Origin of the sequence: Methylobacterium sp. BTF04 (genome assembly GCF_010692745.1) — a bacterium.
Classification (GTDB): Bacteria; Pseudomonadota; Alphaproteobacteria; order Rhizobiales; family Beijerinckiaceae; genus Methylobacterium.
The window spans coordinates 56,724-140,415 of record NZ_JAAHTB010000010.1; the positions used below are offsets into that span (position 1 = coordinate 56,724).

Genomic DNA, 83,692 nt, shown 5'->3' on the forward strand with positions numbered 1-83,692 from the left:
ATGGCGCGCGCTTGCATCTTCCCCGGCCAGGGCAGCCAGGCCGTCGGCATGGGGCGCGCGCTCGCCGAGAGCTTCCCGCAGGCCCGCGCGGTGTTCGATGAGGTCGACGACGCGCTCGGCCAGAATCTCTCGCAGCTGATGTTCGAGGGTCCGGTGGAGGCGCTGACCCTCACCGCCAACGCCCAGCCGGCCCTGATGGCCGCGAGTCTCGCCACCCTGCGGGTCCTGCAGGCCGAGCGCGGGCTCGATCTGGCGCGCGACGTCGCCTGCGTCGCCGGCCATTCGCTCGGCGAGTACACCGCGCTCGCCGCCGCCGGCACCTTCTCCATCGCCGACACCGCCCGCCTGCTGCGGATTCGCGGCGAGGCCATGCAGGCGGCGGTGGCGCCGGGGCAGGGCGCCATGGCGGCGCTGATCGGGCCCGACGCCGAGACCGCGCGGGCCATCGCCGCGGAGGCGGCGCAGGGCGAGGTCTGCGAGGTCGCCAACGACAACGGCGCCGGTCAGGTGGTGCTGTCGGGCACCAAGGCAGCGGTGGAGCGCGCGGTGGCGATCGCCCAGGGCCGCGGCGTCAAGCGCGCGGTGATGCTCAACGTCTCGGCCCCGTTCCACTGCTCGCTGATGGCGCCGGCCGCCGAGGCCATGCGCGCGGCGTTGGCCGGCGTGGCGATGCAGGCCCCCGTGGTGCCGCTCTACGCCAACGTGCTGGCCGGCCCCATCACCGACCCGGCGACGATCCGCGACGCCCTGGTGGCGCAGGTGACCGGCACCGTGCGCTGGCGCGAATCGGTCGCCGCCATGGCGGAGGCCGGCATCGACCAGTTCCACGAGATCGGCACCGGCAAGGTCCTGAGCGGCCTCGTCAAGCGGATCGCGCCCGGCGCGACGGCCAGTGCCGTCGGCTCCCCCGAGGACGTCGCCGCGTTCCCCACCTTCGGCTAACACCACAGGACGTCCCATGTTCGATCTCACCGGCCGCAAGGCCCTCGTCACCGGCGCCACCGGCGGCCTCGGCGGCGCCATCGCCCGGACCCTGCACGCCCAGGGCGCCACCGTGACGGTGTCGGGCACCCGGCGCCCGGCCCTAGAGGCGCTGGCGGCAGAACTTGGCGACGCGCGCGTGCACATCGTCGAATGCGATCTCTCCGACAAGGCGGCGGTGGAGGCTCTGGTGCCGGCGGCCGAGAGCGCCATGGGCGGCCTCGACGTGCTGGTGAACAATGCCGGCATCACCCGCGACAACCTCGTGCTGCGGATGAAGGACGACGAGTGGGATGCGGTGATCGCCGTCAACCTCACGGCGGCGTTCCGGCTGTCGCGCGCGGCGGTGAAGGGCATGATGAAGCGCCGCCACGGCCGCATCATCAACATCGGCTCGGTGGTGGGCACCACCGGCAATCCGGGCCAGGTGAACTACGCCGCCGCCAAGGCCGGGCTGGTGGGCATGACCAAGGCGATGGCCGCCGAGGTCGCCACCCGCAACCTCACGGTCAACTGCATCGCACCCGGCTTCATCACCTCGCCGATGACCGATGCCCTCAACGACAAGCAGCGCGAGGGCATTCTCGGCCGGGTGCCGATGAACCGCCTCGGCACCGGCGCCGAGATCGCGGCGGCGGCGCTCTACCTCGCCTCCGACGAGGCCGGCTACGTCACCGGCCAGACCCTGCACGTCAATGGCGGCATGGCGATGGTGTGAGGGCGCGCCGCTGCGCCGTTTGCTGCAGCGCACGCAGGGAAAACCCGCCGAACGGCTCGAAAAAGCCACACCGCTGAATGGCTTGTGAACCGGGCCTCGCCAGCGTCGGAACCCTGTGTTAACACCCCGGCTGCCGCTCGAGGGGGGTTGACGATTCAGCGTGTTGCGGAGAGTTCCAAAACCACGAGTGACTTGTTGAACGCAGAACAAGTGACTCGCCCCTGACGCGCGTATTCGAACACACCGGCCGCTTCATCTCAGGACATGTCCAAGAGACGGGAAAGCGGCCACGGCGCCTTCACCATCACGATCGAAGAGCTAAGGACCAAGAACGATGAGCGATATCGCTGAGCGCGTGAAGAAGATCGTTGTCGAGCATCTCGGCGTTGAGCCGGAGAAGGTGGTCGAGGGCGCGAACTTCATCGATGATCTCGGCGCCGACAGCCTCGACACCGTCGAGCTCGTGATGGCGTTCGAGGAGGAATTCAACGTCGAGATTCCCGACGACGCGGCCGAGACGATCCAGACGGTCGGCGACGCGGTGAAGTTCCTCGAGAAGAACTCCGCCTAACCAAGCGACACGGCGCTGGGAGCGGGGTCGAGATCGACCCCGCGCGCCATTCGTTTCATGACAGGATCGGTTCGGGATAGCGCGATGCGTCGGGTTGTGGTGACGGGCTTAGGCATGGTGACTCCGCTGGCCAGCGGGGTCGAGGCCACCTGGAGCCGGTTGATCGCAGGCGACTCGGCGGCGAAGGTGGTGACGGCGTTTCCCGTCGACGATCTCGCCTGCCGCGTCGCCTGTTCCGTGCCGCTCGGCGACGGCTCCGACGGCACCTTCGATCCGGATGTCTGGATGGAGGCCAAGGAGCAGCGCAAGGTCGATCCGTTCATCGTCTACGCCATGGCGGCCGCCGGCCAGGCCCTGGACGACGCCGACTGGCACCCGACCTCCTACGAAGACCAATGCGCCACCGGCGTCATGGTCGGCTCCGGCATCGGCGGCATCGGCGGCATCTACGACGCCTCGGTGACCCTGCACGACAAGGGCCCGCGCCGGATCTCGCCGTTCTTCATTCCCGGCCGGATCATCAATCTCGCCTCCGGGCAGATCTCCATCGCCCACGGCCTCAAGGGCCCGAACCACGCGGTGGTCACCGCCTGCTCCACCGGCGCCCACGCCATCGGCGACGCGGCCCGGCTGATCCAGTTCGGCGATGCCGACGTGATGGTGGCGGGGGGAGCCGAATCACCGGTCAATCGGCTGGCGCTCGCGGGCTTCGCCGCCTGCCGCGCCCTCTCCACCGGCTTCAACGACGACCCGACCAAGGCCTCCCGCCCCTACGACAAGGGCCGCGACGGCTTCGTCATGGGCGAAGGCGCCGGCGTGGTGGTGCTCGAAGAATACGAGCACGCCAAGGCGCGCGGCGCCAAGATCTACGCCGAAGTGGTGGGCTACGGCCTCACCGGCGACGCCTACCACATCACCTCGCCGGCCCCCGACGGCGACGGCGCCTTCCGCTGCATGACCAACGCGGTCAAGCGCGCCGGCCTCCAGCCCTCGGACATCGACTACATCAACGCCCACGGCACCTCGACGCCCATGGGCGACGAGCTCGAGCTGAAGGCCGTGGAGCGCCTGCTCGGCGACCACGCGCCCAAGGCCTCGATGTCCTCCACCAAATCCGCCATCGGCCACCTGCTCGGCGCGGCCGGCGCCGTGGAAGCCATCTTCTCGGTGCTGACCATCCGGGACGGCGTGCTCCCGCCGACCCTCAACCTCGACAACCCCTCCGTCGAGACCGCCATCGACCTCATCCCGCACGAGGCCAAGCGCAAGCGCGTGGATGTCGTGCTGTCGAACTCGTTTGGGTTTGGTGGGACGAATGCGAGCTTGGTGATGCGGCGGGTGGATTGATATTTTTCTCAATTTGAAGTTTTAACTTTTATAAAATTAGCGACTTTTTCCGACTTAAGAGTCCTGTCAAATATCACACTTACTGCAACTTCATTTTGTAAATATGTCGCTACCGTATATTTCATAATTGGCTTTGGTATGCCTTCAAACCACTCGGAAAAATGTCCGTCCTGATCTTTCCGCCTTCCTCTTTCAAATAAATACCTAAACCTTACGGGAGAAATTCCAATAAACGGAGAAAAGTGTACTCGCTTTTCGTGACGCTCATTTAAATCGACAGATATTGAATCTGGATGAAGCTGTTCGGCATAGCTTTTTGGATAAGGCTCGATATAAAGTACTCGCTTTATTCCTGCCGATACGATGTGTTTCGCACACATGTGGCAGGGAAAAGTCGTACAATATAGCGTGGATCCTTTTATGCTTTTTCCTAATCTAGCAGCGTCCGTAATTGCAGACATCTCAGCGTGTATTATTCTGCCAAACTCTAACAGATCCATTATTTGAGCTTCTTTTAAAGGGCTTCCCTTTATCGAGGTTTCTGCAACAACAAATTTGATGATTTCATCGATCCCCCTATCATCGGATGTTTTTATCAATTCTACCTTATCGAGGCGACGCACGACATCTGCAAAAATTGCTCGTTTTATTCTTTCGTTTTCATCTCCTTCCAATTCATAGTCTCGGGCATCCAAATCATCATTATGCCAATAGGTGCCTCCTCCAGCTTTGGGAACCTCATTGCATCCGAGAGTAAGAACTTCTCCATCAGTTGAGAAAATAGCGGCGCCGACTTGACGAGATAAGTCTAACGATCTAAGCGATGCGGTTTTTGCAATATACATCCCGTATTCGTCTTTGGATGGACTAACTTTATTTGATCCGAAAAGTGCACCGAGAAATCTACTTAGTATTTTTTCTGATCCTTCTCTATCGTCAATATCTAGAAATAAGTCACCAAGTGAAAATGTATCGCTCAATCGCTGTCCATGCTTCTGGCCCTGCTCATCTTGATCACGCTCAATCAATGCAACGGCATTCTTTTCATGGTTAATACCCGGCTTACTTACTGATTGGTCCTCAGAAAATCTTTGAGCCAGGTATTTTGTGCGCTTGTCTTTACTTGAATATAAAGAAACTAAAACGAAAAGCTGCCCATAAACCTGTCTAAGAAGCGCTATTTCTTCTGGTCTTTTAAATTGGTCAAATATGTAAGCTTGATTTGGTAAATATTCTTTTCCAACCTTTTTCTATAAGCTGATATTGCTGAAATTCCCAGGACAGCAAGAGCATTATCCAGGCCAGTTTTTTCACGTATATTATTAGCATACTTGATGTAGCTGTCGTATCTACCCTCGGTAGAGCTGTCGTCGAGAGATAAATCTACCACATCGAGATTCTTCATTAATGTAGTTACTTTAAAATACTCAGTATTATATTTAAATGTACGAAGTCCGCTTTCCAGCATTTTAACAAATTTCGAGTTTTTTGTTCCCACTGCTGAGCAAAGTCCGAAAATGATCTCTGGAGCCTCAAGCGTCTTTAACATCCTGTTAACAATTCCTTAATGAGGCAAATTTCGTTAGCTCAATGCTGCGACTGTGATAGGATAAGGTCAACGAATCAAGCAATAAATTTAGGGAGTCTTGAATGGATGAACTAGGGTCGAATTGGCTTGCAGTCGAACTAGAGTATTCAGAAATAGCATTGGCATCTTGGAGCCCCGGATTACAAGCTTCATTCCAGTCTTTGTTTGATATCGAAAATGATGAAATAATATCAAATATAAAAAGCGACCAAGAAGATGATCAATCTCAAATAAATCTATAACACTTATCAAAGCTACATCTAGGTCTTGGGTCGATTAGCGACGCAAGACCTTTTTTATGCATATAGGACGGGGTGATATTTTTTACGTTGTCGCGCCCCCTTGATCATCACGTATGACGAGGTGAATTTTGCGCGCGCTCAGGTTGGGCATGAACCCCCTTTTCGCCACAAAACCGACTATGCTCCTGTGCCAAACCGTCCGGCGCGCCTACACTCAAGTCGCGTGACCAAGTCCCCTTGACCTACAAAAATCCGGCGGCGGCCGGGGAGGGGGCTTGAGGCCCGAACAGGATGTCCATGTTCTTCCGCAAACGCCCGACCCCATCGCCGTCGCCCGTCGTCTCCGACGAGCCGGCTCTGCCCAACCGGCTGTCGCCGCGGAGCCCGAGCGAGGCGATCAAGCCCACCGCCGCCACGCCGCCGCCCGAGCGGCCGGCGCGCGAGCGCGGCGGGATGCTGGCGCGGGTGAGCGGGCTGCTCACCGCCTCCGTGGTCCTGGCGCTCGCCATCATGGTCGGCATGACCCTGTTCGAGCGCCAGACCAAGGAGGAGGGGCCGCTGCCCGCCGACAAGGTCGTGGTCATTTCGCCCCGCAGCGGCACCTCCGAGATCGCCGAGGCCCTGGCCCGCGAGGGCGTGATCACCCACACCGCCCTGTTCGAATGGGCCGCGCGCTTCTCCGGCAAGGCGCTCAAGGCCGGCGAGTACACGTTCAAGGCCCATGCCAGCATCAATGGGGCCATCGACACCCTGGCCTCGGGCCGTCAGGTCCAGCACGCCGTGACCTTCCCGGAGGGGCTGACCTCGGAACAGATCGTGGTGCGGCTCAACGAGAACGACGTCCTCACCGGCGAGATCAACGAGATCCCGCCCGAGGGGTCGCTCCTGCCCGACACCTACAAGTTCGAGCGTGGTGCCACCCGCCAGCAGATCGTCAACCTGATGCGCACCAAGCAGCGCGAGGTCCTCAACCAGATCTGGCTCCGGCGCTCGGCCGACATCCCGGTGAAGACGCCCGCCGAGATGGTGACCCTGGCCTCCATCGTCGAGAAGGAGACCGGCCGGGCCGACGAGCGCCCCCGCGTCGCCGGGGTGTTCGTCAACCGTCTCAACAAGCGCATGAAGCTGCAATCGGACCCGACCATCGTGTACGGGCTGGTGGGCGGACGCGGCACCCTCGGGCGCGGCATCCAGCGCGCCGAGATTGAGCGCGCCACCCCCTACAACACCTACGTGATCGAGGGCCTGCCCCCCGGCCCCATCGCCAATCCGGGCCGCGCCGCCCTGGAGGCCGTCGCCAACCCGTCGCGGACCAAGGACCTGTTCTTCGTGGCCGACGGCACCGGCGGCCACGCCTTCGCCGACAGCCTGGAGGGCCATTCGCGCAACGTCGCGCGCTGGCGCCAGGTCGAGCGCGCCCGTCAGGCGCCGACGCCGGACGCCTCCGTCGACAAGGCCGATCCGCCGGCCGACCCCACCGGCGCCCCCGGCCGCGCCTCGGCCTACGCGCCGGAGAGCTCCAACTTCGCCGCCACCCCGGCCGGCGGCCCGCGCCCGAAGGCCTTCGACGCCTCGGAGGGGACCCGCCTCGACCCGCTGCGCAACAAGACCTTCGATCTCAACTCGGCCAAGAACGTCCCCGCCCTGAAGCAGCCGTAACCGCCCGCGCATGATCCTTTCCAGCATGACGGGCTTTGCCCGCGCCGCCGGCACCACCGGCCCGGTCCAATGGGCCTGGGAGGTCCGCAGTGTGAACGGGCGCGGGCTCGACGTGCGCCTGCGCGTGCCCAACGGCTACGACGCGGTGGGGGAGGTCGCCCGCGCCGCCTTGCAGAAGACGCTCACCCGCGGCCAGTGCCAGTTGTCGCTCAACCTGACGCGGCCGGAGGCGCCGCCGCGGATGCGCATCAACGAGGCTCTGCTCGCCTCCCTCGCCGCCGCGGTGGCCCGGGTGCCCTGTCCCGCCGGCATGGCCCCGGCGAGCCTCGACGGACTGCTCTCGCTCCGCGGCGTCATCGAATCCGACGAGGAGCCCACGGCCGATGCCGAGGCGCTGGCGCACGATCTCGCCGCCGGCGTGGTCAGCCTCGTCACCGACCTCGTGGAGGCCCGGCGCACCGAGGGGCGCCAGTTGCTCGCGCTCGTCCAGGGCCAGCTCGCCGAGATGGCCCGCCTGACCCAGGCCGCCGAGGAATGCCCGGCCCGCAAGCCCGAGGCGGTGCGCGCTCGCCTGTCGGCCACCATCGCCACCCTGGTCGCCGCCGGGTCCCTCGACCCCGACCGCCTGCACCAGGAGGCGGTCCTGCTCGCCGCCAAAGCCGACGTCCGGGAAGAACTCGACCGGCTCCAGGCCCATCTCGCCAATGCCGCCGAACTGCTCGCCGCCGGCGGCCCCATCGGCCGCAAGCTCGATTTCCTCGCCCAGGAGCTCGGCCGCGAGGCCAATACCCTGTGCGCCAAGGCCAACGACATCACCCTGTCGCGGATCGGACTCGACTTGAAGGCCGTGGTGGAGCAATTCCGCGAGCAGGTTCAGAACGTCGAATAGGTTTCTCCCATGCAGGCGCAGGCCGCTTCTATTCCGCGCCGCGGGTTCATCCTCATCCTGTCCTCCCCCTCGGGGGCCGGCAAGACCACGCTGACGCGGGCGGTGGCGGCCGATCCGAAATGGGGGCTCGACCTCTCGATCTCGGTGACGACGCGCCAGCGCCGCCCCTCGGAGATCGATGGCAAGCACTACAATTTCATCGATCGCGAGACCTTCGACGGCTACCGCGCCAGCGAGAACCTGCTCGAATGGGCCGAGGTCCACGGCAATTTCTACGGGACACCCCGCAAACCGGTGGAGAAGGTGCTCGGTGCCGGCCGGGACATGATCTTCGACATTGATTACCAGGGCACCCGGCAGGTCCGCGCCAAGCTCACCGAGGACGTGGTGACGGTGTTCATCCTGCCGCCGAGTCTGGCCGAACTGCGCCACCGCCTGGAGCGCCGCGCCGAGGATTCCCCCGACACCATCGAGAAGCGCCTCGCCAACGCCCGAATCGAGATCCAGCGCTGGAGCGAATACGACTACGTCATCGTCAACGACGATTTGCAGGACGCCTTCCGCTCGCTCGAAGGCATCCTCACCGCCGAACGCCTGAAGCGCACCCGCCGCACCGGCCTCACCGATTTCGTCGACGGCCTGCTCGCCGAGCCGGATCTGATCTGACGCGCCCGAGCCGCTGTGCAACTCAGGGCTTTTCGTTGCAGTCTCGCGTCAGTGTCGACCGCCAACTCAGGCCGTGATTCCGTGCTGGGTCAGCAGGCGCTCGGCGCTGTCGTTCCAGACCTCCATGGTGACGATCACGCCATCGCGGACGGTGAAGCGGTCGACATAGCGGTTGCCCTCGAACGGCGTACCGTCCGGCCATTCCCCGTAGAGGGTACCGAGGCTGTAGACGGTGGTGATACCGTCCCCCGGCACCACGTCGAGACGCTCCATCCGCTTCTTCACCCAGGCGTAGCGCCCGGCATTGAAGGCGGTGACTTCCCGGGGATGGCGGAATTCGCGGGCGCCCGTGAAGGTGATGGTGATCCCCGGCGCCATGTAGCCCGCGGCCCGTTCCGGGTCCGGCACCATCGAGGCTTCGAGGTAGTCGGTCACGATCCGCGCGTCGCGCGCGGCGATGTCGTCCGGCATCGTCATCTGGTCGGTCCTCGGTTCAGTCGGCCCGGAGACAAAATCGGACGGCATCGCCGCACAGGCAATAAGCGCCTGCGCAACAAAGCGGATTTTCTCGGCTCAAATGCTCAGGCGCTGCGGGCGGAGCCAAAGGAGCCTTGAAACGCCTGGTCCTGCGCCTGGGACGCGACGCCGCGCGCAGCCGACGGCCTGATCGAAGAGCAGCAGCCGATTTCAGACCCTTGCCATCGAATGGGCAAGACTGATGATATCTCAAGACCTTGGCGGAACAATCGTCGCGCGGCGCGCCTCCAACATCTGCCAAAGTAGCAGGGCCGGAAGTCCCAATACGACGTCGGGCACGCGCTTGACGAGGGACAGAGCCAGCGCCGTCCCGGCATCGATACCGAACAAGGCTCCGAGGAGGACGAAACCACCCTCCTGGACGCCGAGCCCGCTCGGAACCGGAAATGCCGCAGACTTGATCGCTTGGCTCAAGGTCTCGATCACGATGATTTCGGTGAGCGAGATACCCTCGACCCCGATGCAGGCGAGCGCGATCCAGATTTCGACAATTCCGAGCCCCCACGCAGCCAGGTGCAGAAAAAACGACCCTGTCAGCGCCCCGCGTCGGTTTGGCGCCCAGATCGCATCGAGGGCGTCGTAGACTCCACCCCGACCGGTCTTTTCACGGCCCAAAGTCGTCGCGTTGGCGAGGCGGCGGGCGCGGGCGGCGAGACAGCGCCAGACATCGCGGGCGGCGGCGCTACGCTGAAAGACGAAGAAAGCCAGGATCAACGCAGCCGTGACGATGAGGGCGCGCAGGGTCCAGGCGGCGAGGGACGCCGCGGCTTCGCCCCCTACCTGCATCAGCAGGGCGACGCCGAGGCCGACGAACAGCACTTGGCTCACGACCTGCAACAGCATGTCGACCAGGATCGAGGCGGCAGCCAACGGCACGGCGACTCCCCAGAAGGTCAGGAGTCGTCCCCCGACCACCTCTCCGCCGACGGAGGCCACGGGCAGCAGCACGTTGATGCCCTCGCGCACGAGACGCAGGACGATGAACGCCGTGCTCGCCACCGGGGCGAGTCCGTGGAGGATCCGCGCCCAGGCGATCCCACACAATAGAATGACGATCACACGCACGGCGACGATGCCGAGGAGGCCTAGCGGGCCGATTCGCTGGAAGGCGTTGGCTACCGCTCCAAGATCGTTGGTCGCCACCAGCCAAACCCCGAGGCCGAGGCCGATCACCGTCCCAAGGAGTGGAAGCCGGCGCACAATGGCCCGGGCGACACGCCCGCGCCGATCCGCAGGCGCGATGGCAGGGCCGCTCACGGGACGCTCCAAAGCGAAGCGGATGGCAGACAGACAGGCAAGACCACGCGATGCGGCCCCAACGGCTTGTTCCCGCTCCCCGACGGCGCGGACGCCCGTTTCAGGACGTCTCGTTCATGCCCGACCCTGGATCGCCTTTCGGGCCGAAATCCGGGAATAGCAGCGCCGCCGCAGCCTCGGGAGCTAAGGCCGGATCGAGGAGATGAATACGGTGCGCGGCCAGACTCGCGGACGTCGCCACCGCAAGCGCCCGCTTCGGGCACGGTCCGAGACAGCCGACCTCGATCACGCGCGTCTTGCGCCCTCCGCTTCCGCGCTTCAGCGCGCGCTTGAGCATGCCGCGTAATGTGCCCTTCTTCAGGCCCTGGCGTTTGGCGCATTTGGTGCAGACAAGCACCACGTCCGAGAAGCCGGCCCTGGCCATCCGGATTCTCGCGGGTGCGAGCGCTGCTTCGTCCTTGCTGGGCATCGGTCCTGTCGGGTTCGAGGATATCCGTCCTGCCCGAGCCAACCGAGGTCACGGCGCGGGTCGGACCTATCGCCTTAAAAAGGGCTGAAAAAAACGGGACTCGATATGCTAACGGCATGGCGTCGAAAGGGCTCCACGGGCGTGACCGAATGCAACATCGGATCGGACATGCGGCCGGCTCTTGCCCGGGCGCGCCGAGCCGTGGGAACTTGACGAGATGAATGCCGACGAGGTCAAGCAGACCGACCGCCTCCGCGGGGTGATCGACGTTGCCCTGCGCTCGGTTCCAGAATTGCGGCGCAATGCCGAGACGGTCGAGCCGGTCCGCGATCGCCGTGCGCCCGCCCTACTGAGGAAAGCGCAGGAGCGCCTCGACTGGCGCCGCCTTCCGGGCCTGCGCCCGAAGCAGGCCAAGCCGCTCACCGTGATCGCAAGCGTTACGAAGCAGTTTTTGCTGTTCGTCGTGGTGCCCACCGCCATCATCGGCATCTACCTCGTCGCCATCGCCTCGGACCAGTACATCGCTACGGCGCAGTTCGCGGTGCGCGGCAACGTCGAGCCCATGGAGGATGCGTCGGGCAGTCAATTCTCGGATCTGATCCAGAAGCATAACAGCCAGGATAGCTTCATCGTCAAGGACTACATCGAAAGCCAGTCCATTGTCATGAAGGTCGAAAAGTCGCTCCAGATCTCGAAAATGTTCTCGCGCCAGGAGGCCGATTTCTGGGAGCGATTCGACACGAGTCTGCCGATTGAGGATTTGACCAAGTACTGGCGCCATCATGTCGGCGCGCGGATCGACGTGATCTCCGGTATCATCACCCTCAGTGTGCGTGCCTTCCGGCCGGAGGACGCACTGACCATCGCCAAGGAAGTGATCTCCCTCACCGAGACGCTGATCAACGATATCTCCCGGCGCGCACAGGCCGATCTCGTCTCCCATGCAGAGGCCGATGCGCTGAGGGCGCAGGAGCGGTTGCGGAACGCCCATCTCGCCCTCCAGAAGTTCCGGAACCGCTGGGGCATCATCGATCCGGTGAAGACGGCCGAAGCGACGCTCACCACCGTCGCGACCCTGCGCAAGGACAAGATCAAGGTCGAATCGGACCTTCAGGTCCTGCGCGCCTCCGCCCTCGACGAGAAATCCCGCGGTATTCAGACCCTGGTCGCCACGGTCGCCGTGCTCGACCAGCAGATCAAACGCCTGCTCGATCAGCTCACCACCGACGGTATGTCCGGATCCGACCCCTCCACGAACCTGACCCGCGCGCTGCTCGAGTACGAGGGTCTTCAGGTCGAGCGGACGATTGCGAGCAAGTTGAACGAATCCGCCAACCTTCTGGTCGACCGAGCCCGGATCGCGGCGGGTAAGCAGCAGATCTACCTCGCACCCTTCGTAGAGCCGGCCCTGCCGGTCGCTTCGCTCTACCCGCAGCGCGGCCGTACCTTATTCGTGGTGTTCTTCTGCTTTCTCGTGGGATGGAGTTCGATCGCGCTGGTCATCGCCGGCGTGAAAGACCAGCGCCTGTGATACCGGCGGGGCGGTCGATCCCCGCCCCATCATCCCCCGATCGGTGACAACCCCAACCCCATGTCCGAATTCGCAGATCTCATCGCCCGTGCCGTCAACCCGACGATGACCCGCGACGAGCGGGAGACCGTCTACGGCGTGGTCAAGCAGGCGGTGCAGCGCCTCCAGGCCCGCGATGGCATGGCGCCGGACGATCCGCGCGTCGCCCTGCAGGGGCACCTCGTCGAGGAGACGATCCGAGACATCGAATCGGACATCGCCCGCGCCGTATCGATGCAGAAGCTCGAACGCGCGCATGCGGCGCAGGTGGCGGAAGAAGCGGCGCGGACGGGCTGATACGCTCCGGTTACCGACCGTCCTCCTACTCGCGCATGATCCTACCCATAGGCGGCCACGGCGCGGGCGCTGCCGGGCTCAGCGACGGCGAGACCGGCATCGACATACTCGTTGAGCTTGTTGCGCAGGGTCCGGATCGAGATGCCGAGGATTTTGGCGGCATGGGTCCGGTTGCCCAGGCAATGGTCGAGGGTGTCGAGGATCAGGTCGCACTCCACCTGCGCCACGGTCTGGCCGACGAGGCCGCGTGTGGCGGCTTCCGCGACCCGTGCCGCCCGCTCGGCCGGCCCGGCGGATGCCTGCGCGATGGTCTCGCCTTCCGGGGTCAGGATCGCGTCGGGTCCGATCTCGGGACCCGCGGCGAGCAGGACGGCGCGGTGGAGGGTGTTTTCGAGTTCGCGCACGTTGCCGCGCCACGGGTTCGCGCAGACGAGCCGCTGCGCCTCGCGGCTGAGGGCGCGCACCGGCACACCGTTGACCTCGGCGTACTTCTTGGCGAAGTGGCTGGCGAGTTCGAGGATGTCGGCCGGGCGCTCGCGCAGCGGCGGCAGCTTCAGATGGACGACGTTGAGCCGATAATACAGGTCTTCGCGAAAGGTGCCCTTGCGAACCTCCTCGATGAGGTTGCGGTTCGAGGTCGCCAAGACCCGGATGTCGACCTTCACCGGGGCGGAGCCGCCGACCCGGTCGATGACCCGCTCCTGGAGGGCGCGGAGCAGCTTGGACTGCAACCGCACGTCCATCTCGGAAATCTCGTCGAGCAGGAGAGTCCCGCCATTGGCCTCCTCGAACCGGCCGATGCGCCGGGCGACGGCCCCCGTGAAGGCCCCCTTCTCGTGCCCGAAGAGCTCCGATTCGAGCAGAGCCTCGGGGATCGCGGCGCAATTGACCGAGACGAACGGCTTGCTGGCGCGGTTCGACTTGCCATGGACGTGCCGGGCCAGCACCTCCTTGCCGGTTCCGCTCTCGCCGGTGATCAATACCGATGCTTCCGAGCGCGCGACCTGTTCGGCGAGCTTGACCACCCGCTCCATCGAAGCGTCGCGCCAGACGAAGGCACGGCCATCCTCGGAGACCGCCTGCAGCACCGCCGCGATCAGCTCGGGGTCCGGAGGCAGGGGAATGTATTCGCGCGCGCCCGCCTGGATCGCAGCCACGGCCGCCTTGGCATCGGTGGCGACTCCGCAGGCGATGACAGGGGTGCGAATGCGCTCGTCGGCCAAGGCCGTGACGAGCTCGCGAATCGGCATGGCGACGTCGATCATGATCAGATCGGCGCCCTTGGCACGCAACACCGCGAGACCCTGCGCCAAGCTTTCGGCGTTGGTGACGGCCGCACCCCGATTCATGGCGATCTTCGAGGCGGTGACCAGTTCGCCGTTGAGCCGTCCGATGATGAGAAGCCGCATGGCCTAGGTGAACTCCGTGTCGTGGCCTCGCGCGAGGCGCGGTGGGCCGAAAAAGGATCAGTGATCGCTCTTGATGATCTCGGTCATCGTCACGCCGAGGCGGTCCTCGACGAGAACGACCTCGCCGCGCGCGACGAGGCGGTTGTTCACGAAGATGTCGATGGCCTCGCCGACCTTGCGGTCGAGTTCGAGCACGGCGCCGGGCTGGAGCCGAAGCAGGTCGCCGATCGGCATCCGCGACGAGCCGAGGACCGCCGTGACCATGACCGGGACGTCGAAGACCTGTTCGAGATCGGAGGCACTCTTGGGGGTGGTCGGCGCCTCGCGGATGGATTCCGTCCCGAGCCCATCGAAGGACGCGTCCATTCCGTTGAGCTGGGGCAGGCTGAAATCGTCGGACATCATCGGGCTTTCACGAGCGAAGAATCAGGCGGGCACACAATCAGATCGCAATGCCGAGAGCGGCGAGCACGGCGGCCTCGATCCGAGCCCGGTCGCGCACCACACCGCCATCGGCCCATTCCATTCGGGCGTCACCCGGCGCGAGATCAGGCTCGCCGAGCACCACGAGGCGGCCCTCGAAGCCGCGCTCGCGGGCGAGCCGCTTCACCAGGGTCTCGGCCTCGTCGACGAGGCTCTCGTGAACCCGCACCACGAGGTGGGGCACGCCGCGCAGGTGCTGGAGGGCAGCCCGCGCCGCATCGCCGATGGCGGCCAGCGGCTGCGCGTCCAGGGCCTCACCGGCGATCCGGCGGGCGAGTGCCACAGCGAAATCCATCGCCTCGGCCTCGCGCTCCGCATCGCGGGCATCCGACTGGCCGATCAGGCCAGCGGCGGCGAGACCGAGCCGGGTCAACGCATCGGCGAGGCGCGCCTGGGCCTGGGTCTCGGCCTGGGCACGGCCCTCCTGCACGCCGCTCGCATGAGCCCGCGCCACGGCCTCGGCGAGGTCCGCCGCCTCCTTGAGCGAGGACGCGCTGCCCTCGCGCGGGCGAAAATCCGTGTCGAAGAGGAAGCGACGCGCGTTCAATAGACCAACTCCTCCTCGCCGCTCGACTTGGCGATCATGATCTCGCCCTTCTCGGCCAGTTCCTTGGCGAGCTCGGTCATCTTGGCCTGGGCCTCATCGACGTCCTTCAGACGGATCGGTCCGAGCGAGCCCATCTCGTCGGTGATGTTCTTGGCCGCCCGGGTCGACATGTTGCCGAGGAAGAAGGTGCGCACCCGCTCGTCGGCGCCCTTGAGGGCACGGCACAGGGTGTCGTTGTCGACCTTGCGCAGCAGGGTCTGGACACTGCCGGCATCGAGCTTGAGCAGATCCTCGAAGGTGAACATGAGCTGGCGGATCTTCTTGGCCGAGCCGCGGTTGGCCTGGTCGAGGGCGGACAGGAACCGGCCCTCGGTCTGGCGGTCGAAAGCATTGAAGACGTCGGCCATCAGTTCATGCGCATCGCGCCGGGTGGTCTGGGCGATGGTCGACACGAACTCGACCCGCAGGGTCTCCTCGATGTGGCGCAGGGCCTCCTTCTGCACCGTCTCCATACGCAGCATCCGATTGAGGACGTCGATGGCGAACTCTTCCGGCAGAATGGTCAGGACCTTGGCGGCGTAGTCCGAACGGACCTTGGACAGCACCACCGCCACGGTCTGGGGGTATTCGTTGCGCAGGAACGAGGCGAGGATCTCGGGGTCGATCTGGGTCAGGCTGGCCCAGACCCGCTTCCCCGAGGCGCCCTTGATCTCCGCCATGATCGAGGAGACCTGCTCGCTCGGAAAGATCTTGAGCAGCAGCGATTCCGTCCGCTCGAAGTTCGACGTGATGCCGCCGCCCGACGACAGCCGCGACACGAAATCGACGATGAGCTTCTCCACCGTCTCGGCTTCGAGGGAGCCGAGCTGCACCATGGCGTGCGAGACGAGCTTGACCTCGTCCTCGTCGAGCATCTGCCAGATCGGCGCGCCCTCGGTCTCGCCGAGGAGCAGGAGCAGGGCGGCCGCGCGTTGCGCGCCGGACATGGCGATGAAGCCCGCGCCACCGGCCTTGGAGAGTTCGTCGGCGATGTTCAACCCGGAGGCCATGACCTCAACTCCTCGAAACGGGTAGGGACTCGGACATGCGGAGAGGCGGCAGGGTCATCAATTGTCGTGAATCCAGTTCCGGAGGACCTCGACGGTCTCGCCGGGGCTCGCCCGCACCATGTTGACCACCCGCTGTACGGTCTCGGCCTGGACCTTGCCGTTGAGCTGGGCGAAATCGACGAGACGCGCCGTGGCGTTGTCCCGCGGGACCATCATCGACTCACCCCCGGCCTCCGCCGCGGCGAGGCCGGGCGCGGACACGCGGGCGATCGCGATGGGATCGACGGCAAGGACGCGCTTCACGAGCGGACGGACCACGGCGAGCAGGACGATCAGCGTCAACATCGCGAGCACCGAAAGCTCGACGATGCGCATCACATCCTCCTTGGTCGGCGCCAACAGGGACTGCACCAGGGACGGTTCGGTGAATTCCACGGGCACCGGCGTCTCGGCAAAGCGTAGGTTGACCACCTCCACCTGATCGCCGCGGCCCTTGTCGAAGCCGATGGCGGTGCGCACCAACGTGGCGATGCGCTCGACTTCCGCCGCCGGACGCGGCTGGTAGACCGGCTTTCCGTCCGGACCCGGCACGTAGGCGCCGTCGACGAGGACGGCCACCGAGAGCCGCTTGACCCGGCCGCCCTCGACCACCTCCGTCTTGGTCACGCGGGAGATCTCGTAGTTGGTGGTCTCCTCGTTCTTTGCGGTGGTGTCCTTCTGTGCCGGAGTGGCGCCCGGCTGATTGGCACCGGGCAGTTCGGTACCGACGCTGACGGCGCCCTCGGAACCGCCGGTGAGCGAGTTCTCGCTGCGGGTCTGGGTGGAGCGCACCACGCGGCTCTCGGGATCGAAGCTCTCCGAGCGACTCTCGATCCGGTTGAGGTCGAGTTCGGCGCTGACCTGGACGCGGGCGCGGCCGGCGCCGACGATGCCGGCGACGATCTCCTCGATCTGCGAGCGCAGGCGGCGCTCGATGCCCACCTGTTTCTCCTCCATCCCGGCCCCGGTCTCGGCCTCGGAGCCGCGGGCCCCGTCGGCGAGAAGCCGGCCGCGCTCGTCGACGATGGAAACGCGCTCGGGCTTCAGGCCCTCCACCGCAGAGGCGGTGAGGTGGCGAATGGCGCGGACCTGCGATGCGTCGAGATCGCCCATCAGCTTGAGGACGATGGCCGCGCTCGGGGTCTCGCGGTCGCGTTCGAACAGGCGCCGCTCGGGGATCACGAGGTGGACGCGGGCAGCCTGAACCCGACCGATCGCGCGGATCGAGCGGGACAATTCGCCCTCGAGCGCCCGCAGGTGGTTCACGTTCTGGACGAAGTTCGTGGACGAGAAGGCGTCGCCCTTGTCGAAGATCTCATATCCGACGCCGGTGGCGCTCGGCAGGCCCTTGCCGGCCAGATCCATGCGCAGGCGGGGCAGGTCCGCGCGCGAGGCCAGGATGGTCTGTCCGGCATCGCCGCGGGTTTCGTACTTGATGCCACGCGCATCGAGATCGCGGATCACGGCGGAGGAATCGGTCATCGACAGGTCGGCGAACAGCACGCCGAGGTCGGGCTTCGACACCCGCAGGATCACGAAGGCGAAAAAGCCGATCAGCGTCATGGTCACGGCGGCCATGGCCGCCAGCCGCGCGGGTCCCAACTTGCCGACGAGTTCGAGAACCGACTTCACGACGCGACGTACCCACCCGAACCGACGCGGCGGAACACCCGCGCTCGCCCGGCAAAATTTGCCCAGGTCGTGGTTAGCGGCTGGTTAACGATTGCCTCGGAATCGCGCCGGCAGCGGATCATCGCACCGAAAACGCGAAAGCCGCGTCCCAACGCGAGGACGCGGCTTCCGAAGCGTTCGACGGCGATCCAGACCGGATGCCGACCCGACATGACAAGGCGTCAGTGGCGGTAATGTTGGATGCGCGTCGTGCGCAATCCGGCGAGCCCATGCTGGTCGATGGAGAACTGCCAGCTGAGAAACTCCTCGGTGGTGAGGGTATAGCGCTGGCAGGCTTCTTCGAGGCTGAGCAATCCACCCCTCACGGCAGCGACCACCTCGGCCTTGCGACGGATGACCCATCGACGGGTCGTGATCGGCGGAAGGTCGGCAATGGTTAATGGACTTCCGTCTGGCCCGATCACGTACTTCACTCTCGGGCGGCTTGGTTCGGTCATGATACGCTCTACAACTCGACTGACCTGTCGAAGTTGGAAGCTACTTGCTGCCACTTAAAATATGTTGAAGCGGAACGGTTGCATCTGATTCGTCTCGTGGATCATGTGGACAACCCCGTTCCAATGTCCTGCACGCTGGAGACCGGAACCCGCGAAGTGCCGATCAGCAGCGTCGGTTCGGTGCCGCTGAGATCGATTCCGTCGACCTTGCCGGTGACCTGCGTGTCGACCGACACCTTGGTGCCGGTGGCATCCACCGCGTCGACCTTGATCGAGTAGTTGCCGCTGGCCGACGAGAAGCCGGAGGAGGAACGGCCGTCCCAGGTGAAGCTCTGCGCGCCGGCGGTGAGCGCCTTCGTCTGAGTCGCCACGACGTTGCCCTTGGCGTCGCTGATCGTGATCGTCGCCTGCTTGGTGGCGCGGGCCGGCGTCAGCGTCCAGTTCGCCGCGCCGTCCTTCAGCGCCGCGGTCTTGCCATCGGCGGAAACGGTCTGCCCGATGAAACTCGTGGCGGTGGCCGCACTCGAGGCCTTGGCGTTGGTTAGGATCGAATCGAGGCGATCGTTCGATTTCAGCTGCTGCTCGACGCCGGCATATTGCACGAGCTGCTGCGTGAAGGCGTTGGTGTCCATCGGGTCGAGCGGGTTCTGATTCTTGAGCTGCGTGGTGAGGAGCGTCAGGAACTGGGTGAAGTTGCCCGCGAGTTCCTTCGAGGTGCCCGTCGCCGTGGTGGACGCGGCGCTACTCGTCGCGCTGCTGATGCCGGATGCCATCGTGAAACTCCTTCAGATTCGAATGTCGATGCCGCCAAGGCCGCGCAGGGTGAGCAGCGGCGCGGTATCGGGCGAGAGGCGGGGGTCGGCGGGGTCGGAGAAACCCGATCCACCGCCGCGATTCTGGGATTCCGAACGGCGCCCTTCGGAGCCCTGTCCGTTCGATTGGGTGTCGCTGCGCAGCGACAGGTTGATGCTGCCGTCGGCGGCGGCGTCGAGGCCGGCCTGCGACAGCGCCTGCTGCAGGCTGCCGGCATCGCGTTGGAGCAGGGCGAGAGTCTCCGGCCGGTCGACCACGAGATGGGCCTTCACCGTGCCCTGCTCCTTGTCGATGTCGAGATTGACGTCGATGCGCCCGAGCTCCTTCGGGTCGAGCCGAATTTCGAAATGGTTGGAGCCGGCGAGCGAGCGCAGGCCGATCGTCATCGGCACGGCCCCGAGCGGTACGGCGGGAGCGGATGAGGCTTGGGCCGAAGCCGCCTGGGTGGTCGTCGGCGCCTCGGCCTTCGCCGCACCTCCGGTCGCCGAGGCGAAGGGTGCGGTGACAAACGCCGCACCGGCCGAGCCATCGAGGGCGGCCGCAGCGGCAGCGACGCCTTCAGCGTCGCTGGCCTCGGCGGGTTCCTTCGCGGTTTGTCCCGCTCCCTCAAGCCCGGTGGACCGCTGCAGCGACATCGAAGCCGTCGCGGCTGCGATGGCATTCGCCTGGGCCGGCGATGTCGGGCCTGCCTGCCCCTGCCCCTGAATTGCGCCATTGCCCAAGACGGGCGGCGGCGGGGGCGGGGGTGGGACGAGGCCGGGCTGGATCGACAGCATGAGAGGAAGTGGGGCGAGACCGCCCGATGTATCCTGAGAAGCCTTGGTCTCCTCCGCGCTCACGACGGTGTCGGTGCCCGTCGAAGCAGACGACTGGGACGCGGCGGATTGGGCCGCAGCGGGCCCATCGGCCTTCGATGGGTCGACGCTGGCCGCCGCATCGCCTGCCGGCTTCGCGGTCGCGTCGCCGCCCGGCGCCGCTGCCGCCGGTTTCGTCGATACGGTCGCACCGGCGGAGCGGCCAGTCCCGGGGGAGGGCGAATCCGTTGCGGGCGCCTCATCCGCAGAACCTGCCGGCCGCGCTCTGGCAGCGACAGGGGCGGCGGTATCGTCGCGCGGCCGGACCGCTGGGGATGCCGTCGACCGAAGCGCGCTCACCTGGAAGCCACCCCGCTCCGGGACGCCCGGCGCTGCGGCGTTGCGGATTGCGGAGGGCAGCGCGTGCGTCGTCCGAGCCGCCGGATCGGCCCGGGGGGCCGGCACGGTAAAGACATCCGACGTCGATTTCGACGAACGGAGGCCGGATGCCGACGCCGGAGCGGCACGGCGTACCATCAGATCCGTTTCGGTCGAGGCAGCGGCCATGGACATCGATCTCCCAACAGGCCCTCCGAGCAAGCGCCGCGCCAAGCCGGAAATATCGATAAGCAATTGATATAGAACAGATTTTAGATGATCCGTCGAATGGCGATCGATCCGGGCCGGTCGAAGCTGCCCAGGGCCCGGCAGCTTTTGCCGAGAGCACATGGCGCTGGAATGCGTCAGGCTGCGTTGCGCCACCCTCGGCAGTAGGGAGCGAGCGATCTGCGCCACCATCCCGACGACTGGGGACCCGACCTGAGCCATCGCTGGAACTTGGGGACGAGGACGGCTATAGACTCGCGCGCGGGGCCAGACGGGTCCGGCCGACGAAAACCCGTGGCGTGATGAACTCCCTCGATCTTCCCAAGGCTCCGCACGAGACGCGCGTCGTCGTCGCCATGTCCGGCGGCGTCGATTCCTCCGTGGTCGCGGGCCTCCTCAAGCGGCAGGGCTACGACGTCGTCGGGATCACGCTGCAGCTTTACGATCACGGGGCCGCCACGCATCGCAAGGGCGCCTGCTGCGCCGGCCAGGACATCCACGATGCCCGCCGCGTGGCCGAGGCGCTCGGCATTCCGCATTACGTCCTCGACTACGAGGATCGGTTTCGCGAATCGGTGATCGACCGCTTCGCCGAGAGCTATCTCGCCGGCGAGACACCGATCCCGTGCGTCGAGTGCAACCGCTCCATCAAGTTCCGCGACCTTCTCGCCACGGCGCGTGACCTCGACGCCGATGTGCTCGCCACCGGCCATTACGTGGCGAGCCGCCCCCTGGCGGCGGGCGGCCGCGGACTCTTTCGCGCGCTCGATCCGGCGCGCGACCAGAGCTATTTCCTGTACGCGACCACCGCCGAACAGCTCGACTTCCTGCGCTTTCCGCTCGGCGAGTTGCCGAAGGACGAGACCCGGCGCCTGGCCCATGAACTCGGACTCTCCGTGGCGCAGAAGCCCGACAGCCAGGACATCTGTTTCGTACCGCAGGGTCGCTACGCCGACGTGATCGCACGCCTGCGTCCCGATGCGGCGCGGGCCGGCGACATCGTCGACCGCGATGGCCGCGTCCTCGGCCGGCACGATGGGATCATCCATTACACGGTGGGCCAGCGGAAGGGCCTGCGCCTCGCGGTGGGCGAGCCGCTCTACGTGATCCGTCTCGAGCCGGACGCCGCCCGGGTGGTGGTCGGCCCGCGCACGGCTCTGGCCACGAGCCGGGTCCGCCTCACCGACCTGAACTGGCTCGGCACGACGCCACTCGCCGAAATCATCGACCTGCCGGTGGCCGTGCGCGTGCGCTCGACCCGCGAGCCGCGGCCCGCCCATCTCACCTACGACACGGCGTCCGGTCAGGCCGAAATCGTCTTGGCGACGCCCGAGGATGGCGTCTCGCCGGGGCAGGCCTGCGTGATCTATGCCGACGAGGCTCCGCGCGCACGCGTCCTCGGCGGCGGCACCATCCGGCGCATTGACGCGTTGCAGTCCGACGCGCAGGCGGCCTGATCCCGGCCGCCCGGCAGAACCCTTCACCCACAGGACGAGATCGACATGCTGAGCGAGCCGCGGGAGGCCGGTCCGAGCACCGCCCTGATGCGCAAGGCCTATGCCCGCTGGGCGCCGGTCTACGACGTCGTCTACGACAAGCTCACCGAACCGGCCGCCCGCGACGCGGTGGAAGCCGCCGTCGCGTGCGGTCCGCGGATCCTCGAGGCTGGCGTCGGCACCGGCTTGTCGCTGGGCTATTACCCGCGCACCAGCTTCGTCTGCGGGGTCGACCTGTCGGAGGATATGCTCAAGCGCGCGCGCCAGAAGGTGCTGCGCCGCGGCCTGACCCATGTCCGCGGCCTTCAGGTGATGGACGTCTGCCGCCTCGGCTATGCGGATGCGAGCTTCGACGCGGTCGTCGCGCAGTTCCTCATCACCCTCGTCCCCGACCCGGAGGCCGCACTCTCCGAGTTCCTGCGCGTGGTCCGTCCCGGTGGTGAGATCGTGCTCGCCAATCATTTCGGGCAGACCGAAGGCGCGGTGGCGAAGGTCGAGGAAATCGTCGCGCCGCTCTGCACCAAGATCGGCTGGTCGTCGGCGTTCAAATCGACGCGGATCGAAGCCTGGGCACGGGCGCACGGGGTCGAGTTCATCGGCGTCGCCCCGACCTTCCCGGGCGGATTCTTCAAGATCCTGCGGATGCGCAAGCGCGGGTGACCGGTCCCGCTTCGGCATCCAGCGACGGACCGCCCCGTCGCAGCCACCTCCGAAAAGCCTTGCGGTGGCTTCCGTTGGCCCTGCTGATCGTCGCGTCGGTGACGGTGCTGGTGTCAGGTGCCGCTCACCTGTTCAACCTCGACCGGCTCCTCGCGTCGCGCGCGTGGCTGAACGCATTGGTGGCGGAGGACCGCTTTCGGGCGATCGTGGTGGCGTATCTGGTCTATGTCGGCGCCGTGGTCGTCTCGGTACCGGCGTCCCTGTTCCTGACCATGCTGTGCGGGTTCCTGTTCGGCATCGTCCCGGGCGCCCTCGTCGCCGTGGCGGCGGCGAGTACGGGGGCGGCCATCGTCTTCTCCATCGGACGCGGGGCCGCCTCGGATCTGCTCCTGCGCCGGGCCGGGCCGCGTCTGGCCGGCCTCGCGGCGGGTTTCCGCCAGGACGCTTTCGGCTATGTCGCCTTCCTGCGTCTGCTGCCGCTGTTTCCGTTCTGGCTGACGAACCTTGCACCCGCGGCCTTCGGGGTACCGCTCCGCACGTTCGTCCTGGCAACGATCCTCGGCCTGACCCCCGGTGCCTTCGTCTATGCGGCTACGGGCGCGGCCATCGAGGACGTGGTCGCGGTCCATGAGACCGCCAAAGCCGCATGCCTGGCGGCGGGCGGCTTCGACTGCGACAACGCCCTGACCCTGCGGGCCCTGGTGACGCCCAGGATGGTGGCCGGGCTCGGAGGCCTCGCGGCCTTCGCGCTGCTCACCGTCGCCCTGCGCCGGAGGCTGTCCAAGCGCCGCGGCGCCGATGCACGCCGCGATCTCGAAGAAAGGCGCGATCTCGCCGGGCGCAGCGGTGTCTCGCCGTCGCAACCGTAGTCTCCGCGCCGAGTCGGCTCCGGTTTCGTGTGCGATATCAATCGTCGTCGTCATCATCGGACCGTCTTGATGTGATCCTAGACGGCATTCAGAGATGGTGCATACGGTGATCCCTAATCCTTGCCTTCCGCAGTCGATCTTCGGCCGTCGCGGACACGGCGCAGACTGACCCCAGCGGCGAAGAACGCGCGTCGATGACCTGCCGAGAGGCGAGATGAGTTTGACCCCACCCATGGAAGCAGAGGCGACGGATGTCGGTCCGCCGATGGCCGACGACCGCGAGGTCCGGCGCGGCCTCGCGCGCCATCTCGGCCTGTCCGGGCGTCTGTTCCTGCTCACGGTGGCGTTCGTCGCCTTGACCGAGGTGCTGATCTACGTCCCCACCGTCGCCAACTATCGTCGGATGTGGCTGTCGGACCGGATCGCGGCTGCACAGGTCGCGGCCCTCGTCCTCGATGCGGCCCCCGACCAGCATGTGTCCGAGCGCCTCGAACAGCGTCTGCTCTCGGGTGTCGGCGCCCGCGCCATCGCGGTTCGCGGCAACGGCACCCGCCGTCTGCTGGCGATCGAGACCGTGCCGGAAACGGTGGCCGACAGCATCGATCTGCGCTCGGAAGATTGGATTCGGTCCATCGGCGGCTCGGCGCGGACGCTGTTCGCCAAGGCGGATGCGCCGATCCGCGTCATCGGTCACGGGCGCGACGGTTTCGACCTCGTCGAGATTCTGCTCGATGAGGAGCCCCTGCGCGAGGCGATGATCGCCTTCTCGGTGCGCCTGCTGCTCACGTCGCTGGCGATCGCGGCCGGTGTCGCCGGTCTCGTCTTCCTCGTCCTCCAGTGCGCGATCGTCCGACCGGTGGGGCGGCTGGTGCACAACATTACGGCCTTCGCCGATAACCCCGAGGCGATCGACCGGGTGATCGTGCCGTCACGCCGCACCGACGAGATCGGCCAAGCCGAAATCGCTCTGGCGCGCATGGAGACGGCGCTCGCGCGCGAGCTGAGAGAGAAGCGGCATCTGGCCGGGCTCGGCTTGTCGGTGAGCAAGATCAATCATGAGCTGCGCAATCTCCTCACCACGGCACAGCTTCTCGGCGACAGGCTCGATGGGGTGACCGATCCCGTGGTTCAGCGCGTGGCGCCCCGCCTCGTCGCCACCCTCGATCGCGCGATCCGGTTCTGCGAGGAGACCCTGGCCTATGGCCGCGCCACGGAGCGCCACCCTCTGCGCAGACTGGTGCCGCTCGCCCCCATCGTCGCCGAGCAGGCGGACCTGTCGGGCCGGGACCGGAACTCGCCGATCGCGATCGTCGAGCGCTGCGCGCCAGACCTGAAGATCTGCGTCGATCCCGATCAGTTCTCACGGGCCCTCGCCAACATCGTCCGCAACGCGGTCCAGGCGCTCGCCACACACACGGATTCGCCCACCGTCACCATCGAAGCCACCCGCACGGGCGGTCCTGGCGCAGGGCGCGTGACCATCCTGGTCGGCGACAACGGACCCGGACTGCCGCCCCGGGCCAGGACGCACCTGTTCAGTCCGTTCAAGGGCTCGACACGGCCGGGCGGTACCGGCCTGGGGCTGGCCATCGCATCCGAACTGATCGAACTGAACAGCGGCACCGTCACCCTCGACGACACGCCGACGGGGACCCGGTTTCGCATCGTGATCCCGGATCAGACCGCCTGACGCAGCCGGCGCCGCCGGCGCCGCCGGCGCCGGCGCGCCCTACTCGGCTGCGGCCAGTGTCAATCCGGGGACCGTGATGCCGATATCGCGCAGGAGTTCGGCATCCGCATCGGTCTCGTTGTTGGCGGTGGTCAGCAAGCGCTCGCCGTAGAAGATCGAATTGGCCCCCGCCAGGAAGCAGAGGATCTGGGCCTCGCGAGTCAGATCCTTGCGGCCGGCGCTCAGGCGCACACGGGCGCGTGGCATCACGATACGGGCGGTGGCGCACATGCGGACAAGGTCGAGCGGGTCCACCGGCGGCCGCTCCTGAAGCGGCGTGCCCTCGACCGCGACCAGTGCGTTGATCGGCACGCTTTCGGGGTGCGGCGCATGGTTGGCGAGCACCTGCAGCATCGCCGCCCGGTCCTTCACGCCCTCGCCCATGCCGACGATGCCGCCGCAGCACAAGCCGATGCCGGCATCGCGGACGTTCTGCAGGGTATCGAGCCGGTCCGCGTAGGTCCGGGTCGAGATGATGTCCCCGTAGAAATCGGGCCCGGTATCGAGGTTGTGGTTGTAGGAGGTGAGCCCGGCCTCGGCGAGCCGGCCCGCCTGCGACGGGGTCAGCATGCCGAGCGTGACGCAAGCCTCCATTCCGAGGCCCCGCACGCCGCGCACCATGGCGAGCACCGCGTCGAAATCCGGACCGTCCTTGGGTTGGCGCCAGGCAGCGCCCATGCAGAAGCGGTGGGCGCCCGCTGCCTTGGCGGCAGCGGCTTCGGCCAGCACCGCATCCACCGGCATCAGCCGCTCGCGGGGCACGCCCGCCTCCTTGTGATGCGCCGATTGCGGACAATAGGCGCAATCCTCGGGGCAGCCACCGGTCTTGATCGACAGGAGGCTCGCGCGCTGGATATCAGCCGGGTCGTTATGCGCCCGATGCACCTGGGCTGCCCGGAACACGAGATCGAGCAGCGGCAGATCGTGGATCGCCTGAATCTCCGGGACGGTCCAATCGTGACGGGTCGCCGACATTCCCACGGAAGGGGTCGCGGCGGAGGGGAAGGGGGCCAGGGTCTCGCTCATGCCCCCATGAGGCGAATCTCGGGCAGAAAATCAAGCCGGGGGCGCCTTCGCCACTGGCAATCGCGCGGCAGCGCTTGGCCTTGCGCGACGATTCAGTCAGCGGCGCCGGCGCCCGTATCCATGCTCAGTTGGTCGCCTCGCCGGCCGCGACCTTCGCGGTCCAGTCATCGAACGCCACGACCTCCTGGCGCTGTTCGCCGAGCCCAGCGATACCGAGGGTGATCACGTCGCCGTTCTTGAGGAAGCGCTGCGGCTTGCGGCCCATGCCGACGCCGGGCGGGGTGCCGGTGGTGATGACGTCGCCCGGCTCCAGCATCATGAAATGCGACAGGTAGGCGACGATCTGGGCCACGTCGAAGATCATGGTCGCCGTCGAGCCGGTCTGCATCCGCTCACCGTTGACGTCGAGCCACATCGGCAGATCGTTCACATCCCCGATCTCGTCGAGGGTGACGAGCCACGGGCCGAGGGGCCCGAAGGTCGGACAGCCCTTGCCCTTTGTCCAGGTCCCGCCACGCTCGAGCTGATACTCGCGCTCCGAGAGATCGTTGCACAGGCACAGGCCCGCCACGTAGGACAACGCCTCGTTGGCATGGGCGTAGGACGCGCGCGCGCCGATCACGATGGCGAGCTCCACCTCCCAGTCGGTCTTGGCCGACCCCTTGGGCAGGATCACCCGGTCGTTGGGCCCGACGATGCACGAGGGCGCCTTGTTGAACACGATCGGCTCGGCCGGGATCGCAGCGCCGATCTCGGCGGCATGGTCGGCATAGTTCAACCCGATGGCGATGAAGTTGCGGGTGGCACCGACACAGGGACCGAGCCGGGTCTCCGCGGGAAGCAGCGGCAGCGAGACCGGATCGATGGTCCGGAGCCGCTCCAGCGCATCCCGCGCCAGGGCAGGGCCGGCAATGTCGCGCACCAGTCCCGACAGGTCGCGCAAGCCGCCCTGCGCATCGATGAGACCCGGCTTTTCGTCGCCGGTCGCTCCGTGCCGCACAAGTTTCATCGCTCGACCTTCCACCACGCCGCCATTGCCGTGCAGATCGGGCGATCCGCCCAGCGTGACAAGGCCCGAGCGCCATCGACCACGTTATCCCGGTGGGACCGATGAGCGAAGAGTCGCATAAAAGTGACAGATCGCTACGGAACGCGGACGGACACGCATTTTCCTGCCAGATGCGAAAGTTCGATCACAGACAGTTTAGCTATGAACCATTCTTTCGACTCCGCCGTGAATGCATCGGCACGAAGGACAGATTTCACCATAACCAATATACCTATGATTAATCGAAATTTAATGCTTGAAAGGCCATGGATTGCAGAGTGCCGCGGCGCCCTGCATTGTGATTGCCAAGGTGGCGGTCCGGTCAAGGCAAGCTGGACCCAATCGACCATCGTGAGCGGGGGAAACGAGTGATGAGCTGGACGATCGGGAACATCGCCCGTGCGGGCGTCGGCGTCGCAATCCTGGCGGGAAGCGCGAGTGGTGCGACCGCAGGGGCGTTCGGCATCCGCGAGCAGAGCACCCAGGCGCAGGGCGAGGCGTTCGCCGGTGCGGCTTCGGGATCGGGCGGCGTCTCGTCGATGTTCTGGAACCCGGCCGTGGTGACGATGCGTCCGGGCTGGGTCACCGAGCAGAATCTCAGCTTCATCAACCTGTCGAGCACCATCCGGACCCAACCCGGCACCAACCCGGCCTTCGCCGGCCTCGGCGACAGCGGCGATATCGGCCAAGGTGCGGTCGTGCCTGCGGGCGCCACCTCCTATCAGCTCACCGACCGGATCTGGATCGGTCTCACCACCGGCGCCCCGTTCGGCCTGGTGACGAAGCCGCGCAACACCTGGTCGGGCGAGCTCTACGGACGCTCGAACCGCATCTTCTCCCTCGCCTTCAACCCGGTGATCGGCTTCAAGGTCAACGAGTGGCTCTCGATCGCCGCCGGGCCGAACATCGAGTATTTCCGCCTGACCCTGCGTCAGGCCGTGCCGCTGCCGATCAACCCGGCCGGGCTGCCGAGCAGCTTCCTGAAGGGTGAATCCTGGGGAGTCGGCTTCACCGCGGGTGCGCTGATCACCCCGACGGCGGGCACCACCCTCGGCATCGGCTACCGCTCATCCGTGCACCACGACCTCGAAGGCTCCATCGGGGTGCCGATCCTCGCGCTGGCGCCGCTCGGCGGGCAGGTCTCCGCCAAGCTGAATACACCCGAGAAGGTCAGCGTCGGCCTGACCCAGGCGATCAGCCCGGTCGCCCGCGTGAGCCTCGGCTTCGAGTGGGATAACTGGACCCGTCTCGGCACGGTCGGCATCGTCTCGAAGACCCGCGGCGTGCCGGTGAGCTTCCTGCCTTTGGATTACAAGGACGGATTCACCTATTCCATCGGCGGCGAGTACGACTGGTCGCCGGCCCTGACGGTCCGCGCCGGCGTCGCCTACGAGGAATCCCCGATCGACACCACGAACCGCTCGGTGCGCCTGCCGGACAACGACCGGGTCAACGTCTCGGTCGGCGCGAGCTATCGCTGGAACGAGAAGCTGACGCTGAACCTCGCCTATTCGCACCTGTTCGTCGGCAAGGCCCGGATCCTGGCCGGCGCCGGTCAGGACTACAACGTCCAGAACGTCGCCTTCGCGGGCATCGCCGACGGCAGCGCCGACATCGTCTCGGTGGGTTTCCGCTACGTCTTCGGTGCGGTGGAACCCACCGCAGCCGCGCCGCTGGTGCGCAAGTACTGAGCCGATCCGCTGATGCGCCAGACACCGTCTGGAAGGCGTGTTGTCGTTACCGAGCCAACCGAGCGCGACGCCCCCGCAGGGCGTCGCGTTGTCGGTCAGGCTTTCATCCGCACGTAGGTGCCGGGTGCGGGGCCGAGCGACGGCAGGCCCGCTTCGCCGGGAACCCGAGGCGGCACCCGGGCCGGCGCCTGATGCTCCAGCCATGAGAACCAGTACGGCCACCACGAGCCCTTGGTCTCGGTGGCCGCGGCGATCCAATCCTCCAGCGTTCCGGTCACCGGGCCGCCGGTCCAAAATCCGTATTTGGGTTTGGCGGGCGGATTGACGACGCCCGCGATGTGGCCGGACCCCGCGAGCACGTAATCCACTGGACCGCCGAACTTGGTCGAGCCCTCGAACACCGACAGGGCCGGGGCGATGTGGTCCTCGCGGGTGGCGAGGTTGAAGATCGGAACCTTCACCTTCTTGAGGTCGAGCCGGATGTTGCCGAGGGTCATCCGGCCACGGGCGAGGTTGTTCTCGAGATAGCAGTTTCGCAGGTAGAACGAGTGGTTGGCCGCCGGCATCCGGGTGGCGTCGGCATTCCAGTACAGCAGGTCGAAGGGCATCGGCGTCTTGCCCTTCACGTAGTTGTTGACGACGTAGGACCAGATCAGGTCGTTGGGCCGCAGCATGTTGAAGGCGGTCGCCATGCCCGAACCGTCGAGGTAGCCGCGCTTCTTCATCCGCGCCTCGATGAGCTTGATCTGCTCCTCGTCGGCGAACACCTTGAGGTCGCCCGCATGGGTGAAATCCACCTGCGTGGTGAGGAAGGTGGCGCTCTTGATGCGCTTGTTGCCGGTGGCGGCCTGCATCGCCAGCGTCACCGCCAGCAGGGTCCCGCCGACGCAATATCCGGCGGCCGCGACCTCGCTCTCACCGGTGGCCGCACCGATGGCGTCGATGGCCGCCTCAATGCCCTCGCGCATGTAGCTCTCGAAATCCTTGTCGGCGTGGCGCTCGTCCGGGTTGACCCAGGAGATGCAGAACACCGTCAGGCCCTGGGACACCATCCAGGCGATCAGGCTCTTGGCCGGGTTGAGATCGAGGATGTAGAACTTGTTGATCCACGGCGGCACGATCAGGAACGGGCGCTTGAGCACCGTCTCGGTGGTCGGCGCGTACTGGATCAGCTCCATCAGATCGTTGCGGAACACCACCTCGCCGGGCGTGACCGCCACGTTGACGCCGACCTCGAATCCGGCCGCCGGATCGGTCTGGCGCACGCGGAGCTGACCCTTGCCGGCCTCGATGTCCTCGGCGAGCATCTTCATGCCGCGCACGAGATTGGCGCCGTTCTCCTCCAGCGTATGCCGGATCAGTTCGGGGTTGGTCATCACGAAGTTCGAAGGCGAGACCGCGCCGACGATCTGGCGCAGGTAGAACTGCGCCTTGTGCCGGGTGTGTTCATCGAGGCCCTCGGCGTTGTCGACGAGTCCTTCGGCCCAGCGTGAGGTGATGAGGTAGCTCTGCTTGATGAAGTCGAAGATCGGGTTGGTCGACCACTCCGCGTGGGCGAAGCGTGTGTCCTTGGGCTCGGGGACCGCCACCGGGGCCGCGATCTCGCCCTGCAGCCGATGCCAGGTGGTGCCCCAGAGGGTGATGAACGCCTCACTGAGCTTGGCCTGTGCCTCCATCGATTTCTTCGGGTCCGCGAGCCAGCGCTCGGCGACGGTGCCGAGCGTCCGGACCACGTCGTTGACCTCCTCGGGCGGCTCGGATTGCTGGTCCGAAGCCTCCGCATCGGCGGCGGGTTTCATGTAGACGGCGGCAGCACGCCCGAATTGCTCCACGAGCAGGCTGGCATTGCGCGACAGGGCTTCGATGTCGGGTGGCGTCGTCCGTTCGGTCGTCACGCGTGCATGTCTCCCTGATCGAGGCTCGATTTCCGGAAGCGTCGGGAAAACCCGACGACGGAGGGAGCCTCGTTTCCGACAAATTAACGCGGCATCCGGAGATTACGCCAGTCCGCATAGCAGTTTAATCGGCCGACTCACCCATGATCCGGCGCTACAAGCTCGCCCGAATGTCTATTCTCGCAACCGGTGTTGCAGTGGCGGCCGCCGGCTGTTCCGGCGACCTCAGCCCGATGCGCGCCGTCTACGGCTCGGGCGATGCCAAACCGGTCAAGGCGCCCGACTTCGTCGAGAACTCACGCAAGGATGGCGGCGACTTCATGCCTGTGGGCGTCTCGGCCCCGGCCCGTCAGATCCGCGCGAAATCGTCGGAGGGCACCAAGACGCTGGAGGCCGAGCTCGAAGGCGCCCGCGGCCGAAACGAGGCCAAGGGCCGCGCTGCGGCGAGCGCCGGCAAGGCGACCACGCCAGCCAAACCGCCGGTGCTTCCACGGCAAGAATAACGGTCGGCGTCTCGCCCGCGAGGTGGTAGAGCGGACGACCACGTCAGATTGATGACAGCTTCGCGCGAAGACGCCCGCGCGCGCCGATGGACATTGTGAAGGCCATGACCGACTTCCACCGCATCAAGCGCCTGCCCCCTTACGTCTTCGAACAGGTGAACCGGATCAAGGCCCAGGCCCGCGCGAACGGTGCCGACATCATCGACCTCGGCATGGGCAACCCGGACCTCGACGCGCCGCGCCACGTCATCGCCAAGCTGGTCGAGACCGCAGGCCGCCCCCGCACCGACCGCTATTCCTCGTCGAAGGGCATCGCGGGTCTCCGCCGCGCCCAGGCGAACTATTACAAGCGCCGTTTCGGCGTCAGCCTGAATCCCGACACGCAGGTCGTGGCGACGCTGGGGTCGAAGGAGGGCTTCGCCAACATGGCGCAGGCGATCACCGCGCCCGGCGACGTGGTGCTGGTGCCCAACCCGAGCTACCCGATCCACGCCTTCGGCTTCCTGATGGCCGGCGGCGTCATCCGCTCGGTGCCGGCGGAGCCGACCCCGGCCTTCTTCCCGGCGGTGGAAAAGGCGATGCAGCACTCGATCCCCAAGCCCGTGGCGATCGTGGTCTGCTACCCCTCGAACCCGACGGCCTATGTGGCGAGCCTCGATTTCTATCGGGACCTCGTCGCCTTTGCCAAGCGCCACGACATCATCATCCTGTCGGATCTCGCCTATGCCGAGGTCTATTTCGACGGCGAGGCGCCGCCCTCGGTGCTGCAGGTGCCCGGCGCGATCGACTGCACGGTGGAGTTCACCTCGCTGTCGAAGACCTTCTCCATGGCCGGCTGGCGCATGGGCTTCGCGGTCGGCAACGAGCGCCTGCTCGCCGCCCTCACGCGGGTGAAGTCCTACCTCGATTACGGTGCCTTCACGCCGATCCAGGTCGCCGCCACCGCTGCCCTCAACGGGCCGGAGGATTGCATCATCGAGATGCGCTCGATCTACAAGAAGCGCCGCGACGCGCTGATCGAATCCTTCGACAAGACCGGCTGGAAGATCCCCAGCCCCTCGGCCTCGATGTTCGCCTGGGTGCCGATCCCGGAGAAGTACCAGTCGCTCGGCAGTCTCGAATTCTCCAAGCTCCTGCTCGAGAAGTCGGACGTGGCGGTGGCGCCCGGTATCGGCTTTGGCGAGCACGGCGACAATTTCGTGCGCATCGCGCTCGTCGAGAACGAGCAGCGCATCCGGCAGGCGGCCCGCAACATCCGACGTTTCTTCGAGACCTCGGACCGCACCCTGCACAACGTGGTGCCGCCCACGGACGGGTCCGCCGGCGAGACGCCGTTCGCCAAAGTGGGCTGACGCGACGGCGCTTCCTCGGGCCACCGCGCATGTGGCTGCGGGGAGACACGCGGCGGCAAAGCGGCGGGCTCGGGCTCGATCCGCTTGTCACGCACGTGGTGTGTCAGCAGGGTCCGACCCTGTCCCGAGTTTTGTCCGCAGAGGATCGCATGCGCCGATTGACCCTCACCGTCGCGCTGGCGCTGGCCGCATCCGCCGGCGCCTGCGCCCCCAAGCCGATCGTCTCCCGCGACCCGGTGCCGGCACCGGCTCCCGGCGTCGGTTATGTATGTGACTCGCGTCCCTTCATCGTGGACACGTTCTACAGCACCTGCGAACCGACCCTGCGCGAGCGCGAGGCCGTCCTCCACGCCAAGGGCTGAACCGCCAGCGCTCGGCAGAGATCGCGAAACGCAGGGGCCGGGCTCACGCTCGGCCTTTTTTGTTTGTTCGACAGGATGCGGCGCAGCCGGGACCGCACGGCGCCGACATTTCCCACCAGCTGCAGCAAGAATCCCGCTCGCGCGGCACGGCGGCCACGGACAACGACGACGGAATACGTCATGATGCGGCTCGGGCGCGTCTCACCTGGATCCAGGCTGCCCGCAGGAGTTGTTTCGTGCTGCTGACACTGCGAATCGTCCTCGCCGCCGGCCTGCTCGGTCTCGGGCTCACCGGCTCTGCGACCGCGCAGATGCATTATCTCGGCGCCGATGGCCCGGTGGTGCTGCCCACCGATCTCGGCACCGGACGGCCGATTCCCGACGTTGCGCGCGCCATCCCGGTCCCGAGCGTCATGAATGGCGGCGGTTTCGGCCTCACCGGCACCGACTATTTCAGCGACGGGATCAACGAGGGCCCGCTCAACGCGCGCCACCGTCCACGCGAGTTCGTTCTGGCTCCGGCCCGGATCGGACCGCCGGACTTCCGTCGCTGACGGCTCACGTCCTGAACCGCCGGTCGAGAAACCCGGCGGTGATGAGACCGACCGCATAGGCGACGAGATTCCAAGGCGAATACACGCGCCCGATCAGGAGCTTGCCGGCCAGGGTCAGGCGGAAGGCGTCGAGCCAGGGCGCATGAACGAGGCGGAACAACTCCACCGCCATGGCGATGAGCGCCGATATTGCGAGGATGCGCCACCGCGACGCCGGCCCCACAGCGGCGACGAGACCGTAGACCATCGCGCCCCACAGCACCGAGCCGCCATATTTCACGACTCCGCCGGGGAGCCCCAGGGGCACCAGCCGCAGGGCCAGACCCACTGCGATGACGACGCCCGTGGCGGCGAGGATGGCGATCCGCGCGCGCGTTCGGTTCCTGGGTCGAGACCGCATGTCGCTCGATTGCATCGTGGGTTTCGCCGAAGGGGAGGGCCGAGCCGCCGTTTACACCACGGGGACGGCCCGGTATCACCCGTTTCCACACGCCTTGCACACGAGCCCGAAACACCAGATGCGCGCCGAGATCGAACAACTCTCGGATGCCGCCAAGCAGTCGATCGGACTGCTGAGGAGGCATCTTTGACTGGGATACCGTCGAGAAACGTCTCGCGGAGCTGAATGCGGCTTCGGAGAATCCCGACCTGTGGAACGATGCCGAGGCCGCGCAGGCCGTCATGCGGGAGCGGACGCAGCTCGATGATGCCGTCAATGCGATCAAGACGCTGTCGCAGGAACTGGACGACGCCGCGACGCTGATCGAACTCGGCGAGATGGAAGGCGATCAGGCCACCATCCTCGAGGGCGAGAATGGTGTGCGAGCCGCCGAGGCGGAAGCCGCGCGCCGGCAGATCGAGACGCTGCTCTCCGGCGAGGCCGATGGCTTCGACACCTATGTGGAGGTTCATTCGGGCGCCGGCGGCACCGAGAGCCAGGATTGGGCCAACATGCTCCAGCGCATGTATGGCCGCTGGGCCGAGCGCCGGAAGTACAAGGTCGAGATCGTCGAGTGGTCGGACGGCGACGAGGCCGGGATCAAGGGCGCCACGCTCATGGTCAAGGGCCACAACGCCTATGGCTGGCTCAAGACCGAATCCGGCGTGCACCGGCTCGTCCGCATCTCACCCTACGATTCGAGCGCGCGGCGGCACACCAGCTTCGCCTCGGTGCGGGTCTACCCGGTGATCGACGACCGTATCGTCATCGAGATCAAGGAATCCGACTGCCGCATCGACACCTACCGGTCGTCCGGCGCCGGCGGCCAGCACGTCAACACCACGGATTCGGCCGTGCGCATCACCCACAACCCCACCGGGATCGTTGTGGCGTGCCAGCAGGAGCGCTCGCAGCACAAGAACCGCGCCACCGCCTGGAACATGCTGCGCGCCCGCATGTACGAGGCGGAGCTGAAGAAGCGGGAAGAGAAGGCCAACGCCGAGAACGCCGCCAAGACCGATATCGGCTGGGGCCACCAGATCCGCAGCTACGTGCTCCAGCCCTATCAGCTGGTGAAGGACCTGCGCACCGGCGCGCAATCGACCGACCCGGACGAGGTCCTCGACGGCGCCCTCGACCCGTTCATGGAAGCCTCGCTGGCGCAGCGGGTCTATGGCGGCACCGATGTCGTCGAGGATATCGACTGAGCGTGTGAATCAGCGGGCGGCGATCAGGTCCGGCTCGATCGCCTCCGCGGCACGCAGGAACCGCTGGGGATCGACGGGTTCGCCGTCGATCCGGGTCTCGTAATGCAGGTGGTTGCCGGTCGAACGGCCGGTGGAGCCGACGCGCCCTATGATGCTGCCAGCTTCGACTCTCTGGCCCGGCACCACATCGTAGGCCGAGAGGTGGGCGTAGCGGGTGGCGAGGCCATTGCCGTGGTCGACCTCCACCATGTTGCCGTAGCCGCCGTTGTAATCCGCGATGGTGACCCGGCCCGCCGCCGTCGCCCGGGCGGGCTCGCCGCTATCGGCCCGCATGTCGATGCCCGTATGCATGGCGTAGCCACGGGTGAAGGGATCGAGCCGCGCGCCGAAGGTGCTCGACAGGTTGAGTTCGCCGGCGAGCGGCCGGCGGATCGGCAGCGTCGCGGCGACCCGGCGCAAACGCGCCTCCTCACCCACCGAACGTTGCGCCTGGGCGAGCGCGAGGCCAAACGGATCGGACGCATCGAGCGGCACCAGCGGTCCGCCGAGACCGGCCGCGCCGGCACGGTCGGCGGTCCGTCTCTCGAACCGGGACGGATCGAGACCGAGCCGCGCCACCAGGCCGCGCAAGCGCTGCGCCCCGCGGCCGGCCCGTAGCGCGATGCCGTCGACGGCGCGGGTCTGGGCCTCGGCGAGCCCATCGAGGCGCTGTTCGAGCGCGGCCACCTTGATACCGAGAACTCTGGCGGATTGGCGCCCCGTCGCGTCGGAGGCGGACTCGTCGCGGGTGCGAAGCTCCAAAGGATCGGGGGTCGGAAACGGCTTGGCACCGGACGCGGCCGGGCGTCTGCGGCCGAGTTCCTCGAGCGCGAAGTCGGACACCGGCACGTCGGCGGGCTGCACCTCGGGAAGTGGATGGGTCGCGGTATCGCCGGCCAGTGCCGCGAGTTGGGCCTGCCGGCTCTCCATCGCGGCCTGGCGCCGGACGAGTTCGGACACGCGCTGGGCCAGCCCGTCCCGCGCCGCGACCTGCTCCATCGCCGTGCGGTCGAGTTGCAGCCGCAGGGCGCCGATCCGCTCCTCGTAGCCGTACTGCATCGCGCTCTGCTGCGACACGAAGCCGGCGAGCACCTCGTCGTGGAAGACCAGGTAGTACGTCGCTGCGCCGGCCCAGATCGTCGAGAGACCGAGCGCCACGCCGACGAGGCGGCCATGGAGCCGGTCCGGAACCAGGCGGGTTCGACGCGGGGCCGGGGCCTTGCTGGAAACCTTGGCGGACCGAGAGTGTAGGGCCATCGACGCAAACCTGATCCACGTCGCAGCATCTGACGGGATCAGGGTTAATGAAGTGCCAAAATAGGCCCGATGCGATTCACCAAGCCGGTCGGGTCACGCCAGAGCCTGGGCGGCGGCCAGGACCTCTTCGGCATGGCCCGGCACCTTCACCTTGGGCCAGATCCGCGCGATTCGGCCCGCGCGGTCGATGAGGATCGTGGTGCGCTCGACACCCATGTATTTGCGCCCATACATGCTCTTCTCGACCCAGACGCCGTAGGCCTCCAGCATCGCCTTGCTCTCGTCGGAGGCGAGGGGAAAGGTCAGGCCGTATTTGGTGCGGAACTTGTCGTGGCTCTTCACCGAATCCGGCGAGACCCCGATCACGAGTGCGTCAGCCGCGGCAAAGGCCTCGCCGGCCGCGTTGAAGCCCTGCGCTTCCAGGGTACAACCGCTGGTATCGTCCTTTGGGTAGAAGTAGAGGACGACCTTACGTCCCTTGAGAGAATCGAGTCCGATCGTCTCTGCGCCGGCGCCCGGCAGGGTGAAGTCGGGCGCCTGATCTCCGGTATCGAGCGGCATCATGCCTTCCTTTCGGCCGATTGATAGTGTGCGAGTGAAGAACGCCAGAGAGCGGGCCGCCAGCCCAAGCACAGCCCGCCCGAAAGACATTCCCCACGGAACAGCCGCTCGATAACCCGAGGGGACGTTCCGATCCAGCGGCTCAAGGATTGATGGACCAGGACAGGGGAAAAGGTTTGCGGCCGGGACGGTCGCCCGGGCGGCGGCGTCCCGTGATGTGGCTCGCTCTAGTCCTCGTGCTCGGGCTGGGGCTTGCCGTCGGTGGTCTGGTCTGGCGGCTCTCCACCGGCCCGCTGCGGATCGACGGCATGTCGGAGCGCGTCGCCTCGGCCATCGCCGGCAGCGTCGGGCCGGGCTGGCGCGTCACCTTGCGCGACAGCGCCGTCGAGCTCGATTCCGAGAACTCCCTGGCCCTTCGGGTCGCCGGCCTCGACATCTACAACCCCGAAGGCGCCGTCGTCGTCCGCGCCCCCCAGGCGGTGGTGAGCATCGATACCTGGGCGCTTCTGCGCTTGTCGGTGAAGCCCCGCGCCATCGAATTCCGCGACCTGCAGATGACGGCGCTCGTCCACAACAACGGGTCGATCGCGTTCGCGGCGTCCGATCCGACGCAGGAGGGGGCGGTCGAGCCCCATACCCTGCCGAGCGTCGACGCGACCCTGGGGCCGGTCTCGCCGATCTCGGCGACGGTGGCGTCGATCTTCGGCGTGGTGCTCGATCCCGCCGGCATCGTCGGCGCCCTCGACCGGGCCCGCATCACCAACGGACGCCTGACTCTCATCGACGACGATGCGCGCCAGCGCGCGGTCTTCGAGCACGTCAACGGCCTGTTCCGGCGCGACGCCAGCCGCGACGCCAGGGTGTTCGAGCTCAGGATCGAGGGCCCCCACGGGGAATGGCGCTTCGGTGGCGACCTGCACGAGGCCGGCGGCACCAAGCGGACCGGCATCATCACCCTCGACGACCTGCCGGTGACCGACCTGCTGCTGCTGTCGGGCCAGTCGAAGCTGCCGGTGGAGACCGATCTCAAGCTGTCGGCCAAAGCCGACATCGCCCTCGATGCCGGGCGCATCGAGACGATGACGGCGACGATCCGCACCGGCGACGGCAATCTTCTCATCGAGGAGAAGGACTTCAACCCCGTCACCATCGACAACGCCGAGGCCCAGGTGAGCTGGGACGAGACCAGCCGGGCGATGAAGTTCGACTCCCTCGATTATCGCGGCGCCGGCAATGCGATGCATCTCACCGGCTCGCTCGAAACCCGGACCGGCAACCCCGACACCGCCTGGACGCTGGCCCTGGCGGGCCGCGACGCGATCTTGCGGGGCGCCAACGCGCAGGACAAGCCGGTCAAGCTCGACATGGTCTCCGCCCACCTGACCGGGCGAGCGGGCGGCGTGTCGCTCGACGACATCACCGTCAAGGCGGGAGCGGCCAACGGCAAGATCACCGGCACGCTCGGCACGACCAAAGACGATGACGGCCTGACCCTGCACATCGTCGCCAGCGACACCGAAGGGCGCATGGCCCTGCGCCTCTGGCCCGAGCACGTGGCGCCGCCGGCGCGCAACTACCTCGTCGACTACCTGCGCGGCGGCAAGGTCGATGCCGTCGACATCGTGGTCGACATGAGCGGCAGCGAACTCGCCGCCGCCACGCGGGGCGAGCCGATGCCCGACAACGCGGTCCATATCGACTTCGCGGTCTCGGACGCGACGCTGGCGATCTCCGCCGATGCGCCACCGCTCACCCGCGGAAAGGTCGCCGGCACCATCACGGGTCTCACCACCAATATCCGCAACGTCACCGCCGACCTGCGGATGGCCGACGGCCGGACTTTGGCGATCTCCGACGGCGCGTTCGTCATCCCGCGGATCACCCCTGAAACGGTGGTGGCGCAGATCGGCCTGCGGCTCGGCGGAGGCGCCGACGCCCTGCTCTCGCTGCTGGAAACGAAGATGTTCAAGCCGCTCACCGGCATCGAGATCGACCCGGCGACAGTGAAGGGCAATGCGGATCTGCGCATCGATTTTCCGCTCAACCTCAAGCGTATTCCGGAACTGGCCGACCTGCCGGTGACGGTCACGGGCACTTTCGCCGACATCGCGGTGGACAAGGCGTTCGGCAAGGATCGCCTGGAGGCGGGGCGGTTCAACGTCTCGTACGACCGCGGCGCCTTCGCCCTGAAGGGCGATGCCAAGGTCCTGGGCACCCCGCTCACCATCGACATGCGTCAGCCCAAGGCCGGCGCACCGGGCGAGGTCCAGGTCGCCCTCACGGTGGACGAGGCTCTGCGGGCCAAGAAGGGTCTACCGGTGGCGCCCCAGCTCGTCGGGGCGATCCCGGTGAAGATCTCGCTCCCGATCGGCCGGTCCAGTGGCGGCAAGCCGCCGATCCGGGTGGATGCGGACCTGGCGCGCGTCGCCATCGACGGGCTGCTGCCGGGGTTCACCAAGGCCGCCGGCAAGCCCGGACGCCTCACCTTCACGCTGCAGGAAACGGCATCGAGCGGGCTCGACCTGCGCGACATCGCCCTCGACGCCGCCCCCGCCCTGGTCCGCGGCACCGCATCCCTCAATGCAGACGGGCAGTTCGAACGGGCGGACCTGTCGAGCCTCAAGCTCTCGCCCGGCGACGACATGCGCGTCCAGGTGGAGCGCAACGGCAACGGTTACCGCGTCGCGGTCAAGGGCGCCGTGGCGGATGCGCGCCCGTTCCTGCGCGGGTTGACCGGCACCGACGGCAAGGCGGCCAAGGAGACCGCCCCGAAGGATATCGACGGTGACGTCACCCTCGGCATCCTCACCGGGTTCAACGGCGAGTCCCTCACCAATGCGACCGTCAAGCTGGCGATGCGCGGGCGCGACATCCGCAGCGGACGCATCCAGGGCAAGTTCAGCGGTGCCGCCTTCTCGGCCCAGGTGACGCACACGGATCGCGCCGGGTCGAGCATCGCCATCGAGTCGGCGGATGCCGGCTCCACCTTGCGCTTCGCCGACGTCTACAAGCGGATGTATGGCGGCCGCCTCGCCATGAGTTCGTCGCTCAACGACGGCCCGCAGCCGGGCGTGGTGCAGATCCGCGAGTTCACCCTGCGCAACGAGCCGGCCCTGTCGAGCATCATGGCGCAGGGACCGGCGAGCAGCGAGGTCGTCGATTCGCGCGGGCGCAAGCAGGTGGTGCAGAACACCGGCAACGACGTCGCCTTCGACCGCCTGCGCGCGAACTTCACCCGCACCGGCAGCCGCATCGATTTCACCGACGCGGCGATCTCGAACGCCGCCATGGGGTTCACGCTCAACGGCTACCTCGACACCGCCAAGGAGCGCACCGACATCAACGGTACCTTCGTGCCGCTCTACGGGCTCAACAACGTCGTGTCGCAGCTGCCGATCCTCGGCCAGTTGCTGGGCGGCGGCCATAACGAGGGCCTGTTCGCGCTGAACTTTCGCGTGGCCGGACGCCTCGCCAAGCCCGACGTCACCGTGAACCCGCTCTCGGCCCTGGCACCGGGCATCCTGCGCAAGCTGTTCACCGCAGGCGGCGGCAACGAGGGATCCGCCGGCGTCACGCCGATGGGCGAGACGGAGCGGTAAAGCAGGACGCGGTAAAGCCGGGTCCGGTTTTCCGATCCGATCCTGCGAAAGCAACAGGATAGGGCATCGGCCCGGAGACGCTGTCCGGCCCGGTCCAGATCTTATCCGATCCGCAGGAGCACGTGCTTCTTGCGCCCGAACGACAGCTTGATCACGCCTTCGGCGGTGAGATTGCCGGCGCGCAACACTGCGCGTTCGTCGGTGAGCACCACGTCGTTGATCCGCAAACCGCCGCCCTTGATCTGGCGGCGCGCTTCGCTCGTCGACGGCAGGAGCCTGGCGTATTCCGGGCCGAAGGCCGACAGCACGCCGAGCCCCGCATCGAGCAGGTCGGCCGAGACGAAGACGGTGGGCAGATCCTGCGCCACCATGCCCTCGACGAAGGTCTTCCGCGCGGTCTCGGAGGCCGCGTCCGCCGCCTCATGCCCGTGCATCAAAGCGGTGGCCTGCGTCGCCAGCACCTTCTTGGCCTCGTTGATCTCGGCCCCCGGCAGCGCTTCGAGCCGGGCGATCTCGTCCATCGGCAGCAACGTGAACAGCCGGAGGAAGCGGCCGACATCGGCGTCCTCGGTGTTGCGCCAGAACTGCCAATAATCATACGGGCTGAGCATCTCCGCGTTCAGCCAGACCGCACCGGCGGCGGTCTTGCCCATCTTGGTGCCCGAGGAGGTCGTCAGCAGCGGCGTGGTGAGGGCGAAGAGCTGCTTGGTGCCCATGCGGCGACCGAGGTCGAGCCCGTTGACGATGTTGCCCCATTGGTCGGAGCCGCCCATCTGCAGGGTGACATCGTAGCGGCGGTTGAGCTCGACGTAGTCGTAGGCCTGCAGCAGCATGTAGTTGAATTCGAGGAACGAGAGTTCCTGCTCGCGCTCCAGGCGCAGGCGCACGCTGTCGAACGACATCATCCGGTTGATGGAGAAGTGCCGGCCGACATCGCGCAGGAAGTCGAGATAGTTGATGCCCGACAGCCATTCGGCGTTGTCGACCATGAACGCGTCGGCGGAATCGGCGGCCCCGAAGGTGAGGAACTTCGCGAAAACCTGCGCGATCCCGGCCTTGTTGGACTCGATGTCGGCCGCGCTCAGCACCTTTCGGCCCTCGTCGCGCCCGGTCGGATCGCCGATCCGGGTGGTGCCGCCGCCCATCAGCACGATCGGCCGGTGGCCGGTGGCCTGCAGCCAATGCAGCATCATGATCTGCACCAGCGAGCCGACATGCAGGGAAGCGGCCGTGCAATCGAAGCCGATATAGGCGGTGATCCGGTTCGTGCTCAGGAGCCCGTCGAGCCCGTCGAGGTCGGAACACTGGTGGATGAAGCCGCGCTCCTGGAGGATGCGCAGGAAATCGGATTTCAGGGCGGACATCGAAAAAGCCGTCTCGTCTGTGGGGCGCATCGCTGCGGTGGGACAAGGCCCGCGCCCGCATGGTAGCTCGCTGATCGCATACATCAGATGGAGCGGGCTCGTAGCATCCCACGCTCCGAAAGGCACGGGGGCGAGACGGCCATGACCATGATGCGCGCGATCGGCCTGATGAGCGGCACCTCCCTCGACGGGGTCGACGTCGCCCTGATCGAGACCGACGGGCAGGATGTCCGCGTCGTCCGGAGCCATAACGGCTATCTCGAACCGCTCGGGCCGACGGGCTACCGCGGCTACACCGACGAGGACCGCGAGCTGCTGCGCCGGGCGCTGGTGGATTCCGAAGCCGTCGCTGCGCGCGAAGATCGGCCGGGCTGCCTTCCCCAGGCCGAAGCCTTCGTCACCGCGGCGCATGCGGAGGCGGTGGAGAGCTTCCTGGCCGATAACGGCCTGAAGGCCTCCGACATCGATGTGGTCGGCTTCCACGGCCAGACCGTGGTCCACCGCCCCGACCAGCGCATGAGCGTGCAGATCGGCGACGGCGCCGCGCTCAGCCGCCGCCTCGGGATTCCGGTGGTGTCGGATCTGCGCCATGCCGATATCGCCGCGGGCGGGCAGGGGGCACCGCTGGTGCCGGTGTTCCATCAGGCGCTCGCCCGGGCCTCCGGCTTCGAGGGGGCCCTCGGCATCCTCAACATCGGCGGCGTCGCCAACGCGACGCTGATCGCGTCGAACGGCGACGTCATCGCCTTCGATACCGGGCCCGGCAATGCCCTGATCGACGACTGGATGCGCGAACGCACCGGCCGCCCCCTGGACGACGGCGGCCGCACGGCGGCCCGCGGGCGCCCCGACGAACCGCTGCTGGCGTGGCTACTGATCCACCCGTTCTTTGCCCGGCGCCCACCGAAATCCCTCGACCGGAACTGGTTCTCGCACAAGCTCGCCGGGCAGCTCTCGACCGAGGACGGCGCGGCGACGCTCACCGCCTTCACCGCGCGGGCGGTGGCCCGCGCCCTCGACCACGCCCCCGAGATCCCGACCCGCTGGATCGTGGCCGGCGGCGGCGCCCGCAACGGCGAGCTGGTGCGGCTGCTGAACTACCATTTGCGCGCCGAGATCACGACGGCGGACGCCATCGGCTGGTCCTCGGCCTATCTCGAAGCGCAGGCTTTCGCCCATCTCGCCGTGCGCTCGCTCAAGGGTCTGCCGATCACCTTTCCGAGCACCACCGGCGTGCAGGTGCCCATGACGGGCGGCGTGTTGGCGCGACCGGGGGATTGATGCCCCTTCGATTGTGCCGCAGGCCCCGGTGGCGCGCCGGGCATTTGTGACTCGTCCCGTCCCGCGCTAGAGCGGGAGCGTCATGTCGCACAACACCTTCGGCCACCTCTTCCGCGTCACCACCTTCGGCGAGAGCCATGGAGTGGCCCTCGGCTGCGTGGTCGACGGCTGCCCTCCGGGCATTCCGATCGAGGCCGCCGACATCCAGGCGGAACTCGACCGGCGCAAGCCCGGCCAGTCGCGCTTCACCACGCAGCGGCGCGAGCCCGATCAGGTCCGCATTCTGTCCGGCGTCTTCGCCGACGATCGCACCGGCGGGCGCCAGCTCACCACCGGGACACCGATCGCCCTCGAGATCGAGAACACCGACCAGCGTTCGAAGGACTATTCCGAGATCCGCGACAGCTATCGTCCGGGCCATGCCGATTACGCCTACGACGCCAAGTACGGGATTCGCGATTATCGCGGCGGCGGGCGCTCGTCGGCGCGGGAGACCGCAGCGCGGGTCGCCGCCGGCGCCATCGCCCGCCGGGTCCTGCCCGAGGGGGTGGTGATCCGCGCCGCCCTCGTCCAGATGGGCCCGCACGCCATCGACCGGGCCAACTGGAATTGGGACGAGGTCGCCAACAACCCGTTCTTCTGCCCCGACGCGCAGGCCGCCAAGCACTACGAGACCTATCTCGACGCGATCCGAAAGGACGGCTCTTCGGTGGGCGCGGTGATCGAGGTGGTGGCCGAGGGTGTGCCGCCGGGCCTCGGCGCGCCGATCTACGGCAAGCTCGATGCGGATCTGGCCGCCGCGATGATGTCGATCAATGCGGTCAAGGGCGTCGAGATCGGCGACGGCTTCGCCTCCGCGTCCCTGCGCGGCGAGGAGAATGCCGACGAAATGCGCTCGGGCAATGCCGGCGCGCCGACCTTCCTCGCCAATCATGCCGGCGGCGTGCTCGGCGGCATCTCCACCGGCCAGCCGGTGATCTGCCGGTTCGCGGTGAAGCCGACCTCGTCGATCCTCACGCCCCGGATGAGCGTGACCCGCGACAACCGCGACGTCGACCTCGTCACCAAGGGGCGCCACGACCCCTGCGTCGGCATCCGCGCGGTGCCGGTCGCCGAGGCGATGATGGCATGCGTGCTCGCCGATCACTATTTGCGCCATCGGGGGCAAGTCGGCGTGTAGGGGAAGCCTGCGCGCCTACGCCCATCCGCTCAGCGATTCCGAGAGACTTCCAGCTCCGGGAATCCAGATTCCAAGAGAAGCCCTGTGCCCCACACCAACGTCACGCAAGCCATCGAGGCCTATGCACGCGGTGAGATCGTGGTCGTCACCGACGATGACGATCGCGAGAACGAGGGCGACCTCGTGGTCGCCGCCTCGCTCTGCACCCCGGAGAAGATGGCCTTCATCGTCCGCAACACCTGCGGCATCGTCTGCGCGCCGCTGACCCGGACCGAGGCAAGGCGCCTGCGCCTCGACCCGATGGTGGCCGCCAACGACGCGCCGCTCGGCACCGCCTTCACCGTGACGGTGGACGTCAAGCACGGGCTCACCACCGGCATCTCGGCCGAGCAGCGCTGCAACACCGTGCGGGCGCTCGCCAACGGCAATATGGGCGAGTCGGACTTCGTGCGCCCCGGCCACGTCTTCCCGCTCATCGCCAAGGATGGCGGGGTGCTGATGCGCTCCGGCCATACGGAGGCCGCCGTCGACCTGTGCAAGCTCGCCAACCTCCCGCCCGTGGGCGTGATCTGCGAGCTCGCCAACGACGACGGCACCGTGATGAAGGGCCCGCAGATCACGGCCTTTGCCGAGTTGCACAAGCTCAAGCGCGTATCGGTGGCCGATCTCATCGCCTACCGGCAGTCGCGCGAAAAGCTGGTGGAGCGGGTCGGACACTTCCCGGTCAAGACCGAGTTCGGCGAGGTGACAGGCTACGCCTACACCACGCCGTTCGAGACCGTGCAGCAATTCGCCTTCGTCTACGGCGAGATCGGCGACGGCAGCGACGTTTTGGTGCGCTTGCACCGCTCCAACGTGGTCGCCGACGTGATCGAGGGCGGTCGCCAGATCGAGGCGGTGCAGCGCCGCTTCGCCAAGGAAGGCCGTGGCATCCTGGTCTATCTTCGCGATGGGACCGCGGGTGTGCCGCTCCAATCCTATGCGGACGAGGGGGCGGAGGCCCAACGCGTGCGGATTTGGCGCGAAGTCGGCCTCGGCGCCCAGATTCTGCGCGATCTCGGCGTCACCTCGATCCGCAACCTTGCGACCTCGTCACGGGCCTATGTCGGCCTGTCGGGCTTCGGCATAGAATTCTTGGGGGACGAGCGTCTGGACGGGTGAGCCGGCCAGCGCCGCACCCTCACCGGTCCTGCCTTTGGGTGTGCCGAGGCGGACTGGCGTGATGCCGCCGCTGTTTGTGCCGGCGACACCTCACCGCCCCATCAGCGCATCCACATGGGTGGCCACGGACAGGCCCAGTCCCTTGAGGCTGTAGCCGCCCTCCAGCACCGAGACGATGCGCCCGCCCGCGTGCTTGTCGGCCACCTCCATGAGCCGGCGCGTGGCCCAGCCGAAATCCGATTCGTCGAGCTGGATGTTGGCCAGCGGGTCGAGGCGATGGGCGTCGAAGCCGGCCGAGATGACGATGAGATCGGGGGCGAAGGCGTCGAGGCGGCGCAGGATTCCGGCCTCGAACACCTCTCGGAACACCTCACCGTCGTCGCCCGCGCGCAGGGGCACGTTGACGATGGTGTCGTGGTTGCCGCGCTCGGAGGCCGCGCCCGTGCCCGGATACAGCGGCATCTCGTGGGTCGAGGCGTAGAGCACCGAGGCATCGTCCCAGAAGATGTCCTGCGAGCCGTTGCCGTGATGGACGTCCCAATCCACCAGCGCCACGCGGGTGGCGCCGTGGGCGACCTTCGCGTGGCGCGCCGCGATGGCGGCGTTGTTGAACAGGCAGAAGCCCATCGCCTGCATGCGCTCGGCATGGTGGCCCGGCGGCCGCATGGCGACGAAGGCGTTGGCGCACTCGCCCTTCATCACCGCATCGACCGCGTGGACCGCGCCGCCGACCCCGCGAAAAATCGCCTCCAGGGTACCGGGCGACATCACCGTGTCGCCGTCGATCTGGACGAGGCCCTCGGTGGGAGCCGCCTCGATGATCGCCTGGACGTAGGGCACCGGGTGGACGAGGCTCACCACTTCGGGCGCGGCCTTCGGTGCCATCCCGCGCACCAATCCGGCGAAACGCTCGTTCTCCAGAACCCGCTCGATGGCGCGGATGCGCTCGGGACTTTCCGGATGGCCCGTCTGCAGGCCGTGATCGAGGGCGGACGGATGGCTCACATAGAGTGTCGTCACAATCATCCCTCCCGACCAGCCGGTCGTCTGGTTCGTTACTTTTGCGCAACAGACGATGCAAATGCGCCACGTCACCAACGCAGAACACTACGCGGGGATGCGCGCTCGGGTTAGCTTGCGCAAGACCCCATCAACCATGTTCTTCGGCCTTGATGCGGGCACCGAGACAGACCCGATCATGCGCTCCTTCCTGAAACTCCTCACCCTCGCCAGCGCGCTCCCGCTCGCAGCCTGCAATACGCAGACGGCCAACCTCGCGGCGCCGACAGCGCCGGTGGTGCAGACCGCGCTGGCGACACAGGCTCCGCTTGCGGGAGAGGCCCGCGACAAGGAGTGGATGAAGCTCGCTCCCAACGCGACCATCGACCCGAAGATCGCCCGCACCACCATCGACTATCCCACCAAGGAAGCCCCCGGCACCGTCATCGTCGTGACGAAGGAGCGCCGGCTCTATTATGTGCTGCCCGATGGCAAGGCGGTGCGCTACCCCGTCGCCGTGGGCCATGCCGGCATGGCCTGGGCGGGCACCGCCGAAGTCGACCGCAAGGGCGAATGGCCCGATTGGAACCCGCCGGCCGAGATGCTGGCACGCCGGCCAGAGCTGCCCAAGCGCCTCGAAGGCGGCCCGACCAGCCCGATCGGCGCGCGCGCCCTCTACCTGGCCGAAGGCAAGAAGGACACGCTGTTCCGCATCCACGGCACCAACGAGCCGGAGAAGATCGGTCAGGCGGTCTCGTCGGGCTGCATCCGCATGCTCAACGCCGACGTGGTCGACCTCTACGAGCGCGTTCCGATCGGCGCCAAGGTGGTGGTGCGCTGAGCGCGCAGCACCATCGACATCTTTTGGAAAGGCTCATTCGTGATCAGGCTTTAACCTGAACATCGATTCAGATTTGGCCGTTAACTGCTTGAACGATGCCGTCCCGCATAGTCGATCCATAGACAGGGACATGGACCGGCGCAGACAAAGCCGGGGAGGCATCAAGCAATGATCAACCTTTCGCTTCAGCTTTTCTGTAACCGTATCGTCGCCGCCGGCCGCATCACGGCCGACGACGTCAGCGACCTCGGACGCACCGTGCTTCCGGATGGCATCACCGGCCGCGACGAGGCCGACATGCTCATCGCCCTCGACCGCGCGGTGGCGGTCTCGGCTCCCGAATACAGCGACTTCCTGGTCGCAGCGATCGTCGACTTCGCGGTCTGGGGCGAGCGCCCCACCGGCTACATCGATCCCGAGATCGCGCATTGGCTCGTCGGATCGCTGCGCAACGGCGTCGGCCCGACGCCGCTGGCCGCCCGCATCGCCCGCGAGGTGGTCCGCGAGGCCCAGGCCAGCGACGAGACGCTGATCGCCTTTGCGTTGGCGGCCAACACCCGGCGCATCGAGACCGAGGACGCCGAAATACTCTTCCGGGCCGCCGCCTGACGCCACCGTCCGGCCGGCAGCGTCCACCCGACCGCGCCCGCCAGGTGAGGCGGGACGAGGTAATCCCATCCGAATTCTATTGCGCCGCACAATGGATTCGGCCTGAACATCACCGCCAGAAACCATCGACCAGCCTTCAAGGTCAGCTTCCCGAAGCCGCATAACTGCTTTATCGGATGCGAGCTTGGGCGTTCATCGCGCCTCGATCCTCCCGACTGAATACAGAGTGCGCGGACCGATGTTCGAAAAGATCCTGATCGCGAACCGTGGCGAGATCGCCTGTCGCATCATCAAGACCGCCCGCCGGATGGGCATCAAGACGGTGGCGGTCTACTCGGATGCCGATCGCGATGCGGTCCACGTCGCCATGGCGGACGAGGCGGTGCATATCGGCCCGGCGCCGGCGGCACAGTCCTACCTGCTGATCGAGAAGATCATCGACGCCTGCAAGCAGACCGGAGCCCAGGCGGTCCATCCGGGCTACGGCTTCCTGTCCGAGCGCGAGGCGTTCCCGCGCGCGCTCGAGGCGGCCGGCATCGTCTTCATCGGCCCCAATCCCGGCGCCATCGCCGCCATGGGCGACAAGATCGAGTCGAAGAAGGCGGCGTCGGCCGCCAACGTCTCCACCGTGCCGGGCTTCCTCGGCGTGATCGAGTCGCCGGAACACGCCGTCACCATCGCCGACGAGATCGGCTACCCGGTGATGATCAAGGCGTCGGCCGGCGGCGGCGGCAAGGGCATGCGCATCGCGTACGCATCCGACGAAGTCGCCGAGGGCTACGCCCGCGCCAAGTCCGAAGCCGCGTCGTCCTTCGGCGATGATCGCGTCTTCGTGGAGAAGTTCATCACCGACCCGCGCCACATCGAGATCCAGGTGATCGGCGACAAGCACGGCAACGTCATCTATCTCGGCGAGCGCGAATGCTCGATCCAGCGCCGCAACCAGAAGGTCATCGAGGAGGCGCCGTCGCCGCTCCTCGACGAGGCCACCCGCAAGAAGATGGGCGAGCAGGCCGTGGCCCTCGCCAAGGCGGTGGCTTACGATTCCGCCGGCACCGTCGAGTTCGTCGCCGGCCAGGACAAGTCGTTCTACTTCCTCGAAATGAACACCCGGCTCCAGGTGGAGCACCCCGTCACCGAGATGATCACCGGCCTCGATCTCGTCGAGATGATGATCCGCTCGGCCGCCGGCGAGCCGCTGCCGCTCACGCAGGATCAGGTGAAGCTCAACGGCTGGGCCGTCGAGAGCCGCGTCTACGCGGAGGATCCGACCCGCAACTTCCTGCCGTCGATCGGCCGCCTCACCACCTACCGCCCGCCGGCCGAGGGCCAGTTCGGCGCCGCCACCGTGCGCAACGATACCGGCGTGGAGGAGGGCGGCGAGATCGCGATCCACTACGATCCGATGATCGCCAAGCTCGTCACCTGGGCGCCGACCCGGGCGCAGGCCATCGAATCGCAGGGCGAGGCCCTCGACGCCTTCGCCATCGACGGCATCCGCCACAATATCCCGTTCCTGTCGGCCCTGATGGCGCATCCGCGCTGGCGGTCGGGCAACATTTCCACCGGCTTCATCGCCGAGGAGTTTCCGGACGGCTTCGTCGCGCCCCAGCCCGAGGGTAAGATCGCCCAACGCATGGCGGCGGCGGCGGCGGCCATCGACCACAAGCTCAATACGCGCAAGCGCGGCATCTCCGGCCAGATGCGCGACCCGAGCCTGCTGCATTTCGAGCGCGACCGCGTCGTGATCCTGGCTGGGCAATCCTACCCCGTCACCGTGGATGCGGTGGGCGGCACCCTCATCGTCACCGCCGAGGACGGCACCGTCTGGAACGTGGTGAGCGATTGGCGCCCGGGCGAGCCGGTGTGGCAGGGCGAGATCGCCGGCACCCGCGTGGCGATCCAGGTGCGGAGCCTCCTCAACGGCGTCGCGCTCCAGCATGGCGGGGCCGCCGCCGAGGCCCGCGTCTTCACCCGGCGCGAGGCCGAACTCGCCGCACTCATGCCGGTGAAGGTCGATGCCGGCTCGGGCAAGCAGGTGCTTTGTCCGATGCCCGGCCTCGTCAAGGCGATCCTGGTCACCGAAGGCCAGGAGGTGAAGAACGGCGAGCCGCTGGCCATCGTCGAGGCGATGAAGATGGAGAACGTGCTGCGCGCCGAGCGCGACGCCACCGTCTCGAAGATCTCGGCCAAGGAGGGCGACAGCCTCGCCGTCGACGCGGTGATCCTCGAATTCGCCTGATACCGGGACGACCCTGCCTCACGTTGTGAGGGAGGGTGCCCGCGGAGTCGCCATGCCCCTCTACTTCGCCTACGGCGCCAACATGGATGCCGCCGCGATGGCGGCGCGCTGCCCGCGCTCGGTGCTGATCGGGCAGGGCCGGCTCAACCGGCATCGCTTCATCATCATGCGCGAGGGCTACGCCTCGGTGGTGCGCGACCCGCGCGCCACGGTTTGGGGCGTGCTGTGGGAACTCGCGCTGTCCGATGTTCCGGCGCTCGACCGCTACGAGGGCGTCGCCGCGGGCCTCTACACCAAGGCCTACCAGCCGGTGACCACGCAGGGCGGGGTCAAACGGGCGCTGATCTATTTCGGCGGCTCCACCGCAACGGGGGCGCCGCGGCCCGGCTACCTCGAAAACGTGGTGGGGGCCGCCTCCGCCGCACACTTGCCCGCAGCCTATGTGGGCGAATTGCGGGGCTGGCAGCGCGGGCGAACACCCTGATCGGCTCACTCTGAACGGCGTGCCGGTGCCGCACCACTTAGCCAGAGCAGGCGAAGAACATTGCCCGCCGCCGCGATGGAGCGTGACGCATGACAGCTGATATTCGTGTGGTCGAGGCCGTGATTCGCGGCAGGGTCCAGGGCGTCGGCTACCGGATCTGGATCCGGCGGGAAGCCGACCGTCACGGGCTTTCGGGCCATGTCCGAAACCGGGCGGACGGGACGGTGGAAGCCCTGCTGTCGGGCGAATCGGAGGCGGTCGCCGCGATGCTCGCCGCCTGCCGACACGGGCCACCCGGAGCGCAGGTGACGGACATCGCCGTCACGGAGCGGGGTACGACACCGCTTCCTCCGGGCTTTTCCATCCGTCCGGAGTGATCGAAACCCGGTGCGGCTGGACAGCACGCCGGCATCCGGGCTAGCGCGCAGAGCGCAATTGTCGCGAATTCCAGGCACGATCGGCACCCGACCGGATGATGACGGCGTATTTCTCGTATCTCGATTTCGCCGCGCTGGTCTATTTCGTCGCCGCCTGGGCCGGATACGGCCTCGCCGTGGCGCGGATGCGCGGGCGACGCACCAGCCTCAGCCAGATCATGAATGCGCAGCGCGCCGAATGGGCGCGCCAGTTGATCCTGCGCGACAACCGCGTGGTCGACACCACCATCAACGCCTCGCTGCAGAACGGAACCGCGTTCTTCGCCTCGACCTCGCTGATCGCGCTCGGCGGCGTGCTTACGCTGTCACGCTCCGGCGACGACGTGCTGACCCTGTTCGGATCGCTGCCCTTCGGGGCCATCGCCACGCGGGCGACCTGGGAAATCAAGGTGGCGGGCCTCGCCGTCGTGTTCGTCTACGCGTTCTTCAAGTTCTCCTGGGCCTACCGGCTGTTCAACTATGGGGCGATCCTGCTCGGCGCAGTGCCGCCCAAGGGCTCGGGTGCCACCCTCGAACAGATGGAACGCGCGGCACGGCGGGCGGCGGCGATGAACATCGCGGCCGGCAGCCACTTCGCGCGGGGCCAGCGGGCGTTCTTCTTCGCGCTCGCCTATCTCGGCTGGTTCGTGAGTCCCTGGCTGCTCATGGTGACGACCACCGCGGTGGTCTGCGTGATGTGGCGACGCCAGTTCGCCTCGAAAATCCGGGCCGCCCTGCTGGCGCAGGACGATGGAACCGGGCAGGGATGGCATCCATGAGCAACTCAGAGACACCCCCCGTCACGAAATCCGCGCTTCGCAGGGCCGCGCGCAAGGACAGCGCCGCCAAGCGGCTGGCATCCAAGGGGGGCGCCCCCAACCGGGCACAGCCGAAGAACCCGGCCCCGAAGACCGGCGATCCGACGGCCAAGGCCGCCAAGGCCGCAGCGCGCACCGATCGCAAGGGACCGAGCGAGGCGGTGATCGCCGAGACCATCCTGCGCCTCGTCTCCGCGCGCGAGCCCGGCAAGACCATCTGCCCGTCGGAGGTCGCCCGCGAGATCGGCGGCCCGCAGCCCGAGGCCTGGAGCGCCATGATGCCACCGGTGCGGCGCGTCGCCGTGCAGATGACCAAGGCCGGCCAGATCGCGATCCTGCGCAAGGGCAAGCCGGTGGAAGATCCGGAGAATTTCCGCGGGGTCTATCGGCTCGCCGCGCCGTCCACCGCCGTCGACGAGGCCTGAGGCGCGGGAAACCACGCATCAGTGTAGCCGGCGAGGCGGTAGGCGACGAGGCCGAGCCATTCCTTGGTGACGAGGTCGAGCAGCAACAGCCCCTCCGAGGCGAAGCCGTTGAAGCGCCGCGCATCGCTCCAGCCCGCGGTGCGGTAATCCACCGGATAGGCGGTGACGTCGAACCCGGCCTGGCGGAAGCAGCCCATCGCACGCGGCATGTGCCAGGCCGAGGTCACCAGCAGCCAGCGCTCGCCCGGCTTCGGCTTGACCATGTCGGCGCTGAAGGCCGCGTTCTCGTGGGTGTTGCGCGAGCGGTCCTCGAGGATCAGCCGCGTGCGGGGCAGGGCGAGGAGATCGGCGAACCGCCCGACGAAGCCGGCTTCGGAATTGGGGCCGCCATCCTGCGTCGAGCCGCCGCCCGAGAAGACCAGCCGGGCCTGGGGGTAGCGCCGGGCGAGATCGGCCATGGCGATGTGGCGCTCGCCGGCATCGTTGAGCGCGAATTCACCGCGTTTGGCGGAGGTATTGGTGTCGACCGCGCCGCCGAGCACGACGATGCCGGCCACCGGCTCGCCATCCGCCACGAAGGCCGGGAACCGGTCCTCGAGCGGCAACGCCACCACCGCCGAGAGCGGCGCCAGCCCGCCGGCGAACAGGCCCAGCGCCCCGATCGCCACGAGCGTCAACCCGCTCCGACGCCGGCGTCCCAGGAGGAGGAGCGCCGTGCCGAAAAGCCCGATCAGGATGAAGAAGTTCGATGGGGTGACGACGAAGTAGATCAGCTTCGAGAGCGGGAAGAACATCGGCGGGTGTTACCTTCGAAAAACGGAGGATGCGGCATGGGTGGGACCCGACGCGGTCTGGTGACAAGCCGATGGTTGGGACCGCATCACGCCACCGGCCTCACCGGCGGATAAGCGTGCTCCACGCCTTGTGGATCGGTGACCCGCCACCCGGCGGCCTCCGCGCGCAGGTAGCCCGGCCCCACCGGAACCTTGCCGTGGCCGCCGGGGATGTCGAGGACATAGAGCGGCTGGGCCAGGCCCGAGAGGCGACCGCGCAGGGCCGTCATCAGCGACTGGCCGATGTCGAGCCCGGTCCGCAGGTGCCCTGTGCCGGGAGCGAGATCGCCGTGATGCAGGTAATACGGCTTGATCCGGTTCTCGACGAAGGTCCGCATCAGTTGCTCGAGCGTGTCCGGGTCGTCGTTGACCCCCACAAGCAGCACCGACTGGCTCACCACCGGGATGCCGGCATCGACGAGACGGTCCACCGCCGCGATGGCAGCGGGCGTGAACTCGCGCGGATGGTTGGCGTGGAGCGCCACGAACACCGCCCGGCCGAACCGTTTCAGGGCGGATACGAGAGCGTCGGTGACGAGCCCGGGCTCGACCACCGGCACGCGGGTGTGAAAGCGCAGGACTTTGACGTGGCCGATGGCGCCGAGCGCCGTGGCGATGCGGGCGAGGCGCCGGGGCGAGAGCGCGAAGGGATCGCCGCCGGTGACGATCACCTCCCAGATCGCCGGACGCGCGGCGATATAGGCGAAGGCCGCCGCCAGTTCCGCCTCGCTCAGGGAACCGAGCCCGTCCGGGCCGACCATCTCGCGCCGGAAGCAGAAGCGGCAATAGACCGGGCAGACATGGAGCGGCTTCAACAGCACCCGGTCGGGGTAGCGGTGGACGAGGCCGGCCAGGGGTGAATGGGCGGCGTCACCGATCGGGTCGGCATCGTCCTCGGGGCGGGTGACGCGTTCCTCGGCGCGCGGCACGAACTGGCGCGCGATCGGGTCGCGCGGATCGGTGGGATCGATCAGTGCGGCCATGTCCGGCGTCACCGAGACGGCATAGCGCGCGGCTACGGCCTCCAGGGCGGGCAATGCGCTCGCGCTCACAAGCCCTACACGAAACAGGTCGGCGGGACTGCGCAGGGGGCGGGTCACCGGTCACCTCCGGCGACGGGGGTCCAGATCACGTCGTCGATGCGCGGGGCGCCGGTGGCCAGCATCACGAGGCGGTCGAGCCCCAGGGCGATGCCACTGGCCTCGGGCATGACGGCGAGGGCAGCGAGAAAGTCTTCGTCGATGGGGTAGGTCTCTCCGTAGATCCGCGCCTTCTCGGCCATCTCGCTCTCGAAGCGGCGGCGCTGCTCCACCGGATCGGTGAGTTCGCCGAACGCATTGGCGAGTTCGACGCCGCAGGCATAGAGCTCGAACCGCTCGGCCACACGCGGGTCGCGCGGGCTGGGGCGGGCCAACGCCGCCTCGCTCACCGGGTATTCGCACAGGATCGTCGGACGCCCGATGCCGAGATGCGGCTCGATGCGGGCGACGAGCACGCGGCTGAACAGGTCCGCCCAGGTATCGTCGGCGGCCACCCGCAGCCCGGCGGCGCCCACGGCAGCGGCGAGCGCCGCGCGATCGGTGGTGCCGTCCGCCGCCATCGTGGCGAGGAGGTCGATCCCGGCCCGCTCGGCAAAAGCCTGCGCCAGGGTGATGCGCTCGAATTCGGCGCAGGGATCGGCCTCCTTGCCGCGGTGGGTGAAGCGCCGCGCCCCGGCCCGATCGGCGGCCAGCGCCAGGAGGTCGGCGCAGTCGCGCATCAGCACGTCGTACCCGGCACAGGCCCGGTACCATTCGAGCATGGTGAATTCGGGATGGTGCAGGGGGCCGCGCTCGCGGTTGCGGTAGACACGGGCGAAGCTGACGATCCTGTCCTCGCCGGCCGCCAGCAGCTTCTTGCAGGCGAATTCGGGCGAGGTGTGGAGATAGAGCGGATGCGCCGCCCCGTCGGCACCGATCATCGCGGTGGCGAAGGCAGAGAGATGCGCCTCGTTGCCGGGGGAGACCTGAAGCGCGGCGGCCTCGACCTCGACGAAATCGCGGGCGGCGAAATGCGCGCGCAGGGCGGCGGTGATGCGGTTGCGCGCCATCAGCGCGGGGCGCCGGTCGGCGTGCCGGTGTGGGTCCCACCAGGGCGAGGGACGGGTCATGCCGCGCAAACGGTCAGGGTCGCGCCACGCAGCGTCATGCGCGGCGGCTGGCAACGGGGCCGCGGATAGGATAGTGGCGGGCACACAATGTCGCTCCCGCGGGGCTGAACCGCTCGGGGCGACGCACCCGTTTCTCGTGACACGAACAGGACCTGACCCCGTGAAGGTGATCGCCTCTACGCTCCGCAAGGGCAACGTCGTCGACAAGGATGGCAAGCTCTACGTCATCCTGACGATCGAGAACATCCACCCCGGCAAGGGTACGCCGGTCACCCAGCTCGATATGCGCCGTATCACCGACGGGGTGAAGGTGTCCGAGCGCTACCGCACCACCGAGTCGGTGGAGCGCGCCTTCGTGGAGGACCGCGAGCACACCTTCCTCTACCAGGACGGCGAGGGCTTCCACTTCATGAACCCCGAGACCTACGAGCAGGTGGCGATCCAGAAGGACGTGATCGGCGATGCCGCCCCCTACCTCCAGGAGGGCATGGCCGTGATGGTCGCGTCGCACAACGAGGTGGCGCTCACCATCGAGCTGCCCCAGCGCGTCACCCTCGAGATCGTCGAGACCGAGCCGGCGATGAAGGGCCAGACGGCCTCCTCCTCCTACAAGCCGGCGATCCTCTCCAACGGCGTACGGACCGCCGTGCCGCCGCATGTCGCCGTCGGCACCCGCGTCGTCATCATGACGGAAGACGGGTCATACGTGGAACGCGCCAAGGATTGAGGCCCGTCCGGTGCCGCCTCGTCATGGGGGCGGCGCCGACCCCTCGGCCGCATCGTAGCAGGCCTGGGACAAAGACTGCGCCTTGACGCGCTCGACGACGGTGAAGCTGCGGGGCGCGTCGGCCCACAAGCCTTCGCGGCGAAATGCCTGCGCGACGCACCGCGCCGCGATCCGGCAGGCATGCACCTCGCCGCCGGTCCGGGCGCAACTGGCGACGTAATCCTTGCGGAAATCCGAAAAGCCCGCCCGTGGGTGCGGACCCGTGAGGGCGACGAGGCCGGTGAGGAGCGCCAGCAGAACCGGCTGGTGGATGAGATAGACCGCCAGGCTGTGCCGGCCGGCGAACGCCGCGAGCCGCCCGGGCCATCGCGTCGGCTGCCATGCGGCGATCCGCGAGCCGGCGAAGCGCGGCAAGGCGAAACGCGCCAGCGCCACCCCCACGAGCACGAAGCCGAACCACGGGAACACCGGCACGTAGTCGTTGGTCTGTGGCGGGGTCACGCCGAGACCGAGGAAGCGCAATCCGGGTGCGTCGAGGATCCCGGCGCCGGAGACGAAGTGGGGCAGGGCGAGGACGCTCGCGGCAACGACAGCCGTCACCCCAATCGGCAGGCGCAGGAACGGCAGCGCGAGCACACTCGACAGGGCGATACAATGCAGGATGCCGAAGAAGATGTAGCTCTGTGGGAACGCGAAGAGTGTCGCCACGGTGATCAGCAGGGCCGCTCCACCGATGCGGGCGAGACGCAGCAGGTAGGCCCGGGTCCGCAGGCCGGAACCGTTCATCAGCACGAGGCCGATTCCGACGAGGACGAGGAACGTTCCGGCGATCCCGTACGCAGCCGCCTTGCCCGCAGGCGTCAACGCGTAGCTCTCGGGCGTCAGGCGCAGGTAACCGAGGTCCCAGGTCGCGTGGTAGCTCGCCATGGCCAGCAAGGCGATGCCACGGACCGCGTCGATGGCATCGAACCGCGGGCGGATCGGCGAGAGTCGGTGGGTCGGGAGAAGCAGCTGGGTCGCCATGGAGCGGCCTTAGAGGCGTTTTTACGAACACGGAACCGGCTCCGTGCTTTCCTCAAGTCGCCTTTGCGTGATTTCGTCCCGGGCGGCCTCACACAAAAAGCGTTTCCGCGGCGATCCGCCGAGGCCTCGACCGCAGCGTGCCGACACGCCCGATGCCCCATAAGAGCACCTCGGACCACGCAAATGTCGCGGCGCATGCCGGGTTGGCTGTTGCTCCGGCACCGCCTCGACGAAGATTGCATCATCGAAAGGCAGCAGGGACTCGCAAACGGGCTTCCGCCGAGTCCCGACTTTGTTAATCTCCCGTCAAGGATCGCGACACGTGATTCGGTGTGGGTCGAGTGCATGTCGGACGATTTCGGATCAGGCCCATTGGGGCGGCGTTCGGCAGGTGAGACCGACGACGTTCTGACCAGCGACGACCAGCGCCCCCTCGACCTCATCGAGGTGGCCGGACGCATCAAGTGGTTCGACGTCGCCAAGGGCTTCGGATTCATCGTGCCCGACGACGGCACGGCGGACGTGCTGCTTCACATCACCTGCCTGCGACGGGACGGGTTCCCGGGTGCCAGCGAAGGCGCGCGCGTCGTGGTGGAGGCCACCGAGCGGCCGCGTGGCTGGCAGGCGTTCCGGGTGATCTCCCTCGACCAGTCGACGGCACTGCACCCGTCCGAACTGCCGATGCCCCGCACCCACGTCACCGTGACGCCGACGAGCGGGCTCGAACCGGCGGTGGTGAAGTGGTTCAATCGCCTGCGCGGGTTCGGCTTTCTCAGCCGCGGCGACGGCACGCCGGATATTTTCGTTCACATGGAGACCCTGCGCCGTTACGGCATTGCCGAACTCAAGCCCGGCGAAACCGTTCTGGTCCGATATGGTGACGGCTCGAAGGGCAAGATGGCAGCCGAAGTCCGCCTGCCCGACGGTACGCTGCCGGCCTCTCACTGACGGATGACGCTGCGTGATTCCTGATCGTTTTCGCGATGTGCGCGGTGCCCTTGCCGCTGCCTTGCTCTGCCTCGTTGCGGCGAGCGCCTCGCCCAGAGACGCCGAAGCGCAGGACAGCAAAGCGGGGGTCGTCGAGCCCCTGGTCATCACCACCCGCACGGGTCCCCACCGGTTCGAGGTCGAGGTGATGCGCACTGATGCCGACCGGTCGCGCGGCCTGATGTTCCGGCGCAGCATGGCCCCCGAGCACGGCATGCTGTTCGACTTCGCCGCGGTGGCGCCCGTGGCGATGTGGATGAAGAACACCTACCTGCCCCTCGACATGGTGTTCATCCGGGCCAACGGCACCATCGTGCGGGTCGCCGCCGACACCGAGCCGCTCTCGACCAAGGTGATTCCCTCCGGCGAGCCCGTGCTGTCCGTACTCGAACTCAATGCCGGAACCGCCGCGCGTCTCGGCATCCGCTCCGGCGACACGGTGGAGCACCCGCTGTTCCAGCAGCGCTAGGTCCGCACTGCCGAACGCATGGTGAACATTCGCCTTGACGCCGGATTCGTTTGATACCAGTGTTCCCTTAATGTTCTAAACCGAATCCGGTTGGGCCCCTGCGCCGATCGGATGACGTCGACGAGGGGACATCATGATCGACCTGGATCCCGACGACGCATGCGCGCCCGAGGCTGCCCTGTTCGCGAACGCGGATTGGCGCGTGCTCGCGGACGGCCTCGAACATACCGGGACCGGATATTTCGTCGCCCGCGAGACCATCGCCATGCGCCGCCAGGGCGCGCTTTGGGAGTGGCCGCTTCACCTGTCCGAGAAGACCTGGTGTAGCCTGCGTCCGTTTCGCGAGGCGTTCCTGGCAGCCCTCGATGCGTTCGGAATCGTTCGCGATCCGGCGCTGGCGCAATCCTTCGCCATCGGCTTCGGTCTGAACGCGGGGCAGGGCGCGGCAAGAGCGTCGGATGAATTCGTCGCGCTCGCCGACATGGTTCGGCCGGTATCGGCATCGAAGCCGCTCGCCCGCAAACGCCCGTCTACAGCCGACGCCCGTATCGCCGCGCGCCGCGGCGGATCACCGAACGGCCCCGTGCCGCAGCGCGCCGGGCAGACCGCGCATCACAGCGCCGCCCTGTAGATCCGGCGCCCGATGATGGAAGACGCATGGTTGTCGCGGCCGGACGCCCTAGGTGTCCGATGAGACCGCGAGGGCAATCATGCAGAACGACGACACTGGACAGCGCGACGGAGCGTCACTCCAAGGCCTCGACGGCCTCCTGAACCCACCCTTCTCGCGGCGCGGGTTCGTGATGACGAGCTTGATGACCGGGCTGACCCTGGCAACGACGGCAGTGGAGGCGCAGGTCATCCACACCGACAGCACCGGGATCGAGGCCGGCGAGGTGAAGATCCCGGCTGCCGACGGGCCGATGCCGGGCTACCGGGCCATGCCACAGGGAAACGGGCCGTTTCCGATCATCCTCGTGATCGAGGAGATCTTCGGGGTCCACGACTACATCAAGGACATCTGCCGGCGCCTCGCCAAGGCGGGGTATTGCGCGGTGGCTCCCGAGCTCTACGCCCGGCAGGGCGATCTCTCGACGATGACCGATGCCAAGGTGATCATCCGGGACGTGATCTCGAAGACGCCGGACGCACAATGGATCGCCGACCTCGACGCTACCGCATCCTGGGCGGTCTCGGCGGCGAATGGCGACGCGGCCCGCATCGGCACCATGGGCTGGTGCCGCGGAGGCCGTGGGGTCTGGCTCTACGCCGCCCACCGCAAGGACCTGAAGGCCGGCGTGGCCTGGTACGGCCCGGTCGGGGGCGAGCGCACCGCGATCCAGCCGCGCACCGGTGACGACGTGGCCGCCGAGATCAACGCGCCACTGCTCTGCCTCTACGGGGCCGCCGATACCGGCATTCCGGTGGCCGCAATCGAGGCGGCGCGCGACAAGGCGAAGGCGGCGGGAAAATCCGTCGAGCTCGTGCTCTACCCGGAAGCGCCGCACGGCTTCCACGCGGATTACCGCCCGAGCTACCGCAAGGTCGATGCGGAGGATGGCTGGGCGCGGGCTCTGGCTTTCCTCAAGGCGAACGGCGTCGCCTGACGCTTCAGCGATGCATTCGCCGCGGGTATTTTCTCACAGACCCGCAGGTTCGACACATTGACAGGTTAATTCACACATGACGCAACATGAGGAGCGGCACGCCGCCCTGGCCTGAAGAGCAGTCCGAACCCATGAGTGCTGTGAATCCGTCGGACACGCGCCCTGTCATCCTCGTCGTGGAGGACGAACCCGACGAGCGTTTCCTCGCGGCGGCTTTGCTCGAGGAGACGGGCTTCCGGGTGATCGAAGCCGAGACCGCGGAGCGGGCGCTGGCCATCCTCAACGACCGGGGCCACGAGGTCAGCGTGGTGTTCTCGGACGTGCGGACGCCGGGGCCGATCGGCGGCTTCGAGCTGGCCCGCATCATCGGCGTGACCTGGCCGCGGGTGCGGGTGCTGCTCACCTCCGGCGATGCCGGCGACCAGCCAAGCGACCTGCGCGTCTCCGCGACCTTCATTCCCAAGCCCTGGCGGGCGCCCGACATCCTCGCCTGGGTCGAGGAAGCCGCCGGCCTGCCGCCGAAGTCGCAGCCCGGCCTCGACGTGATCGGTTCGCCGCCGGCGCTCAGCCGGACTGGCGTCAGCGCGGAAAATATCAAGGGCGACCTGGAAACTTGAGGCGCTTCGTCCGTTGATCAGGTCTTCGCAACGGCGGCCGATGGATGGCACCGATCGAAAACCACGTTCGGGACCAGCATGACAACCACCGCCAGTGCCTGGACAGCAGAGACCGGCTCTTTGCGGCCGTCTCTCACGGTCTTCTCCGAGACGCGGATGCTGTCGGCACTCGGAAACGACCTTCGCGTCCTCTACGATGACGTTACCGACGCGTCGCAGCCCGATCATTTGATGCAGCTTGCGGCTCTAATCGATGCCCATCGCGAGAGTTCGGGCATCGACGTCTGATTTTCCCTCTTTGCGGCGTGAGTCCGACGACCGAAGTGCGGCGCTAATACCGCACCGAGCGACGTCTTTTTCTGAGCGGTCGCACCGATAATCAGATCTGCTATGTCGAACTGGTCGCGTTCACGTGGCCCCGGATCGATGAAGTCGAGCATTCCATGCGCCTGATAGTCCGCCTCGGCCTCTCCGCCGGAGGCTTTGCCGCCGCAGGTCTTGTTGCCTCAGGTCTTGCTCTGTTGGCCGCGACGGCAAATCCGGCCTTCGCGGCTCCGCCGCCGGCTCAGCCGGCCGAGGGCCCGGGAGGCGTCGGCGAACGCTCGGCGACGATCATCAAGCGCGGGCTCGGGCGAGCCAATGCGGCGACATTTGTATTCTACAAATCCGGGCCTGCCCCCGCGGAGGGGCGGCCCGTCGCGGTGTTCCTCCACGCCTGGGGTGCCCCGAACCCGCAGGCCTATGGCGGCTGGATCGATCACCTCGCCCGCAACGGCTACCTTGTCCTGTTCCCGCGCTTCCAGGAGATCAACCGGACCCGGCCGGCGGACGCCAGCGCCATTGCCGAGCGCTTGCTCAAGGGCGCTCTTGCCGATCTCGCCAGCGATCCCGATGCAAAGCCCAATCTGACGAAGGTCGCGCTGATCGGGCATCTGGCCGGCGCGCCGGTGGCGGTCAACATCGCCGCCGATGCGAGCGAGCAGGGCCTGCCGGTCCCGCGCCTCGTCTTCGCGGTCATGCCGGGCGGGATCGCCAGCGACGCGCGCGCGCGCGGCATCGTCCTTCGCGACCTGTCCCGCATCGCCCCCGAAACCCTGATGGTCGCCATGATCGGCGATCGCGATGCGCGCGCCGCCGATCTGGCCGCCCGTCGCGTGTTGCGGGAGGCGAGCGGCGTGCCGCAGGAGCGCAAGCTGCTGGTGCGTGCGCTCTCGGACGATCACGGCTTCCCCGCCCTCACCGCGACGCTGGCCTCCCCCGCCGCCATCGATGCGGCCTACGATGCCGGTGCGATCAAGCTGCCGCCCGAGCCGCCGCGCGATCCGAAGCAGCCCGCCCCCCCGTTCAAGTGGTCGGCCGACATGTCGCTGACCGGCGAGCAGACCACCCTGGTGGCGCAGATCAACAATGCGCGTGCCGACAGCCTCGACTACCTCGCCTATTGGAAGAGCTTCGACCTCGCGGCCACGGCGGCCTTCGGCGCAAACGATGCCACGTCGTTGAAGAGCAATCCGCGGTTCAGTGACATGGAACGCTGGGGCGATGGCTGGCCGGTCAAGCGTCTCGTGCTCGAAACCCCGCGGACGACCGCCCCGGTGGCGACCCCGGCCGCGGCAACGGCCCAGACGGCGCGGGCCAAGCCGATGCGCCGGCCGTGAGCGCCTGCGGCCGAAGTGAGTCGTCCCGTCGCGGTTCGGAGGCCTCACGATGAAGCTGTTCCACTCGCCGTTCTCGCCGTTCGTGCGCAAGGTCATGGTCGTCGCCCATGAACTCGGGCTGGCTGGACGGATCGCGCTCCTGCCGAGCGCAGCCCACCCGACCCAGCGCGACGGATCGATCCTCGCGCATCACCCCCTCGGCCAGGTCCCGACGCTGATCGACGACGACGGCCATGCGCGCGCCGACAGCCGCGTCATCTGTGAATATCTCGATGCCCTCGGTGCGGGCGACCTGTTCCCGAAGGCCGGCGAGGCCCGCTGGACCGCCCTCGACGATCAATCCACCGCCGACGGGATGCTCGATGCGGCGCTGCTGATCCGTTACGAACTCACCGTGCGCCCCGAGACCGAACGCTCGGAGGCCTGGATCGCGGGGCAGACGGCCAAGATCGAAGGCGCGCTCGGCCGCTTCGAAGTCCAGGCCGCGTCGCTCGGCGCGCGCGTCGATATCGGCACGATCGCGATCGGGTGCGGGCTCGGCTATCTCGATCTGCGGTTCGCGGAGATGGATTGGCGCACGGGCGCCCCCGCCTTGGCGACGTGGTCCGAGCGCTTCGCGCAGCGTCCGTCGATGATCGCCACGCGTCCACCGCAAGGGTGAGATGGCGGGGCTGCGATCGACCGACCCTGGCGCGGGCTTTGCTTGACGCATCCGTGGGACAGCCGGATGCACCGCCATGCCCGATTTCGTCGCCGCCCTCGTCACAGCCGCGATCTTCTGCGCCGGCCTGATTGCGCTCAACGGCCTTACGCGGCTCGCGATCGCATGGCACGTCGCCCCGTCCGACCTCGGTGAGAACGGCCTGCTTCAATACGGGCTGGCCGTTGCTCTCGCGGGCGTGGCGTGGCGGCGCGCGCTGCGCCGCCAGTCACCTCAGAACAAGGCCGGCATCGTGAACGAGTAGTTCACCTTCATGCCGAAGGTGTACTGGTTCGGCGATCCGAAATCGCGCTGCACCAGCGGGCTGCCGGCCGATGAGCCGACGATGCGGTTGTAGCCGACATAGCCCGTTGCCGCCCAGCGCTCGTCGAACACGTAGGTGAGGGCGCCGAGGGCACCGACCGTAGTGAAGCTGTCGGGACGGTAGGCGGTGAGCCGGCCGTTGACCGCCGCCTCGATCGGCGAGACGCCGAAATACTTGCGGGCATACGACTCGTCGCCGAAGTTGAAGCGCGGCCCGAGCGAGACCTGCCACCGGCCGAAGGGTTGGATCACATCGGCGCCGACCGTGCCGACGAAGCCGTGATGGCCGTAGACGCCATGACGGAGCTCGACGCGCGTGCGAAGCCAAGCGACAGGATAATATTCGAGGAACAGACCCGGCTCGATGGCGAAGCGCGCATCGCGCAGGCCGAAGAGGTGGCGCCGGTCGTCGCCATAATAGCGGCCCGAGACATAGCGCGCGGTCGGACCGAACTGGAAGTTGGGGCCGTCGAACAGCGACAGGCTGACGCCGTCGTCGGGTGCGGTGAACCGCACCGGCGTTCCCGCCCTGCGGATGGCGAGGGACGGATATCCGATGGCCGTATAGGTCTCCGAACCGGGATAGCTCGGCGTCGCCTGGACATTCGCGGTCAGGGTCACGACCCAGAGGCTGGGGTCGACCTGCGTGAAGGTGGGCCCGGGCTGAATGACCGGCATATCGGCGGCCTGCGCGGCCTGGCCGGATGCGAGGCCGGCGACGAGGGCTGCAGCCATAGCGGGGCGCGTCCTGCGAAGCGGCAGAGAGCGAAGCGGCATCGAGCGTTCCTGTGTGTCCAACCCGAGGGTTATGGACACAAAACTCCCGCACGGCACGAGCGAAGCGTCGCTTTCATCCGTTTGCGTCCCGCTGTGTCGGCAAGGCCACGATGGAGCGGGCCGGCCGCGGAAGAACCGCGACCGGAATCGAGACTAGAAGTACGACTTCAGGATGCCGCGACGACGCACGTCGAGGGTCGCACAATGGAACGAACCGCCGAACGGGCCATAGGACAGGAACGGCGCCGGAATCGGATCGAAACCCCAATCCTTGAGCGCCTTGATCAGCGTCGGCTGGCTGGCATCGACGACGATCTTCTTCTCGTCGAGGGCGAGCACGTTGATCGAGGTCCATGGCGAGCACATCGAAATCTTGCTCATGAAGCCCTCGACCGGGTCGGGGCGCGGGGCGATCAGCACGTCCCACTTCTTGAGCACGGCGGGCAGCTTCTCGACGTCGATGTAGTCCGGGTTCACCAGGACCTTGCCGGGAGCCAGCGGCATGAACGACGAATCGATGTGCATCGGCTGCGGGCAGCGGCTCTCGATCTCGTGGATGCGGAAGCCGGGGCCGAGGTGGCGGCGCAGCCACTCGATGCCCATCAGGTTGGTCACGTTGGAGCGGGTGACGAAGAGATCGCGGCCGCAGCGCACGAAGTCGGCGGCGTCGAAGACCGGCTCGAACTCGTTGACGGTGAACTGCATCGGCTCGCCGGCCTTCAGGTTCGGCACCCGGTAATCGTAGTTGTACAGCTCGTCGGTGAGCTGCGGCCGCGGCGCCGAGGTCCAGCGCGCGCCGGCGCGGAAGTATTCCTTGAACAGCGAGCGGTAGGCATCGCCCTCGAAATAGCGCGAGCGCCAGCACATCGGGCTCTCGATGATCTCGTCGCCGATCACGAGATACGGGTCGCGCGGACAGGCCACGCAGAAGCCGCGCGAGGACCAGCGCGGGGCATTGTACTTCTTCGAGAAATCGATCGCGTCGGGGCGGCGGATCTTCACGCCCTCGCCGGCGAGGATGGAGATGAAGTTGTCGAGCTCCTTCTGCGCGAGCGTCTTCATGAACTTCGGATAGCGGAAGCCGGCGGCGAAGCGATAGAACGGCTGGGCGGCCCGCGGCAGGTTGAAGATGACGGTGAGATGGTGTGACGGAATGGTCGCACCGTCGAGACTTCCGACGATGACCTCCTCGAGCGGATCCCACTCGTTCCACGCCATCACGGGTGATTTCGGTGCCGGTGCGCCCGGCGCGCCCGATCCGCCCGACGCATACCGGTCGGCATGTCCGTCATCGCGCACGGCATGCTCTGCCGTGATGTGTGTTTCGCGGTCCATCACTACGTTTCCTGACCCTTGCCCTTGTGCCCTTGCGCACGGCTGCTTTTCGGGCGCTCAGCCCTCTGCCGCTTATGTCCGCACTGTGTCTATCGGGTGATAGACAACGGATTCCAAAGCTGCAACTTCGAAGGATATCCACCGCTTCCGGCAGTCTTTTTGGGCCGGAACCACGGCGGGGTTTCTTCGGAAATCATCCGTCTGCCGGGCCGAAAGGGGACCATGAAGCGTCTGACGACATTGGCTCTGATCGCCGGTCTCTGCACGGTCGTCGGACTGTTCCTGTCCTCCGGGCTCGAAGACGTGGCCGCGGCCGTGGTCAGCGCCGGATGGGGTGCCCTTGTCGTCGTCGTGGCGCGCGCCGTCGCGGTGGCCTGGGCCGGTCTCGGCTGGTTCGTGATCTTCCCGAAAGACGGTCGTCCGAGCCTGATGGATTGCGTGACCCTGCGCTTCGTGCGCGAGGGCATCAACACCCTGCTGCCGGTGGCCCAGGTCGGCGGCGACTTCGTCGGCGCGCGCCTGCTGACCAAGCGCGGTGTCGTCGGTGGCCTCGCGGGCGCCAGCATGTTCGTCGACCTGATGACCCAGGCGGTGACGCAGTTCCTGTTCACGGTGGCCGGCGTGGTTCTGCTGGCCTGGCTCGCGGGCGACGGTCCCATCGTCCGCACCGTGGCCGGCGGCCTCGCCATCGCGGCCCCGGCGCTCGGTGCGTTCTACCTGATCCAGCGCCGGAGCGGCCACAAGCTGATCCAGGCCCTCGTGAGCCGGTTCGCCGCCGCGCGCGAATGGCGGGCGCTCGGCGCCATCGAGGTGCTGTACGAGAACCTGAAGCGCCTCTACGGCCATCCCGGCCGGATCGCTGGCGGTATCGGCGTCCACCTGATCGGCTGGGTGATCGGCACCGCCGAGGTCTACGTCGCCCTGCACTTCATGGGCTATCCGGTGAGCTTCGCCGAAGCCCTGGTGATCGAGAGCCTGGCGCAGGCGGTGCGCGGCGCGGCCTTCGCCGTACCCGGCGCCCTCGGTGCCCAGGAGGGTGGCCTGATCGCACTCTGTGCGGTGTTCGGCATCCCGGCCGAGGCTGCCCTCGCTCTCTCGCTGGTCAAGCGGCTCGCCGATCTCCTCGTCGGTGTTCCCGGGCTGATCGCCTGGCATGCCCTCGAAGGCAAGGACGGCGCCGAAGCCGAGGCGGCCAACGCGCAGGAGAGCGATCTCGGGCTTCGTCGCGACGGCTTTCCCGCCGACGCCTTCCCGGTGCTGGCACCCGTCTACGGCTCGGCGAACGACCGCGCCGTGATCGGGCTGCGCCCGACCGAGATCGAAGGTCTCAAGAAGTGCGCCTGACCCGCCTCCTCATGGTCGGCCTCGCGAGCGCGCTGCTGAGCGTCGGTGCGCACGCGGCCGACGATCCGGCGGTACAGTCGGTGCGGACTCTGTACGCGAGCTTCGAGGCGGCGCTGAAGAGCGGACCCGGTGCGGTGAAGGACAGGGCCGCCGCCATCGGGCCGACCCTCGACACCACGTTCGATTTTCCCACCATGGCCCGCGTCGCGGTGGGCCCGAAATGGAAGGGCTTCACGCCCGAGCAGCAGGGGGCGCTCACCGAGGCGTTCGGCCGCTATTTCACCGCCACCTATGCCACCCGCCTGGCGCAGGCCATCGGCGGCAAGTTCGAGGTCAAGCCGCAGAGCGAGGCCCGCGGCGCCAACCGCGTGGTCCAGACCGACGTGGCCAATGCCGATGGCGACAGCTCGCAAGTGGATTACCTCGTGGGTCCCGCCAACACCGTCCAGGACGTGTATCTCAACGGCACCGTCAGCGAGATCGCGAGCATGCGCGCCAGCTTCGCCGACCCGCTCAAGGCCGGCGGTGCCGACGGATTGCTGAAATTCATGCGTGAACGCACCGCCGGCATGCTCGCCGTCAAACCGGCGCCTTGAAGTCGGGCGAGAGACCCTCGCCACCGGACGACAACCGGCACCGTACCAAGCCCTCCCGTCCCAGTCTGTTCGTCCGAAGTCTCCGCCCACCGCTTCCCGACCCGTCCGCCTTTCGCGCCGCTCATCCCGCGGCACTCTCACGAGAACCGTGACCGAGCGATGCTCTCCATGGACCTGACCTGGCTCTCGCACCTCTTCCTGCTGCTCGCGCTGGCAGGGTGCGTCTATGGCCTCGCCGCCGCCGTGCTCGCGGGACGCTTCGTGCGCAAGGCGGTGCCGTCGCTATCCGCCGACGCCGTGCTGCCGTCGGTGACGATGCTGAAGCCGCTCTGCGGCATCGAGCCGAACCTCTTCGAAAACCTCGAGACCTTCTGCCGCCAGGATTATGCCGGCGCGGTACAGATCGTGTTCGGTGTCCAGAACGTCACCGATCCGGCGATTCCGGTGGTGCGCCGCCTGATCCAGGCGCATCCGGACTTGCGCCTCGACCTCGTGATCGACGCGCGCCAGCACGGCTCGAACCGCAAGGTCTCCAACCTCATCAACATGTCGGCCGAGATCGCGCACGACGTGGTGGTGCTCGCCGACAGCGACATGGTGGTGAAGCCGGATTACCTTGCCCGGATCGTCGCGGAGCTGGGCCAGCCCGGCATCAACGGCGTCACCTGCCTGTATCATGGCGTACCGGCCCACCGGGGCATCTGGGCGCATCTCTCGGCCCTCGCCATCGACGTGCAGTTCCTGCCCAACGTCGTGATGGGAACCTCGCTCGGCCTCGCCAAGCCCTGCTTCGGCTCCACCATCGCCTTCACCACAGTGGCGCTGGCCGAGATCGGCGGCTTCGAGGCGTTTCGCGACGACCTCGCGGACGATTACGCCATCGGCGAGGCCCTGCGGGCCAAGGGCGGCCTCGTGGCCATCCCTACCGTCACCGTCGGGCACACCTGCGTCGACACCGATCTCGCCGGTCTGTGGAGCCATGAACTCCGCTGGAACCGCACCATCCGCAACGTCGATCCGGCGGGCTATGCCGGCTCCATCGTCACCCACGCCTTCCCGCTGGCCCTGATCGGCGCCCTGATTCCGGGGGCCGGCACCAGCGCCCTGGCGGTGGCCGCCCTGGCGCTCGCCTGCCGGATCGTCCTGTGCGTCCGCCTCGAGCGGGCCTTCGGTCTGGCGCCGCACCCCTACTGGCTGTTGCCGATTCGCGACATCCTCTCGTTTGCGAACTTCTCATGGAGCTTCGTGTCGGGGGCGGTGACATGGAAGGGCCACGATTATCGGGTGGTTGCAGATGGCACACTGATCCCGGAGGGAAGCCTCGGCCACGATGCTGGTGCATCCTCGCTCTGATCTTCGCTTTTAGTTCCTCGATCCCACCCGTCCCTTGCTCTCGCTGAGGCCTTGAACCCCATGCGCACCCTCTTCCTGCAGGCCCCCACCTTCGACGGTTTCGACGGCGGCGCCGGCTCCCGCTACCAGGCCAAGCGCGAGATCAAGTCGTTCTGGTACCCGACCTGGCTCGCCCAGCCGGCCGCCCTGGTGCCGAACTCGAAGCTGATCGACGCCCCGCCGCACAACATCAAGCTGCCCGAGATCGTCGCCCAGGCGCACGATTTCGACCTCGTCGTGCTCCACACCTCGGTGCCGTCGTTCAAGTCCGACGTGAAGACCGTCGAGGCGCTCAAGGCCGCCAATCCGAAGCTCATCGCCGGTCTCATCGGCGCCAAGGTCGCCGTGGATGCCGCCGGCGCCATGGCCCAGGCCCCGTGCATCGATTTCTGCGCCCGCAACGAGTTCGACTTCACCGTCAAGGAAGTCGCCGACGGCACGCCGATGTCCGAGATCAAGGGCCTCTCCTACCGGGACGCCGACGGTGTCGTGATCCACAACGTGGACCGCGAGATCATGACCGACATGGACCAGCTGCCCTTCGTCACGAGCGTGTACAAGCGCGACCTCGAGATGGAGAAGTACTTCATCGGTTACCTGAAGCACCCCTACATCTCGTTCTATTCGGGCCGTGGCTGCAAGAGCCGCTGCACCTTCTGCCTGTGGCCGCAGACCGTCGGCGGGCACACCTACCGCACCCGCTCGGTCGGCCACGTGATCGAAGAGATCAAGTATTGCCTGAAGGAGTTCCCGCAGACGAAGGAGTTCTTCTTCGACGACGACACCTTCACCGACAACCTGCCGCGCGCCGAGGAGATCGCCCGTGAGCTGGGCAAGCTCGGCGTCACCTGGTCGTGCAACGCCAAGGCGAACGTGCCGCGCGAGACCCTCAAGGTGCTCAAGGACAACGGCCTGCGCCTCCTGCTCGTCGGCTACGAGTCCGGCAACCAGCAGATCCTGAACAACATCAAGAAGGGCATGCGCGTCGAGGTCGCCGAGAAGTTCACCAAGGATTGCCACGAACTCGGCATCGCCATCCACGGCACCTTCATCGTCGGCCTGCCCGGCGAGACCCGCGAGACGATCCAGGAGACGATCGCCTTCGCCAAGCGCATCAACCCGCACACGATCCAGGCTTCGCTGGCTGCCCCCTACCCGGGCACCTTCCTGTACAAGCAGGCAGTGGAGAACGGCTGGCTCGACATCGCGAATGCCGAGCTCGTCGACGAGAACGGCGTGCAGATCGCCCCGCTGCACTACCCGCACCTGTCGCATTCCGAGATCTTCGCGGCGGTGGAGGAGTTCTACCGGAAGTTCTACTTCCGCGCCCCGAAGATCGCCTCGATCGTCTCCGAGATGGTCCGCTCGCCCGACATGATGAAGCGCCGCCTGCGCGAAGGCGTGGAGTTCTACCGCTTTCTCAAGGAGCGCCAGGGCACCGCCAAGGCCGCCTGAGCCTTTCGCCAGGGTTACTTATCGCGGCCGGGCCTCACAGCCCGGCCGTTTTTCGTTCGAGGGTTCGGGACCGATGCCCCGGCGGGTCGAAGTCGGCGCTTGTCCGCTCGACACAAATTGCCCTCACGACACCAGGAGTCAGCTTGCGTGAAACGCCTTGTGGTGACGGCGGACGATTTCGGCCTCAGCCGTGAGGTCAACGACGCGGTGGAGCAGGCCCATCGCGCGGGCATCCTCACCGCGGCGAGCCTGATGGTGTCGGCCCCCGCCGCCGCCGACGCGGTGGCCCGCGCGCGGCGGATGCCCTCGCTCCGGGTCGGGCTTCACCTCGTCATGGTGGAGGCCTGGCCGACCCTGCCGGCGGCGCAACTCCCCGATCTCGTCGGGCCGGACGGGCTCATCCGCAGCGACATGGGCCGGCTCGGTCTCGATCTGGCGCTGAAAGCCTCCGCCCGTCGCCAGTTGGCGGCGGAGATCGCGGCCCAGTTCGAGGCCTATCGGGCCACCGGTCTGCCGCTGGATCACGTCAATGCCCACAAGCATTTCCACGTGCATCCGCTGATCGCCGGCGCAGTGCTGGCGATTGGCCGGCGCTACGGCATGGCGGCGATCCGGGTGCCGCGCGAGCCCCGCGCGATCTTGCGTGCCGCTGAGCCGGGCGCGACCCCGAAACCCGCCCTCGACATCGCCCCGTGGTCGGCCTTGCTGGCGGTGCGCGCGCGTCAGGCCGGGCTGCTGATCCCCGACCAGACCCTCGGACTGGCCTGGTCGGGGGCGATGAATCCGGGGCGCGTGGCCGGGCTCCTGGCCAACCTGCCGGCAGGGCTGACCGAACTCTATACCCATCCGGCCAGCGCCGGTGGCTTCCCGGGCGAAGCGCCGGGCTATGCCTATGCGGCCGAGCGGGATGCGCTGATCGCGGCGGAGTCCATCGCCGCAGTAAAGGCGTCGGGTGCCGTGAGCGGCGGGTTCTCGGATTTCCTGACGCGCCCCTGAGGCGGTTTTCAGTTGATGACCTCGGTGGACCAGAGGCGCAACAGGCTCCCTCTTCCGTTTGGGAGAGGGTTGGGGTGAGGGACGTGGACCATCCGAAAAGGTCACACACCTCACCCTGTCCCTCTCCTTCCAGGAGAGGGGACCCGCGCTTGCAAAAGGCCCAAGCGATCGATCGGAGACGGTATGAAACGAAGATCGGGCGCGGATATCATCCGCGCCCGATCTTCGTCGTGGTTGTCGAAAGCCGGTCGGCTACTTCGCCGAGACCGATTCCAGGGTTCGCCGGCTCTTCGCTCCGGCCACCGAATCATCGCCTTCGGGCCGCTTGGCGTCCGGGCGCTTCGGCGGCGGGCCGAGAAAGGCCGGGACCACGAAGAACGCCGCCACCAGGGTGAAGAACAGCGACAGCGCGAGCAGCTTGCCCATGCTGGCCGTGCCGGGGTGGCTCGACAGCACGAGGGAGCCGAAGGCGGTGCCGGTGGTGAGCGCGGAGAAGAAGATCGCCCGCGTCAGGCTCGAGGCCAGCATGTCGACCACGCCGGCCCGCCACGCGATGACGTAGTAGATGTGGAAGGCGACACCCACAGCCAGCATCAGCGGCATCGCGATGATGTTGGCGAAGTTGAGCGGCATGCCCACCACATGCAGCGCCATCAGGGTCCAAAGGGTGGCGAGCACCAGGGGGCCCAGTGTCATCGCCACGTCCCAGGGCTTACGCAGGGCCACGGACAGGATGATGAAGATCAGCACCAGGGCGGTGAGGGCCGCCTGAAGGAACGCACCGAGGATGGTGTAGCTCGACGAGGTCGTGGCCACCGGCGCGCCCGTCGCGTGGGGCGCCACGGTCTGAACCTCCTTGGCGAACCGGCGCAGGACGGTGTTGTCGTTGGCGTTGCCGCTCGGATGCACCTCGATCCGCGAACGGCCATCGGCGGCGATCCACTCCGCCCGCAACTTCGGCGGCAGGTTCGCGAGGGTGATCTTCTCCGGGTTCAGGAGGCCGCGGAGCCGGACCAGCAGGGTCTTGAGGTCGGTGGTGAGCGCGATATTCGCCGCCTCGCGCATCGCCACGGGTGCGGCGGCGAGCGTGTCGAGGGTGCCGGCCAGCGCGCCGGCCGCCTTCAGGCCCTGGCTATCCTCGGGGCTGGGGGAGGGACCGGCCGTGATCCCGCGCAGGGCGGTCGCCGTATCCTTGATCGCCTTGACGGTGTCGGCATCGGTGGGCGGCGGCGGCTTGCGGGACGGATTGAGGATCGGGCCGAGGAGCTGTGCCGTATCGGCGATGGTGGCGAGCTTCGCGTCCTGGTCCGGCGGCACGAAGGTATCGATGTCGATCACCTTGGCGACGGCGGACAGCGTGCGCAGCTTGGCGGCGAGCGCCGGAGCGGCCTCGGGGGAGGGCGCGATCACGTCGATGAGGTTCGGGCTCGTCTCCGGATCCTTGATCAGGTCGAGATAGGTCGAGATCGACTCCACCTTCGGGCTGCGCAGGTGCATCGGGTTCGAATCGAACGGAAGCTTGAACAGCAGCGGAATGCCCGCCACCGTGACCAGCCCGACGACGATCAGCACCGCCTTGCGGTGCTCGATGATCCAATGATCGACACCGGCGAGCCACGCGGTCTCCACCGCCACCCGCTCGCCCTTCGGCTTGAACACCGCGATGAGCGCCGGGAGCAGGGTGAGCGAGAACAGGTAGGCGACGATCATGCCGACACCGGCGATCAGGCCGAGTTCGGACACGCCACGGAACGCGGTGGGCAGGAAGGCGAAGAAGCCGGCGAGGAGCGACACGGCCGCGAGGGTCAACGACCAGCCGACACCGCGCGCGGCGGCACGAATCGCCGAGGGCAGATCGGGCTGCTCGAACCGGTCGGCCCGGTAGCGCACCGCGAACTGGATGCCGAAATCGATCCCGAGTCCGACGAACAGGGCGGCGAACGCCACCGAGATCGGGTTCAACTCGCCGACCATCAGCAGGCCGAGGGCCGCCGTGACGATGAGGCCGGAGAAGGTGGTGATGAGCACCGCGGCGACTAGCGAGCCCGAGCGGAGCGCCAGCCACAGGAACAGCACGATGGCGCCCACCGTGACGCTGTTGTTGAGGAGCGCGTCCTCCGACAGCGTCGCGAATTCGTCGTCGGCCACGGCCACCGGTCCGGTGAGACGCATCCGGGGCGCATCCACGACGTCGAGGCCGCCCGCGCTGTTGATCTTGAGCTCGGTGGCCACCCGGCGCACCAGGGCCGAGGCCGTGGCGCCCGGCTGGAGTGCGTTGTAGTCCAGAACCGGCTGGATCATCACGAACTTGCGTAGGTCCGTGCTCTGCGTCTTGCCGTTCGACAACAGCATCTGCCAGGACAGGCGCGCCGGCTGGCCGGCCTCCACCGCCTTCAAGGTGCCGTCGATCTGGCTCATCGGCTGGTCGAGATCGGCGAGCTTGGCGTCGCCGCTCTTGATGCCCTTCGCGCCGAGGCTCAGCACCCGCATGATGCCGCGCAGGGTCGGGTCGGCGGCCAGCGGACCGAGAAGGCCCTGCTGCTGCACCAGCTGGTCGGTGGTCTTGGTCAACTCCTCCTGCGACATCAGCAGGAAGCCGTTCTTCTCGTAGAACGGGCCGCCATCCGGGCGGTAGACCGATTCGATCTCGGCCTTGTGATCCACCAGCGCCTTGGCGAGGTTGGCCGCGGCCTCCTCGGCCTGCTCCGGTGTCTTGCCGTCGATGACCGCGACGAGGGTCCCGGTCCGTTGCGGGAACGCCTTCTCGTAGTTGATCTCGTCCTGGCGCCAGGGCACGTCCTTGTCGATCAGCCGTTCGACATCCGTGTTGATGCGGAACAGGTGGGCGGCCAAGCCGCCGCTCGCCGCCGTGATGAATGCCACGATGGCTATGACCAACCAGCGGCGCTGGACGGAAAACGCGACGAGCCGTTCGATCACGGGTACCCTGCCTGCTTGAGCGATGCGATCAGCCTGAATCCGGCGGTATCCGGGTCCGGCGGCCGAATGGCCGGCGCACGCGGATCGATCTGTCTCCAACAGTCGGTTATCACCTGTCGGCGCGATCCACGAATCTGAGCGGCCCTTCGAGCGGAATTCGGCGGCCCTGTTACGGGCGCGACGAGCCTATAGTGTCAAGGCTCAGTAAGGGTCCGGGGCCCGGAATGCAACGCGACGGGGTTTTTCCATCGCCACGGGGACTCGCGGTGCGCTTTCGCACCGCAGCATGATCGTGATTCGCCGCAAGCCGCGTCGGTATGGCGGGCGCAGGACTGGCATTCGCTGACCGACTAGGACATAGCGCCTTCATCCGGGATAAGTCGCCCCACGCGACCGGCCATCGACTGCGGTGTGGCGAAACGGTCTGTGGCCGGATTATCCCAGGCGCCCGGAAACGAACGCGGACCCCGGTGGTTTGGCCTCGTTTGAGATTGGTTTCAACCTAGGTCGCTGGAATTCCGCTTTTTTTCACGCTAAGCAGCCCGATACATCGGGGCTAGCAACAAGGAGCCACGTCTTGGGTATTCCCCTCCGGTACGTCGCGAAGATTGGCGGCTACATCCTGAAACAGCACCTCACCGGTCGCAAGCGCTACCCGCTCGTGATGATGATGGAGCCGCTGTTCCGCTGCAATCTCGCCTGCGCCGGATGCGGAAAGATCGACTACCCGGACGAGATTCTCAACAAGCGCCTGCCCGTGGCCGACGCCCTGGAATCCGTTCGTGAGTGCGGTGCACCCATGGTGGTGATCGCCGGTGGCGAGCCGCTGCTCCACAAGGATCTTCCGCAGATCGTCGAAGGCATCATCGCGCAGAAGAAATTCGCGATCGTGTGCACCAACGCGCTGCTGCTCGAGAAGAAGATCAAAGAGTACAAGCCGAGCCCGTACTTCACCTGGTCGATCCATCTCGATGGCGACAAGGAGATGCACGACCAGTCGGTGTGCCAGCGCGGCGTCTACGACAAAGCGGTGTCGGCCATCGCCAAGGCCAAGGAGATGGGCTTCCGGGTCACCATCAACTGCACGTTCTTCAACAACTCGTCGGCCGACAAGATCGCCGACTTCTTCGACAGCGTGACCAAGCTGGGCATCGACGGCATCACCGTCTCGCCGGGCTACGCCTACGAGCGCGCCCCCGACCAGCAGCACTTCCTGAACCGCAAGGCGACGAAGGACCTGTTCCGCGGCGTGTTCCGGCACGGCAAGGAGAAGGGCCGCCAGAAGTGGATGTTCCAGCAGTCGGGTCTGTTCCTCGACTTCCTGGCCGGCAACCAGACCTACCATTGCACGCCTTGGGGCAACCCGACCCGTACGGTGTTCGGCTGGCAGAAGCCCTGCTACCTCCTCGGCGAAGGCTACACCGCCACCTTCAAGGAGCTGATGGACGAGACCGACTGGGATTCCTACGGCACCGGCAACTACGAGAAGTGCGCCGACTGCATGGTCCATTCGGGCTACGAGGCCTCCTCGGTGGTCGATTCGGTCCGCAAGCCCTGGAAGCCCCTCGTTCAGGCCATCCGCGGCATCAAGACCGAGGGTGCGATGGCGCCCGAGATCAACCTCGAGAACCAGCGCCCGGCCGAGTTCGTGTTCTCGCGCAACGTCGCTCAGAAGCTGTCCGAGATCAAAGCCTCGGGTGTCGACACCAAGCGCGAAGCCCGCAACCGCACCGCCGCCTAGGGCCAACACGGCGCCGGCCTGCCGGCGCCACCAAAGCCTCTCGAGAAGCCCCGCGACACACCCGTGTCGCGGGGCTTCTCGCGTTTGTAAGAGAGCGGATCGGCTACGGGATCCCGAGGCCGGCGCCGAGCAGGCCGCGACTGCGCTTCAACGTGGCGAACGCCCGTCCCGAATCACGCGCGAGATGGACGAGTGGACCGATCTGACGCGGATCGCGCAGGACGGCCGAGAGAACCGCGAGAATGTCCGGCTCGCCGTTCGGCTTGAGCGCCTGCGCCGCAAACGCCGGAATCGCGCGCGCCGCCGGATCGCAGACCACCCGGATCGCCGCAAAGGGCAGGCCATGCGCCTGCGCAAAAGCGGCGGCGACGTGGGATTCCATGTCGACCACCGACGCCTCGGTCCGTCCGCGCAAAGCCAGCTTGTCGGCGACGGTGAGTACCGCGGTCTCGACCCCGGCGATGGCGGCGATGCGCACCTGCGCGCCCATGACGGCGAGCCGGGCCAGGACGGCCTCGGCGATGGCTAAATCAGCCTTAAAGTTGCAGTCTTGCGTCACGATGCGCGACGCGATCACAACGTCGCCCGGCACGAGATCGGGATCGAGTCCGCCCGCGATTCCGATACTCACCACCGCGCGGCAGCCCGGCGTTTTACGGTCGTCGAGGAGCGCGCGCAGGCGCTGCGGATTGCCCCCGGCGCCGATGGCGATGACGCCCGGCCCGGCAGCCAGGCGGGCCTCCTTAGCGAGGCCTGTGACGGCGAGGATCGGGAGCATCGGATATCCAAACAACGAACCTTCCCCTTCGCAGGGAAGGGACGAGCCGCCTCACATCCCGTAGGCCACGGCCCGCGTGTTGCTGTGCTTCAGGTTGCGGAACCGCGCCATGGCCCAGAGCGGGAAGAACTTCGGGTAGCCGTGGTAGCGCAGGTAGAACACCCGCGGAAAGCCGGTGGCGGTATAGCGCTCCTCCGACCAGAAGCCGTCGGCGCCCTGGGTGCGGGTGAGGTAGTTGATCCCCCGCGTCACGGTCGGATCGTCCGCCTCGCCGGCCGCCATCAACGCGAGCAGGGCCCAGGCCGTCTGCGATGCGGTGGAGTAGCCGGGCTCGAAGGCCGGATCGATCTTGTAGGAGGAGGCGTCCTCACCCCAGCCGCCATCCGGGTTCTGGATGCGGATAAGCCACGCCACCGCCTTGCGAATTTCCGGCGAGGCCGGATCGACACCGGCGGCATTCAGGGCGCACAGCACGGACCAGGTGCCGTAGATGAAGTTCATGCCCCAGCGACCATACCACGAGCCGTCCTCCTCCTGATCCGCGAGCAGGTAGACGACGCCGCGGTCGAGGGCCTTGGAGCTGTCGCGGGTCTCGCCGAGCTGGGCCAGCATCGAGACGACCCGGGCGGTGACGTCCGCGGTGGGCGGGTCGAGCAGCGCCCCATGGTCCGAAAACGGGATGTGGTTGAGGTAGTGGTGGTTGTTGTCGGCATCGAAGGCGGCCCAGCCGCCGTCGCTCGATTGCAGGCCCTCCACCCATTCGCGGGCGCGGGCGATGGCGTTGGCATAGTCCGGGACGTCGGCGACGAGCCCGTGCTGGCGGGTGGCCCGGTCCATCGCCATGACCACCACGGCAGTGTCGTCGAGATCGGGGAAGTGCGGGTTGGCGTACTGAAAAGCCCAGCCGCCGGGGCGCACGTCGGGGCGGCCGGCCGCCCAGTCGCCCTTGATGTCGAGCACCTGCAGGGGCTTCAGCCAATCGAGCCCGCGCCGGGCCTGATGCTCGGCCTCGGGGCCGCCGGCCTCCAGCAGGGCATGGCCGGCAAGCGCCGTGTCCCACACCGGCGACAGGCAGGGCTGGACGTAGGCCTCGTGCTCCTTGACGACCACCAGCTTCTCGATAGCCTCGCAGGCGATCCTCACCTGCGGGTGGTCCGAGGGATAGCCGAGCACGTCGTACATCAGCACGGTGTTGACCATGGCCGGGAAGATCGCGCCGAGGCCGTCCTCGCCGTTGAGGCGCTCGCTGACCCAGGCCTCGGCCTTGTCGATGGCGCGCTGGCGCCGCTTCTTCGGGAAATGTTGCTGCGTCACCTGCAGCATCCGGTCGAGGGCCCCGAAGATCGGCGTCCACGGCCAGGTCGCGTGCGGGCTGCCCGGCCAATGCCGCACATGCTCCGGCGGCGTCACGAACAGTTCCGGCACACCGAGGCCGCGCGGGTTCTTGGCGAGCGGCTTCTTGGCCTGCAGCACCAGCAGGGGCACGATCACGCAGCGCGCCCAGTAGGACACCTTGTCGAGGTGGAACGGGAACCACCGCGGCAGATGCATGATCTCCACAGGCATCACCGGCACGGCGCGCCACGGCACCTGGCCGAACAGCGCCAACAGGAAGCGGGTGAAGACGTTGGAATTGGCAGCGCCACCGCGCGACAGGATCGCCTCGCGGGCACGGCGCATGTGCGGCGCCTCCACGGCATCGCCGGCGAACTTGAGCGCATAGTACGCCTTCACGCTGGCGCTCATGTCGAACGGCCCGTCATGGACCAGGGACCAGCCGCCATGCTTGCCCTGCGTGCGACGCAGGTAATTGCCGATCTTGGGCTCCAGCCCCTCAGGAATCTCGGTGGCGCGGAACTGGTGGAACATGATGTATTCGGACGGGATCGTCGCATCGGCCTCAAGTTCGAAGCAGAGGTGACCATCGGCGTGGGAGAGCGCCGTGAGGGCCTGCGTCGCGCGCGTGATTCCGCGCTCGACGTCCTCGATCGAGATCTCCTGCGTCTTGGGGCGCTGCAGCGCCTCGACCTTCTTGAATGCCTCTCGCATCGTCCTCGCCTTACCGGCCGCCCCGAGCGCGGCCCTTACCTCAGGCAGCGCCGCGTACGCGTGCCTGTGCGCACCCGCCCGTTCGACGCGCGAGTGCCTGCGCGGCGGTCGTTCCCGACCGGATCGCGCCCTCGATCGTCGATGGCAGACCGGTCGCGGTCCAATCGCCTGCCATGACGAGGTTGTGGTGAGCCGTCTCGGCGCCCGAACGGCGCGCGGCTTCGGCTGGCGTTGCCGCAAAGGTCGCCCGCTTCTCCTTGACGATCTGCCAGCTTGGCAGTTCTGGCGCAAGTCCGCACAAAGTCGAGACTTCGGCCCAAATCCGGGCGCCCAAGTCTTCGCGTGGCACGTCCAACAGTCGGTCTGCTCCACTGATGGTCACGGATAGACGATCCGGATAGGCAAACAGCCACTCCGTCAGTCCATTCACTACGCCGAGAAGTAACGGCGCATTGGCCGGTGGAACCACAGCAAAGTGCGCATTGACGATCGAGCGATAGGCCTGCGGTGCGGCAAGCCCCGGAATCAGATCCGCTGCCACCCAGGGCGGCAGCGCCAGGACGACGGAATCCTCGGCGCCGAGCACGATCGATTCGTCGCCGAAACCGAGAGCGTCGACGCGGCTTTCGCCAAAAGTCAGACTGCGCAGGCGATGGCCGAAACGCAGTTTTGCGCCGCGCCGTGTCAGATAAGTCACGGCCGGATCGACGAAAGCTGCCGAAAGGCCGCCCACCGCCACGAGCGGGCGGCTGGCGCTGCCGCCGGCCCCCAATGTCTCACGAAGAATCGTCGCGGCGAGGCCGACGTCGCTCTCCTTCGGCTCGGTATTGAGCGCGGCGATCAGCACCGGATGCCACAGGCGCTCATAGAGGAGGCCCTCGCAGGCCATCGCGTCGCCGATGGTGCCACCTTGGCCCGGCGCCTTGCCGGCGGCGGCCTTGAGGATCCCCAGCGGCGCCAGGTAGTCGCGTGCCTTGGTGCCTGGTACCCGGCGCGAGGGTTGCAGCACCCACCACGGCACCCGGCCGGCATTGGGCCGCAGGGTCCAGCGCTCGCCAGTCTTCAGGTCGGCGAAGGGGAACTCGGCCTCAGCCGGCCCGCTCAGGGCGTCGGCCGGCGCCCCGATGGTTTTCATGAAGCCGAGCGCAGAAGTGTTGCCCGACAGGAGCAGGTGGTTCCCGTTGTCGATGGTAAGGCCGAGCGTCGGGTCGAAATAGGAGCGGCAGCGCCCGCCCGCCTGCTTGGCGGCCTCGTGTACCACCACGTGCGCGCCGGTCTCCATCAGCGACACGGCAGCCGAGAGCCCGGCGAGCCCCGCGCCGACTACGTGGACTGTTCCCGCCATCAGATGATCCCGTGGCGCAAGGCGACGGCGATAAGGTCAGCCTTGGCCGGCTTCACCCGGGCGCGGGGCTTGTCCCAGCCGCGCGCCAGGACCGCGTCGAGGTAGAGCCGGTAGGCGGCCGCCATCAGGCGCGGTGCCTTGGTGACCTTGCGCGGGCACCGGGCGATGATCGCCCAGGTCTTGGCGTAATGGTCCTGGGCCTCCCGCGCCACGTCGCGACAGACTTCACCGATGCGCGGATGGTCGATGGCCGCCTGCGGTGTCGGATCCGTCAGGCCGATCGCGAACAGCTTTTCGCGCGGCAGGTAGAGGCGTCCGCGCTCGGCATCCTCGTCGATGTCGCGCAGGATGTTGGTGAGCTGCAGCGCCCGACCCTCGTGATGAGCCAGCGCGATGCCCTCCGCTTCGGCAACGCCAAAGATCCGCACCGAGAGCCGCCCAACGGCACTCGCCACCCGGTCGCAATAGAGGTCGAGAGTCGCCTCGTCCGGGGCGACGATGTCCTCGAACGCATCCATCGCCATGCCGTCGATGACCGCCTGAAAATCGTCGCGCAGCAAACCGTAGCGCCGGATCGGGACTACGAGGTCCTGTACGCGCGCCGGAGGCCGTCCGGCATAGAGCGCATCGATGTCGGCCCGCCAGCGGTCGAGTTCGGCCGCGCGGATATCGGCCGGACCGCCATCGTCGGCGACGTCGTCCACCGAACGGCAGAAGGCGTAGACCGCATACATCGCCTCGCGGCGGTCCTTCGGCAGGAGCCGCATCGCCGTGTAGAACGACGACGACTTGGCGGGCAGGGCGTCGGCGGCCACGGACACCGTTCCCTGCGCCGGCGAAGCGGTGGCGCTCATGGCAGAACTCCTGGGCGCGCTCCGGCGCGCAGGGCGTGGTTTCGCAAGGTGCGGCCTCGGAGCGGGCGCCGCGCCAAAGTCGCAGCGATTCCACCGAGTGCCGTAAGCGCGAAGGCGGCCTTGCCGTGATGGACCTTTTCGGAGAGCGGATCGCGCTCCATCAGGCCCTTGCACAGGACGACGGCGAGGCGATGGATCGCCGCGATCTCGAGGCTGAGACGGAGATCGGCGATGAGGTCGGGCAGAACCGCGCCCTCGTCGAGGAGCACCAAGGTGCGCGCGGCGAGTTCGCGGATGACGGCGCGCAGGGCCGGCGTTGCCATGTCGGCCCCGAGATCCGCGATCTTGGCGCCGTGCTTGTTCAGGGTCTCCTGCGGAACGTAGACTCGGTCGATCCCGCGAAAATCCTTCCCGCAATCCTGCAGGTGATTGATGATCTGAAGCGCCGCACAGATCGCGTCGGATGGTCCCCAGACCACGTGCGGATCCTCGCCATGGATGTCGAGGACGTAGCGGCCCACCGGCATCGCCGAGAGCCGGCAATAGGCGATCAACTCGTCCCAGGTGGCGTAGCGGTTCTTGCGCGCATCGAGACGGAACGCGTCGAGGAGTTCGAGGGCGTGGGTGGCGGGCAGCCCGCGTGCGAGAAGCTCCGCCTTCAGTGGCGTCGCCTCGGGGTCGGCCGGTCCTTTACCCGTGAGCGCATCGCCGAGCGCATCGAGCAGTTCGATCTTGCGCCCAGGGCTCAGAGTGGTGTGGTCGGCAACGTCGTCGCCGGCACGCACGAAATGGTAGAAGGCCAGGATCGCCCCGCGATTGCGCGGGTGGATCAGGTGCGAGGCGACGGGAAAATTCTCGTCGCGGTGGCCCTTGCCGGAGCGGGCCTGCGTGGCGGTCTGCATGGTGTCGCTCACCGCAGATGCCCCGCCTGGCGGAACCATGCGATCGCGTCGGACAATCCTTCGCGATAGGGCCGGGCAGTGTAGCCGAGTTCGGCTCGCGCCTTCGCGTCGGTGAAGAACATGCGGTAGCGGGACATACGGATACCGTCGATGGTGGCGAAGGGCGCCTTGCCGGTGAAGCGCGCCACCTGCTCCGAAATGAAGGCGATCGGGTAGACCACGGCACGCGGCAGGTTCACGGTCGGCGCCTTGCGGCCGACCATTCCGGCGATGTCGGCGAGCATCTGGGACAGCAGCACGTTCTCGCCGCCCAGGATGTAGCGCTCTCCGACGCGGCCCTTTTGGAGCGCGAGCAGGTGGCCATAGGCGACGTCGTCCACATGGGCGAGGTTGAGGCCGGTATCGACGAAGGCCGGCATCCGGCCGAGTGCGGCTTCCAGGATGATGCGGCCGGTGGGTGTCGGCTTGACGTCGCGTGGGCCGATGGGCGTCGACGGGTTGACGATCACCACGGGCAAGCCGTTTCGGGCGGCCATCTCTTCGACCACACGCTCGGACACCACCTTGCTGCGCTTGTACGCACCGATGGCAGTGCCGGGGGTGAGGGGCCGGGTCTCGTCGGCGGAAGTGCCATCATCGTGCGGCTTGATGGTGGCGACGCTGGACGTATAGACGATCCGTTCGATCCCGGCGCGCAGGGCCTCCTCCATCAGGATGACGGCGCCATCGCGGTTGGTCGTGACGATCTCTTCCGGATCGGGCGCCCACAGCCGGTAATCGGCCGCCGCATGGACGAGGTAGCGCTGGCCCTTGAGGGCTTCCGCCACCGCCGCACGGTCGCGCATGTCGCCCTCGACGATCTCGACGTCGGTCCAGGTCAGGTTGGTGCGTGGCGAGGAAGCGCGCACCATGATCCGTACGGCAAAGCCGGCCTTGCGGAACACGTCGACGAGGGCGGCGCCCAGGAAACCGCTCGCACCGGTGATCAAAACCGGGCCGGCATCGAAGGGGCCGGAGGGGTTCGCCTGTGGCATTTCTCTCGCGGGTTCACGGGCAGGGGGGTTCGCGGCCGATCCGGATGGATCGGCGCCGCGAGTCCGGCGCTTTTGTCATCGAAACGAGTGGCGGACAAGCGCAGGTGCGCCACACCTCCGGCCCGTCCCACACGGGTCCGTACTCCGTACGGGTATGTCCAAGGAAGTCCGCTCAGGCGAGGCGCAGGCGGCTCGATCCGGTCTTCCGCTCGGGGAGTGTAGCCTTGACGGTGGCGACGATGCTGGCGGCGTCGAGGCCGGCTTCGGCGTACATCACGTCCGGGGCGTTGTG

81 protein-coding genes are annotated in these 83,692 nt (G+C 67.2%); 47 read left to right on the forward strand and 34 right to left on the reverse strand.

Features of this window, described 5'->3' with window-relative positions; translation table 11 throughout:
• The 4 genes from fabD to fabF all read left to right on the forward strand — a co-directional run bounded on the left by fabD (position 1) and on the right by fabF (position 3,617).
• A complete protein-coding gene (fabD, locus tag G3T14_RS08410) occupies positions 1–942 on the forward strand; it encodes an ACP S-malonyltransferase (RefSeq protein ID WP_163641836.1) in 942 nt (313 codons plus the stop codon).
• Between the two features lie 16 nt (positions 943–958).
• On the forward strand, positions 959–1,699 hold the full coding sequence (gene fabG / locus G3T14_RS08415; protein WP_163641837.1) for a 3-oxoacyl-[acyl-carrier-protein] reductase: 741 nt from the start codon (positions 959–961) through the stop codon (positions 1,697–1,699).
• 334 nt (positions 1,700–2,033) lie between these two features.
• Positions 2,034–2,270, forward strand: a complete 237-nt coding sequence (locus G3T14_RS08420; RefSeq protein WP_018044468.1) for an acyl carrier protein — start codon at positions 2,034–2,036, stop codon at positions 2,268–2,270.
• Between the two features lie 84 nt (positions 2,271–2,354).
• Positions 2,355–3,617, forward strand: a complete 1,263-nt coding sequence (gene fabF / locus G3T14_RS08425; protein ID WP_163641838.1) for a beta-ketoacyl-ACP synthase II — start codon at positions 2,355–2,357, stop codon at positions 3,615–3,617.
• An 8-nt stretch (positions 3,618–3,625) separates the two neighbouring features.
• Here the strand turns inward: fabF and G3T14_RS08430 are convergent, their stop codons facing one another.
• On the reverse strand, positions 3,626–4,645 hold the full coding sequence (locus G3T14_RS08430; protein ID WP_163641839.1) for a deaminase: 1,020 nt from the start codon (positions 4,643–4,645) through the stop codon (positions 3,626–3,628).
• 149 nt (positions 4,646–4,794) lie between these two features.
• Positions 4,795–5,166 (reverse strand): hypothetical protein, encoded by a 372-nt coding sequence (locus G3T14_RS08435; protein WP_163641840.1) that lies wholly within the window; start codon positions 5,164–5,166, stop codon positions 4,795–4,797.
• 578 nt (positions 5,167–5,744) lie between these two features.
• On the opposite strand from G3T14_RS08435, the gene mltG reads away from it, so the two are divergent.
• Genes mltG through gmk form a run of 3 tightly spaced genes read left to right on the forward strand, consistent with a single transcriptional unit; the run spans position 5,745 to position 8,661 of the window.
• Positions 5,745–7,106 (forward strand): endolytic transglycosylase MltG, encoded by a 1,362-nt coding sequence (gene mltG / locus G3T14_RS08440; protein WP_163641841.1) that lies wholly within the window; start codon positions 5,745–5,747, stop codon positions 7,104–7,106.
• A 10-nt stretch (positions 7,107–7,116) separates the two neighbouring features.
• Positions 7,117–7,995 (forward strand): YicC/YloC family endoribonuclease, encoded by an 879-nt coding sequence (locus G3T14_RS08445; RefSeq protein ID WP_163641842.1) that lies wholly within the window; start codon positions 7,117–7,119, stop codon positions 7,993–7,995.
• A gap of 9 nt (positions 7,996–8,004) precedes the next feature.
• Positions 8,005–8,661 carry a guanylate kinase gene (gene gmk / locus G3T14_RS08450; RefSeq protein ID WP_163641843.1) on the forward strand — a complete coding sequence of 219 codons (657 nt, stop codon included), beginning with the start codon at positions 8,005–8,007 and terminating at the stop codon, positions 8,659–8,661.
• A 66-nt stretch (positions 8,662–8,727) separates the two neighbouring features.
• Here the strand turns inward: gmk and G3T14_RS08455 are convergent, their stop codons facing one another.
• The 3 genes from G3T14_RS08455 to G3T14_RS08465 form a co-directional block, all read right to left on the reverse strand.
• The gene (locus G3T14_RS08455) at positions 8,728–9,138 is read right to left on the reverse strand and encodes a nuclear transport factor 2 family protein (protein ID WP_163641844.1); all 411 of its coding nucleotides are present in this window, start codon (positions 9,136–9,138) and stop codon (positions 8,728–8,730) included.
• 249 nt (positions 9,139–9,387) lie between these two features.
• The gene (locus G3T14_RS08460) at positions 9,388–10,455 is read right to left on the reverse strand and encodes a lysylphosphatidylglycerol synthase domain-containing protein (protein ID WP_348645235.1); all 1,068 of its coding nucleotides are present in this window, start codon (positions 10,453–10,455) and stop codon (positions 9,388–9,390) included.
• A gap of 100 nt (positions 10,456–10,555) precedes the next feature.
• Entirely contained in the window at positions 10,556–10,879 is a 324-nt protein-coding gene (locus tag G3T14_RS08465; protein WP_246733075.1) for a (2Fe-2S) ferredoxin domain-containing protein, read from the reverse strand.
• A gap of 262 nt (positions 10,880–11,141) precedes the next feature.
• Between G3T14_RS08465 and G3T14_RS08470 the strand changes: the two genes are divergently transcribed.
• Together G3T14_RS08470 and G3T14_RS08475 are read left to right on the forward strand one after the other, a co-directional pair.
• Positions 11,142–12,455, forward strand: coding sequence for a capsule biosynthesis protein (locus tag G3T14_RS08470; protein WP_163641846.1), 1,314 nt, complete (start codon positions 11,142–11,144; stop codon positions 12,453–12,455).
• Positions 12,456–12,515: 60 nt separating this feature from the next.
• The gene (locus G3T14_RS08475; protein ID WP_163641847.1) at positions 12,516–12,791 is read left to right on the forward strand and encodes a hypothetical protein; all 276 of its coding nucleotides are present in this window, start codon (positions 12,516–12,518) and stop codon (positions 12,789–12,791) included.
• A gap of 41 nt (positions 12,792–12,832) precedes the next feature.
• On the opposite strand, the gene G3T14_RS08480 is transcribed toward G3T14_RS08475, so the two are convergent.
• From G3T14_RS08480 to G3T14_RS25540, 8 genes are all read right to left on the reverse strand, one after another.
• Positions 12,833–14,200 carry a sigma-54 dependent transcriptional regulator gene (locus G3T14_RS08480; protein WP_163641848.1) on the reverse strand — a complete coding sequence of 456 codons (1,368 nt, stop codon included), beginning with the start codon at positions 14,198–14,200 and terminating at the stop codon, positions 12,833–12,835.
• A 57-nt stretch (positions 14,201–14,257) separates the two neighbouring features.
• Positions 14,258–14,605: a flagellar motor switch protein FliN gene (gene fliN / locus G3T14_RS08485; RefSeq protein ID WP_204262722.1), complete on the reverse strand. Its 348-nt coding sequence runs from the start codon at positions 14,603–14,605 to the stop codon at positions 14,258–14,260.
• 37 nt (positions 14,606–14,642) lie between these two features.
• Positions 14,643–15,230 (reverse strand): FliH/SctL family protein, encoded by a 588-nt coding sequence (locus G3T14_RS08490; protein ID WP_163641849.1) that lies wholly within the window; start codon positions 15,228–15,230, stop codon positions 14,643–14,645.
• Complete coding sequence (fliG, locus tag G3T14_RS08495; RefSeq protein WP_163641850.1) at positions 15,227–16,279, reverse strand: flagellar motor switch protein FliG; 1,053 nt, start codon at positions 16,277–16,279, stop codon at positions 15,227–15,229. The genes G3T14_RS08490 and fliG overlap by 4 nt, the downstream gene beginning before the upstream one ends.
• 57 nt (positions 16,280–16,336) lie before the next feature.
• The gene (gene fliF / locus G3T14_RS08500) at positions 16,337–17,950 is read right to left on the reverse strand and encodes a flagellar basal-body MS-ring/collar protein FliF (protein WP_163641851.1); all 1,614 of its coding nucleotides are present in this window, start codon (positions 17,948–17,950) and stop codon (positions 16,337–16,339) included.
• 221 nt (positions 17,951–18,171) lie between these two features.
• The gene (locus G3T14_RS08505; protein ID WP_163641852.1) at positions 18,172–18,447 is read right to left on the reverse strand and encodes a DUF1153 domain-containing protein; all 276 of its coding nucleotides are present in this window, start codon (positions 18,445–18,447) and stop codon (positions 18,172–18,174) included.
• Positions 18,448–18,548: 101 nt separating this feature from the next.
• On the reverse strand, positions 18,549–19,220 hold the full coding sequence (locus G3T14_RS08510) for a flagellar hook capping FlgD N-terminal domain-containing protein (protein WP_163641853.1): 672 nt from the start codon (positions 19,218–19,220) through the stop codon (positions 18,549–18,551).
• Between the two features lie 12 nt (positions 19,221–19,232).
• Complete coding sequence (locus G3T14_RS25540; protein WP_348645236.1) at positions 19,233–20,099, reverse strand: flagellar hook-length control protein FliK; 867 nt, start codon at positions 20,097–20,099, stop codon at positions 19,233–19,235.
• Between the two features lie 863 nt (positions 20,100–20,962).
• On the opposite strand from G3T14_RS25540, the gene mnmA reads away from it, so the two are divergent.
• From mnmA to G3T14_RS08535, 4 genes are all read left to right on the forward strand, one after another.
• Positions 20,963–22,117 carry a tRNA 2-thiouridine(34) synthase MnmA gene (gene mnmA / locus G3T14_RS08520; protein WP_163641907.1) on the forward strand — a complete coding sequence of 385 codons (1,155 nt, stop codon included), beginning with the start codon at positions 20,963–20,965 and terminating at the stop codon, positions 22,115–22,117.
• Between the two features lie 45 nt (positions 22,118–22,162).
• The gene (locus tag G3T14_RS08525) at positions 22,163–22,816 is read left to right on the forward strand and encodes a class I SAM-dependent methyltransferase (RefSeq protein ID WP_163641854.1); all 654 of its coding nucleotides are present in this window, start codon (positions 22,163–22,165) and stop codon (positions 22,814–22,816) included.
• 59 nt (positions 22,817–22,875) lie between these two features.
• Entirely contained in the window at positions 22,876–23,685 is an 810-nt protein-coding gene (locus G3T14_RS08530; RefSeq protein WP_204262723.1) for a VTT domain-containing protein, read from the forward strand.
• Positions 23,686–23,950: 265 nt separating this feature from the next.
• A complete protein-coding gene (locus tag G3T14_RS08535; protein ID WP_246733103.1) occupies positions 23,951–25,375 on the forward strand; it encodes a HAMP domain-containing sensor histidine kinase in 1,425 nt (474 codons plus the stop codon).
• A 39-nt stretch (positions 25,376–25,414) separates the two neighbouring features.
• On the opposite strand, the gene bioB is transcribed toward G3T14_RS08535, so the two are convergent.
• Both bioB and G3T14_RS08545 read right to left on the reverse strand, forming a co-directional pair.
• Positions 25,415–26,389 carry a biotin synthase BioB gene (bioB, locus tag G3T14_RS08540; RefSeq protein WP_163641910.1) on the reverse strand — a complete coding sequence of 325 codons (975 nt, stop codon included), beginning with the start codon at positions 26,387–26,389 and terminating at the stop codon, positions 25,415–25,417.
• 175 nt (positions 26,390–26,564) lie between these two features.
• On the reverse strand, positions 26,565–27,449 hold the full coding sequence (locus tag G3T14_RS08545) for a fumarylacetoacetate hydrolase family protein (protein ID WP_163641855.1): 885 nt from the start codon (positions 27,447–27,449) through the stop codon (positions 26,565–26,567).
• Between the two features lie 410 nt (positions 27,450–27,859).
• Between G3T14_RS08545 and G3T14_RS08550 the strand changes: the two genes are divergently transcribed.
• Positions 27,860–29,179 carry an outer membrane protein transport protein gene (locus G3T14_RS08550; RefSeq protein WP_163641856.1) on the forward strand — a complete coding sequence of 440 codons (1,320 nt, stop codon included), beginning with the start codon at positions 27,860–27,862 and terminating at the stop codon, positions 29,177–29,179.
• Positions 29,180–29,274: 95 nt separating this feature from the next.
• Here the strand turns inward: G3T14_RS08550 and phaC are convergent, their stop codons facing one another.
• Complete coding sequence (gene phaC / locus G3T14_RS08555; RefSeq protein WP_163641857.1) at positions 29,275–31,074, reverse strand: class I poly(R)-hydroxyalkanoic acid synthase; 1,800 nt, start codon at positions 31,072–31,074, stop codon at positions 29,275–29,277.
• 143 nt (positions 31,075–31,217) lie between these two features.
• On the opposite strand from phaC, the gene G3T14_RS08560 reads away from it, so the two are divergent.
• The 4 genes from G3T14_RS08560 to G3T14_RS08575 all read left to right on the forward strand — a co-directional run bounded on the left by G3T14_RS08560 (position 31,218) and on the right by G3T14_RS08575 (position 33,845).
• The gene (locus tag G3T14_RS08560) at positions 31,218–31,577 is read left to right on the forward strand and encodes a hypothetical protein (RefSeq protein WP_204262724.1); all 360 of its coding nucleotides are present in this window, start codon (positions 31,218–31,220) and stop codon (positions 31,575–31,577) included.
• Between the two features lie 104 nt (positions 31,578–31,681).
• Positions 31,682–32,929 (forward strand): LL-diaminopimelate aminotransferase, encoded by a 1,248-nt coding sequence (locus G3T14_RS08565; protein WP_163641858.1) that lies wholly within the window; start codon positions 31,682–31,684, stop codon positions 32,927–32,929.
• Positions 32,930–33,078: 149 nt separating this feature from the next.
• Complete coding sequence (locus tag G3T14_RS08570) at positions 33,079–33,291, forward strand: hypothetical protein (RefSeq protein ID WP_163641859.1); 213 nt, start codon at positions 33,079–33,081, stop codon at positions 33,289–33,291.
• A gap of 236 nt (positions 33,292–33,527) precedes the next feature.
• Positions 33,528–33,845, forward strand: a complete 318-nt coding sequence (locus tag G3T14_RS08575; RefSeq protein WP_348645237.1) for a hypothetical protein — start codon at positions 33,528–33,530, stop codon at positions 33,843–33,845.
• A gap of 4 nt (positions 33,846–33,849) precedes the next feature.
• Here G3T14_RS08575 and G3T14_RS08580 read toward each other — a convergent pair whose 3' ends face one another.
• Positions 33,850–34,245 carry a DUF2809 domain-containing protein gene (locus G3T14_RS08580; protein ID WP_163641860.1) on the reverse strand — a complete coding sequence of 132 codons (396 nt, stop codon included), beginning with the start codon at positions 34,243–34,245 and terminating at the stop codon, positions 33,850–33,852.
• Here G3T14_RS08580 and G3T14_RS24690 point away from each other — a divergent pair.
• Together G3T14_RS24690 and prfB are read left to right on the forward strand one after the other, a co-directional pair.
• Positions 34,244–34,435, forward strand: a complete 192-nt coding sequence (locus G3T14_RS24690) for a hypothetical protein (RefSeq protein WP_204262743.1) — start codon at positions 34,244–34,246, stop codon at positions 34,433–34,435. The two genes, G3T14_RS08580 and G3T14_RS24690, sit on opposite strands and share 2 nt — an antisense overlap.
• Positions 34,364–35,492 (forward strand): peptide chain release factor 2 gene (gene prfB / locus G3T14_RS08585; RefSeq protein WP_163641861.1). Its coding sequence is split into 2 segments (ribosomal slippage): positions 34,364–34,432 and positions 34,434–35,492, totalling 1,128 coding nucleotides; the frame shifts between segments, so codons are not numbered across the junction. Before G3T14_RS24690 ends, prfB begins: the two co-directional genes overlap by 72 nt.
• A 9-nt stretch (positions 35,493–35,501) precedes the next feature.
• On the opposite strand, the gene G3T14_RS08590 is transcribed toward prfB, so the two are convergent.
• Positions 35,502–36,788 (reverse strand): M23 family metallopeptidase, encoded by a 1,287-nt coding sequence (locus tag G3T14_RS08590; protein WP_163641862.1) that lies wholly within the window; start codon positions 36,786–36,788, stop codon positions 35,502–35,504.
• A gap of 93 nt (positions 36,789–36,881) precedes the next feature.
• Positions 36,882–37,349, reverse strand: coding sequence for a peroxiredoxin (locus G3T14_RS08595; protein WP_163641913.1), 468 nt, complete (start codon positions 37,347–37,349; stop codon positions 36,882–36,884).
• 215 nt (positions 37,350–37,564) lie between these two features.
• Here G3T14_RS08595 and G3T14_RS08600 point away from each other — a divergent pair, with 215 nt between their 5' ends.
• Positions 37,565–40,948 carry a DUF3971 domain-containing protein gene (locus tag G3T14_RS08600; RefSeq protein ID WP_246733076.1) on the forward strand — a complete coding sequence of 1,128 codons (3,384 nt, stop codon included), beginning with the start codon at positions 37,565–37,567 and terminating at the stop codon, positions 40,946–40,948.
• 101 nt (positions 40,949–41,049) lie between these two features.
• Here the strand turns inward: G3T14_RS08600 and tyrS are convergent, their stop codons facing one another.
• The gene (tyrS, locus tag G3T14_RS08605; protein WP_163641864.1) at positions 41,050–42,312 is read right to left on the reverse strand and encodes a tyrosine--tRNA ligase; all 1,263 of its coding nucleotides are present in this window, start codon (positions 42,310–42,312) and stop codon (positions 41,050–41,052) included.
• A gap of 141 nt (positions 42,313–42,453) precedes the next feature.
• Between tyrS and G3T14_RS08610 the strand changes: the two genes are divergently transcribed.
• From G3T14_RS08610 to ribB, 3 genes are all read left to right on the forward strand, one after another.
• The gene (locus G3T14_RS08610; RefSeq protein WP_204262725.1) at positions 42,454–43,593 is read left to right on the forward strand and encodes an anhydro-N-acetylmuramic acid kinase; all 1,140 of its coding nucleotides are present in this window, start codon (positions 42,454–42,456) and stop codon (positions 43,591–43,593) included.
• Between the two features lie 82 nt (positions 43,594–43,675).
• Positions 43,676–44,773, forward strand: coding sequence for a chorismate synthase (gene aroC, locus G3T14_RS08615; RefSeq protein ID WP_163641865.1), 1,098 nt, complete (start codon positions 43,676–43,678; stop codon positions 44,771–44,773).
• Positions 44,774–44,857: 84 nt separating this feature from the next.
• The gene (ribB, locus tag G3T14_RS08620; protein ID WP_163641866.1) at positions 44,858–45,934 is read left to right on the forward strand and encodes a 3,4-dihydroxy-2-butanone-4-phosphate synthase; all 1,077 of its coding nucleotides are present in this window, start codon (positions 44,858–44,860) and stop codon (positions 45,932–45,934) included.
• Between the two features lie 90 nt (positions 45,935–46,024).
• Here ribB and G3T14_RS08625 read toward each other — a convergent pair whose 3' ends face one another.
• On the reverse strand, positions 46,025–46,954 hold the full coding sequence (locus G3T14_RS08625; RefSeq protein ID WP_163641867.1) for a histone deacetylase family protein: 930 nt from the start codon (positions 46,952–46,954) through the stop codon (positions 46,025–46,027).
• 178 nt (positions 46,955–47,132) lie between these two features.
• On the opposite strand from G3T14_RS08625, the gene G3T14_RS08630 reads away from it, so the two are divergent.
• From G3T14_RS08630 to G3T14_RS24990, 7 genes are all read left to right on the forward strand, one after another.
• On the forward strand, positions 47,133–47,774 hold the full coding sequence (locus G3T14_RS08630) for a L,D-transpeptidase (protein ID WP_204262739.1): 642 nt from the start codon (positions 47,133–47,135) through the stop codon (positions 47,772–47,774).
• A gap of 168 nt (positions 47,775–47,942) precedes the next feature.
• Positions 47,943–48,383, forward strand: coding sequence for a hypothetical protein (locus G3T14_RS08635; RefSeq protein ID WP_163641868.1), 441 nt, complete (start codon positions 47,943–47,945; stop codon positions 48,381–48,383).
• Positions 48,384–48,621: 238 nt separating this feature from the next.
• Positions 48,622–50,625: an acetyl/propionyl/methylcrotonyl-CoA carboxylase subunit alpha gene (locus G3T14_RS08640; RefSeq protein WP_163641869.1), complete on the forward strand. Its 2,004-nt coding sequence runs from the start codon at positions 48,622–48,624 to the stop codon at positions 50,623–50,625.
• Between the two features lie 52 nt (positions 50,626–50,677).
• Positions 50,678–51,109, forward strand: coding sequence for a gamma-glutamylcyclotransferase family protein (locus tag G3T14_RS08645; RefSeq protein ID WP_163641870.1), 432 nt, complete (start codon positions 50,678–50,680; stop codon positions 51,107–51,109).
• An 89-nt stretch (positions 51,110–51,198) separates the two neighbouring features.
• Positions 51,199–51,486 carry an acylphosphatase gene (locus G3T14_RS08650; protein ID WP_163641871.1) on the forward strand — a complete coding sequence of 96 codons (288 nt, stop codon included), beginning with the start codon at positions 51,199–51,201 and terminating at the stop codon, positions 51,484–51,486.
• A gap of 95 nt (positions 51,487–51,581) precedes the next feature.
• Positions 51,582–52,304, forward strand: a complete 723-nt coding sequence (locus G3T14_RS08655; protein ID WP_163641872.1) for a DUF599 family protein — start codon at positions 51,582–51,584, stop codon at positions 52,302–52,304.
• Positions 52,305–52,504: 200 nt separating this feature from the next.
• Complete coding sequence (locus G3T14_RS24990; RefSeq protein ID WP_348645241.1) at positions 52,505–52,768, forward strand: DUF3253 domain-containing protein; 264 nt, start codon at positions 52,505–52,507, stop codon at positions 52,766–52,768.
• Here G3T14_RS24990 and G3T14_RS08665 read toward each other — a convergent pair.
• The 3 genes from G3T14_RS08665 to epmA form a co-directional block, all read right to left on the reverse strand.
• Positions 52,726–53,562 carry a YdcF family protein gene (locus G3T14_RS08665; RefSeq protein ID WP_163641874.1) on the reverse strand — a complete coding sequence of 279 codons (837 nt, stop codon included), beginning with the start codon at positions 53,560–53,562 and terminating at the stop codon, positions 52,726–52,728. The two genes, G3T14_RS24990 and G3T14_RS08665, sit on opposite strands and share 43 nt — an antisense overlap.
• A gap of 86 nt (positions 53,563–53,648) precedes the next feature.
• Positions 53,649–54,701 carry a lysine-2,3-aminomutase-like protein gene (locus G3T14_RS08670; RefSeq protein WP_163641875.1) on the reverse strand — a complete coding sequence of 351 codons (1,053 nt, stop codon included), beginning with the start codon at positions 54,699–54,701 and terminating at the stop codon, positions 53,649–53,651.
• Entirely contained in the window at positions 54,698–55,750 is a 1,053-nt protein-coding gene (gene epmA / locus G3T14_RS08675) for an EF-P lysine aminoacylase EpmA (RefSeq protein WP_163641876.1), read from the reverse strand. The genes G3T14_RS08670 and epmA overlap by 4 nt, the downstream gene beginning before the upstream one ends.
• 160 nt (positions 55,751–55,910) lie before the next feature.
• On the opposite strand from epmA, the gene efp reads away from it, so the two are divergent.
• Positions 55,911–56,477 carry an elongation factor P gene (gene efp, locus G3T14_RS08680; RefSeq protein WP_163641877.1) on the forward strand — a complete coding sequence of 189 codons (567 nt, stop codon included), beginning with the start codon at positions 55,911–55,913 and terminating at the stop codon, positions 56,475–56,477.
• A gap of 21 nt (positions 56,478–56,498) precedes the next feature.
• Here the strand turns inward: efp and G3T14_RS08685 are convergent, their stop codons facing one another.
• On the reverse strand, positions 56,499–57,500 hold the full coding sequence (locus tag G3T14_RS08685; RefSeq protein WP_163641878.1) for a heparan-alpha-glucosaminide N-acetyltransferase: 1,002 nt from the start codon (positions 57,498–57,500) through the stop codon (positions 56,499–56,501).
• A 345-nt stretch (positions 57,501–57,845) separates the two neighbouring features.
• Between G3T14_RS08685 and G3T14_RS08690 the strand changes: the two genes are divergently transcribed.
• The 9 genes from G3T14_RS08690 (at position 57,846) to G3T14_RS08730 (ending at position 63,803) form a co-directional block, all read left to right on the forward strand.
• Positions 57,846–58,448 carry a cold-shock protein gene (locus G3T14_RS08690; protein WP_163641879.1) on the forward strand — a complete coding sequence of 201 codons (603 nt, stop codon included), beginning with the start codon at positions 57,846–57,848 and terminating at the stop codon, positions 58,446–58,448.
• Positions 58,449–58,461: 13 nt separating this feature from the next.
• Entirely contained in the window at positions 58,462–58,956 is a 495-nt protein-coding gene (locus G3T14_RS08695; protein WP_348645238.1) for a DUF192 domain-containing protein, read from the forward strand.
• 133 nt (positions 58,957–59,089) lie between these two features.
• Positions 59,090–59,587, forward strand: coding sequence for a hypothetical protein (locus G3T14_RS08700; protein WP_163641880.1), 498 nt, complete (start codon positions 59,090–59,092; stop codon positions 59,585–59,587).
• A gap of 79 nt (positions 59,588–59,666) precedes the next feature.
• Positions 59,667–60,563 carry a dienelactone hydrolase family protein gene (locus tag G3T14_RS08705; protein WP_163641881.1) on the forward strand — a complete coding sequence of 299 codons (897 nt, stop codon included), beginning with the start codon at positions 59,667–59,669 and terminating at the stop codon, positions 60,561–60,563.
• 131 nt (positions 60,564–60,694) lie between these two features.
• Entirely contained in the window at positions 60,695–61,180 is a 486-nt protein-coding gene (locus G3T14_RS08710; protein ID WP_246733078.1) for a response regulator, read from the forward strand.
• Positions 61,181–61,258: 78 nt separating this feature from the next.
• Entirely contained in the window at positions 61,259–61,468 is a 210-nt protein-coding gene (locus G3T14_RS08715) for a hypothetical protein (protein WP_163641882.1), read from the forward strand.
• 161 nt (positions 61,469–61,629) lie between these two features.
• Complete coding sequence (locus G3T14_RS08720) at positions 61,630–62,838, forward strand: alpha/beta hydrolase (protein WP_163641917.1); 1,209 nt, start codon at positions 61,630–61,632, stop codon at positions 62,836–62,838.
• 49 nt (positions 62,839–62,887) lie between these two features.
• A complete protein-coding gene (locus G3T14_RS08725) occupies positions 62,888–63,499 on the forward strand; it encodes a glutathione S-transferase (protein WP_163641883.1) in 612 nt (203 codons plus the stop codon).
• A gap of 76 nt (positions 63,500–63,575) precedes the next feature.
• The gene (locus G3T14_RS08730; protein ID WP_163641884.1) at positions 63,576–63,803 is read left to right on the forward strand and encodes a hypothetical protein; all 228 of its coding nucleotides are present in this window, start codon (positions 63,576–63,578) and stop codon (positions 63,801–63,803) included.
• On the opposite strand, the gene G3T14_RS08735 is transcribed toward G3T14_RS08730, so the two are convergent.
• Both G3T14_RS08735 and G3T14_RS08740 read right to left on the reverse strand, forming a co-directional pair.
• Entirely contained in the window at positions 63,773–64,597 is an 825-nt protein-coding gene (locus tag G3T14_RS08735) for a MipA/OmpV family protein (protein ID WP_246733088.1), read from the reverse strand. The genes G3T14_RS08730 and G3T14_RS08735 overlap by 31 nt on opposite strands.
• A 195-nt stretch (positions 64,598–64,792) precedes the next feature.
• The gene (locus G3T14_RS08740) at positions 64,793–65,974 is read right to left on the reverse strand and encodes an amidinotransferase (protein ID WP_163641886.1); all 1,182 of its coding nucleotides are present in this window, start codon (positions 65,972–65,974) and stop codon (positions 64,793–64,795) included.
• A gap of 222 nt (positions 65,975–66,196) precedes the next feature.
• Here G3T14_RS08740 and G3T14_RS08745 point away from each other — a divergent pair, with 222 nt between their 5' ends.
• The 5 genes from G3T14_RS08745 to hpnK all read left to right on the forward strand — a co-directional run bounded on the left by G3T14_RS08745 (position 66,197) and on the right by hpnK (position 71,757).
• Positions 66,197–67,318, forward strand: a complete 1,122-nt coding sequence (locus tag G3T14_RS08745; protein ID WP_163641887.1) for a flippase-like domain-containing protein — start codon at positions 66,197–66,199, stop codon at positions 67,316–67,318.
• Positions 67,309–67,914: an ABC transporter substrate-binding protein gene (locus tag G3T14_RS08750; protein WP_163641888.1), complete on the forward strand. Its 606-nt coding sequence runs from the start codon at positions 67,309–67,311 to the stop codon at positions 67,912–67,914. Before G3T14_RS08745 ends, G3T14_RS08750 begins: the two co-directional genes overlap by 10 nt.
• A gap of 168 nt (positions 67,915–68,082) precedes the next feature.
• A complete protein-coding gene (hpnI, locus tag G3T14_RS08755) occupies positions 68,083–69,267 on the forward strand; it encodes a bacteriohopanetetrol glucosamine biosynthesis glycosyltransferase HpnI (RefSeq protein WP_163641889.1) in 1,185 nt (394 codons plus the stop codon).
• Between the two features lie 60 nt (positions 69,268–69,327).
• The gene (gene hpnJ / locus G3T14_RS08760) at positions 69,328–70,761 is read left to right on the forward strand and encodes a hopanoid biosynthesis associated radical SAM protein HpnJ (protein ID WP_163641890.1); all 1,434 of its coding nucleotides are present in this window, start codon (positions 69,328–69,330) and stop codon (positions 70,759–70,761) included.
• Between the two features lie 147 nt (positions 70,762–70,908).
• A complete protein-coding gene (gene hpnK / locus G3T14_RS08765; RefSeq protein ID WP_163641891.1) occupies positions 70,909–71,757 on the forward strand; it encodes a hopanoid biosynthesis-associated protein HpnK in 849 nt (282 codons plus the stop codon).
• A gap of 252 nt (positions 71,758–72,009) precedes the next feature.
• Here hpnK and G3T14_RS08770 read toward each other — a convergent pair whose 3' ends face one another.
• Positions 72,010–74,697 carry an MMPL family transporter gene (locus G3T14_RS08770; RefSeq protein WP_163641892.1) on the reverse strand — a complete coding sequence of 896 codons (2,688 nt, stop codon included), beginning with the start codon at positions 74,695–74,697 and terminating at the stop codon, positions 72,010–72,012.
• Positions 74,698–75,274: 577 nt separating this feature from the next.
• On the opposite strand from G3T14_RS08770, the gene hpnH reads away from it, so the two are divergent.
• Positions 75,275–76,438 (forward strand): adenosyl-hopene transferase HpnH, encoded by a 1,164-nt coding sequence (gene hpnH / locus G3T14_RS08775; RefSeq protein WP_163641893.1) that lies wholly within the window; start codon positions 75,275–75,277, stop codon positions 76,436–76,438.
• Positions 76,439–76,541: 103 nt separating this feature from the next.
• Here the strand turns inward: hpnH and G3T14_RS08780 are convergent, their stop codons facing one another.
• Genes G3T14_RS08780 through hpnA form a run of 6 tightly spaced genes read right to left on the reverse strand, consistent with a single transcriptional unit; the run spans position 76,542 to position 83,400 of the window.
• Entirely contained in the window at positions 76,542–77,216 is a 675-nt protein-coding gene (locus tag G3T14_RS08780) for a phosphorylase (RefSeq protein WP_163641894.1), read from the reverse strand.
• 51 nt (positions 77,217–77,267) lie between these two features.
• Positions 77,268–79,265, reverse strand: a complete 1,998-nt coding sequence (shc, locus tag G3T14_RS08785; RefSeq protein WP_163641895.1) for a squalene--hopene cyclase — start codon at positions 79,263–79,265, stop codon at positions 77,268–77,270.
• 40 nt (positions 79,266–79,305) lie between these two features.
• Positions 79,306–80,610, reverse strand: a complete 1,305-nt coding sequence (gene hpnE, locus G3T14_RS08790) for a hydroxysqualene dehydroxylase HpnE (RefSeq protein WP_163641896.1) — start codon at positions 80,608–80,610, stop codon at positions 79,306–79,308.
• Positions 80,610–81,464 carry a presqualene diphosphate synthase HpnD gene (gene hpnD, locus G3T14_RS08795; RefSeq protein ID WP_163641897.1) on the reverse strand — a complete coding sequence of 285 codons (855 nt, stop codon included), beginning with the start codon at positions 81,462–81,464 and terminating at the stop codon, positions 80,610–80,612. The genes hpnE and hpnD overlap by 1 nt, the downstream gene beginning before the upstream one ends.
• Positions 81,461–82,378, reverse strand: a complete 918-nt coding sequence (hpnC, locus tag G3T14_RS08800) for a squalene synthase HpnC (protein WP_348645239.1) — start codon at positions 82,376–82,378, stop codon at positions 81,461–81,463. The genes hpnD and hpnC overlap by 4 nt, the downstream gene beginning before the upstream one ends.
• Positions 82,375–83,400 carry a hopanoid-associated sugar epimerase gene (gene hpnA / locus G3T14_RS08805; RefSeq protein WP_163641898.1) on the reverse strand — a complete coding sequence of 342 codons (1,026 nt, stop codon included), beginning with the start codon at positions 83,398–83,400 and terminating at the stop codon, positions 82,375–82,377. Before hpnA ends, hpnC begins: the two co-directional genes overlap by 4 nt.
• Positions 83,401–83,692 lie beyond the last annotated feature (292 nt).

What these genes read in the sequence shown, in the direction of transcription:
- fabD (WP_163641836.1), top strand. Translation starts at nt 1, where the DNA reads ATGGCGCGCGCTTGCATCTTCCCCGGCCAGGGCAGCCAGGCCGTCGGC.
- fabG (WP_163641837.1), top strand. Translation starts at nt 959, where the DNA reads ATGTTCGATCTCACCGGCCGCAAGGCCCTCGTCACCGGCGCCACCGGC.
- G3T14_RS08420 (WP_018044468.1), top strand. Translation starts at nt 2,034, where the DNA reads ATGAGCGATATCGCTGAGCGCGTGAAGAAGATCGTTGTCGAGCATCTC.
- fabF (WP_163641838.1), top strand. Translation starts at nt 2,355, where the DNA reads ATGCGTCGGGTTGTGGTGACGGGCTTAGGCATGGTGACTCCGCTGGCC.
- G3T14_RS08435 (WP_163641840.1), bottom strand. Translation starts at nt 5,166, where the DNA reads ATGTTAAAGACGCTTGAGGCTCCAGAGATCATTTTCGGACTTTGCTCA.
- mltG (WP_163641841.1), top strand. Translation starts at nt 5,745, where the DNA reads ATGTTCTTCCGCAAACGCCCGACCCCATCGCCGTCGCCCGTCGTCTCC.
- G3T14_RS08445 (WP_163641842.1), top strand. Translation starts at nt 7,117, where the DNA reads ATGATCCTTTCCAGCATGACGGGCTTTGCCCGCGCCGCCGGCACCACC.
- gmk (WP_163641843.1), top strand. Translation starts at nt 8,005, where the DNA reads ATGCAGGCGCAGGCCGCTTCTATTCCGCGCCGCGGGTTCATCCTCATC.
- G3T14_RS08455 (WP_163641844.1), bottom strand. Translation starts at nt 9,138, where the DNA reads ATGACGATGCCGGACGACATCGCCGCGCGCGACGCGCGGATCGTGACC.
- G3T14_RS08465 (WP_246733075.1), bottom strand. Translation starts at nt 10,879, where the DNA reads ATGGCCAGGGCCGGCTTCTCGGACGTGGTGCTTGTCTGCACCAAATGC.
- G3T14_RS08470 (WP_163641846.1), top strand. Translation starts at nt 11,142, where the DNA reads ATGAATGCCGACGAGGTCAAGCAGACCGACCGCCTCCGCGGGGTGATC.
- G3T14_RS08475 (WP_163641847.1), top strand. Translation starts at nt 12,516, where the DNA reads ATGTCCGAATTCGCAGATCTCATCGCCCGTGCCGTCAACCCGACGATG.
- G3T14_RS08480 (WP_163641848.1), bottom strand. Translation starts at nt 14,200, where the DNA reads ATGCGGCTTCTCATCATCGGACGGCTCAACGGCGAACTGGTCACCGCC.
- fliN (WP_204262722.1), bottom strand. Translation starts at nt 14,605, where the DNA reads ATGATGTCCGACGATTTCAGCCTGCCCCAGCTCAACGGAATGGACGCG.
- fliG (WP_163641850.1), bottom strand. Translation starts at nt 16,279, where the DNA reads ATGGCCTCCGGGTTGAACATCGCCGACGAACTCTCCAAGGCCGGTGGC.
- G3T14_RS08505 (WP_163641852.1), bottom strand. Translation starts at nt 18,447, where the DNA reads ATGACCGAACCAAGCCGCCCGAGAGTGAAGTACGTGATCGGGCCAGAC.
- G3T14_RS08510 (WP_163641853.1), bottom strand. Translation starts at nt 19,220, where the DNA reads ATGGCATCCGGCATCAGCAGCGCGACGAGTAGCGCCGCGTCCACCACG.
- mnmA (WP_163641907.1), top strand. Translation starts at nt 20,963, where the DNA reads ATGAACTCCCTCGATCTTCCCAAGGCTCCGCACGAGACGCGCGTCGTC.
- G3T14_RS08525 (WP_163641854.1), top strand. Translation starts at nt 22,163, where the DNA reads ATGCTGAGCGAGCCGCGGGAGGCCGGTCCGAGCACCGCCCTGATGCGC.
- G3T14_RS08535 (WP_246733103.1), top strand. Translation starts at nt 23,951, where the DNA reads ATGGCCGACGACCGCGAGGTCCGGCGCGGCCTCGCGCGCCATCTCGGC.
- bioB (WP_163641910.1), bottom strand. Translation starts at nt 26,389, where the DNA reads ATGTCGGCGACCCGTCACGATTGGACCGTCCCGGAGATTCAGGCGATC.
- G3T14_RS08545 (WP_163641855.1), bottom strand. Translation starts at nt 27,449, where the DNA reads ATGAAACTTGTGCGGCACGGAGCGACCGGCGACGAAAAGCCGGGTCTC.
- G3T14_RS08550 (WP_163641856.1), top strand. Translation starts at nt 27,860, where the DNA reads ATGAGCTGGACGATCGGGAACATCGCCCGTGCGGGCGTCGGCGTCGCA.
- G3T14_RS08560 (WP_204262724.1), top strand. Translation starts at nt 31,218, where the DNA reads ATGATCCGGCGCTACAAGCTCGCCCGAATGTCTATTCTCGCAACCGGT.
- G3T14_RS08565 (WP_163641858.1), top strand. Translation starts at nt 31,682, where the DNA reads ATGACCGACTTCCACCGCATCAAGCGCCTGCCCCCTTACGTCTTCGAA.
- G3T14_RS08570 (WP_163641859.1), top strand. Translation starts at nt 33,079, where the DNA reads ATGCGCCGATTGACCCTCACCGTCGCGCTGGCGCTGGCCGCATCCGCC.
- G3T14_RS24690 (WP_204262743.1), top strand. Translation starts at nt 34,244, where the DNA reads ATGTCGCTCGATTGCATCGTGGGTTTCGCCGAAGGGGAGGGCCGAGCC.
- G3T14_RS08580 (WP_163641860.1), bottom strand. Translation starts at nt 34,245, where the DNA reads ATGCGGTCTCGACCCAGGAACCGAACGCGCGCGCGGATCGCCATCCTC.
- G3T14_RS08590 (WP_163641862.1), bottom strand. Translation starts at nt 36,788, where the DNA reads ATGGCCCTACACTCTCGGTCCGCCAAGGTTTCCAGCAAGGCCCCGGCC.
- G3T14_RS08595 (WP_163641913.1), bottom strand. Translation starts at nt 37,349, where the DNA reads ATGCCGCTCGATACCGGAGATCAGGCGCCCGACTTCACCCTGCCGGGC.
- G3T14_RS08600 (WP_246733076.1), top strand. Translation starts at nt 37,565, where the DNA reads ATGTGGCTCGCTCTAGTCCTCGTGCTCGGGCTGGGGCTTGCCGTCGGT.
- tyrS (WP_163641864.1), bottom strand. Translation starts at nt 42,312, where the DNA reads ATGTCCGCCCTGAAATCCGATTTCCTGCGCATCCTCCAGGAGCGCGGC.
- G3T14_RS08610 (WP_204262725.1), top strand. Translation starts at nt 42,454, where the DNA reads ATGACCATGATGCGCGCGATCGGCCTGATGAGCGGCACCTCCCTCGAC.
- aroC (WP_163641865.1), top strand. Translation starts at nt 43,676, where the DNA reads ATGTCGCACAACACCTTCGGCCACCTCTTCCGCGTCACCACCTTCGGC.
- G3T14_RS08630 (WP_204262739.1), top strand. Translation starts at nt 47,133, where the DNA reads ATGCGCTCCTTCCTGAAACTCCTCACCCTCGCCAGCGCGCTCCCGCTC.
- G3T14_RS08635 (WP_163641868.1), top strand. Translation starts at nt 47,943, where the DNA reads ATGATCAACCTTTCGCTTCAGCTTTTCTGTAACCGTATCGTCGCCGCC.
- G3T14_RS08640 (WP_163641869.1), top strand. Translation starts at nt 48,622, where the DNA reads ATGTTCGAAAAGATCCTGATCGCGAACCGTGGCGAGATCGCCTGTCGC.
- G3T14_RS08645 (WP_163641870.1), top strand. Translation starts at nt 50,678, where the DNA reads ATGCCCCTCTACTTCGCCTACGGCGCCAACATGGATGCCGCCGCGATG.
- G3T14_RS08650 (WP_163641871.1), top strand. Translation starts at nt 51,199, where the DNA reads ATGACAGCTGATATTCGTGTGGTCGAGGCCGTGATTCGCGGCAGGGTC.
- G3T14_RS08655 (WP_163641872.1), top strand. Translation starts at nt 51,582, where the DNA reads ATGATGACGGCGTATTTCTCGTATCTCGATTTCGCCGCGCTGGTCTAT.
- G3T14_RS08665 (WP_163641874.1), bottom strand. Translation starts at nt 53,562, where the DNA reads ATGTTCTTCCCGCTCTCGAAGCTGATCTACTTCGTCGTCACCCCATCG.
- epmA (WP_163641876.1), bottom strand. Translation starts at nt 55,750, where the DNA reads ATGACCCGTCCCTCGCCCTGGTGGGACCCACACCGGCACGCCGACCGG.
- G3T14_RS08685 (WP_163641878.1), bottom strand. Translation starts at nt 57,500, where the DNA reads ATGGCGACCCAGCTGCTTCTCCCGACCCACCGACTCTCGCCGATCCGC.
- G3T14_RS08690 (WP_163641879.1), top strand. Translation starts at nt 57,846, where the DNA reads ATGTCGGACGATTTCGGATCAGGCCCATTGGGGCGGCGTTCGGCAGGT.
- G3T14_RS08700 (WP_163641880.1), top strand. Translation starts at nt 59,090, where the DNA reads ATGATCGACCTGGATCCCGACGACGCATGCGCGCCCGAGGCTGCCCTG.
- G3T14_RS08705 (WP_163641881.1), top strand. Translation starts at nt 59,667, where the DNA reads ATGCAGAACGACGACACTGGACAGCGCGACGGAGCGTCACTCCAAGGC.
- G3T14_RS08710 (WP_246733078.1), top strand. Translation starts at nt 60,695, where the DNA reads ATGAGTGCTGTGAATCCGTCGGACACGCGCCCTGTCATCCTCGTCGTG.
- G3T14_RS08715 (WP_163641882.1), top strand. Translation starts at nt 61,259, where the DNA reads ATGACAACCACCGCCAGTGCCTGGACAGCAGAGACCGGCTCTTTGCGG.
- G3T14_RS08725 (WP_163641883.1), top strand. Translation starts at nt 62,888, where the DNA reads ATGAAGCTGTTCCACTCGCCGTTCTCGCCGTTCGTGCGCAAGGTCATG.
- G3T14_RS08730 (WP_163641884.1), top strand. Translation starts at nt 63,576, where the DNA reads ATGCCCGATTTCGTCGCCGCCCTCGTCACAGCCGCGATCTTCTGCGCC.
- G3T14_RS08735 (WP_246733088.1), bottom strand. Translation starts at nt 64,597, where the DNA reads ATGGCTGCAGCCCTCGTCGCCGGCCTCGCATCCGGCCAGGCCGCGCAG.
- G3T14_RS08740 (WP_163641886.1), bottom strand. Translation starts at nt 65,974, where the DNA reads ATGGACCGCGAAACACACATCACGGCAGAGCATGCCGTGCGCGATGAC.
- G3T14_RS08745 (WP_163641887.1), top strand. Translation starts at nt 66,197, where the DNA reads ATGAAGCGTCTGACGACATTGGCTCTGATCGCCGGTCTCTGCACGGTC.
- hpnI (WP_163641889.1), top strand. Translation starts at nt 68,083, where the DNA reads ATGGACCTGACCTGGCTCTCGCACCTCTTCCTGCTGCTCGCGCTGGCA.
- hpnJ (WP_163641890.1), top strand. Translation starts at nt 69,328, where the DNA reads ATGCGCACCCTCTTCCTGCAGGCCCCCACCTTCGACGGTTTCGACGGC.
- G3T14_RS08780 (WP_163641894.1), bottom strand. Translation starts at nt 77,216, where the DNA reads ATGCTCCCGATCCTCGCCGTCACAGGCCTCGCTAAGGAGGCCCGCCTG.
- shc (WP_163641895.1), bottom strand. Translation starts at nt 79,265, where the DNA reads ATGCGAGAGGCATTCAAGAAGGTCGAGGCGCTGCAGCGCCCCAAGACG.
- hpnE (WP_163641896.1), bottom strand. Translation starts at nt 80,610, where the DNA reads ATGGCGGGAACAGTCCACGTAGTCGGCGCGGGGCTCGCCGGGCTCTCG.
- hpnD (WP_163641897.1), bottom strand. Translation starts at nt 81,464, where the DNA reads ATGAGCGCCACCGCTTCGCCGGCGCAGGGAACGGTGTCCGTGGCCGCC.
- hpnA (WP_163641898.1), bottom strand. Translation starts at nt 83,400, where the DNA reads ATGCCACAGGCGAACCCCTCCGGCCCCTTCGATGCCGGCCCGGTTTTG.